This window comes from Bradyrhizobium sp. GW821-FHT12B03, from assembly GCF_058807535.1.
Genome location: NZ_JBXAQU010000005.1, coordinates 1 through 110,329 on the forward strand (window position 1 = coordinate 1; position 110,329 = coordinate 110,329).

Annotated in this window: 122 protein-coding genes (1 of these 122 cut by a window edge); 88 read left to right on the forward strand and 34 right to left on the reverse strand. The window is 62.6% G+C overall.

Annotated elements, in window-relative coordinates; translation table 11 throughout:
• Positions 1-233: 233 nt before the first annotated feature.
• Complete coding sequence (locus tag AC1RUR_RS11520; protein WP_492843923.1) at positions 234-452, reverse strand: hypothetical protein; 219 nt, start codon at positions 450-452, stop codon at positions 234-236.
• 242 nt (positions 453-694) lie between these two features.
• Here AC1RUR_RS11520 and AC1RUR_RS11525 point away from each other — a divergent pair, with 242 nt between their 5' ends.
• From AC1RUR_RS11525 to uraD, 4 genes are all read left to right on the forward strand, one after another.
• Complete coding sequence (locus AC1RUR_RS11525; RefSeq protein WP_492843925.1) at positions 695-982, forward strand: hypothetical protein; 288 nt, start codon at positions 695-697, stop codon at positions 980-982.
• Between the two features lie 91 nt (positions 983-1,073).
• Entirely contained in the window at positions 1,074-1,487 is a 414-nt protein-coding gene (locus AC1RUR_RS11530) for a DUF3830 family protein (RefSeq protein WP_008134648.1), read from the forward strand.
• The gene (gene puuE, locus AC1RUR_RS11535; protein ID WP_492843927.1) at positions 1,488-2,423 is read left to right on the forward strand and encodes an allantoinase PuuE; all 936 of its coding nucleotides are present in this window, start codon (positions 1,488-1,490) and stop codon (positions 2,421-2,423) included.
• A gap of 6 nt (positions 2,424-2,429) precedes the next feature.
• On the forward strand, positions 2,430-3,317 hold the full coding sequence (gene uraD / locus AC1RUR_RS11540; protein ID WP_492843929.1) for a 2-oxo-4-hydroxy-4-carboxy-5-ureidoimidazoline decarboxylase: 888 nt from the start codon (positions 2,430-2,432) through the stop codon (positions 3,315-3,317).
• A 106-nt stretch (positions 3,318-3,423) separates the two neighbouring features.
• On the opposite strand, the gene AC1RUR_RS11545 is transcribed toward uraD, so the two are convergent.
• The 3 genes from AC1RUR_RS11545 to AC1RUR_RS11555 are packed head-to-tail and all read right to left on the reverse strand — an operon-like array spanning position 3,424 to position 8,391.
• Positions 3,424-4,821 carry a nucleobase:cation symporter-2 family protein gene (locus AC1RUR_RS11545; protein ID WP_492843931.1) on the reverse strand — a complete coding sequence of 466 codons (1,398 nt, stop codon included), beginning with the start codon at positions 4,819-4,821 and terminating at the stop codon, positions 3,424-3,426.
• A gap of 22 nt (positions 4,822-4,843) precedes the next feature.
• Positions 4,844-7,567 carry a molybdopterin-dependent oxidoreductase gene (locus AC1RUR_RS11550; RefSeq protein ID WP_492843933.1) on the reverse strand — a complete coding sequence of 908 codons (2,724 nt, stop codon included), beginning with the start codon at positions 7,565-7,567 and terminating at the stop codon, positions 4,844-4,846.
• Positions 7,564-8,391, reverse strand: coding sequence for an FAD binding domain-containing protein (locus AC1RUR_RS11555; protein WP_492843935.1), 828 nt, complete (start codon positions 8,389-8,391; stop codon positions 7,564-7,566). Before AC1RUR_RS11555 ends, AC1RUR_RS11550 begins: the two co-directional genes overlap by 4 nt.
• Positions 8,392-8,544: 153 nt before the next feature.
• On the opposite strand from AC1RUR_RS11555, the gene AC1RUR_RS11560 reads away from it, so the two are divergent.
• Positions 8,545-9,894 (forward strand): 8-oxoguanine deaminase, encoded by a 1,350-nt coding sequence (locus AC1RUR_RS11560; RefSeq protein WP_492843937.1) that lies wholly within the window; start codon positions 8,545-8,547, stop codon positions 9,892-9,894.
• Positions 9,895-9,998: 104 nt separating this feature from the next.
• Here the strand turns inward: AC1RUR_RS11560 and AC1RUR_RS11565 are convergent, their stop codons facing one another.
• From AC1RUR_RS11565 to AC1RUR_RS11580, 4 genes are all read right to left on the reverse strand, one after another.
• Positions 9,999-11,075, reverse strand: a complete 1,077-nt coding sequence (locus AC1RUR_RS11565; RefSeq protein ID WP_492843939.1) for a BMP family ABC transporter substrate-binding protein — start codon at positions 11,073-11,075, stop codon at positions 9,999-10,001.
• A gap of 77 nt (positions 11,076-11,152) precedes the next feature.
• Positions 11,153-12,070: an ABC transporter permease gene (locus AC1RUR_RS11570; RefSeq protein ID WP_492843941.1), complete on the reverse strand. Its 918-nt coding sequence runs from the start codon at positions 12,068-12,070 to the stop codon at positions 11,153-11,155.
• Positions 12,057-13,148: an ABC transporter permease gene (locus AC1RUR_RS11575; RefSeq protein ID WP_492843943.1), complete on the reverse strand. Its 1,092-nt coding sequence runs from the start codon at positions 13,146-13,148 to the stop codon at positions 12,057-12,059. The genes AC1RUR_RS11570 and AC1RUR_RS11575 overlap by 14 nt, the downstream gene beginning before the upstream one ends.
• On the reverse strand, positions 13,132-14,703 hold the full coding sequence (locus tag AC1RUR_RS11580) for an ABC transporter ATP-binding protein (protein ID WP_492843945.1): 1,572 nt from the start codon (positions 14,701-14,703) through the stop codon (positions 13,132-13,134). The genes AC1RUR_RS11575 and AC1RUR_RS11580 overlap by 17 nt, the downstream gene beginning before the upstream one ends.
• Before the next feature lie 571 nt (positions 14,704-15,274).
• On the opposite strand from AC1RUR_RS11580, the gene AC1RUR_RS11585 reads away from it, so the two are divergent.
• Positions 15,275-16,381, forward strand: coding sequence for a hypothetical protein (locus AC1RUR_RS11585; protein WP_492843947.1), 1,107 nt, complete (start codon positions 15,275-15,277; stop codon positions 16,379-16,381).
• Between the two features lie 225 nt (positions 16,382-16,606).
• Here AC1RUR_RS11585 and AC1RUR_RS11590 read toward each other — a convergent pair whose 3' ends face one another.
• The 6 genes from AC1RUR_RS11590 to AC1RUR_RS11615 are packed head-to-tail and all read right to left on the reverse strand — an operon-like array spanning position 16,607 to position 22,478.
• Complete coding sequence (locus AC1RUR_RS11590) at positions 16,607-17,092, reverse strand: nucleoside deaminase (RefSeq protein ID WP_492843949.1); 486 nt, start codon at positions 17,090-17,092, stop codon at positions 16,607-16,609.
• A gap of 14 nt (positions 17,093-17,106) precedes the next feature.
• Complete coding sequence (locus AC1RUR_RS11595; RefSeq protein ID WP_492843951.1) at positions 17,107-18,639, reverse strand: ABC transporter ATP-binding protein; 1,533 nt, start codon at positions 18,637-18,639, stop codon at positions 17,107-17,109.
• Positions 18,636-19,319 (reverse strand): biuret amidohydrolase, encoded by a 684-nt coding sequence (gene biuH, locus AC1RUR_RS11600; protein WP_492843953.1) that lies wholly within the window; start codon positions 19,317-19,319, stop codon positions 18,636-18,638. The genes AC1RUR_RS11595 and biuH overlap by 4 nt, the downstream gene beginning before the upstream one ends.
• A gap of 11 nt (positions 19,320-19,330) precedes the next feature.
• Positions 19,331-20,257 carry an ABC transporter permease gene (locus tag AC1RUR_RS11605; protein ID WP_011088891.1) on the reverse strand — a complete coding sequence of 309 codons (927 nt, stop codon included), beginning with the start codon at positions 20,255-20,257 and terminating at the stop codon, positions 19,331-19,333.
• A complete protein-coding gene (locus tag AC1RUR_RS11610; protein WP_492843956.1) occupies positions 20,257-21,369 on the reverse strand; it encodes an ABC transporter permease in 1,113 nt (370 codons plus the stop codon). The genes AC1RUR_RS11605 and AC1RUR_RS11610 overlap by 1 nt, the downstream gene beginning before the upstream one ends.
• Positions 21,366-22,478: a BMP family ABC transporter substrate-binding protein gene (locus AC1RUR_RS11615; protein WP_492843958.1), complete on the reverse strand. Its 1,113-nt coding sequence runs from the start codon at positions 22,476-22,478 to the stop codon at positions 21,366-21,368. The genes AC1RUR_RS11610 and AC1RUR_RS11615 overlap by 4 nt, the downstream gene beginning before the upstream one ends.
• Before the next feature lie 407 nt (positions 22,479-22,885).
• Here AC1RUR_RS11615 and AC1RUR_RS11620 point away from each other — a divergent pair, with 407 nt between their 5' ends.
• A complete protein-coding gene (locus tag AC1RUR_RS11620; protein ID WP_492843960.1) occupies positions 22,886-24,145 on the forward strand; it encodes an allantoate amidohydrolase in 1,260 nt (419 codons plus the stop codon).
• A 111-nt stretch (positions 24,146-24,256) separates the two neighbouring features.
• Positions 24,257-25,636 (forward strand): hypothetical protein, encoded by a 1,380-nt coding sequence (locus tag AC1RUR_RS11625; RefSeq protein ID WP_492843962.1) that lies wholly within the window; start codon positions 24,257-24,259, stop codon positions 25,634-25,636.
• On the opposite strand, the gene AC1RUR_RS11630 is transcribed toward AC1RUR_RS11625, so the two are convergent.
• Together AC1RUR_RS11630 and AC1RUR_RS11635 are read right to left on the reverse strand one after the other, a co-directional pair.
• A complete protein-coding gene (locus AC1RUR_RS11630; protein ID WP_492843964.1) occupies positions 25,633-26,952 on the reverse strand; it encodes a dicarboxylate/amino acid:cation symporter in 1,320 nt (439 codons plus the stop codon). The genes AC1RUR_RS11625 and AC1RUR_RS11630 overlap by 4 nt on opposite strands.
• Before the next feature lie 86 nt (positions 26,953-27,038).
• Complete coding sequence (locus tag AC1RUR_RS11635; RefSeq protein WP_492843966.1) at positions 27,039-28,052, reverse strand: formamidase; 1,014 nt, start codon at positions 28,050-28,052, stop codon at positions 27,039-27,041.
• A 247-nt stretch (positions 28,053-28,299) separates the two neighbouring features.
• On the opposite strand from AC1RUR_RS11635, the gene AC1RUR_RS11640 reads away from it, so the two are divergent.
• From AC1RUR_RS11640 to AC1RUR_RS11650, 3 genes are read left to right on the forward strand one after another with little or no spacing between them, the layout of a single operon-like run.
• The gene (locus AC1RUR_RS11640) at positions 28,300-28,962 is read left to right on the forward strand and encodes a TetR family transcriptional regulator (RefSeq protein ID WP_492843968.1); all 663 of its coding nucleotides are present in this window, start codon (positions 28,300-28,302) and stop codon (positions 28,960-28,962) included.
• Between the two features lie 13 nt (positions 28,963-28,975).
• Entirely contained in the window at positions 28,976-30,841 is a 1,866-nt protein-coding gene (locus AC1RUR_RS11645; RefSeq protein ID WP_492843970.1) for an adenine deaminase, read from the forward strand.
• 13 nt (positions 30,842-30,854) lie between these two features.
• Complete coding sequence (locus AC1RUR_RS11650) at positions 30,855-32,249, forward strand: NCS2 family permease (protein WP_492843972.1); 1,395 nt, start codon at positions 30,855-30,857, stop codon at positions 32,247-32,249.
• A gap of 8 nt (positions 32,250-32,257) precedes the next feature.
• On the opposite strand, the gene AC1RUR_RS11655 is transcribed toward AC1RUR_RS11650, so the two are convergent.
• Positions 32,258-32,479 carry a hypothetical protein gene (locus tag AC1RUR_RS11655; protein WP_492843974.1) on the reverse strand — a complete coding sequence of 74 codons (222 nt, stop codon included), beginning with the start codon at positions 32,477-32,479 and terminating at the stop codon, positions 32,258-32,260.
• Between the two features lie 353 nt (positions 32,480-32,832).
• Between AC1RUR_RS11655 and AC1RUR_RS11660 the strand changes: the two genes are divergently transcribed.
• Positions 32,833-33,015 (forward strand): hypothetical protein, encoded by a 183-nt coding sequence (locus AC1RUR_RS11660; RefSeq protein WP_492843976.1) that lies wholly within the window; start codon positions 32,833-32,835, stop codon positions 33,013-33,015.
• 14 nt (positions 33,016-33,029) lie between these two features.
• Here AC1RUR_RS11660 and AC1RUR_RS11665 read toward each other — a convergent pair whose 3' ends face one another.
• The 3 genes from AC1RUR_RS11665 to AC1RUR_RS11675 all read right to left on the reverse strand — a co-directional run bounded on the left by AC1RUR_RS11665 (position 33,030) and on the right by AC1RUR_RS11675 (position 35,709).
• Positions 33,030-34,406 carry a vWA domain-containing protein gene (locus tag AC1RUR_RS11665; RefSeq protein ID WP_492843978.1) on the reverse strand — a complete coding sequence of 459 codons (1,377 nt, stop codon included), beginning with the start codon at positions 34,404-34,406 and terminating at the stop codon, positions 33,030-33,032.
• 5 nt (positions 34,407-34,411) lie between these two features.
• On the reverse strand, positions 34,412-35,359 hold the full coding sequence (locus tag AC1RUR_RS11670) for an AAA family ATPase (RefSeq protein WP_492843980.1): 948 nt from the start codon (positions 35,357-35,359) through the stop codon (positions 34,412-34,414).
• Between the two features lie 149 nt (positions 35,360-35,508).
• A complete protein-coding gene (locus tag AC1RUR_RS11675; protein ID WP_027545881.1) occupies positions 35,509-35,709 on the reverse strand; it encodes a hypothetical protein in 201 nt (66 codons plus the stop codon).
• A 223-nt stretch (positions 35,710-35,932) separates the two neighbouring features.
• Between AC1RUR_RS11675 and AC1RUR_RS11680 the strand changes: the two genes are divergently transcribed.
• On the forward strand, positions 35,933-36,907 hold the full coding sequence (locus AC1RUR_RS11680; protein WP_492843983.1) for a quinone oxidoreductase family protein: 975 nt from the start codon (positions 35,933-35,935) through the stop codon (positions 36,905-36,907).
• Positions 36,908-37,041: 134 nt separating this feature from the next.
• On the opposite strand, the gene AC1RUR_RS11685 is transcribed toward AC1RUR_RS11680, so the two are convergent.
• The gene (locus tag AC1RUR_RS11685) at positions 37,042-37,317 is read right to left on the reverse strand and encodes a hypothetical protein (protein WP_492843985.1); all 276 of its coding nucleotides are present in this window, start codon (positions 37,315-37,317) and stop codon (positions 37,042-37,044) included.
• Positions 37,318-37,421: 104 nt separating this feature from the next.
• Positions 37,422-38,030: a S24 family peptidase gene (locus AC1RUR_RS11690; protein WP_492821520.1), complete on the reverse strand. Its 609-nt coding sequence runs from the start codon at positions 38,028-38,030 to the stop codon at positions 37,422-37,424.
• Between the two features lie 164 nt (positions 38,031-38,194).
• On the opposite strand from AC1RUR_RS11690, the gene AC1RUR_RS11695 reads away from it, so the two are divergent.
• Positions 38,195-38,728: a GcrA family cell cycle regulator gene (locus AC1RUR_RS11695; protein WP_492843987.1), complete on the forward strand. Its 534-nt coding sequence runs from the start codon at positions 38,195-38,197 to the stop codon at positions 38,726-38,728.
• Positions 38,729-38,774: 46 nt separating this feature from the next.
• Complete coding sequence (locus AC1RUR_RS11700) at positions 38,775-39,350, forward strand: hypothetical protein (RefSeq protein ID WP_492843989.1); 576 nt, start codon at positions 38,775-38,777, stop codon at positions 39,348-39,350.
• Positions 39,351-39,396: 46 nt separating this feature from the next.
• Here the strand turns inward: AC1RUR_RS11700 and AC1RUR_RS11705 are convergent, their stop codons facing one another.
• Complete coding sequence (locus tag AC1RUR_RS11705) at positions 39,397-39,753, reverse strand: hypothetical protein (protein WP_492843991.1); 357 nt, start codon at positions 39,751-39,753, stop codon at positions 39,397-39,399.
• 197 nt (positions 39,754-39,950) lie between these two features.
• Here AC1RUR_RS11705 and AC1RUR_RS11710 point away from each other — a divergent pair, with 197 nt between their 5' ends.
• The 3 genes from AC1RUR_RS11710 (at position 39,951) to AC1RUR_RS11720 (ending at position 41,161) form a co-directional block, all read left to right on the forward strand.
• On the forward strand, positions 39,951-40,106 hold the full coding sequence (locus AC1RUR_RS11710) for a hypothetical protein (protein ID WP_492843993.1): 156 nt from the start codon (positions 39,951-39,953) through the stop codon (positions 40,104-40,106).
• Positions 40,107-40,494: 388 nt separating this feature from the next.
• Complete coding sequence (locus AC1RUR_RS11715) at positions 40,495-40,680, forward strand: hypothetical protein (RefSeq protein WP_492843995.1); 186 nt, start codon at positions 40,495-40,497, stop codon at positions 40,678-40,680.
• 139 nt (positions 40,681-40,819) lie between these two features.
• Positions 40,820-41,161 (forward strand): phasin, encoded by a 342-nt coding sequence (locus AC1RUR_RS11720; RefSeq protein WP_492843997.1) that lies wholly within the window; start codon positions 40,820-40,822, stop codon positions 41,159-41,161.
• A 194-nt stretch (positions 41,162-41,355) separates the two neighbouring features.
• On the opposite strand, the gene AC1RUR_RS11725 is transcribed toward AC1RUR_RS11720, so the two are convergent.
• From AC1RUR_RS11725 to AC1RUR_RS11740, 4 genes are all read right to left on the reverse strand, one after another.
• Positions 41,356-41,676 (reverse strand): c-type cytochrome, encoded by a 321-nt coding sequence (locus tag AC1RUR_RS11725; protein ID WP_492843999.1) that lies wholly within the window; start codon positions 41,674-41,676, stop codon positions 41,356-41,358.
• 37 nt (positions 41,677-41,713) lie between these two features.
• Positions 41,714-41,875: a hypothetical protein gene (locus tag AC1RUR_RS11730; RefSeq protein WP_492844001.1), complete on the reverse strand. Its 162-nt coding sequence runs from the start codon at positions 41,873-41,875 to the stop codon at positions 41,714-41,716.
• A 77-nt stretch (positions 41,876-41,952) separates the two neighbouring features.
• On the reverse strand, positions 41,953-42,783 hold the full coding sequence (locus tag AC1RUR_RS11735) for an alpha/beta fold hydrolase (RefSeq protein WP_492844003.1): 831 nt from the start codon (positions 42,781-42,783) through the stop codon (positions 41,953-41,955).
• Positions 42,784-42,934: 151 nt separating this feature from the next.
• Positions 42,935-44,731: a ShlB/FhaC/HecB family hemolysin secretion/activation protein gene (locus tag AC1RUR_RS11740; RefSeq protein ID WP_492844005.1), complete on the reverse strand. Its 1,797-nt coding sequence runs from the start codon at positions 44,729-44,731 to the stop codon at positions 42,935-42,937.
• A 132-nt stretch (positions 44,732-44,863) separates the two neighbouring features.
• On the opposite strand from AC1RUR_RS11740, the gene AC1RUR_RS11745 reads away from it, so the two are divergent.
• Positions 44,864-46,093, forward strand: a complete 1,230-nt coding sequence (locus tag AC1RUR_RS11745; protein ID WP_492844621.1) for a FecR domain-containing protein — start codon at positions 44,864-44,866, stop codon at positions 46,091-46,093.
• 61 nt (positions 46,094-46,154) lie between these two features.
• Positions 46,155-48,896 carry an EAL domain-containing protein gene (locus AC1RUR_RS11750; protein ID WP_492844007.1) on the forward strand — a complete coding sequence of 914 codons (2,742 nt, stop codon included), beginning with the start codon at positions 46,155-46,157 and terminating at the stop codon, positions 48,894-48,896.
• 19 nt (positions 48,897-48,915) lie between these two features.
• Here the strand turns inward: AC1RUR_RS11750 and AC1RUR_RS11755 are convergent, their stop codons facing one another.
• Positions 48,916-49,137: a hypothetical protein gene (locus tag AC1RUR_RS11755; RefSeq protein ID WP_492844623.1), complete on the reverse strand. Its 222-nt coding sequence runs from the start codon at positions 49,135-49,137 to the stop codon at positions 48,916-48,918.
• Between the two features lie 304 nt (positions 49,138-49,441).
• On the opposite strand from AC1RUR_RS11755, the gene rocF reads away from it, so the two are divergent.
• The 4 genes from rocF (at position 49,442) to AC1RUR_RS11775 (ending at position 52,774) form a co-directional block, all read left to right on the forward strand.
• On the forward strand, positions 49,442-50,419 hold the full coding sequence (gene rocF, locus AC1RUR_RS11760; RefSeq protein ID WP_492844009.1) for an arginase: 978 nt from the start codon (positions 49,442-49,444) through the stop codon (positions 50,417-50,419).
• Between the two features lie 164 nt (positions 50,420-50,583).
• The gene (soxC, locus tag AC1RUR_RS11765) at positions 50,584-51,852 is read left to right on the forward strand and encodes a sulfite dehydrogenase (RefSeq protein ID WP_492844011.1); all 1,269 of its coding nucleotides are present in this window, start codon (positions 50,584-50,586) and stop codon (positions 51,850-51,852) included.
• The gene (locus AC1RUR_RS11770) at positions 51,839-52,381 is read left to right on the forward strand and encodes a c-type cytochrome (RefSeq protein ID WP_492844013.1); all 543 of its coding nucleotides are present in this window, start codon (positions 51,839-51,841) and stop codon (positions 52,379-52,381) included. The genes soxC and AC1RUR_RS11770 overlap by 14 nt, the downstream gene beginning before the upstream one ends.
• 114 nt (positions 52,382-52,495) lie before the next feature.
• Positions 52,496-52,774, forward strand: coding sequence for a hypothetical protein (locus tag AC1RUR_RS11775; RefSeq protein ID WP_492844015.1), 279 nt, complete (start codon positions 52,496-52,498; stop codon positions 52,772-52,774).
• 5 nt (positions 52,775-52,779) lie between these two features.
• Here the strand turns inward: AC1RUR_RS11775 and AC1RUR_RS11780 are convergent, their stop codons facing one another.
• Both AC1RUR_RS11780 and AC1RUR_RS11785 read right to left on the reverse strand, forming a co-directional pair.
• On the reverse strand, positions 52,780-53,994 hold the full coding sequence (locus AC1RUR_RS11780) for a mandelate racemase/muconate lactonizing enzyme family protein (protein WP_492844017.1): 1,215 nt from the start codon (positions 53,992-53,994) through the stop codon (positions 52,780-52,782).
• Positions 53,995-54,136: 142 nt separating this feature from the next.
• The gene (locus AC1RUR_RS11785) at positions 54,137-55,426 is read right to left on the reverse strand and encodes an NRAMP family divalent metal transporter (protein ID WP_492844019.1); all 1,290 of its coding nucleotides are present in this window, start codon (positions 55,424-55,426) and stop codon (positions 54,137-54,139) included.
• A gap of 345 nt (positions 55,427-55,771) precedes the next feature.
• Here AC1RUR_RS11785 and AC1RUR_RS11790 point away from each other — a divergent pair, with 345 nt between their 5' ends.
• The 4 genes from AC1RUR_RS11790 (at position 55,772) to AC1RUR_RS11805 (ending at position 57,207) form a co-directional block, all read left to right on the forward strand.
• A complete protein-coding gene (locus AC1RUR_RS11790; protein ID WP_492844021.1) occupies positions 55,772-56,443 on the forward strand; it encodes a phytanoyl-CoA dioxygenase family protein in 672 nt (223 codons plus the stop codon).
• Positions 56,444-56,604: 161 nt separating this feature from the next.
• Positions 56,605-56,928 (forward strand): hypothetical protein, encoded by a 324-nt coding sequence (locus AC1RUR_RS11795; protein ID WP_492844645.1) that lies wholly within the window; start codon positions 56,605-56,607, stop codon positions 56,926-56,928.
• A complete protein-coding gene (locus AC1RUR_RS11800; RefSeq protein ID WP_492844023.1) occupies positions 56,864-57,040 on the forward strand; it encodes a DUF3606 domain-containing protein in 177 nt (58 codons plus the stop codon). Before AC1RUR_RS11795 ends, AC1RUR_RS11800 begins: the two co-directional genes overlap by 65 nt.
• 17 nt (positions 57,041-57,057) lie before the next feature.
• Entirely contained in the window at positions 57,058-57,207 is a 150-nt protein-coding gene (locus AC1RUR_RS11805; protein WP_492844025.1) for a hypothetical protein, read from the forward strand.
• A gap of 13 nt (positions 57,208-57,220) precedes the next feature.
• On the opposite strand, the gene AC1RUR_RS11810 is transcribed toward AC1RUR_RS11805, so the two are convergent.
• Positions 57,221-57,406, reverse strand: a complete 186-nt coding sequence (locus tag AC1RUR_RS11810; protein ID WP_492844027.1) for a hypothetical protein — start codon at positions 57,404-57,406, stop codon at positions 57,221-57,223.
• A 268-nt stretch (positions 57,407-57,674) separates the two neighbouring features.
• Between AC1RUR_RS11810 and AC1RUR_RS11815 the strand changes: the two genes are divergently transcribed.
• The 7 genes from AC1RUR_RS11815 (at position 57,675) to AC1RUR_RS11845 (ending at position 64,200) form a co-directional block, all read left to right on the forward strand.
• Positions 57,675-58,544 (forward strand): L,D-transpeptidase, encoded by an 870-nt coding sequence (locus AC1RUR_RS11815; RefSeq protein WP_492844029.1) that lies wholly within the window; start codon positions 57,675-57,677, stop codon positions 58,542-58,544.
• 354 nt (positions 58,545-58,898) lie between these two features.
• On the forward strand, positions 58,899-59,147 hold the full coding sequence (locus AC1RUR_RS11820) for a hypothetical protein (RefSeq protein WP_492844031.1): 249 nt from the start codon (positions 58,899-58,901) through the stop codon (positions 59,145-59,147).
• Positions 59,148-59,271: 124 nt separating this feature from the next.
• The gene (locus AC1RUR_RS11825; protein ID WP_492844033.1) at positions 59,272-59,529 is read left to right on the forward strand and encodes a hypothetical protein; all 258 of its coding nucleotides are present in this window, start codon (positions 59,272-59,274) and stop codon (positions 59,527-59,529) included.
• Between the two features lie 358 nt (positions 59,530-59,887).
• The gene (locus tag AC1RUR_RS11830; RefSeq protein ID WP_492844035.1) at positions 59,888-60,664 is read left to right on the forward strand and encodes a DUF4261 domain-containing protein; all 777 of its coding nucleotides are present in this window, start codon (positions 59,888-59,890) and stop codon (positions 60,662-60,664) included.
• Between the two features lie 201 nt (positions 60,665-60,865).
• Positions 60,866-61,576 carry an imm11 family protein gene (locus AC1RUR_RS11835; RefSeq protein ID WP_492844037.1) on the forward strand — a complete coding sequence of 237 codons (711 nt, stop codon included), beginning with the start codon at positions 60,866-60,868 and terminating at the stop codon, positions 61,574-61,576.
• A complete protein-coding gene (locus AC1RUR_RS11840; protein ID WP_492844039.1) occupies positions 61,557-62,180 on the forward strand; it encodes an imm11 family protein in 624 nt (207 codons plus the stop codon). The genes AC1RUR_RS11835 and AC1RUR_RS11840 overlap by 20 nt, the downstream gene beginning before the upstream one ends.
• A gap of 1,255 nt (positions 62,181-63,435) precedes the next feature.
• On the forward strand, positions 63,436-64,200 hold the full coding sequence (locus AC1RUR_RS11845; RefSeq protein WP_492844041.1) for a hypothetical protein: 765 nt from the start codon (positions 63,436-63,438) through the stop codon (positions 64,198-64,200).
• 153 nt (positions 64,201-64,353) lie between these two features.
• Here the strand turns inward: AC1RUR_RS11845 and AC1RUR_RS11850 are convergent, their stop codons facing one another.
• On the reverse strand, positions 64,354-65,889 hold the full coding sequence (locus tag AC1RUR_RS11850; protein WP_492844043.1) for an FAD-dependent monooxygenase: 1,536 nt from the start codon (positions 65,887-65,889) through the stop codon (positions 64,354-64,356).
• A gap of 701 nt (positions 65,890-66,590) precedes the next feature.
• Here AC1RUR_RS11850 and AC1RUR_RS11855 point away from each other — a divergent pair.
• The 41 genes from AC1RUR_RS11855 to AC1RUR_RS12055 all read left to right on the forward strand — a co-directional run bounded on the left by AC1RUR_RS11855 (position 66,591) and on the right by AC1RUR_RS12055 (position 99,561).
• Entirely contained in the window at positions 66,591-66,917 is a 327-nt protein-coding gene (locus AC1RUR_RS11855; RefSeq protein WP_492844625.1) for a hypothetical protein, read from the forward strand.
• Positions 66,918-67,241: 324 nt separating this feature from the next.
• A complete protein-coding gene (locus tag AC1RUR_RS11860) occupies positions 67,242-67,514 on the forward strand; it encodes a hypothetical protein (protein ID WP_492844045.1) in 273 nt (90 codons plus the stop codon).
• A complete protein-coding gene (locus AC1RUR_RS11865) occupies positions 67,504-67,884 on the forward strand; it encodes a hypothetical protein (protein WP_492844047.1) in 381 nt (126 codons plus the stop codon). The genes AC1RUR_RS11860 and AC1RUR_RS11865 overlap by 11 nt, the downstream gene beginning before the upstream one ends.
• A 57-nt stretch (positions 67,885-67,941) precedes the next feature.
• On the forward strand, positions 67,942-69,225 hold the full coding sequence (locus tag AC1RUR_RS11870; RefSeq protein ID WP_492844049.1) for a hypothetical protein: 1,284 nt from the start codon (positions 67,942-67,944) through the stop codon (positions 69,223-69,225).
• A gap of 18 nt (positions 69,226-69,243) precedes the next feature.
• The gene (locus tag AC1RUR_RS11875) at positions 69,244-70,530 is read left to right on the forward strand and encodes a PBSX family phage terminase large subunit (RefSeq protein WP_492844051.1); all 1,287 of its coding nucleotides are present in this window, start codon (positions 69,244-69,246) and stop codon (positions 70,528-70,530) included.
• Between the two features lie 105 nt (positions 70,531-70,635).
• Positions 70,636-70,875 (forward strand): hypothetical protein, encoded by a 240-nt coding sequence (locus tag AC1RUR_RS11880; protein WP_492844053.1) that lies wholly within the window; start codon positions 70,636-70,638, stop codon positions 70,873-70,875.
• Between the two features lie 164 nt (positions 70,876-71,039).
• Positions 71,040-71,801 carry a hypothetical protein gene (locus AC1RUR_RS11885; RefSeq protein WP_492844055.1) on the forward strand — a complete coding sequence of 254 codons (762 nt, stop codon included), beginning with the start codon at positions 71,040-71,042 and terminating at the stop codon, positions 71,799-71,801.
• A gap of 191 nt (positions 71,802-71,992) precedes the next feature.
• Positions 71,993-72,955 carry a hypothetical protein gene (locus AC1RUR_RS11890; protein ID WP_492844057.1) on the forward strand — a complete coding sequence of 321 codons (963 nt, stop codon included), beginning with the start codon at positions 71,993-71,995 and terminating at the stop codon, positions 72,953-72,955.
• A 26-nt stretch (positions 72,956-72,981) separates the two neighbouring features.
• Complete coding sequence (locus AC1RUR_RS11895; RefSeq protein ID WP_492844059.1) at positions 72,982-73,581, forward strand: portal protein; 600 nt, start codon at positions 72,982-72,984, stop codon at positions 73,579-73,581.
• 131 nt (positions 73,582-73,712) lie between these two features.
• On the forward strand, positions 73,713-74,285 hold the full coding sequence (locus AC1RUR_RS11900) for a hypothetical protein (protein ID WP_492844061.1): 573 nt from the start codon (positions 73,713-73,715) through the stop codon (positions 74,283-74,285).
• Positions 74,279-74,482, forward strand: a complete 204-nt coding sequence (locus AC1RUR_RS11905) for a hypothetical protein (RefSeq protein ID WP_492844063.1) — start codon at positions 74,279-74,281, stop codon at positions 74,480-74,482. The genes AC1RUR_RS11900 and AC1RUR_RS11905 overlap by 7 nt, the downstream gene beginning before the upstream one ends.
• A gap of 57 nt (positions 74,483-74,539) precedes the next feature.
• Positions 74,540-76,216, forward strand: coding sequence for a portal protein (locus AC1RUR_RS11910; protein ID WP_492844065.1), 1,677 nt, complete (start codon positions 74,540-74,542; stop codon positions 76,214-76,216).
• A gap of 49 nt (positions 76,217-76,265) precedes the next feature.
• On the forward strand, positions 76,266-76,508 hold the full coding sequence (locus AC1RUR_RS11915) for a hypothetical protein (protein ID WP_492844067.1): 243 nt from the start codon (positions 76,266-76,268) through the stop codon (positions 76,506-76,508).
• Positions 76,509-76,610: 102 nt separating this feature from the next.
• On the forward strand, positions 76,611-77,723 hold the full coding sequence (locus tag AC1RUR_RS11920) for a hypothetical protein (protein ID WP_492844069.1): 1,113 nt from the start codon (positions 76,611-76,613) through the stop codon (positions 77,721-77,723).
• Between the two features lie 279 nt (positions 77,724-78,002).
• Entirely contained in the window at positions 78,003-79,076 is a 1,074-nt protein-coding gene (locus tag AC1RUR_RS11925) for a hypothetical protein (RefSeq protein WP_492844071.1), read from the forward strand.
• 125 nt (positions 79,077-79,201) lie between these two features.
• Positions 79,202-80,044, forward strand: coding sequence for a hypothetical protein (locus AC1RUR_RS11930; RefSeq protein ID WP_492844073.1), 843 nt, complete (start codon positions 79,202-79,204; stop codon positions 80,042-80,044).
• Between the two features lie 75 nt (positions 80,045-80,119).
• A complete protein-coding gene (locus AC1RUR_RS11935; protein ID WP_492844075.1) occupies positions 80,120-80,653 on the forward strand; it encodes a hypothetical protein in 534 nt (177 codons plus the stop codon).
• 232 nt (positions 80,654-80,885) lie between these two features.
• On the forward strand, positions 80,886-81,848 hold the full coding sequence (locus AC1RUR_RS11940; protein ID WP_492844077.1) for a DUF5309 domain-containing protein: 963 nt from the start codon (positions 80,886-80,888) through the stop codon (positions 81,846-81,848).
• 79 nt (positions 81,849-81,927) lie between these two features.
• Positions 81,928-82,290 (forward strand): hypothetical protein, encoded by a 363-nt coding sequence (locus AC1RUR_RS11945; protein ID WP_492844079.1) that lies wholly within the window; start codon positions 81,928-81,930, stop codon positions 82,288-82,290.
• A gap of 1 nt (position 82,291) precedes the next feature.
• Complete coding sequence (locus AC1RUR_RS11950; RefSeq protein WP_492844081.1) at positions 82,292-82,603, forward strand: hypothetical protein; 312 nt, start codon at positions 82,292-82,294, stop codon at positions 82,601-82,603.
• Positions 82,603-82,935, forward strand: a complete 333-nt coding sequence (locus tag AC1RUR_RS11955) for a hypothetical protein (protein ID WP_492844083.1) — start codon at positions 82,603-82,605, stop codon at positions 82,933-82,935. Before AC1RUR_RS11950 ends, AC1RUR_RS11955 begins: the two co-directional genes overlap by 1 nt.
• Positions 82,932-83,585 carry a phage adaptor protein gene (locus AC1RUR_RS11960; protein WP_492844085.1) on the forward strand — a complete coding sequence of 218 codons (654 nt, stop codon included), beginning with the start codon at positions 82,932-82,934 and terminating at the stop codon, positions 83,583-83,585. Before AC1RUR_RS11955 ends, AC1RUR_RS11960 begins: the two co-directional genes overlap by 4 nt.
• Positions 83,586-83,594: 9 nt before the next feature.
• Positions 83,595-84,026 carry a hypothetical protein gene (locus tag AC1RUR_RS11965; protein ID WP_492844087.1) on the forward strand — a complete coding sequence of 144 codons (432 nt, stop codon included), beginning with the start codon at positions 83,595-83,597 and terminating at the stop codon, positions 84,024-84,026.
• 1 nt (position 84,027) lies between these two features.
• On the forward strand, positions 84,028-85,314 hold the full coding sequence (locus AC1RUR_RS11970) for a hypothetical protein (protein WP_492844090.1): 1,287 nt from the start codon (positions 84,028-84,030) through the stop codon (positions 85,312-85,314).
• Between the two features lies 1 nt (position 85,315).
• On the forward strand, positions 85,316-85,753 hold the full coding sequence (locus AC1RUR_RS11975) for a hypothetical protein (RefSeq protein WP_492844092.1): 438 nt from the start codon (positions 85,316-85,318) through the stop codon (positions 85,751-85,753).
• A 611-nt stretch (positions 85,754-86,364) separates the two neighbouring features.
• Positions 86,365-86,622 (forward strand): hypothetical protein, encoded by a 258-nt coding sequence (locus tag AC1RUR_RS11980; RefSeq protein WP_492844094.1) that lies wholly within the window; start codon positions 86,365-86,367, stop codon positions 86,620-86,622.
• Between the two features lie 779 nt (positions 86,623-87,401).
• Positions 87,402-87,809 carry a DUF6968 family protein gene (locus AC1RUR_RS11985; RefSeq protein WP_492844096.1) on the forward strand — a complete coding sequence of 136 codons (408 nt, stop codon included), beginning with the start codon at positions 87,402-87,404 and terminating at the stop codon, positions 87,807-87,809.
• Positions 87,810-88,098: 289 nt separating this feature from the next.
• Positions 88,099-89,571: a hypothetical protein gene (locus tag AC1RUR_RS11990; RefSeq protein WP_492844098.1), complete on the forward strand. Its 1,473-nt coding sequence runs from the start codon at positions 88,099-88,101 to the stop codon at positions 89,569-89,571.
• On the forward strand, positions 89,568-89,882 hold the full coding sequence (locus AC1RUR_RS11995) for a hypothetical protein (RefSeq protein ID WP_492844100.1): 315 nt from the start codon (positions 89,568-89,570) through the stop codon (positions 89,880-89,882). Before AC1RUR_RS11990 ends, AC1RUR_RS11995 begins: the two co-directional genes overlap by 4 nt.
• A 476-nt stretch (positions 89,883-90,358) precedes the next feature.
• Positions 90,359-91,297 (forward strand): hypothetical protein, encoded by a 939-nt coding sequence (locus AC1RUR_RS12000; RefSeq protein WP_492844102.1) that lies wholly within the window; start codon positions 90,359-90,361, stop codon positions 91,295-91,297.
• A gap of 120 nt (positions 91,298-91,417) precedes the next feature.
• Positions 91,418-91,873: a hypothetical protein gene (locus tag AC1RUR_RS12005; protein ID WP_492844104.1), complete on the forward strand. Its 456-nt coding sequence runs from the start codon at positions 91,418-91,420 to the stop codon at positions 91,871-91,873.
• An 81-nt stretch (positions 91,874-91,954) separates the two neighbouring features.
• Positions 91,955-92,302 carry a hypothetical protein gene (locus AC1RUR_RS12010; protein WP_492844106.1) on the forward strand — a complete coding sequence of 116 codons (348 nt, stop codon included), beginning with the start codon at positions 91,955-91,957 and terminating at the stop codon, positions 92,300-92,302.
• A 20-nt stretch (positions 92,303-92,322) separates the two neighbouring features.
• Positions 92,323-92,784, forward strand: coding sequence for a hypothetical protein (locus AC1RUR_RS12015; RefSeq protein ID WP_492844108.1), 462 nt, complete (start codon positions 92,323-92,325; stop codon positions 92,782-92,784).
• Positions 92,785-92,927: 143 nt separating this feature from the next.
• Positions 92,928-93,833, forward strand: a complete 906-nt coding sequence (locus AC1RUR_RS12020) for a hypothetical protein (protein ID WP_492844110.1) — start codon at positions 92,928-92,930, stop codon at positions 93,831-93,833.
• Between the two features lie 811 nt (positions 93,834-94,644).
• The gene (locus AC1RUR_RS12025; RefSeq protein ID WP_492844112.1) at positions 94,645-95,415 is read left to right on the forward strand and encodes a tail fiber domain-containing protein; all 771 of its coding nucleotides are present in this window, start codon (positions 94,645-94,647) and stop codon (positions 95,413-95,415) included.
• 11 nt (positions 95,416-95,426) lie between these two features.
• Positions 95,427-96,614, forward strand: coding sequence for a hypothetical protein (locus AC1RUR_RS12030; RefSeq protein ID WP_492844113.1), 1,188 nt, complete (start codon positions 95,427-95,429; stop codon positions 96,612-96,614).
• A 226-nt stretch (positions 96,615-96,840) separates the two neighbouring features.
• Positions 96,841-97,308, forward strand: coding sequence for a hypothetical protein (locus AC1RUR_RS12035; protein ID WP_492844115.1), 468 nt, complete (start codon positions 96,841-96,843; stop codon positions 97,306-97,308).
• Between the two features lie 202 nt (positions 97,309-97,510).
• Positions 97,511-97,777 carry a hypothetical protein gene (locus AC1RUR_RS12040; RefSeq protein ID WP_492844117.1) on the forward strand — a complete coding sequence of 89 codons (267 nt, stop codon included), beginning with the start codon at positions 97,511-97,513 and terminating at the stop codon, positions 97,775-97,777.
• The gene (locus tag AC1RUR_RS12045) at positions 97,774-98,262 is read left to right on the forward strand and encodes a hypothetical protein (RefSeq protein ID WP_492844119.1); all 489 of its coding nucleotides are present in this window, start codon (positions 97,774-97,776) and stop codon (positions 98,260-98,262) included. Before AC1RUR_RS12040 ends, AC1RUR_RS12045 begins: the two co-directional genes overlap by 4 nt.
• Positions 98,234-98,449 carry a hypothetical protein gene (locus AC1RUR_RS12050; protein WP_492844121.1) on the forward strand — a complete coding sequence of 72 codons (216 nt, stop codon included), beginning with the start codon at positions 98,234-98,236 and terminating at the stop codon, positions 98,447-98,449. The genes AC1RUR_RS12045 and AC1RUR_RS12050 overlap by 29 nt, the downstream gene beginning before the upstream one ends.
• A 74-nt stretch (positions 98,450-98,523) precedes the next feature.
• Positions 98,524-99,561 (forward strand): tail fiber protein, encoded by a 1,038-nt coding sequence (locus AC1RUR_RS12055; protein WP_492844123.1) that lies wholly within the window; start codon positions 98,524-98,526, stop codon positions 99,559-99,561.
• Here AC1RUR_RS12055 and AC1RUR_RS12060 read toward each other — a convergent pair.
• Positions 99,554-100,300, reverse strand: a complete 747-nt coding sequence (locus AC1RUR_RS12060) for a class I SAM-dependent methyltransferase (RefSeq protein WP_492844125.1) — start codon at positions 100,298-100,300, stop codon at positions 99,554-99,556. The genes AC1RUR_RS12055 and AC1RUR_RS12060 overlap by 8 nt on opposite strands.
• Before the next feature lie 68 nt (positions 100,301-100,368).
• Between AC1RUR_RS12060 and AC1RUR_RS12065 the strand changes: the two genes are divergently transcribed.
• The 9 genes from AC1RUR_RS12065 (at position 100,369) to AC1RUR_RS12105 (ending at position 106,064) form a co-directional block, all read left to right on the forward strand.
• A complete protein-coding gene (locus AC1RUR_RS12065; RefSeq protein ID WP_492844127.1) occupies positions 100,369-101,055 on the forward strand; it encodes a hypothetical protein in 687 nt (228 codons plus the stop codon).
• A gap of 2 nt (positions 101,056-101,057) precedes the next feature.
• Positions 101,058-101,207, forward strand: coding sequence for a hypothetical protein (locus AC1RUR_RS12070; protein ID WP_492844129.1), 150 nt, complete (start codon positions 101,058-101,060; stop codon positions 101,205-101,207).
• The gene (locus tag AC1RUR_RS12075) at positions 101,207-101,458 is read left to right on the forward strand and encodes a hypothetical protein (RefSeq protein ID WP_492844627.1); all 252 of its coding nucleotides are present in this window, start codon (positions 101,207-101,209) and stop codon (positions 101,456-101,458) included. Before AC1RUR_RS12070 ends, AC1RUR_RS12075 begins: the two co-directional genes overlap by 1 nt.
• On the forward strand, positions 101,449-101,832 hold the full coding sequence (locus AC1RUR_RS12080) for a hypothetical protein (RefSeq protein ID WP_492844131.1): 384 nt from the start codon (positions 101,449-101,451) through the stop codon (positions 101,830-101,832). Before AC1RUR_RS12075 ends, AC1RUR_RS12080 begins: the two co-directional genes overlap by 10 nt.
• Entirely contained in the window at positions 101,829-102,128 is a 300-nt protein-coding gene (locus AC1RUR_RS12085) for a hypothetical protein (protein WP_492844133.1), read from the forward strand. The genes AC1RUR_RS12080 and AC1RUR_RS12085 overlap by 4 nt, the downstream gene beginning before the upstream one ends.
• Positions 102,129-102,207: 79 nt before the next feature.
• Positions 102,208-102,636 carry a GNAT family N-acetyltransferase gene (locus AC1RUR_RS12090; protein WP_492844629.1) on the forward strand — a complete coding sequence of 143 codons (429 nt, stop codon included), beginning with the start codon at positions 102,208-102,210 and terminating at the stop codon, positions 102,634-102,636.
• Positions 102,637-102,884: 248 nt separating this feature from the next.
• A complete protein-coding gene (locus AC1RUR_RS12095) occupies positions 102,885-104,147 on the forward strand; it encodes a CaiB/BaiF CoA transferase family protein (RefSeq protein ID WP_492844135.1) in 1,263 nt (420 codons plus the stop codon).
• A gap of 114 nt (positions 104,148-104,261) precedes the next feature.
• Positions 104,262-105,491 (forward strand): acyl-CoA dehydrogenase family protein, encoded by a 1,230-nt coding sequence (locus AC1RUR_RS12100; protein WP_492844137.1) that lies wholly within the window; start codon positions 104,262-104,264, stop codon positions 105,489-105,491.
• A gap of 9 nt (positions 105,492-105,500) precedes the next feature.
• Positions 105,501-106,064 carry a flavin reductase family protein gene (locus AC1RUR_RS12105; protein ID WP_492844138.1) on the forward strand — a complete coding sequence of 188 codons (564 nt, stop codon included), beginning with the start codon at positions 105,501-105,503 and terminating at the stop codon, positions 106,062-106,064.
• A gap of 26 nt (positions 106,065-106,090) precedes the next feature.
• Here the strand turns inward: AC1RUR_RS12105 and AC1RUR_RS12110 are convergent, their stop codons facing one another.
• Positions 106,091-106,999 (reverse strand): NAD(P)-dependent oxidoreductase, encoded by a 909-nt coding sequence (locus AC1RUR_RS12110; protein WP_492844631.1) that lies wholly within the window; start codon positions 106,997-106,999, stop codon positions 106,091-106,093.
• Positions 107,000-107,167: 168 nt separating this feature from the next.
• Here AC1RUR_RS12110 and AC1RUR_RS12115 point away from each other — a divergent pair, with 168 nt between their 5' ends.
• From AC1RUR_RS12115 to AC1RUR_RS12125, 3 genes are all read left to right on the forward strand, one after another.
• Positions 107,168-108,151: an ABC transporter substrate-binding protein gene (locus AC1RUR_RS12115; protein ID WP_492844633.1), complete on the forward strand. Its 984-nt coding sequence runs from the start codon at positions 107,168-107,170 to the stop codon at positions 108,149-108,151.
• A gap of 78 nt (positions 108,152-108,229) precedes the next feature.
• Positions 108,230-109,924 carry a dihydroxy-acid dehydratase gene (ilvD, locus tag AC1RUR_RS12120; protein ID WP_492844635.1) on the forward strand — a complete coding sequence of 565 codons (1,695 nt, stop codon included), beginning with the start codon at positions 108,230-108,232 and terminating at the stop codon, positions 109,922-109,924.
• A 125-nt stretch (positions 109,925-110,049) separates the two neighbouring features.
• Positions 110,050-110,329, forward strand: partial view of an ABC transporter ATP-binding protein gene (locus tag AC1RUR_RS12125; RefSeq protein WP_492844140.1) — the 5' portion only. It continues 566 nt past the right edge of the window; the window shows 280 of its 846 coding nt (coding positions 1-280); it begins with the start codon at positions 110,050-110,052; the stop codon falls past the right edge of the window.

Here is a 110,329-nt window from a genome sequence, read left to right on the forward strand (position 1 = left end):
GAGGATGCGAAGGCGTGTCTGCAACCATACACTCGCTGTCATCGCCCGGCTTGACCGGGCGATCCAGTATTCCGAAGTGCCTATGATTCATCGAGAAGCCGCAGCGTACTGGATTCCCCGCCTTCGCGGGGAATGACATTGGTACTTGGAGAACGATGCTGTTGCTCCTTGCTCCGTCATTGCGAGCGCAGCGAAGTATGATGCTGAAGCCGTCGCGCTCTACACTTCCAGCATCACCGTCCCGCCGGCGCCGACATCGCGCCGTTGGCGTAGCGCGACCAGTCGGGCGCGGTCGGTTGCGACGGCCAGATCGCGGCGTTGGAGTCGCGCACCGACTGGGTCATGGGGGCGGGCTGCGCCTTGCGGGCGTGGTGGCGCTCGTTCGCCGCGGCGGTGTGGATGGTGGCGGCGGCGATCAGTGCGGCGCCGAGAATTGCGAAGGTCTTTTGCATGTTGTTTCTCCCGTGACGACGCTCCGGCTGTGGGTCATGTCGTCGTCGTCAGGCCTGACATGGCGATGTGCCTTGCCGAATATCAGCAGCGGGCGCTTCACGATCGGAAGGGTTGCCTTCACGATGGGGCGAGCCAATTTTTTGGTCCCGGCTAAATATTCGGCAATCGTGCCCGCAGCCGCGATGGACTTGGCCTGTGCAATCCGGTTCAATGAGGCGAATTGAGTTTTCAGGCGACAACGATGTCGAAATATCTGCTGGTCCTCCTCCTGATCGCCTCGCCGGCCATGGCGCAGGTCAAGCTGACTCCAAAGACCTCGGCGGCGCACCCGGACCCCTGCGCCCCGATCGGACGGACCGCGGACGGCAAGCTGGTCTACTCCATGAAATGCGAGAACCTGCCGGCGCCGCCTCCGCCACCGCCGCAGGCGGAACTGAGGGAGGCGCCCCCTTCGGCCGCGCCGGCCGCCGAGCCCGAGCCGGAGACCCGGCGGAGCGGCATTTTCGGCTGGTCCTACGACCGCAGGTGAGGTGCCGCGGCCCTTGCGCGAAGCCCGATGGAATGCTCTTTGCTTGAAAATTCCCCGTGGGGCCTTCAGGCACCCGATCCAGAGAGATGAGATGAGCAAACTCGTTATCCGCGCCGGCGACTACACCTTCGATGCCCGTTTCGAGGAGCAGGCGGCGCCCAAGACCGTTGCCGCGTTCCGCAAGGCGATGCCGTTCGAAAGCCACATCATCCATGTGCGCTGGAGCGGCGAGGCGGTGTGGATGCCGCTCGGCGACCTCGATTTCGGCGTCGGCTACGAGAACCACACCAGCTATCCCGCACCGGGCCAGATCATCCTCTATCCCGGCGGCATCAGCGAGACCGAGATCCTGATGGCCTATGGCGGCGTCAGCTTCGCGAGCAAGATGGGCCAGCTCGCCGGCAATCACTTCATCACGGTGACCTCGGGGCTGGAGAATCTCGCGACCCTCGGCAAGAGCGTGCTGTGGAAGGGCGCCCTGCCGATCCGCTTCGAGGAAGTCTGAGTGGCTGACACCCGCTACCCGCGCGACCTTCGCGGCTACGGCCGCAACCCGCCGCATCCGCAATGGCCGGGCAATGCGCGGGTGGCGGTGCAGTTCGTCGTCAATTTCGAGGAGGGCGGCGAGAACAACATCCTGCACGGCGATCGCGCCTCGGAAGCGTTCCTGTCCGATGTGCTGGGCGCGCAGCCCTGGCCGGGCCAGCGTCACGCCAACATCGAATCGATGTTCGAATATGGTTCGCGCGCCGGCTTCTGGCGGCTATGGCGGATGTTCGATGAGCGGAAGTGGCCGACCACCGTGTTCGGTGTCGCCACTGCGCTGAAGCGAAATCCGGAAATTGTTGCCGCGATGAGGGAATCCGGCTGGGACATCGCGAGCCACAGCCTGAAATGGATCGAGCACAAGGACATGACCGAGGCGCAGGAGCGCGCCGAGATCGCCGAGTCGATCCGCGTCCACACCGAGGCCACGGGATCGCGGCCGCTCGGCTGGTACACCGGGCGCTCCTCGATCAACACCAACCGCCTCCTGATGGAGGAGGGCGGCTTCGTCTATCTCTGCGACTCCTACGCCGACGATCTGCCCTATTGGGTCAAGGGCACGAAGGGCAAGCAGCTCATCATTCCCTATACGTTAGATGCCAACGACATGCGGTTCATCAACCCGCAGGGCTTTGCCGAAGGCGAGCAGTTCTACACCTATCTGAAGGACGCCTTCGACGTGCTCTATGCCGAAGGCGAGACTGCGCCGAAGATGATGTCGGTAGGACTGCACTGCCGTCTCGCCGGCCGGCCCGGTCGGGCTGCGGGACTGATCCGTTTCCTCGATTACATCGGCAAGCACGAGCGCGTTTGGGTGCCGACGCGGCTCCAGATCGCGCAGCATTGGCACGACAAGCACGCGCATCTTGCGGTCGATGCATTCGAGATCGGGTAAGCAAGCATGTCGCAACTCTCGCTCGCCGATCTCAACGCTGCTGACAAAGCCGACTTCGTCGCGGCGCTCGCCAACGTCGTCGAATATTCGCCGTGGATCGCGGAGAAGATCGCCGAGCAGCGGCCATTCGCCGGCATCAACCAGTTGCATACCGCGTTGATGGCCGCGATCCAGAGCGCCGAACCCGACGTGCAGCTGGCGCTGATCCGGGCGCATCCCGATCTCGCCAACAAGACCCAGCGCGCGGCGGGCCTGACGGCGGAATCCACCGACGAGCAGAACAGCGCCGGGCTCGACCGGCTGTCGGACGCCGAATACGCCGCGTTCGAGCGCGTCAACACCGCGTACCGAGACAAGTTCGGCTTCCCCTATATCGTCTGCGTGCGCCGTCACACCAAGGATTCCGTGCTGCACGACTTCGAGACACGGCTGCTCAATATCGGCAAGACCGAGACGCGCCGCGCGATCGAGGAGATCGGCCGCATCTCCGCGCTGCGGCTCGATCAGCTCGTCACTGCCGACGACAAGCTGAAGGTGCACGGCCGGCTCTCGACGCATGTGCTGGACAATCACGCCGGCAAGCCCGCTCCGGGCATCCCCGTGGAGCTCGTCGAGCTCGCCAGCCTCGGCGAGAGCCGCGTCATCGCACGCACCGTCACCAACGCGGACGGCCGCACCGACCAGCCGTTGATCGGCGGCCGTCCGCTGCCGATCGGCCGCTACGAGCTCCGCTTCCGCGTCGCCAAATATTACGCCGAGCGCAACGTGCCGCTGTCGGACCCGCCGTTCCTCGACGAGATCCCGCTGCGCTTTGCGATCAGCGAGCCGGAAAATCACTACCACGTTCCCCTGCTGGTGACGCCCTGGAGCTACGCGACCTATCGCGGCAGCTAAACCGGAATGTGCGTGGTTGAATTGATGCGAACCGAGAGCTCAGATCACCTCTCCCCGTCGGGGAGAGGTGATCCCGCTCGCCGATCTAACCTAACTCTATCGCGCTCTAGACATGTTGCGCGGATGAGGCGACCGTCACTGCATCCGCTTCCGCCGCTGCACCGCCGCTCAATCCGTTGAAGAACGCGTTGAGCAGCACCGAGACGATTGCGCAGAGCAGAATGCCCGATTCCAGCAGCGGCTGCAGATCATGCGGCAGACTCTTGAAGAAGCCGGGGGCGGCGAGCGGGATCAGGCCAAAGCCGATCGAGATCGCGACGATGAAGAGATTGTAGCGGTTGGTGCGGAAATCGACCGCGGTGAGGATGCGCGCGCCCGTTGCAGCGACCATGCCGAACATCACGAGGCCCGCGCCGCCGAGCACGACCAGCGGCACCGCCTCGACCAGCGCGGCGAGCTTCGGCAACAGGCCGAGCCCGAGCATGATGCAGCCGCCCGTCACCGTCACCCAGCGCGAGCGCACGCCTGTCACCGAGACGAGGCCGACATTCTGCGAGAACGAGGTGTAGGGAAAGGTGTTGAAGATGCCGCCGAGCAGCGTGCCGACGCCGTCGGCGCGCAGGCCCCGGCTCAGCGCTTCGCGGTCGACCGTCTTGCCGGTGATGTCGCCGAGCGCGAGGAACATGCCGAGCGACTCGATCATCACCACGATCATGACGACGCACATGGTGACAACAGGCACCAGATGGAATTGCGGCATCCCGAAGCGGAACGGGATCACCAGCGCGCCCCAGGAGGCGGCAGCGACCTTGTCGAAATGCATCACGCCCAGAATGGTCGCGAGCACGGCGCCGGCGATGATACCAAGCAGCACGGAGACATTGGCGAGGAAGCCGGTGCCCCATTTGATCAGGGCGAGAATGAACAGCAACACGAACAGCGAGATGCCGAGGCCCTGCAATTGCCCGTAGGCCGGATTGGGAAAGCTGCCGGCGACGCCGTCGACCACCTTCGTCAGCGTCGGCAATCCGCCGCCGGCCCAGTTGATCCCAACCCGCATCAAGGAGATGCCGATGACGAGAATGATGGTGCCGGTAACGACGGGCGGAAACAGCGGCAGCAGCCGGCTGACGAAGGGGGCGACGACGATGCCAAACAGGCCGGCTGCAATCACCGAGCCATAGATGCCCAGCAGGCCGATGTCAGGTGAAGCCGCCATGGACAGCATCGGGCCGACAGAGGCGAACGTCACGCCCATCATCACGGGCAGGCGAATGCCGACCCCGGGGAAGCCCAGGCATTGCACCAGCGTCGCAAGCCCGCAGGCGAACAGGTCGGCGCTGATCAGGAAGGCGACGTCCTCCGGCGGCAGCTTCAGCGCGCGTCCGATGATCAGCGGCACGGCGACGGCGCCGGCATACATCACCAGTACGTGCTGGAGCCCCAACGCGAGCAGGCGCGGGATCGGCAGGACCTCGTCGACGGGATGGACCTCGCTGCTCATGAATAAATCCCCCGAAATAGGCCTAACCAAATTTGTCGTGCAGCGCCGGAAACAGCCGGTCCGGCTTGAAAGGCGGCGCCGTGAAGCGGATGCCGGTGGCGTCTGCAATCGCGTTGCCGAGCGCGGCGGCGACCGGGTTGTACGGGCTCTCGCTCATCGACTTCGCCCCCAGCGGTCCGATCGTGTCGGAGGTCTCAGCGAAGAAGACCTCGGTGCGCGGCACGTCCGCGAAGGAGGGCAGGTGATAGTCGCGGAACTTCGGGTTGGTGACGCGGCCGTCCGCGTCGATCACCATCTCCTCGTAGAGCGCCGCACCAAGCGCCTGCGCGACGCCGCCCTCGACCTGGCCGCGGCACTGCATGGGATTGGCGACGATTCCGGCATCCGCCGCCTGCACGCTGCGGAGAATCCTGAGCTCGCCGGTGCCCTTGTTCACGGCGACGCGAAAGCCCTGGACGTTGAAGCCGACCGAGCGCGGGGTTCCGCCGGAATTGCCGCTGGCCGCGAGCGGTTGGCCACGCTCGCGTGCAAGCTTCGCCAGTTCGGCAAAGGACATCCGTCGGACCCCGCTGACGACGGCCTCGTCCTCGAGCATGCAGCTCTCGACGTTGCAGAGCCAGGCATCTGCGGCCGCCGCCTTCAGCTCGGCCGCAAGCTGCATGGCGGCTGCGTGCGTCGCCTTGCCGGCAACGAAGGTGCCTGCGCTGCCATAGGCGCCGGTGTCATGGCCGCCATGGGCGGTGTCGGACTGGCGCAGGCGAATCCTGTCGACGGTGGTCGCCAGCGTCGTCGCGGCGATCTGGCGGTGGACGGTGCTGGTGCCGTTGCCGAACTCGGCGGTGCCGACGGTGAGGTCGAAGCCGCCGTCGTCGTTGAGTGCGATCATGGCGTCCGCGATGTGGCCGGCCGGCGGCACCGTGTCGATCATGGTCAGGGCAACGCCATCGCCGATCAGCCAATCAGGCGACAGGTCCGGTTGCGGGCCGTCCGCCTGCATCGCGCGTTCGACGAGATCGAGGCACTGGTCGAGCCCGTAGGAGCCATAGAGCACGTCGTGAAATTCGGACGGCGGCGGCGACAGCATGGGATCGCCCGGCTTGACGACGTTCAGCCTGCGCATGTCGTAGGGGCTGATGCCGAGCTGCCTTGCCAGCTCGTCGATCGCGGCCTCGATCGCGATCAGCGTCTGCGGCAGGCCATAGCCGCGAAATGCGCCCGCTGGCACCGTGTTGGTGTAGACGGCGTAACCGTCCACCCGCTTGTTCGGGCAGTTGTAGACGCTGATGGACTCGGCCAGCGAGTGGAACATCACCGGGCCGGCGTGATTGCCGTAGGCGCCGGTGTTGGAGAGCACGTCGAGCTGAAGTGCGGTGAGCTTGCCGTCGGCATCGGCGCCGGCCTTGATGTGGACCCGCATCGGATGCCGCGTCGAGGTCGCGATGAACTGCTCCTCGCGGGTCAGCTCGAGCTTCACGGGGCGCCCCGTCTTCAGCGCGGCGAGCGTGAGGATATCCTCGACGAACATCTCCTGCTTGCCGCCAAAGCCGCCGCCGACGCGCTCGCAGAACACGCGGACCTTGTCCGGGGGAAGCTGGAAAATGTCGGACAGCGCGCGCCGGGTCAGGAACGGCACCTGCGTCGAGGTGCGGACGTTGAGCACGCCGGCTTCATCGAGCCAGGCGAGACCGCCATGGGTCTCCAGCGCAGCATGCTGCACGCGATGGCTGTGGAAGGTTGCCTCGTAGGTGACGGCGGACGTGGCGAGCGCCGACGCGACATCGCCGTACTCACCATGCGTCTCCGCGGCCAGGTTGCGCTGGGCGTCGGCGATGCGATTTGCGGTGGTGCGGTCGGGATGAATGATCGGCGCGCCCGGCGCCATCGCCTGCTCTGGATCGATCAGCGCAGGCCAGATCTCGTAAGTGACCTCGATCCGGCGGCACGCCTCCTCGGCGGCGGCTTCGCTCTCGGCCACGACCGCGGCAACCTTCTGCCCGATGAAGCGCACGACGTCGTCGAGGATGCGGGTGTCCTCGGGATCCATCCAGTCCTTCTCGTGCCGCGCCGTCGAGATCAGCACCGACGGCGCATCCTCATGCGTCAGCACCGCATGCACGCCGGGAACGCTGAGCGCCGCAGCCTTGTCGATCGCGACGATCCTGGCGTGGGCGTGCGGCGAGCGAAGCAGCTTGATGTGAAGCAGGCCGTCAATCTGCGTGTCGAACGTATAGCGTGCCGTGCCGTGCACGACATCGGGGCCTGCGGGCGCCGGCAGGCTGCGGCCGAAGGCGGCGCCGGCTTCGACGCTCTCCTCGACATTGATCTTGCCGAGCAGCGCGTCCTCGATCGCACGATAGCCGGTGCAGCGGCAGATATTGCCCTTCAGCGCCGCGCCGAGATCGGTGCGCTGCGCCTGGTTCAGCGAGGCGCAGGTCAGGATCATCCCGGCGGTGCAGAAGCCGCATTGAAAGCCCTGCGCATCGAGGAAGGCCTGCTGCATCGGATGCGCGCCGTGGTCCTCGCCGAGGCCCTCGATCGTGGTGACCGCGCGGCCCTCGGCGCGGAACGCCGGGATCAGGCAGCTGTGCACCGGCTCGCCGTCGAGCAGCACGGTGCAGGCGCCGCAATCGCCGGCATCGCAGCCCTTCTTGACGCCGAAATGACCGAGCTCGCGCAGGAACGTGCGGAGGCACTGGCCGGCGCGCGGCTCCTGCGGAAACGTCTTGCCGTTGACCTCGAAGCTCATGACGGCACAGCCCCCAGGAGTTCGCCGCGAATCTCTTCAGCGAGCCGCAGCGTCATATGCTTGCGCCAGAGCGGCTTGCCATGGATGTCGGTGTGGTACAGGTCGTCCGTGATCTGCTGCATGATCGCGTCGCGAAGCGCATTCGCATCCGGGGCCTTGGCGAAGGTGAGCCGGATCGGCCGTACCGTCGATGCGGTGACGGTCAGCGCGAGCGTGCCGTCGGCATCGAGGTTGCCGATCAGGAGCGCCGCCGAGCGGCCGACCGGGGCGAGCGAAATCTGGCGAAACGCCGTGCGGCGCTTCAGTGCGGCAATCGGGATATCGATCTGCCGCAGCAGGTCGCCGGGCGTCAGGCGGTTGCGCTGGTTGCCGGTGACGAAGTCGATGACGGGAATCTTCTGTTCGCCGCCGCCGGCCTTCCAGATCGTGCAGACGCCGTCGAGTGCTGATGTGAGCGAGATCATCGGTCCCGCCGGCAGCGACATGCAGAGATTGCCGCCGACGGTCGCGGTCTTCCAGATCTTGAACGAAGCAAGGAACGCGCGGCAGCACTGGTTGATCAGCGGCGCTGCGAGCCAGTCGGGCGGGCACGCGAAACCATCGATCTGCGCGACAGTGCAAGTGGCGGCAATGCCGAGATGGCTCTCGGTGATGGTCAGCGCCGGCCATTTCAGATCGGTGAGATCGATCAGCCGTTTCAGCTGCGCTTGCGGCTCCGAGAACAGCCAGGTGCCGCCTGCGAGCCAAGCATCACCTGGCGTCCAAACGGGCAGCTGCGCGCGCGTTTGCGGATGGGCTACGGCTGTGATGGTATTCAAGTCCATGGCTGCGCCAGCGCTTGCGTCGAGTGATTTGCACCGAGAGAAAGTCTTGCAAGACCAGAGCCAAGTCGCAACAAGAAGTCGCAGCGGAAACGCGATCGGGCTGGCCTCCACCTTGCAGGTCTGCCGTCAGCGGATGTGGGGAGAAACAGGATCATGAGCGACACAAAGCCGATCTGGATCAGGGACCCCCTGGCGATCCTCGCCGACGGCGCCGGACGCGGGATCGTGGTGAAGGATGGCCGAATCGTCGAGCTCGTGCCGGCCGGCGGCACGCCCGCGACCGCGGATGTCGCGATGTTCGACGCGGGCGAGCACGTCGTGCTGCCGGGCCTCATCAACACCCATCATCATTTCTACCAGACACTGACGCGGGCGCTGCCGGCGGCGATGGACCGCGAGCTGTTTCCCTGGCTTCAGGCGCTCTATCCTGTGTGGGCGAAGCTGACACCGGAGCGGCTGCAGCTCGGCGTTACCGTGGCGATGTCCGAGCTGCTGCTCTCGGGTTGCACCACGACGACGGATCATCACTACGTGTTTCCGGCGGGACTCGAGGAGTCCGTCGATATCGAGGTCGAAGTCGCGCGGCGGCTTGGCATGCGCGTGCTGCTGACGCGCGGTTCGATGAACCTGTCGCAGCGCGATGGCGGCCTGCCGCCCGACAGCGTCGTGCAGGACGAGGACACGATTCTCGCCGACAGCGCGCGCGTGGTGACGAAATATCACCAGCGCGGTGCGGATGCGATGGTGCAGATCGCGCTTGCTCCTTGCTCGCCCTTCTCGGTGACGACCTCGCTGATGCGCGCGACCGCCGACCTCGCCGGCAAGCTCGATGTGCGCCTGCACACCCATCTCGCCGAGACCGAGGACGAGAACAAATTCTGCCAGCAGATGTACGGCTGCCGTCCGCTCGACTATCTCGAGCAATGCGGCTGGCTCAACGCGCGGACCTGGCTCGCACATGGAATCTTCTTCAATCCGGATGAGATGAAACGGCTCGGCAAGGCCGGGACGACCATCAGCCATTGTGCCTGTAGCAACCAGCTTCTGGCGTCCGGTTGCTGTCCGGTCTGCGAGATGGAGGAGGCCGGCGTCGGGATCGGCATCGGCGTCGACGGTTCGGCCTCGAACGACGGGTCGAACCTGATGCAGGAGATCCGTGCGGCCTTCCTGCTGCAACGTGCGCGCTATGGGGTGGCGAAGGTCAGCCACAAGGATGCGCTGCGCTGGGCCACCAAGGGCTCGGCCGCCTGCGTCGGGCGGCCGGAACTCGGCGAGATCGCGGTCGGCAAGGCTGCCGATCTGGCACTGTTCAAGTTGGACGATCTGCGCTTTTCCGGCCACGGCGACCCGCTTGCCGCGGTCGTTCTGTGCGGGGCGTATCGGGCCGACCGGGTCATGGCGGCCGGGAAATGGGCTGTGATCGACGGCGCGATCCCGGGACTGGATGTCGCCAATCTCATCCGCCGCCACAGTTCCGCGGCGCGGGCGATGCAGGCGGGATAGGGGGAATAGAAAGAGGGGGCAACCACAAGTGCCGGGTGCTTGTGGCTACCCCCTCCGAACCTGTTCCGGGAGGAGCAGGTGATCTGGGCAATGCAAGAAGCGTGCTACTTGCCCGGCAGCTTGTCGTCGATGCCCTTGACGTAGAAATTCATACCGAGAATCTGGCCGTCAGCGAGATTGGCGCCGCCCTTGCACTCGACCTCCTTGCCGTCCTGCCCAACGATCGGGCATTTGAACGGATGGAGCTTGCCACTGGTGATCGCGGCCTGGGCATCCTCGGCCATTTTTTTCACGTCGTCGGGCATGTTGGTGTAGGGCGCCATCGCGAACATGTGGCTGTCGAGGCCGCCCCAGGTGTCCTCGGACTTCCAGGTGCCGGCGAGCTCGGCCTTGACGCGCTCGATGTAGTAGGGACCCCAGGTGTCGAGGATCGAGGTCAGCTGGGTCTTGGGTCCGAACTTGATCATCTCGGAATCCTGGCCGAAGGCGAGCTTGCCGCGTTCGCTGGCGATCTGCATCGCCGCCGGGGAATCCGTGTGCTGCATGATCACGTCGGCGCCCTGGTCGATCAGCGCCTTGGCGGCGTCGGCTTCCTTGCCCGGGTCGAACCAGGTGTTGGCCCAGATGATCTTGACCTTGATGTTCGGATTGATGGTCTGCGCCGCGAGGATCGTCGCGTTGATGCCGGAGACGACCTCGGGAATCGGGAACGAGCCGATATAGCCGAGCACGCCGGACTTCGACATCTTGGCCGCGATCAGGCCCTGGATGTAGCGGCCCTGGTACCATTTGGCCGAATAGGTCGACATGTTCTTGTCGCGCTTGTAGCCGGTGGCGTGCTCGAAATGCACGTTCGGATATTTCTTGGCGACCTTCAGCGTCGGGTCCATGTAGCCGAACGATGTGGTGAAGATCAGCTTGTTGCCGGCGCGGACGAGCTGCTCGATGGCGCGCTCGGCGTCGGGACCTTCGGGGACATTCTCGAGCGTGGTGGTCTCGATCTTGTCGCCCAGTTCCTTGACCAGCGCCAGGCGTCCCTGCTCGTGCTGGTAGGTCCAGCCGAGATCGCCCACCGGGCCGAGGTAAATGAAGCCGACCTTCAGCTTGTCGGCGGCGGAGGCTGCACTGACGCTGCCGGCAAGCAAAAGCCCGGCAGCCAGCGCAAGAAGTGATTTTCTCATCATCGATCTCCAGATAGTCGGGGAAAGCCACGATCCGCAACGCGCGCGCCCCATCGCGCCCGCCGCGGAAATGAAACTCAGCGGTCAGGCACGAAAACGGTGCCGAGCGCGGCCGGTGCGGTCGAGCCGCCGGTGCGCGCGCGGGAGAGCAGGACCAGCACGATGACGGTCGCGAGGTAAGGCAGTGCCGACATGAATTGCGAGGGAATGCCGACGCCCCAGCCCTGCGCGTGCAGTTGCAGGATCGTCACCGCGCCGAATAGATAAGCGCCGACCACGAGCCGGCCGGGCCGCCAGGACGAGAACACGACGAGCGCCAGTGCGATCCAGCCGCGGCCTGCGGTCATCCCGGGAATGAAGAACGGCGTGTAGGCGAGCGGCAAATAAGCGCCGGCAAGGCCTGCACAGGCGCCGCCGAACATCACGGCAAAGGTGCGGATGCGCAGCACGGGATAGCCGAGCGCATGCGCCGAGACGTGATTGTCGCCGCAGGCGCGCAGGATCAACCCCGCCCGCGTGCGGTACAGGAACCACCAGACAGCGACGATCAGCGCGATGGAGAAATAAACGAAGGCGTCTTCGCCGAACAGCACGCGGCCGATCAGCGGGATGCCCGTGAGGCCGGGAATGGCAAGATGCACCGCCGGCGTGATGCGCTCGCCGACGAAGCCGGCGCCGATCAGGCCGGAGAGCCCGATGCCGAGAATGGTCAGCGCCAGGCCCGTCGCGACCTGGTTGACCGCGAGGCCGAGCGCCATCAGCGCGAAGATCAGCGACATCAGCATGCCCGCGGCGATGCCGAACAGCGCGCCGATGAAGATCGAGCCGGTCAGCCAGGCGCCGGCAAAGCCGCAGGCGGCACCAACGATCATCATGCCCTCGACGCCGAGGTTGAGCACGCCGGAGCGCTCGGTCACGAGCTCGCCGGTCGCGGCGATCAGGAGCGGCGTCGATGCGGCGAGCACCGCGAGGATGATGGCTTCAACGAGTTCCACTGGCCACCTGTCGGTTCGGGAAGACCAGCTTGAAGCGGTAGAGAATGAGGGAGTCGCAGGCGAGCACGTAGAACAGCAGAATGCCCTGAAACACCTTGGTGACGTCCAACGGGATCTTCATCGCGATCTGCGCCTGCTCGCCGCCGATAAAGGTCAGTGCGAGAAAAAGGCCTGCAATTAATATTCCAAGGGGGTTCAGCCGTCCGAGGAAAGCGACGATGATCGCGGTAAAGCCGTAGCCCGGCGAGATACCGGGCTGAAGATGTCCGACCGGACCTGCGACCTCGATGATGCCGGCAAGACCCGCGAGCGCGCCTGACACCGCGAAGGTCAGGATGATCAGCTGGTTGGCGTTGAAACCGCCGAACCGCGCCGCGCGCGGCGCAGCGCCGACAACCCGGATTTCGAATCCCTTGATGGTTCGTCCGAGCAGGATCGCCGCGGCGGCGACGACGAGCAGGGCGATGATCGAACCGAGATGCAGCCGGCCGCCTTCGATCAGCAGCGGCACCGTCGCGACGGGATCGAATTCGGCCGTGGTCGGGAAGTTGAAGCCGTTCGGATCGCGCCAGGGACCGCGCACGAGGTAGTCGAGAAAGAGATCGGCGACATAGACCAGCATCAGGCTGGTCAGGATCTCGCTGGCGCCGAACTTCACCTTGCAGATCGCCGGGATCAGAGCATAGAGCGCGCCCGCGGCGGCGGCGAGGACGAGCATCGCCGGCAGCACCCAGGCCCCGGCATCGGTGCCTTGCGTCTTCACCGCGATCCAGCTTCCGGCAACCGCGCCGATCAGGAATTGCCCCTCGGCACCGATGTTCCAGGCGTTGGCGAGATAGCAGAGCGACAGCCCGATCGCGATCATCACCAGCGGCGTCGCCTTCACCGCGATCTCCTGGAGCGAATAGCCATCGGTCAGTGGCGCAATGAAATAGGCGTGCAGCGCGAGAAGAGGATTTTTGCCGAGGATCGCGAACAGGATGGTCATGGTGACGATCGTCAGGCCGATCGCGATCAGCGGCGAGACCAGCGCAATCGTATTGGAACGCTCGGCGCGCTTCTCAAGCACCAACTGCATGCGCGGCCTCCTTCGGCTCCAGGCTGCTTCCGCCCATCAGAAGACCGAGCTTTTCGCGAGTCGCCTCGCTCGTTGCGAGCGGCGCGGACAAATGGCCGTGGAACATCACGGCGATGCGGTCGGCGATCTCGGCGAGTTCGTCGAGATCCTGGCTGGTCACCAGCACGGCCGCGCCCGCAGTCGCGAGATCAAGCAGCGCCTGCCGGATCACAGCGGCGGCGCCGGCATCGACGCCCCAGGTCGGCTGGCTCACCACCAGGACCGCCGGATTGCGCAGGATCTCGCGACCGACGATGAACTTTTGCAGATTGCCGCCGGAGAGGGATGCTGCTTCCGGATCGCGCTTGGCCTTGCGTACGTCAAAGGTTTCGGTCGCACGGTCCACGGTCTTCAGCGTGGCCGCGGTGTCGATGAAGCCGCGATGGACCATGCCGCTGGCGGCATGCCCGGTCAGAAGCGCGTTCTCCGACAGCTTCATGCGCGGCGCGGTGCCGTGGCCGAGCCGCTCCTCGGGCACGAAGGCGGCGCCCAGCTTGCGCCGTTGCGTGATCGACAGATGCCCGGCGGCGATGCCTTCGATCACCACCGTGCCCGGGTCCTGCGAGAGCCGCTCGCCGGAGAGTGCGGCGAACAGTTCGTCCTGGCCGTTGCCGGCGACGCCGGCGATGCCGAGGATTTCGCCGCCTTTGAGCTCGAACGAGATGTGCTCGAGCCGGACGCCGTGCGCCTCGGCCGGTGCAAGCGAGAGATCGTTGACGACGAGCCGCGGCACGGTGGTCTTCCGGCCAGCGGCAGCTTTCACTTCCTTGATCTCGCCGCCGACCATCATGCGCGCGAGCGAGGCGGCGGTCTCGAGCCTGGGATTGCAGGTGTCGACCTTCCTGCCGCCACGCAGGATCGTGGCGGTGTCGCAGAGCCGTTTCACCTCCTCAAGCTTGTGGCTGATGTAGAGGATGGCGCGGCCTTCGGCCTTCAGCCGCTCCAGCACGATGAAGAGCTGGTCGGCTTCCTGCGGCGTCAGCACGGCGGTAGGCTCGTCCAGGATCAGGAATTTCGGATCCTGCATCAGCGCGCGGACGATCTCGATGCGCTGACGTTCGCCGACCGACAATTGCCAGACCTCGCGCTTGGGATCGAGCGGCAGTCCATAGGTCTTCGATACCTGCTCCAGCCGCGCAGACATGTCCTTGAAGGACTCTTTGCCGTCGAGGCCGAGCGCGACGTTCTCGGCTACGGTGAGGTTATCGAACAGCGAGAAATGCTGGAACACCATGCCGATGCCGCGGCTGCGAGCTTCCGACGGACCGGACAGCACAATCCGCTCACCCTGCCAGCGAATCTCGCCGGCGCTGGGCTGGATCAGACCGTAGATCGCCTTGACCAGCGTCGACTTTCCGGCGCCGTTCTCGCCCAGCAAGGCGTGGATTTCCTTCGGCCAGATGTCGATGTCGATGGAATCGTTGGCGAGGAAATCGCCATAGCGCTTGGTGAGCCCGACCGTCTGAAGCAGCGGGGACTCGCCGGAATGCAGGCCGTTAGGCGTCGGATCTAACATTCGCTGATGCGCTTGCATGGGGTGAAGTGCCTCAATAGTGAGCTAGTTTGAACCGTCGCGTAAGGTGTGAAAAAGCGTCATCCCTTGCTCAACGCTTCGGCAGGCGGCTGATGTCGGCGAGTCGCCGACGCGGATCGCGCAACAGCGTCCAAGACCGTCCTTGCAGGCGCGGCCCGCGCGGGACCGCTGTTGCAGATTTGTGACGGTTCAAGCCAAATCGGAATAGGCTGTGCAGGCTTGACGTGAACTTGAGCAAAGTCGCGCCACCACGCGTATGCACTTGCAGGCCGACGTGAGGGCCGCCTCCGACCTTCATCTCAGCATCTCCGCTGCGACACGAAAGGCAAATAAAATCAAACGGGAATGTCCGGCAATGGCCGGCTTTGCCCTGCCGCATGCGGGGCGGCTGCGTGCACCGGCCCCCTCAAATTTCCACCGTCAAAAGCCGCCGGGTGCCGAAACAAGCGGCATGCCTTGAAAGAAGTTGAGGCTTCTCACCCCGGGAGATCGGCGCAAGTGTCGCACCCAAGGGACGTTCATTTTTACGTGTCCAAACTTGGGGGTATTCAGGATGTCGTTTCGTTTCAAGGCAATTGCAGCGGCCGCGCTGTCACTTGCTACGCTCGCCACCTCTGGCGTGGCCCAGGCGGCGGATCTGCCGGTCAAGGCTGCCAAGAAGGCGGCCGACCTCCCGTTCTTCCTGGTGATCGACAACCGCGTGTCATTCTCCTGGATGCCCAAGGGCACCGATCCCGGTATGTGGAGCGTCCGTCCGGACGGCAGCATCAACGGCACTACGGCCAAGCAGGTCTACTCCTTCACCCATTTCGACCTCTGGGCCTACGGCACCAACTTCTTCACCATCTCGATGTTCAAGTCCGGCAAAAACGATCCTGCCAGCCCATGCGTCGCGCCCGGCGTGACCATCACTGGTGGCCTTAACGATTGCGCGGGCGCAACCGAGATCTACGGCCTGTTCCGTTCGACCTTCGGCTGGAACGAGATCTTCAACACCAAGGCCTTCACCATGGGGCCGCTGCACAACATCTCGTTCGAAGTCGGCATGGACGCCAATACCGAGAACAACTTCCTCGCGCCCGCCAAGCGCGACGTCGTCGCCGGTCTGCAGTTCGCCTTCGATCTTCCCTACAAGGGCTACTTCAACGTCGCGCCCTTGATGTATTACGAGTTCCTGAACCACAACGCCTTCACCCAGTGCGGCCTGTTCGGACCGGGCGTGGCGGGCGTGACCTGCAACTCCGACGGCAACGTCAGCTACAAGCCGACCTGGGCCGTCGAAATCAACTACTACATGGATCTCGGCTTCCTGCCGCCGAACATGCAGTTCTGGTCGATCAGCGGCCGCGCCGGCTGGTACGGACCGAAGGGCGACTCGAACGGTCTTCCTGCGCTTTCGGGCGCTGGCATCTTCAGCACCAAGTCCAAGACCGAGCTGAACAGCGAACCGATCCGCCTGACCTTCGATGCCTCGAAGGCGGTTTGGGGTGACAAGTACTCGCACTTCGTCGACCTCTGGGTCGCCTATCGCTACTGGCAGAACAAGTTCGGCCTCGACCACAACGCCATGGCCGGTGTCTGCACGGTCGCCGCGACGGGTCAGAGCACCAAGAGCTGCACCGAGTCCACGGTCTACGGTGGCATCACTGTGAAGTTCTGATCGGCTGACGGTCTTCAAGTTTGGATGGCGCCGCGCAGGAATGCGCGGCGTCATCTGCCTGTGAAGATCAACGCTGCCGTAGGGTAGGCAAAGCGACTTGTCCGCCGTAGCTCGAAGAGCGAAGGCGGAAGCGTGCCGACCACTTCTGCTTCAATTGCATTCAATTGGTGGGCACGGCGCAAGGGCGCCTTTGCCCACCCAACGATTCTGAGTTTGTGGCAGCGCCTACTTCGTCCACACGCCGTCGTGCAGCGCTTCGGCTTCGTCTTCCAGCAGCGGCCCAACGACCTCCGTCGGCCGCTGGCCGCTGGCGAAGACCATGCGACAGGGCAGGTCGAGCGTCGGGTTCTCCGGGTGGTTGCCGGTGACGCCGCGCAGGCGGTGTTCGCTGAGGCCGTAGACCACGCGGCCGATGCCGGCCCAGTAGATTGCGCCGGCGCACATCGCACACGGTTCTGCCGAGGTATAGAGCGTGGCCTGCGCAAGCACCTCGCGGCTGAGCGTGCGGCTGGCCTGCGTGGCCGCGAGGCGCTCGGCATGCGCAGTGCCGTCGTGGTCAGGCATGTAGCCGTTCTCGGTTTCGATCAGCACCTTGCCGCCCGCATCGACGACGATGCAGCCGAACGGATGGTTGCCATGGGTGAGGGAACGGCGGGCGACCGCAAAGGACAGACGCAGAAAGTGCTTGTCGCGCTCAATTGCGCCGCTCATCGCTGCTCCGCGGATCAATGACCTGCCATGTGCCGGCCGACCACGGTGAGGTCGGCTTCGCTGGTCCGTGCTTCATACACGAATTCGCCGTGGAACATCACTACCAGTCGATCGGAGAGTTCAAGCAGTTCGTCAAGGTCCTCGCTGACGAGCAGCACCGCGGCGCCGCGGTTGCGCGCGGCCATGATCTCCGCGTGGATCTGCGCCACGGCAGCGAAGTCGAGGCCGAAGCAGGGATTGGCGGCGATCAGCACCTCGACGTCGCCGCCGAGCTCGCGGGCGAGCACGGCGCGCTGGACGTTGCCGCCCGAGAGCGCCGAGATCGGCGTATCGGGCGTGCGGGTCTTGATCTTGTACTGCCCGATCTTCTTCCTGGCGTCGTTGCGGAAGGCGCTGCGATTGAGCCACCAGCCGCCGCTGGCGAACGGCGCACGGTCGAACTCGCGGAAAGCGATGTTGTCGGCGACGCTCATGCCGCCGACGCAGGCATTCTTCAGCGGCTCCTCGGGCAGCAGTGACATCTTGTGACGGCGCATCTCCTCGCGGCTGGCGCGATAGGGATCGCCCGCGACGCGGATCTCGCCGCTCTCGGCTGCGCGCTGGCCCGCCAGCACCTCGACGAGCTGGCGCTGGCCGTTTCCGGAGACGCCGGCGATGCCGACGATCTCGCCGGCGCGCACGGTGAGCGAGACGTCGTGGACGGCGATGGCCCCAGCATCATCGAGCGCGCGGACCTTTGCGATCTCAAGGCGCGCTTGTCCGGCTTCGCCGGTACGGGCCGGCTGCACGGTCAGCTCCTCGGCACCGATCATGGTGCGCGCCATCGCGTCTGGCGTCAGCTCAGCGACCTTGCCGGCTCCGGCGAGCTTGCCGCGGCGCAGGATCGTGACTTCGTCGGCGAAGGCCATGACCTCGCGGAATTTGTGCGTGATCATCAGGATGGTCAGCTCGCCCTTGACCACCATGTCCCGGAGCATGCCGAGCACCTCGTCGGCTTCCGCCGGTGTCAGCACCGAGGTCGGCTCGTCCAGGATCAGGAAGTGGCGCTTGAGATACAGCTGTTTCAGGATCTCGCATTTCTGCCGTTCGCCGGCCGAGATGTCGGAGACTTTCGCGGAGAGCGGCACCTTGAAAGGCATCCGCGCCAGGAAGGCCTCGAGCTCCTTCATCTCCTTCGACCAGTCCACCACGGCCGGCACATTGTCGCGGGCCAGCACGAGGTTTTCGGCAACCGTCATGGCCGGCACCAGCGTGAAGTGCTGGTAGACCATGCCGAGGCCGAGGGCGTGCGCGTCCTTCGGGTTGGCGATCGCCTGCTCGCGGCCGCCGACGATGATGTCGCCTTCGGTCGCGTGGTAATAACCCATGATGCATTTGACGAGCGTCGATTTTCCGGCGCCGTTCTCGCCGAGCAGGGCATGGAACGAGCCCGGCCGCACCTTCAGCTCGACATTGTCGAGCGCCAGGAAATCGCCGAAACGCATGGTCATGGCGATGGCGTCGACGCCGAAGGCGCCTGACGGCGGAGGCGTTTCGCCGATGATCACGAAATCGCTCCGATGAAGGCATCCGAGGTCGAGACCGCGCCGAACACGCCGCCCTGCATCGTGATCATCTTGAGCGCGTGGTCGTGGTTGCTCTTGTCGGTCGCGCCGCAGCAATCGTGCAGCAACACGCATTCGAAGCCGCGGTCGTTGGCCTCGCGCATGGTGGTGTGGACGCAGACGTCGGTGGTGATGCCGGTCAGCACGATGTTCTCGACGCCCCGAACGCGCAGGATCAGCTCCAGATCGGTGGCGCAGAACGAGCCCTTGCCGGGCTTGTCGATGATGGGCTCACCCGGCAGGGGGCTGAGCTCCTCGATGATCTCCCAGCCGGGCTCGCCGCGCACCAGGATGCGGCCGCACGGGCCGGGATCGCCGATGCCGGCGCCGATCTGGCGCGAGCGCCAGCGCTTGTTGGCGGGGAGGTCGGAGAGATCGGGGCGATGGCCCTCGCGGGTATGGATGATGTGGAAGCCTTGCTTGCGCATCGCGGCGAGCAGCCTCTTGATCGGCTCGATCGGCGCCCGCGTCAGCGACAGGTCATAGCCCATCTTGTCGACATAGCCGCCGACGCCACAGAAATCGGTCTGCATGTCGATGATAACAAGCGCGGTGTTCTCGGGGCGGAGGTCGCCATTATAGGGCCAGGCGTAGGGCTCGGACTTGATGTAGCGCTCGGGCATGACTTCGCTCTCTAGCGGGTGATCGACAATTCGGCCGGGGCTCCGGTCAGCGTGCGTTTCGGCGAGCAGGTGATGATCATGATCGCCAGCGTCAGGATGTAGGGCGCGGCGTTGAAGAGGTGGTAGCCGGAGGTGACACCGACCGATTGAAGCGCCGGTCCCAGTGCGGCGGCTCCGCCGAAGGCGAGCGAGGCCCACAGGCAGAGCAGGGGATCCCAGCGCGCGAAGATGACGAGCGCGACTGCTGTGATGCCCTGTCCGGAGGACAAGCCCTCGTTCCAGCTTCCGGGATAGAACAGCGACAGGAACGAGCCGCCGATGCCGGCGAGGAAGCCGCCGACCATGGTGGCGCGCAGGCGGATCAGCAGCACCGAATGGCCCATGGCGCGTGCGGCGTCAGAGCTCTCGCCGGCGGTGCGGATGAGAAGGCCCCAGCGCGTGGTGCGGAAGGCCCAGTACAGGATCGGCGCCAGCGCGACGCCGATCAGGAAGAGGACGTTGACGCGCAGCGCGGCGCGCACCTGCGGGATGTCGCTCCACCAGCCGAAATCGATCGCGGGCAGGCGCGGTGCGGTGGGCTCGATCAGCGGCTTGCCGAGATAGAAGGCGAGGCCGGTGCCGAACAGCATCAAGGCGATGCCGACCGCGACGTCGTTGACGCGCGGCAGTGAGCAGATGCCGGCATGCAGTGCGCCGAGAAGCGCGCCGGTGATGCCGGCGGCGAGGACTCCCAACCATGGCGATCCCGACAGATAGGAGATGCCGTAGGCACTCATTGCGCCCATCACCAGCGTGCCTTCGAGGCCGAGATTGATGCGGCCCGAGCGCTCTGTGATGCATTCGCCGAGGCTCACGAACAGGAACGGGGTGGAGACGCGAATGGCGCCGCCGAGCACGGCGAGCGGGACGGTCCAGAGTCCGATCGATCCGTCTGCCATCAGGACTTGCCTTTCAGAAATCCGATGCGGCCGTAGAGCGCATCGCTGGCGAGCACGAAGACGAAGATGATTCCCTGGAGCACCAGCACGGACGCGTCGGGCAATCCCAGGCGACGCTGCAACAGGCCGCCGCTGGCGCTGATGCCGCCGAGCAGGATCGCGACGGGAATGATGGCGAGCGGATTTTGTCGCGCCAGGAACGCGACGAGGATGCCGGTGAAGCCGTAGCCGGCCGCGAGATTGGCGTTGGTTCGCCCCTGCACGGCCGCGACCTCGACCATGCCGGCAAGGCCTGCCGCGCCGCCGGCGAGGAAGCAAACGGTCAGGATCAGCTTGCTGACGCCGAGGCCGACGATCTTCGCGGCGCGGATGTTGCCGCCGGCAACCCGCGCGGCGAAGCCGAACACGGTGTGATAGATCAGGATGTAGGCGGCGATCGCCGCGATCAGTCCGAACACCAGACCCCAATGCACGTCGGTGCCGGGGATGGAGCCGATCATGTTGGCGGCGCCGATCTCGCGGGTCGACGGCTTGTTGAGGCTGGCGGGATCGCGCATGAGCCCCTCGACGAGATGGTTGAGGACCGCGAGCGCGATGTAAACGAGCAGCAGGCTCGAGATAGTCTCGTTAACGCCGCGATACTGCCGCAACGCGCCGGACAGCATGATCCACAATCCGCCGCCGATCACGCCGGCGATGACCATGGCGATCTGCACGACGAGCGGCGGCATGCCCTGGAGGGCGAGCGCAGCACTCGTCGCGGACAGCGCGCCGATCAGCAGCGCGCCTTCGCCGCCGATGATGACCATGCCGAGCTGGGCGGGCAGCGCCGTGCAGAGCGCGGTGAGGATCAGCGGTGCAGCGCGCGTCAGCGTGTTCTGCCAGGAGAACCAGGTGCCGAAAGCGCCGTAGTACATGTAGAAATAGAGGTCGAGCGGGTTCTTGCCGAACATCGCGACGAAGATGCCGAAGACCACGAGCGCGCCGGCGAGCGCCGCGCCCGGGATCAGGATGTACTCAATCGTTGCGCCGTGGCGTTGGAGGAATCCCGGATCGGCGGCCGGGGCGATTGTCCCGACCGCGTCAGTGGAATCCGCCGCTTCCGTGGTCACGAAGTCGCTCCGATCACGCCTTCGACGAGATAGTCCATCTTTTCCAGTTCGGGATCCTTCTGGCCGCGATCGGTGCCCGCCGCGATGACCGTCTTGCCCTTGTTGTCGACGAGCCCTCCCTTGAAGATCGCGTAACCTTCTGCCGACAAGAATTTGGCCTTGATGTCGTCGGCATGCTTGCGCGCCTCGGCGGAGACGGCTTCGCCATAGGGCGAGGTCTTGACGATCTCTTCCTTGAGGCCGCCGCGATAGAAGTTCGGGATGCTCTCGCCGGCGGCGATCATCTTGACGAACTTCGGATAGAGCGCTTCCCAATTCCACTCGGCGCCGGTGAGATACGCCTTCGGCGCGAGCGGCGACTGGTTGGTGTGGTAGCCGCAGACGAAGGCGCCACGGCGCGCCGCGTTCTCGACCATCGTCTTCGGCCCGTCGACGTGGCAGGTGAGGACGTCCACGCCCTGGTCGATCAGGCTATTGGTGGCTTCGGCTTCCTTGACCGGCATCGACCAGTCACCGGTGAAGATCACCTGCGTGGTCGCCTTCGGGTTGGCGAGCCTGGCACCGAGCGTGAAAGCGTTGATGTTGCGCAGCACCTGTGGAATCGGTTTCGCCGCGACGAAGCCGAGCTTGCCGCTCTTGGAGGTGTAGCCGGCGACGATGCCGGAGATGTACTGGGCCTCGTCGATATAGCCGAAATAGCTGCCGGCGTTCTTCGGGTCCTTGTCGGTCCAGAGGCCGCCGCAGTGCTCGAAGCGCAGCTTCGGGAACTTGTTGGCCATCTTGATCATGTGCGGATTGTAGTAGCCGAACGAGGTCGGGAAGAGCAGGGTGGCGCCGTCGAGATTGATCATGGACTCGATCGTCTTCTCGACCGCGTCGGTCTCCGGCACCTTCTCTTCCTCGACGACCTTCAGCCCGGGAATCTTCTTCAGCGCCGCCGCGCCCTGCGCGTGTGCCTGGTTGTAGCCGTAGTCGTCGCGCGAGCCGACATAGATGAAGCCGATGGTGGTGTCGGCCGCGAAGGCCGGGCGGGCGCCCGCCGCCGCGCCAAGGGTGAGGGCCGCGCCGCCCTGCAACAAATGACGTCGTGAAATCCTGCCAAAATCCATTGCCTGCTCCCCTTGGCGGATGCACCGCCTTGATCTCGCGGTCACCGCCGGTCTGGCGGAGCCGGGATAAGTTGTCGCAAGCTTTGTGCCAGAGGCTATAGATCGCGCATCTATTCGCAAGTATTTGAAAAATAACGTTTATATCTCTTTCAAAATCTTGCCGAGGAAACCGGCAGATTAATTTATAAGCAATATTATCCGATTGTATGCAGCGGAGTTAAGCAATCTTAACCAGCTGTCGCATGTGTATGACCGGCGTCGGACGGTCTGCCGGCAAGCCGCAATCATGCTAACCACGCGCTGATTGGGTCGGTGCTGGCCGCGTGATTTTGCTGGCACCGAACTTGTATCGATTGTCGCCAGGACCGCCGCCGCTGCGGTCCGAGAAGATGGAAAGCTCGACCGAGATGGGTGCTGCTACCGCCGTTCACGATGCATCGCTCGGCAAGGAGATTGTTCGCCGCATCGACGAGCTCGGCGCGATCTCGGAAGAGACCGACAAGCTCACCCGCATCTATCTCAGCAAGGAGCTGCGCGCGGCGGCGGATCTCATCCTCGGCTGGATGCGCGAGGCCGGCATGAGCGCGCATCTCGATGCGATCGGCAATGTCTGCGGCCGCTATGAGGGCGAGCGGCCGGCGGCGCCCTGCCTGATGCTCGGCTCGCACTACGACACGGTGCGCGATGCCGGCAAATGGGATGGGCCGCTGGGAGTAATCACGGCGATCGCCTGCGTCGCCGATCTCAATCGCCGCGGCAAACGTCTGCCGTTCGCGATCGAGGTCATCGGCTTTGCCGACGAGGAGGGGGTGCGTTTCGCCTCCACGCTGCTCGGCAGCCGCGCGGTGGCCGGCACCTTCGACGAGAGCGTCCTGAACACGCGCGATCGCGACGGCCTGTCGATGCGCGATGCGCTCGTCAAATTTGGCCTCGATCCGGACCATATCGGCGCGGCCGCACGGACCCGGCGCGAACTGCTCGCCTATCTCGAATTGCACATCGAGCAGGGGCCGGTGCTGGAAGCGCAGAACCTGCCCGTCGGCGTGGTTACCGCGATTGCGGGCGCGACACGGCTGGCCGCGCGGCTGAACGGCATGGCCGGTCACGCCGGCACCGTGCCGATGGCGCTGCGCCGTGACGCGCTCGCTGGCGCTGCCGAATGCATCGGCGCGATCGAGCAGTTCTGCCGTACCGACGAGGGCGGGCTGGTTGGCACCGTCGGCTACATCCAGGCGCGGCCCGGTGCGACCAATGTCATTCCGGGCGAGGTGTCCTTCACCATCGACATGCGCGCGCCGACCGACATGCACCGCAAGCGCGCGGTCGCCGACGTCGTCAGACAGATCGAGGCGATCGCAAAGCGCCGGCAGTTGGCGCTCCAGCTCGACGTCACCCACGAGAACCGCACCGCGCCCTGCGCGCCCTGGCTCAAGGACCAGATCGCGCAGGCGATCGCCGCGGAGGGCGTTTCCGTGTTCGAGCTGCCGAGCGGGGCCGGGCACGACGGCATGGCCATGATCGACATCGCCGATGTCGGGATGATCTTCGTCCGTTGCCGCGGCGGCGTCAGCCATCACCCGGACGAGCACGTCGAACTGGCCGACGCCGACACCGGTGCGCGGGTGCTGCTCAGGGTGATCGAGAAATTCAGCCCGCGGGAGGGGTAGGCCGGCACGAACCGAGCGCCAGGATCCCGGACGTCATAGAGGCGAGACACGAATCAGCCATGCTTGGAATGGTGACCGGCCAGCACCGGGATCACGAGACACCAGGCGGACATGAACAGCGATATTTCCTTGCCATCACATCGCGGAAATCGGTTTTACCAGGGCACAGTTGCGAGCTTCGTCGCCAACGCCCTTCAGGCGGTCAATTTCCTCGGCGATCGTTTCCTGAGAAGGTCGCATCATGCGTTGCCGGCAATCGAGGACCTCTACCGGCATTCGATGGACAGCGCCTTCTCGCTGACCGAGCCCTTTCTCGTTACGGGAGCGCCGCACGCATCCGCCTATTATCCGCGCGACTTCGCCTGGTTCTACCCTGACGTCCTCGATCCCGAAACCATCATGGACGCGCAGGACGCAGTGCGCCGGGCTCGGTTGCTCGAAAAGAGCGTCCGCCTGTTGCTGGAGGCGGTTCGCGCCGACGTCGTCACCACGACCATCGTCCCGGCGGGACGCGGCCGGTATCTCGGCGTGAACTATTTCTCGCGGCCATCGGATGCGCTGCTCGGCATTCTCGCCGGTCTCCAGCAGATGATGAGCGCCGACGAGAGGACGTCATCCTATCTGGCGATGTCACAATGCGCGCATGCCGGCCGCCTGTTGTTGGCCGAATACGGCGGCGACCTCAAGCGCGCGATCCTCCAGCTCGCAAGCGAGCTGGAGCCGTTCGACGATGACGGTGTCAGGTATTTGCTCTGCGATGCCCGCGCGCCGCGTTCGGCGGCAACGGACACGCGTGCCGAACGCAGGCGTTTCGTCACCAATGCCTGCATCTACACGACGTTCGCATGGGGTGTGCAGCTCGGGGTCGTCGACGAGAACGAGCTGAAGCGGTTGCTCGGGCGCGACCTTGCGCAATACAAGAAGGACCTGCTCCGCCTGTTCGGCAAGGGCGGCTATATCAGGCACTCACTGGATGGCCGGGCGAGCTCGCCGGCGTCATCGGTCGCCCTGGACTTCGTCAGCGTGCATCGCGGCTTTTGGGATATGAGCGAGGCCAGCGAGCGCGCGCTGTTCGCGGCCACGGCGGATCTGATCATTGCCGAACCGCGGTTTCGTATCCCCAGCACGTTCCATTTCCTGGTGTCCGCGGATAATCCGCGGAACAAGATGATCCACAAGATCGCGGCGCCGGCCTATCAGGGGCGTTCGTCCTGGCCGACGTTCAACGTCGAGTTCGCGGATCGCATGCTGGACTACGACGAATTCTCGGGAGGCAATATCTATCGGGCCTCTGCCCTGGGAATCTTGAAGGACATCCGGACCGCGACCGAGGTCCATGGCGGCTATCAGGAGCTGATCTCGGAACATGGTCTGAAATATCGCACCTGGGCCTATAAGGGCGCCGTGGCGCACTCCTGGTTTCCCCGCTTCCTGTCCGTCTGGAGGAGGGCGTATGGAACGCCGCTCCTCCGTTGGGATGACGGACGCTAACCCGCGGTCACGTCGATCAGCTCGCCACCCTCCAGAACCTTGGCCGCCTTGGCGCGGTCGAGGTCGCCTTCCCAGGCGGCGACCACGACCGTCGCAACGCAGTTGCCGACGAGGTTGCCGAGCGCGCGGGCCATGCCGATGAACCAGTCGACCGAGAGCACCAGCACGAGGCCGATCGCCGGAATGCTCGGCACCGCATTGAGCGTCGCGGCCAGGATCACGATGGCCGAGCCCGGCACGCCGTGCGCGCCTTTCGAGGTGATCAGGGAAACGCCAAGCACCAAGAGGAGATCGCCGAAGGACAGCGGCGTGTTGGTCGCTTGCGCGATGAACACGACGGCAAGTGTGAGGTAGATCGAGAAGGCGTCGAGGTTGAAGGAATAACCGGTCGGAATCACGAGGCCGACCACGGAATCCTTCACGCCCATGCGCTCCAGCTTCTTCATGATCTGGGGCAGCACCGCGTCCGAGGACGCGGTTGCGAGCACGATGGTCAGTTCCTCGCGCAGGTAAGCGAGGAATTTGAGGATGTTGATTCCGGCAAGCGCCATCACCCCGCCGAGCACGCCCAGCACGAAGATGCCGACCGACACGTAGAACAGCATCACCAGCGAGACGAGCTGCTTGAGCGAGCCGACGCCGTACTTGCCGACGGTGTAGGCGACTGCGCCGAGCACGCCGAGGGGAGCGACACGGACGATAAGCCCCATGACGCGGAACAGCACGGTGGACGCCGCGTCGATCATGTTGGTGACGAGCGCGCCCTTTTCCCCGCCGACGAGTGCGAGGCCGACGCCGAACAGCACCGCGAAGAACAGCACCTGGAGCACGTCGTTGCGCGACAGGGCGTCGAACGAGGTGGTCGGGATCACGTTCATCAGAAAGGCGCCGATGCCGCCGCCGGACAGCTTGTGGGCATTGTCGGCATAGGTATTGAGCGCCTTGGCATCTAACGTCGAGGGGTCGATGTTCATGCCGTGGCCGGGGCCGAACAGGTAGGCGAGCAGCAGGCCGACCACGAGGGCGACCGTCGTCATGACCTCGAAATAGAGCAGCGCCTTGACGCCGACCCGGCCGACCTTCTTGAGGTCGCCGGCGCCGGCAATGCCGTGGACGACGACGCAGAACACGATTGGCGCCACGATCATCGAAATCAGCTTCAGGAAGGCGTCGCTGAGAATCTTGAGCCCGATGGCGAAGTCGGGAGCGGCCATCCCCAGGATGACGCCAAGCACCAGCGCGGCCAGAACCTGGACGAATAGCGAGGCGTAGAGCGGCTTGCGCTCGGCGGCCGGGGCCGCAGCAATGGTCGACATAACGGACTCCCCCAATTGGACGCGACTTGGACGTCAAAAGGAGCAACTACCGTGCCAGAATGTCGCGGCTGGAGCCGAAAACAGCCCTATTCCGCCGCCTTCGCCGTCTTGCCGAACATCCGTGTCGGGGCCGGAAAGCCGCAGGAGGTGCCGTCGGTGACCTTGACCTGATCTTCCCATGGCAGGCGGAAAGTGCCGGCGACCATGTCCTGCATGAAGGTATAGGGGCAGTCCATCGCGCCGCCCTTCACCGCGACGTAGCCGCGGTGCCAGAGCTGATAGATGTTGTTCTCGACGCCCCAATTGATCCGGGCCTCGCGCACGAGGTCGGGCCGCACCTCGGCGGTGATGATCTCGTCGGCGCGGCCGGTGGTGCCGTGTGCCAGCACCGTGCCGTCGAAATTGACGATCATGCCTTCGCCCATGGAATCGAACGAGCCGTCGCTGCCGCACATGCAGACATTGGCCGTGACCATCAGATTCTGGAACGAATTGGCCTGGTTGGTGAAGCGCCAGGCGTCGCGGATCGGCGCTGTGTAGCCGGCGGTGCGGATCATGATCTCCGCGCCCCTGTAGGCGCATTCGCGCGCCATCTCCGGGAACATGCCGTCATGGCAGATGATCAGCGCGATCTTCGCGCCGTTCGGCCCCTCGATCACGGGAATGCCGATGTCGCCGGGCTCCCACGGCTCGACCGGAATCCAGGGATGGAGTTTGCGGTAGTAGAGCTTGATCTCGCCGTGGTCGTCGATGATCAGGCCGGAATTGTAGGGATTGCCGTGCGGGTTGAACTCCATGATGGAGAAGCAGCCCCAGATCTTGTTGTCGATGCAAGCCTTCTTGAAGGCCGCGACCTCCGGCCCGTCGAGCCGGCACATGATCTCGGGATTGGTGTCCATCGAGAGGCCGTGCAGCGAGTATTCGGGGAACACCACCAGATCCATGGTGGAAAGGTTGCGGCGCGCCTTGCCGACCATCCAGACGATACGCTCGGTCTGCCTGGCCAGATCGGCCCGAGTGACGACGTTCGGCAGTTGCAGCTGCACGAGCCCGATGACGACGCCCTCAGGGGATTTGTTCAGCCCGCCAAGCCCGTTCATGATCAAGCTCCCTTGCCGTCCGCGCGGCGGCTTCCTTGCCGTCCGCGCGGCTCCGTTGCGCGCGGTTCTCGGGAGAGCAAATCCGATTTTGGCGAGGTGCAAAAGTCCATTTTTCAGGCGACTGGCGAAAGTCATGCTCGTGAGGATCGCCGGCCGTCACCAGAGCGTACCGTCGCCCATTGTTGCGGCGCGGAGTGCCTCAAGTCTCGGCTTGACCCTCCAAATCGACCGATGTCAGACTTATGACATGAGTACAGCAAAGCGACATATCGCCAGCCTTCGCGACGAATATGTCGAGATGACGCGGCAGCGCATCGTTGCGGCTTTCGTCGAGACGCTGGAGGACGAGGCAGCCGACGAGATCTCCATGGCTGCGGTGGCCAAGCGCGCCAAGGTGGCCGAGCGAACCATCTATCGTCACTTCAAGACCCGCGCGGAGCTGTCTGCTGCGGCCGGCGAATGGATCGAGGACAACGTCTTCAGCTACATTCCCTTCACCTCGCCTGACGAACTGCCTGAGATCTTCCGCAAGCTGTGCAAGCGATTTGATCGCCATCCGCATCTGGCACGGGCCATTGCGGTGACACGGGCGGGCCGAAGGATGCGCGCGGGCTTCCGGCGCCACTTGATCGAGCAGCATCGCAAGGCGATGGCGCCGCTGGTGCAGCATCTTTCCGCGAAGGAGGTTCGCCAGGCGGAGGCGCTCGCGTCTTATCTCAACAACGTGTTGGCCTGGAATGCGATGCGCGAGGACTTTGGCATGTCCAGCGCCGAGATTGCCGACACGATCGAGTGGGCGCTCACGACCCTCCTGAAGGACGTCCGGCAGCGCGACGCCGCTGCGGCGCGCAGCGGCAAGACCGGCAAATCTCCGCGGAAGCGAACCACGGCTCCGAAGGAGCCGGCGTAGAGTGAGGCAGGCCATGAATGCGATACCCGACGATCTCCTGATCAATGCGCCCGACGAGGTTCGCATCCGCCAGGACCTGGTGCTGACGGCGCTCGGCCGCCGCCCGGCGGATCGCTGCTTGCGGGTCGGCAGGCTGCTCGACGTGCACACCCGCAGCTGGAGCGAAGATCAGGAGATCGTCTTCAAGGGGCGGCGGATCGCCTGGGTTGGGCCGGCCGGCAGCTATCCCGGCGAGGTGCGCGAGCGCGTGCATCGGCCGGATCTTGCGGCTGTCCCCGGCTTCGGCGAGGTGCACAAGCATATCGAAAGCTCGCATCTGACGCCGGAATGGGAAGCGGCGCTGGTGCTGCCGCATGGCAATACCTGGACCTGCGAGGCGAGCCACGAATTCTCCAACGTCAACGGCGCACGTAATCTCGAATTCTGGTTCGAAGCGCGCCGCCGCGGCTCGCCGCTCAAGATCTTTCCGCAGCCCGGCTCGGCGGTGCCACCTACGGCCTATGAGTGGGGTGGCGGCTGGTATGGCCGCGATGAGCAGGCGCGCTTCATGGCCGAAAGCCTGATGGTCACCGGGCTCGACGAGGTCATGGACTGGCCGGCGGTGTGGAATCCCGACAATCCCTCCTACAAGCGGCTCTGGGGCATGATCGAGGCGACGTTCGCGGCGCGCGGCGTCGTCGAAGGCCATGCCTCCGGCTTGCGCGATCTGCCCTCGATCAACGCCTTTGCCGCGGCGGGGCTCGCCTCCGATCACGAAGTGCAAACCCCGGAGGAAACCTGGGACAAGCTTACCCGCGGCCTGTTCGTCGAGCTGCGCGTCTACGCCATGGACGAGATCGTCAAATGGCTGCTCGCGAAGGGCTTGCAGGACTGGTCGCAGATCGCGTTCACGACGGATGATCGCAGTGCCAGCCACACGCTCGAGCTTGGCGCCAGCGATCACAATGCGCGGGTCGCGATCGAGGCCGGCCTTGCGCCCGAGATCGCCATCCAGTGCCTGACCATCAATCCGGCGCGCCACATGCGCCTCACGCCGTTCGTCGGCAGTTTGGCTCCGGGCCGTTTTGGCGACGTGGTGCTGCTTTCGGATGTTGCCAAGCTCACGATCGCCGAAGTGTGGGCCGATGGCGCGCAGGTTTCCGAGGGTAAACGGTACATTGGCCAGGTACCCGAGATCCAGTGGCCGGACTGGGCAACGCAGACGGTCAACATCAAGCGCCCGATCATGCCTCAGGATTTCGAGCTGCGGGCCGAGGCCGGCCGTAGCACGATGAAGGCGGCCGTGATCCGTCCCTTCCACTGGCATCCCGAATTCTACACGCTCGAACTGCCGGTGCGTGACGGCGCCGTGCAGCGCGACGAGAGCGAGGCCATCACCAAATTTGCGATCGTCGATCGCTTTTCCGGCGACGGGCGCGTCGCAAAGATGTTCTGGCGTGGCTGCGGGCCGCGCACGCCTGAGACGGCCGTTGCCTGTTCGGTTGCGCACGACAAGCACAATATCTGGGTGGTCGGTTCGTCCGACGCGGCGATGGCAAAGGCGGTGAACGCGCTGATCGAACTTCAGGGCGGATGGGCTCTGGTGCGTGAGGGCGAGCTCGTTGCCACCGTGCGCTTCGAGGTCGGCGGTCTGATGAGCTGCCGCTCGGCGCACGCGCTCGATACCGAGATGCAGGCGCTCTACGCGGAGGGGCGCAAGGTCGACTGGATGTATGAGCCGACCTACCGACCGCGCTGGTATCCGGGATTCCCTGAGCGACTGATGTTCGCGACGTTGACCTGCGCGCCCTGGAGTTGGGTGCTGGTGGCACCGTGCGAGCAGGCGCCGCTCGGTTTCATCAATGTGCAGACCGGCGAAGCGCACCCGGTGGTCTGGTAGGGGGAGGACTGGGATGGACGAGATGATGACGAAGCCGCAAGCTGTGTCCACCGAGCCCGCGCCGCGCGCAGCCGCCGGACCGCTCGATCGCTTCTTTGGTCTCACCGAGCGCGGCACGAGTGTCGGCCGCGAGGTGATGGCCGGCGCGACGACGTTCGCGGCGATGGCCTATATCATCGCCGTGAACCCGGCCATCATGTCCAATGCCGGAATGGATCGTGCCGATCTGGTCAGCGCCACGGCACTCGCAGCGATCCTCGGCTCGGTGATGATGGGGCTGTGGGCCAATCTCCCGCTCGCCGTTGCGCCGGCGATGGGATCGAACGTCATCTTCACCTATGTCATCGTCAAGCAGATGGGTATGCCCTGGCAGGGTGCGCTCGCCATGGTCGCCTTCACCGGCGTGCTGTTCCTGATCCTCAGCCTGTCGAAACTGCGCGAGAAAGTCGCGAAGGACGTGCCGGAAGCGCTGAAGATCGGTATCCAGGCGGCGGTCGGTACCCTCATCGTCTTCATTGCGCTACGGGGCGCCGGATTCGTCGTCCAGAATCCGTCGACCTACATCGCCATGGGATCGCTGCGCAGTCCGCCGGTGCTGCTGACGCTGTTCGGTCTCCTGCTCACGCCGGTGCTGGTGGCGCGCCGGGTGCCGGCAGCGCTGATCCTGTCGATCGCGCTGCTCACCGTGATCGGCTTCTTCGTTCCCGGCGCCAACGGCAAGATGGTGACGTCGGTGCCATCAGCCATCATGTCATGGCCGCGCTGGCCGACCAGCACCTTCATGGCGCTCGACATCGGCTATCTCTTCAGCCATTTCGTCGTGGCGCTGCCGCTGCTGTTCTATTTCCTGTGCGCCGAATTCTTCTCGACGCTGGGCACGCTGATCGGCGTCACAGGCGCCGCCAATCTGCGCAAGCCCGATGGTTCGATCCCGAACGCCACCGCAGCGTTTGCCACCGATGCGACGGCATCCATCGTCGGCCCGCTGCTCGGCACCTCCGTCGTCACGGCGTACATCGAGTCCATCACCGGCGTGCAGGCCGGTGGCCGCACGGGACTGACTTCGGTGACCGTTGCGGGGCTGTTCTTCCTCGCGCTGTTCTTCTGGCCGATCTTCGTCATCATCCCGCCGCAAGCAACCGCGCCTGCGCTGGTGCTCGTCGGTGTGCTGATGATACAGGGGCTTGCCCGCATCGACATGACCGATCTCGGCAATGCGGTTCCGATCGTGCTGACGCTGCTCGTCACCGTGCTGACCAACAACCTGATCAACGGAATGGCTTTGGGCACGCTGAGCTACATCGCCCTGGAAGTGACGGTCGGCCGACGATCGCAGCTTCCAGCGATGGTGTGGGGGCTTGGCGCCGTGTTCATCGCTTACGCGATCGTGATCGCCCAGATCTTCTGAGGCTCGCGCTACGCCGCGAGATCCAGCAACTTGCACGATCCGCGCACCAGCGCCTTGCGGCCGGCCGGTGTCATCGCGGGCGCGCCGTCATTGACGACGACAAGGCCGAGCTCAACCAGGCCTTCGACGACATGAGCCTTCGCGAGGCGACCGTTCGACACCGGGTTGCGAAGCGCCTTCAGCACTTCCCACTGGTCGGGCGAAAGATCGAAATCGAGATCGTTGCTCATGTTGCCTCAAGCGGTAGTATCGTTCGCGCGCCTCTGTTAGCGACGCAGCATGAAGACCATGCGACGACAATGAGTCGGAATTCAGTGGGTAGTCTAGAACGTCTCTTCACGAATTGCCGCAGTTCGTTGCGCCACAAGAGTTAAGATCGTTCGCGTCCGAATATCGTCCCGCCACGCGATCACTAATTGATGATCTGCACTTGATCGTGCGATGGCAGTTACCGCAGTGCACGGGAAGCATTGCTGTCCCATTCCGCGTCGCGATATGCACAGAAATCGTGAAGGCGAGACGTGCCGGACTCTGCTACGTTGATTCTCAGGGGATTGGCTTCACACGACAGGAGTGTGAGTGCATGAAGAGGCTGGTCGAAATTCGCAGTCAGGAATTCCTCTGCCGGGAGCGTGCCGCGCTGGATTCGGAGCGCCGGGTATTCTGGCTTGCCCAGGCCCAGGAATGGGAGCAGCGCGCGCTCGACGAAATTGCGTATCACTTTCGGGAGTGCAACCTCGTCGAGGCCGAATTGGCTGCCGCCTGACGCCGGATTGCCGCCTACTGATAAGTCGCCACGATGTCGGACACTGCGCGCTCGAGCTGCTGCGCGGTGGCGCATTGGCGCACCACGCTGCAAAAGGTCGCATAGCGCGGCATCTCGGAATCGCCAAAGCCCCAGGCGAGCCGCCCCTCGGGGTTGAGCCAGACCAGTCGCTTCGAGCGTTCGGAGATCCGGCGCAGGATGTCGGCGCGCGGATCGAGATTGTTGCTGCGGGCATCGCCCAGAACGATCACCGTGGTCTGCGGTGTCAGCGCGCTCATGAAATCCTTCTCGAAATCGACCAGTGACGAGCCGTAGTCGGATGAGCCGAAGCCGACCTTGGACATGATCTCGGCCATCGCCTCTTCCGGCGATTTCGATTCCAGGATGTCACTGACCTCGATCAGGTGCGAGGAGAAGGCGAAGGAGCGGACGTCGTCGACCACCTCGTGCAGCGAGTGGATCAGGAGCAGGAAGAAGTCGGAGACTTGAGCGACCGAGCCTGAGACGTCGCAGAGTGCGACGATTTTCGGCCGGTCGCGATGCTTGCGCTTCCACGCCGTGAGGAAGGGCACGCCGCCCCAGGCTGCGTTGCGGCGGAGCGTGCGGCGGACGTCGAGATGGCCGCGCCGCTGGCGCTTGCGCGGCTTGGAGTAGCGTTCGCGCAGGCGGCGCGCGATCTTGCGGATGAGGGCACGCATCTCGGCGACCTGGCGCCGCTCGATGCGCGCGAGCGGTGCATTGCGCAGGATCTCGTTGCGGAGGTTTTCGGCCTCCTCGCGGGCATAGAGAGCAAGTCCCTGCGAGACGGTGTCGCGGACCGCTTCGCGCAAGGCATCGAGCGCGGCGCGCAGACGCTCGGCCAGTGCGGGATTGGTTGCAGTCAGCTGGTCGAGGTCGTCGCGCAGGCGCTGAAGGCCCATGGCATCGAGGATGCGGCTGGAGAAGATGCCGCGCTGCGTGGAATAGCGGATGTCGGACAGGGACGCGGCGTCGGCCGCACCGGCAATCGCGGCCGCGATCGCGTTGCGGTCTTGCGACAGCAGCATCTGGGCAAGCGGACCTAGCTCCGCTTGCGGCGAGCCGCCGCTCGCATCGCCGGCCGTGTCGGAAGAGGGGGGGGGATCCGCATCCTGCAACGGATCTTCATCGCCGCCTTCGGGCTGCTCCTGTCGCGGCTCCGGCTGGCTGAAGAACAGATCAAAGCAGTCGCCGAGCGCGAGCTTCTCGTCCTGCGATTTGGCGAGCGTCAGAAGCAGGGTGTCGCGCAGGATGGTTCGGTCGGAAAAGCCGACCTGCGCAACCGCGCGCATCGCATCGATGCTTTCGGCAGGCGAGACGTGTACGCCCGCGCCACGTGCTGCCCGAAAAAAGCGATGGATGTTCTCGCGCATCGGCGTCAACCGAAGACGTTGGATCGTGCTGCCTTGGCAATGAAGGTCGTGATCTGGGGCTGGGCCGCCTCGATATCGGCTTCGTATTTCAGGAGCACGTTGAGCGTGTCCTTGACGATCTCGGTGTCGAGCTCGGAAGCTTGCAGCAGCACCAGGACGCGCGCCCAGTCGATGGTCTCACTGACCGAGGGCAGCTTCTTCAAATCCAGCGAGCGGATCTCGTGGATGAAGCCGACCATCTGCCGGCGCAGGGTCTGCGAGATATTGGGCACGCGGCTTTCGACGATGCGCTCCTCCAGCCGCTGCTCGGGGAAGCCGATATGCAGATGCAGGCAGCGCCGCTTCAGGGCGTCGCCGAGGTCACGCTCGCTGTTGGAGGTGAGGATCACCGTCGGCGGCGTGATGGCGGAGACGGTGCCGAGCTCGGGGATCGTGACCTGGAAGTCGGAGAGGATTTCCAGCAGGAGCGATTCAAATTCGGCGTCCGACTTGTCGATCTCGTCGATCAGCAGCACGCAGCCGCCAGGCTGCTCCAGCGCCTGGAGCAGCGGCCGCGGCTCGACGAACTCCTTGGAGAAGAACACGTCGCCGAAATCGTGGAGTTGATCGAGCGCAGCGTGCAGCGTCTGCGCGCCGCCGAGCACCTCGCCGAGCTTGTCCTTGAGGATCTGCGTATAGAGCAGTTGCTTGGCGTATTTCCACTCATAGAGCGCCTTGGCCTCGTCGAGGCCTTCGTAGCATTGCAGGCGAATCATCTTCATGCCGCGCCAGGCGGCGATCGCCTTGGCAAGCTCGGTCTTGCCGACGCCCGCAGGGCCCTCGACCAGGATCGGCTTCTCGATCTGTTGCGACAAATAGACGGCGGTTGCGATCTGCCGGCTCGCGATATAGCCCTGCGCGGCGAGGCCGCTCTCCACTGCCTCGATCGCGGTCGAGGGCTTCTGTTCAGCCACGAAATGGCGCTCCCAAAGGTCTTGCGTGAGGCTTGTTCTGCCTGCGTTCACGGCAAAGAACAAGCCTCGTTTGGGATAGGCCAGACCCGCGCAAGCGATCGCTTTTTCCGCTCAGCGCAAATACTTGAGCGATTGGCGCGATCGCGCGATCAGTGCCGCAGCAACTCCGGCTTGCGGATGGTCTGCCGCACCTCGGCGCCGCAATCGGCGCATTCATAGACGAAGTCGATCTTGGCAAGGCTCCAATGCGGTTCGACCTCGCGCACATACATCGGCAGGAACCCCATGCACGTCGGGCAATTCACGGGCGCGATTTCGACATCCTGATGATGCTGTACATAAGCTGGCATCTCGGTTCTCCTTCGCAGGCGACCACCAAACCCCGCGCAAAGGCTACTGCCGGTCGTCCCGAGGCCGTCATCAACTCTTTCGAACAGAGGCGGAACGGCGGCCATTTGTCGTTCGCTGTGACATTCTTGTTACGTCTCTGTACTGTAACGGGCAGATCAAATGCCTATTTGACAGGCCGATCAGTTCTTTCGACCATCACTGCAACGATAAGGGAGCACCCCCATGACGCATGCCATTCGCTTTCACAAGACCGGCGGGCCGGAAGTCCTGGTCTGGGAGGAGGTCAGTGTCGGCAAGCCCGGGCCGGGCGAAGCGCGTATCCGCCACACCGCCGTCGGTCTCAATTTCGTCGACATCTACAACCGGTCGGGTCTCTATCCGGCGCAACTGCCGAGCGGTCTTGGCAGCGAGGCGGCTGGCGTCGTCGAAGAGATCGGGCCAGGTGTCACCGATCTGAAGCCGGGCGATCGCGTCGCTTATGGCGCCTCGCCGCTCGGCGCCTATTCCGAGGCGCGGCTGATCCCCGCCGATCGTCTGTTGAAGCTGCCCGACGGCGTCGACGACAAGACGGCGGCGGCAATGATGCTGAAGGGGCTGACGACGCAATATCTGATCCGCCAGACCTATCGGGTGAAAGCCGGCGACACGATCCTGCTCCATGCTGCGGCCGGTGGTGTTGGGCTGATCCTGAGCCAGTGGGCCAAGCATCTCGGCGCGACCGTGATCGGTACCGTCAGCAACGACGAGAAGGCAAAGCTGGCCAAGGCGCATGGCTGCGACCATGTCATCATCTACACGCGCGAGGATTTCGTGAAGCGCGTCGACGAAATCACCGGCGGCAAGAAGGTGCCGGTGGTTTACGATTCCGTCGGCAAGGACACGTTCCTGAAATCGCTGGATTGCCTGGCGCCGCTCGGCGTCGCCGCGCTGTTCGGCCAGTCCTCCGGCGCGGTCGAGCCACTCAATCTCGGCCTGCTCGCGCAGAAGGGCTCGCTCTACGTCACCCGTCCGACGCTGTTCACCTATGCCGCCAAGCGCGAGAGTCTGGTGGCGATGGCGGGTGAACTGTTCGACGTCGTCAAGTCCGGTGCAGTCAAGATCGAGGTGCACCAGACCTATCCGTTGAAGGATGCGGCCAAGGCGCATGCCGATCTCGCCGCGCGCAAGACCACGGGATCGACCGTGCTTCTGGTGTGATGTCCTGCCAAACGGTGACGCAGGCTCGCAAGAGCGTTTTCGGGCGAAGTGGATACCCGTTCGCGTAAAGAAAACGCGTCAAAAAGGAATTTAGAGCCAGTTCTGATAGAATCGGAACTGGCTCTAGGCCTGCGTCACGTCCGTTCGTGCCTGCGCAGGTCGCGGACATGATCGACGTGGAGTGCCTGGAGATCGACATCTTCGGGCCGGATCTCGGGGAGGGCCGCCTCGACGAGGATGGCTTCGGTCACGTCCTCGACCGAACTCTCCACGATCTCGTGGATGAACGAGATATTCTGATATTCGCCCGAGGCGACGCGGGAGACGACTTCGCGTCTCGTGATCTCAGGGTCGACGATCGCCTCGCGGCCGCGCCGCCCATAATCGATCATCACGACGAAATACTGCATGGAACAATCCTGCCGCGCCGTGGTCAGGGCGCGGCAGGAGTATTTCTGAAAAACGGAATTTAGTCAAGCGCGATTTCCAAAAACGGAAATCGATGCGCAGCCGTCTATCGGCCCTTCTTGCGGGGCCGCGCCGACTTGGCACGCAGTCGTTCGAGCTGGCCCTTGGGCATCGAAAGACAGATCTCCCCGACCCAGTCGAGCTTGACGCCGACGATCGGCTTGGCGTTGAAGCTGTTGAGATTGACGACGGAGGGGGTTTTGCCCCGCTCGATGGTCTTCAGATAGCGCTCGCCGGTCTTGAGCCGGACCACGGCCTCTTCGCCGTAGAAGCTCGACAGCGGATGGCGCTGATCCTTGTAGACCACGATCACGTCGCCGCTCTCGTATTTGGGCAGCATCGAATCGCCCACGATCTCGAAGGCGACCGTCTCTTCCATGATCGGGAAGGGCAGCGCGATATCGCCGAGACCCTCCGGGGGAACCTGCTCATAATCCGGCTCGATCACGGCGCCGGCGCCAACGCGACCCATGATCGGCGCGAGATTGAGCTCAAGATATTCCATGATCGGAATGATCTCCGAGGCCTTCACCAGACGTTCGCCGCCAAGGATCTCCGACACCGCGCCGGGCCGCACGCCCATGGCTGCGGCCAAGCCACCTTTGCTCTTGCCCGTCTTCTCCAGGCCCCGCTCGATCATCGCAACGTCCAACATGGTGATTCCCTCAATTACCCATCGTCTTGCCTCTTGTAATCCGAAATTCGGAATTGATGCAATTATGAATATCAGAATTATTGCTTGACTCTCGTTTCGGAATACCGGAATGTGTGCCCGTCTCCCGATCGCGCGATCGGGGAGTCGCATGACAGGACAGCAGCATGGAACCGGGCCATTGGCCGTCGGAGCACTCCGACGCGCTTCGCGACCATTTTCTCAAGGGAATCTCTTATGCGGAGATCGGAAGACGGATTAACGCAAGGTTTGGAACGGCTTACACGCGCAGCGCGGTGGTTGGCCGCGCCAAGCGGCTCGGGCTCGTTGCGCCGGAGCGGGTGACGAGCCCGTCGATCGTGCCGTCTCTGCCGGGCGAGGCCGGTCTGCTTTCGACGCGCCGGCCGGCGTTCCCAATCCTGAATCTTCCGCCCGAATCCGCACTGAAGCCGGCCGCGCGGGTCAAGTTGCGCTGTGTCGGCGTCCAGCCGCGGCTGGTCCAGCTGGTCGAGCTTGCGCCGGACGATTGCCGCTACCCCTATGGCGGCGACAAGGACGGGGAGGAGATCGCCTTCTGCGGTCACCCGCGCCAGCCGGGCTCCAGCTATTGCACGCCGCATGCACGCCTGACGCGCCGCTCCGGGGCTGCGTCCGCCCGCGTCGCGGGGCCCGTCGTGTTGAGGGTGGTTTCTGCCGCCTGAAAGCACGCTCACCGGTTCAATCGTCAATCCTGCAGGGAGTATTCGAGTGGGACGTGTCCGACGCAACAGATCCTACAAATTGGCGCAGATCTACGACCGGCGGTCGCGCGAGGTGCCATTCAATGCCGAATTGGCAGAGGTCGAGATCGACAATCCGCTGGCGCTCGATCCCGGCGAGAAGATCATGGCCATCCGGTCGGTCCGTAGCGATCCGCTCGGTCGCCTGCACTCGCACCACCAGATCGACGAGGCGCAATACCGCGGCGGGCGCGCCTTCCAGAACGATTGGGAGCGGGCGGAACGGGGTCCCCAGGCGATGGACCCGACCCGCGAATATGTCGACGGCGCGCGCACGCGCGAGCCCGTCACCGAGAGCCAGCGACAGGCGGTGCTCCGGCTGAACCGGGTCGAGCGCGAACTCGGCACCGACGGCGCCGCGCTGGTGCACGACGTGCTGGTGCTGGGTCTGACCATGGATGAGATCGGGCAGCGTCGCGCCGTCCGTACGCAGCGCTGGAACGACTATTTTGCGCGGCGGTTTCGCGAATGCCTGGACCGGCTGGCGCTGATCTACGGCTTTGCGACGGAAGCGGGGACACAGCGTGCAGACCAGCGCAGATGATTGCGGCACGCCCGCGGTCTCGGCCGCCGGCGTGCCGGTCTGCTGCTTACGGGTGAGGTACGATCTGATAAGGCGTCGTGTAGGGCTCGACACGGAGCGAGGCGTTGGCCAAAAGCCCGATCCTGGCGGTCGGGGCCTGCTGCAATTCGCCGTTCGGGCCGCGATGCACGTTGTATTGCCAGACGGTGAGGTCACCCCTCTGCGCCAGCGCGTGCGCGACTGCGCTCGCATCATTGCCGCCGAGCGCCTGAAGCTCTTCCGCCGATAGACCGACGACGATTTCGTCCTTGATGGTGACGATCTTGAACAGATTCATCTTGGTTTCCTGCGCCCATGCGCCTTGTATCGAGAGGGTGAGAAGCGCGACCGCGGCGCCCTTGATGAGATCGCAGCGAGAAAGCATGCCGTCGTCCTTTGGTGCTGACGCGCGCCCGAATCGGTTGAATCCGTCAGCCATGGCGCCCGTGATCTGCGTGGCCGTATCGCAACCGCTTGGTCGTCCGATCTTGAACATCGGTTCATCGGCGGAAACATATCGGGCGCAATGAACCTTGATGCGAAGAGGCGAGTCAAAGCCGAGAACTCAAGGGATTAGGTGCCATGGCCGATGCCAAAGCGCTTGCCGCCTCGCTCGGCTTCGCGGGGGCCCCGATCGGGACTTTGCAGACCGGCTGCGAGATCGACGTTCATTTCGTCGACGATACAACCGCCGAGATCGGACTCAACAATTACGTGTATAGGCTGAGGAAGCGTTAGGTCGCTGGCGTCAAGGCCCATTCATACCGGAAACAAGGTGAAATGCTGTGCCGGTTGACAGTGACCACGGCCACGTGTGTGACTGATGCCGCTTCTTGACGCAGGTGGGTGACGGCGGTCCATATTCCTGTTATCCGGAATTGCCGTGGCGCGATGCAGACGAAGCATCGCTAAGCCGGTTGCCGGGCTTGCCGGAGGGGTTGTTTCTTGGCATAGTTGCAACCTGCTCGGTTGAGCCCGTCCGTTCGGATTTGTAGTTGAGCGTGCTGACCCGCCGGGGCCCCCGGCCGAGAGTTCGTCCTCGCCAAGGCGTCCGGTTGTGGCGTTCGGCTCTCGAGTGGGACCTCGATGTCGGATCAGGAAGACCGATGCTTGTCATAGGTGCGAGATGAAGAACCTCAATTTCGCGGCTGAACTGCACCTCAAGCTCGGCGCGCCAGCGAGCGGTACTGTCGAAAGCCTGCGCCTGCTCCGCGCTTTTTTGAAGCTCGCGCCTCGGCAGCGTTTCGAGATTATCAAGCTCGTTGAAGACCTCGCCACCGAAGAAGTCCTTCCCGAACACCCCCTGTCCTGAGCCGGGACCGCACGTCTCACGCATTTTCCTTCGTTTTCCTGCCCAAGCCGGGCCGTTGGGGACGTTTGCCCCGGGTTCACCGCTGGAAGGCGGTCCGGCAAGTGTGGTATTCAGTTAAGAAAAAGGGAGGAGTGCGACCATGATCGAACCGAAGCTCGAAGTTCCGGCCGAACTGCGCGACTTGGCCGAGAAGACGATCGACCAGGCCGAAAAGGCATTCGGCATGTTTTTCGATGCGGCGACCAAATCGATGACATCCGTTCCGGGAGCGGGGACGGAGGTGTCGAAGCAGGCGCTGGCTTTCACAGAGCAGAACATGAAGTCGGCGTTCGAGCATGCGCGCAAGCTCGTTCATGCCACTGACCTTCAGGAAGCGATGCGAATCCAGTCCGATTTCCTGCGCAGCCAGTTCACCAGCGCCGGCGATCACATGCGCCAGATGACCGGCAGTCTCATGCAGCCGGGCAAGGGGAAATCCTGATTCCTGGTCTGTGCGCTGCGTGCCTACAAATTGATCTTGCGCGGCGTCGAGATCCGCATTTCGATGTTGGTGCAGGTCCATGATGGGCCACCGAATGGTTTCTCATTCGCCGTCCATCATCCTTTCTGCTGATCCCTGTCGGTCCTCCGGCAGGGATTTGCATTTTGTGGCAACGGTGGCGCTTGGTTGGCGCCCTACGGACGCAGCGATCCGATATAGGCCGCGATGTCGCCGGCTTCGGTCCTGCTCAAGGGAAAGCTCGGCATTTTCGGATGCGGGTCGAGCAGGAAGAAGGCGAGCTTCTCCGGACTGAAGTCCGGCCGGCGCGCAACGGCTGCAAAGGAAGGGACATCGGCGCTGGCTTCCGCTTGGCCGCTGGCCACGACATGGCAGCTTGCGCACCACCGCTTGGCCAGGTCGGCACCGTGACCGGCATCAGCGGCGAGAGCGGACGACATGCCGAAACTCGAGGCCGCGGCAAGCAACAGGCAAATTCGTCTCAAGTGCTGGTGCATCGGGCAACCTTCATGCGTTCGCTTGCGGTCACTGTGCTCATCCGCAGCACGATCCCGGAAACTGGGAGAGATCGATGCGGGCGATGATCGACCGCAGCAGCCTGCGGGTCGCACGATAGAGATGCCGCGCGAATGCCGGCGTTCTCGTCGCCGGCAGGCCGAGGCCCTTCGTATCAAGACTTTCGGTATAGTGCGACACGTGCCACTCCGATGCTGCATGGCCTTTCTATCGCAGCCGGCCCGGAGCAACCTTGATCTGCCGCAAAGCTGCCGGGCCTAGTAGTCGGCGGGATTCATGATCATCGGGCTCTTCGTATCGGCCGGCGCGAGTGCGCTGCTGGTGCTGTCACGCAGGAAGCGGTCGAGCGTCTCCTGGATCTTCTGCTTGACCGCGTCGGGTCCGCGGTCGCTCATCTCGGTGTGCTGTGCGCCGGTGTGGACGATGTCGATGCCGCGCGCCTTGGCCTCTTCCGGCGTCGGCAGCACGCCCGGGTCGGTCAGGAAATGCGGATCCTTCGAGCGGAACGACAGGATCTTCATGTTGTCGCTGAGGACAAACGGCACCCGCAGATTGTCGAGCGTGATCACTTTCGACACCAGCTCCGGGTGCTGATGGGCAACATACATGGAGACGTCCCCGCCGTTGGAATGTCCAACGAGCGTGACGTGGTCGTAGTCGGCGTTCTCCTGCCGCCTCTTCAGTTCGCCCAGGGTGAACAGGATGTTGGCCTCGCAGCGGATATAGACCTCACGCCGGCCGACATATTGCTGGCCGACATGGGTCATCAGCGGCGGATCGCTCGGCAGGTCCTGCTGGATGCTGGCAACGAGATAGCCGCGCGCCGCGAGCGCGTTGGCGAGGAAGGAGTACTCGGTGGCCTTGACTGTATTGCCGTTGCTGATGATGGCAAGCGGCAGCTTCCAGAGACCGAGATTGGCCTTGGTCTCGTAATCGCGCCGCACCGCGATATCGACCGATATCGGCCGCTGACGTGCGGCGTCGAACAGCGCCAAGGTCTCATGACGGATCGCGAACCGGCTGACGACGAAATATTCGCCGATGCCGAGAGCGCAAAGAAACGCCAGAATTGCAAGCACCCTCTTCATGGTCCCGTCCCAATCACTTTTGACTGAAAGTGGTCATTGGAAGCCCCCGGATCGAGCGATCGTGAGCAGGTTACGGGATTAAATTTAGGAAAGTCTGTGAGCAAGGCCCCAAAAAGGCCGCATGCCGGCTGCCGGTATGAGTGCTTCGCAGCTACAGGCAGCCGCTCCTGCCGCGTTCGGGGCAGAGCCGGAATGCACTCGACAGCGTGAACAGGAAGCGCGGGCTGCGCCGCTCGTTGTCCGGCGCCCGGTAGCTCAGGGGGACGGCTACGCCGAGATCGGCCTGGAGATCGTCCCACAGGAAGAACCGCGCGCCGGCTCCGGCCGACGTCAGCGACAGGCCGTCGCTCAGGCGGTAGCCGTCGTTCCAGACTGCGCCGGCGTCGCCGAAGGCGTAGAGCTGGTAGCCGGTCCAGTAGCGGAAATTGAGCTTCTGATCGAAGCGCAGTTCGAGCGAGCCGGCAAGACCGTTGTCGCCGCTGATCTCGGCTGCGCCGTAACCGCGGCCGAAGGCCGCGCCGCCGAGATAGAATTGCTGCGAGGTGAACAGCGGCCGCGATGCCGTCTGGCTCGCCGCCGAGAGCTTGAGCGACCAGGCGTCGTTGAGTGTCTGGTAGCGCGTGAACCAGAGGTTCAGCACCGAGAAGTTCGAGGCCGCACCGTCGCGCGACAACAGATCGTCGTCGAAATGCGATGCGCCGAAGACGTCGAGGCCCCGACGATAGGTCAGCGTCGCGAAATTGGTGCCGCCGAAGCGATCTTGGAGCCGATAGTCGGCAGTCAGGCTCGCGGTCCGGATGTGGTCGTTGTACCAGGGGCCGTAAAGGTCGTGTTCGGACACATTGCTGAAGGTCGTCGCCGCAGTCAGCGTGAGCGCGGAGGATTGCGATTGCAGCGGAACGATGCTGGCGCGCAGCTCGAAGGCCTCGGTCGTCGTGATGTCGCTGTCGAGGCGGCGGGCATCGCCCGGTCGGACCGCGCTGTAGAGGACGGACGCGCCGAGGCGTACGCCGTCGACGCCGACGGGCGCGTCATAAGACAGCCGCGCAAAGCCGAGCTCGCGCGGATCGTTGGCAATGGTCGACAGGTTGACCGCGAGCGTGTCGCCAGGCGCGAGATAGGAATTGAACGCGCCGGTCGCATAGGTCTGCCACGGGCCGACTGAGGACGAGCCGAGATTGTCCAGGCCGAACGATGAGAACACGTGCCAGGTCTTCAAAAAGACGGTGAGGCGGAAGCGGCCGGTCGCACCACCGATCTCCTCCAGCGCGGTATCGGTGATCCGGACGCCCGGCCTGCCGTTGATGAGGAAAAGCTGGCGTTCAAGCGTTGCCAGGCGCGATGGCTGCTCGGCCAGAACCGGCCCAAGCATCGGCCTCACACCGAACTGCTCGGCACCGTCGCCTTTCAGCTCCGCCTGCACGATGGCGCCTTCGATCACCTGAATCCGGACGCGGCCGTCGGCAACGTCCTGCGGCGGCACGATCGCCCGGCTGAGATGGAAGCCGTCGGCGCGATAGAGGTCGCTGATCGCGCCCGCGATCGCAGCGAGATCCGCCTGCGAGACCTTTTTGCTGAGATAAGCCTGGTAGACCGCGGCGATGCGGTCAAGAGAGACGGCGTGGGCTCCGCTGACATCGAGGCCTCGCAGCACGAATTGAGGCTTGGTATCGCCGCCGGTGTTGGGCTGGCCGACCGTCGGGAGCCTGACCGGGGGCCGGCTCAACCTTTCCTGCTCGGTTTGGTTTTCAAAGTATTTCTCGGGCTGGCGCGGATCAAAGCCCGGCTGGTTCGCCTGTTGTGCGAAAGCTTGGGAAACTCCCGTGGCAATCGGTACCAACAGCACCAATGCGGTAAGGAGATGCCGCTTGCCAACACGCGCAGCGAACCTGTCTCCGTAGTTTGACGGAGATTTTCCCATGAGGCGGTAAGGGTTCGTTAGCCGCATGATTTTTCATAGTTTTTTATAGTCAATGATTGGTTAATGCGGCTACTCGGCTCGCCACTTCCGGCTAATTCTCTCTTGAGTCATTTCGGGTACGCCTCAGGTCTGGCTGAAACGCGCGGACCGAGGATTGTCATGTACGGCAGAGTTGGAGTGCGGCGTGCCTTGATGGCAGCGCTGATACTGGGAACGGCCTCCGGCGCATCCGCCGCAGAGGATGGCACCTGGTCGGTCAGCAAGGCCACCGGCGAGGTCTGGGTCGCCACCAGCGGCACGCAACAGGTGTCGCTGAATCAGGAAGAGGCACTCAAGCCAGGTGACACCATTCGCACTGGGCGCACCGGGCGGGTGCTGCTCGTCCGCGGCGAGGAAACGATACTGATCTCTCCCAACTCGGTGGTCGGCCTGCCGGCCGAGAAGAAGGAGGGGCTCTCGACCACCATCATCCAGCAGGCGGGATCGATCCTGCTCGAGGTCGAGAAGCGCAACGTCAAGCATTTCGAGGTCGAGACGCCCTATCTCGCCGCCGTGGTCAAGGGAACGCAGTTCAGCGTCACCGTGGGTCCGGGCAGCACAAAGGTCGGCGTGATCCGCGGCCAGGTCGAAGTGTCCGACTTCAAGACTGGACAGATCGCTCAGGTCATGCCGGGACAAGCCGCCACCGTCTTTGAGCACGGCAAGCCCGGCCTCAGCCTGAGCGGTGCGGGGACCTTCAACCCGATCGAACATGGCAAGCCGCGCGCCTCGACGATCGAGCGAATTCCTGTCCCGAAATCGGGGCTGTCGGCGCCGCGCAATGCGGCCAACGGCCATGCGATCCATGCTCTCGGTCCGACCGACAAGGGGACCAAGACGGCTGGCGCGCCGAAGCCATCGCAACAGGCGGGCAGAGGTCAGGCGCCCAAGGCCGGAGTCGTACGCATCTCGGGTTCGCTCGGCGAGGTCAAGCTGAACTTCCATAAAGTCACGCACGGACTCGCCCGCGGCGCCGTTGCTCCCGGACAGGTGCGCAACGCGAACGCCAGCAGCGGTACTGAGACGGTCTGGAGCGACGGTAAATCAAATTCGCCGGCATCCAACAGCTCCGTCCAGACTGCTGCAACGACGAGCGGTGCGGCTGCTGCTGGCAGCAGCGCCTCGGCTGCGAGTGCTGCGATCGCGGCAGCGGCAGCCGGCGCGTCCAGTGACAGCCCCGGCGCCAATAACGGAAACGCCGGCGGCAATGGCAATTCCGGCAACAACGGCAATAATGCTAACAACGGCAACAATGGCGCCACCGGCAACGGCAAGGGCAACAACGGCAGCGGCAATGGGAATGGCGGCAGCAACGGCCATGGCAATGCCTACGGCCACAACAGGCGCTGAGGCGGTTTCCTAGGGGGATGAGGGGCGCGCGCCCGTCGAAGCGGGTGCGCGGGAGGATCGGGTGAAACGCTATCGGCCGCATATTCTTGTCGTGATCGCGCTGGCGGTCGTGCTGTCCACGGGATGGCATGGCGCGCTGCGTAATGCGCTCACCGATCTGCGGTTCGCCTGGCAATCGCGTGCCGCTACCGGCAACGTCGTCGTGGTGGCCATCGACGCGCCCTCGATCGACCAGATGGGGGTTTGGCCCTGGCCGCGCCGGCTGCACGCGGAGCTGTTGCACAGGCTAGAGGCGGCGGGAGCGCAGGACATAGCCTTCGACGTCGATTTCAGCTCGCCGTCGGATCCGACCTCCGACGAAGCCTTCGTCAAGGCGCTTCGCGAGGTCGGTGGCTCGACGATCCTGCCGTCCTTCAAGCAGCCGACGCCGAATGGTGGCGCGGCTCACGTCAATCGCCCCCTGAAGCCGTTCGGCAACCAGTCGTGGCCGGCCGTGGTCAATGTCGCGATCGAGTCCGATGGGCTCGTTCGCCGTTATCCGTTCGGCGAGAAGCTCGGTGACGCCTTGATGCCGTCGATGGCCGTCGTGCTGGCCGGGCAAAACGCCAATCGGCGGCCGCCATTCCTGATCGACTTCGCCATCCGCGCGGCCTCCATTCCGCGCGTCTCCTATGCCGACGTGCTGCGCGGCGATACCGCGACACTCGACAAGCTGAGAGACAAAAAGATCATCGTCGGCGCCACGGCGCTCGAGCTCGGCGACCGGTTCAGCGTTCCAAATGGCGGCATCGTCTCGGGGCCTGTCCTCCAGGCGCTGGCGGCGGAATCGATCCTCCAGAACCGGACGCTGCGCTGGACGTCCGATGTCGGCATGATCCTGGGTCTGGGGGCGATCTGCCTATTGATGATGTATTCGTGGCGCCGCTTCGCACCCGGATCTCGCGTTGCGGTCCTTGTCGCGGCCGGGGTGGCGGTCGAATTGGCCGCGGCCCTTGTGCAGACAAGATGGCCCTTCGTCGTCGACACGTCGCTCTTTCACATTGCGATCATCGCTTACCTGACGGCGATCGCGCTGGACGAGATCGATTTTCGCGGTCTCCTGGGGCGCATCGCCGAGAGTCGCTTTCATCGTATCGCGATGTCGCTCGGCGACGGTCTCGTCTGCACCGACGAGGATCACCGGATCACGGTCTGGAATCCTGGCGCGAGCGCCATCTTTGGCTACATGCCGGCCGAGATCATCGGTCGCCCGTTCGAAACGCTGTGCGCCGTGCCGACTGACGGAGAGGCAAGACCGTCCATGCACGATGCCGCCCGCCAGGCGCTCCTGGTCCCCGGCGGGGCAGTCGTCGTTGAGTTCGACGGCCGGCGCAAGAACGGCGATATCTTCCCAGTCGAAGCGAGCTTCTCGGGCTGGCAGGGAACGGACGGCTTCCAGTACGGAGCGATCCTGCGCGACATCTCGGTCCGCAAGCGCGAGGCCGAGCGCGTCAGATATCTCGCCGAACACGACGCGCTGACGGGTCTTGCCAACCGCAACATGCTGCATGCAGGCCTTAACAATCTGATCGCCGCGGCGGAGCGGCGGTCTTGCGACGTCGCGCTGCTCGTACTGGGGCTCGACGGCTTCCAGCAGATCAACGACATGCTTGGACATTCGGCCGGCGATCTTGTGCTGCGGGCCGTCGCCGAGCGTCTCCAGACCGAAGTCGATGGCAAAGCGGTCGTCGCCCGGCTCAGCGGCGACGAATTCGCCATCGCGCTCGATTGTGCAGAGGCGGGCGAGCCGATTGCGGAGTTCGCCGAGCGGATCGCGCACGCGTTCGAAGCGCCGCTTGCAACGGGCACGCGGCAGCACCGCGTCCGGATCAGCATCGGCGTCGCCGTCTACCCCGAGGGTGGGCACAACGCTGACGATCTCCTGAGCAACGGCCATCTCGCGCTGAGCCGCGCCAAGGCGACGCGACGCGGCAGCCACGTGATCTTCGAGAGTGCGATCAGGCAGGAGCTGGAGAACCGGTTGACGCTGGAGAGCGAACTGGCGCTTGCCGCGGATCGCGGCGAGTTCGAGCTGTTCTACCAGCCCCAGGTTCGCCTGGTCGACGGCAGCCTGGTCGGGGCCGAAGCGCTCATCCGCTGGCGTCATCCCGTGCGCGGCTACGTTTCGCCCGGGGAGTTCATGCCGGTGGTCAACACCTCGGCGCTATCAGAGCGGATCGCGAACTGGGTCATGGAGACGGCCTGCCGTCAGGCGAGAGCGTGGGAATTGTCCGGCAACAGCGTGCGCGTCGCGATCAACCTGTCGCCGTCGCAGCTGCACTCCGGCGATCTCGCACAGGCGGTCGCCGCACTGCTCGAAGCGACGGGGTTGACGCCGTCGCTGCTCGAGCTCGAGGTCACGGAGGACATCCTGCTCCATGACGAAGGCCGGGTGCTCGACATGTTCAAGCGGATCCAGGAGCTCGGCGTCCGCGTCCTGTTCGACGATTTCGGCACCGGCTACGCAAGCCTGAGCTATCTGAAGAAGTTTCCGCTCGACGGGCTCAAGATCGACCGGTCGTTCGTGCTCGATCTTCTGGCCGATTCCGACGATGCCGCGATTGTCGGCTCGACCATCGGCCTCAGCAGGCAGCTCGGGCTCACGGTCGTGGCCGAAGGTATCGAGAACCGGGCCACAGCCGACTTCCTCGTCAGCATGGGATGCGAGGAAGGGCAGGGATATTTCTTCGGCCGTCCGATGCCGGCCGAGGCATTCGAGAAGCAATTCCTGGCGTCGGTGTTCGAAGCTGTCAGCGCCGCCTAACCTGCCTTAATTCTGATCGCTAGCGCCGGCGCGCAACTGCCACGCCAAACAGGAAGGCGACGAACAGGCTCGCAAGCGGCGCTTCGCGCGTGATCGCCGCGACAGTCGACAGCGGGCGGCCGGGCTTTCGAGCCTCGTCGATCACATAAATGAGGCGATCGACGGCGGCGCGTAGGCCTCCTGCAACCTCACCGATCGTGTGGGAGACGTCGGTTGCGGCATCAATGGCACGCTCGGCCATGCCGGGTTGGGCGGCAGGCTGCGAAATCTCCGTGTTCAAGTTCGTAAACTCCGCTTCTGACGAAGTGAATGAGGCCGGCACCTTTGGCTATCCGCGCGAGCGCTCGTTTTGAACAGCGGGTCGAACGACCTTTGGCTATCCGCGACAGGCGCCGTTTTGAACGGCGGGTGCCGGCCATGCAGGGGAAATGCGGCGCGCGGGAATTAGTTCCGGCGGGAGGCCTTCTCGCGACAAAATCCCCGTGAAACGACGGGTGCGAATCTCTGTTAGGCTCGCTCAATCTTTCTGATCTCAGGAGACGGCCGTGACCGATCGGACCATGAGGGATCGAGCCCGGCGCATCGCCTTGCTCGGCGCCCCCATCGACATGGGAGCCTCACAGCGTGGCACCCTGATGGGCCCTGCGGCGCTGCGCACCGCGGGCCTTGCGACACTGCTCGAGAGCCTGGATCTTGAAGTCGTCGATTACGGCGATCTCTCCGCGGCCGAGGTCACGGACCTCGCCGACAGGCCGCCCGAAAAAGCCAATCATTACCGCGAAATCCAGCGCTGGACCCGCGTGCTGAGCCGCAGAGGCTATGAGATCGCGAAAACCGGCGCGCTTCCGATCTTCCTCGGCGGCGATCATACGTTGTCAATGGGCTCGGTCAACGCCATGGCGCGCCACTGGCAGGAGCGCGGGCGGGAGCTGTTCGTGCTCTGGCTCGATGCGCACGCCGATTACAACACGCCGGAGACGACCATCACGGCCAACATGCACGGCATGTCGGCGGCGTTCCTGTGCGGCGAGCCGGGCCTCGATGGCCTGCTTGGCGATGAGCCGCGGGCGTCGATCGATCCTGACAGGCTCGATCTGTTCGGCGCGCGTTCGATCGACAAGCTCGAAAAGGAATTGATGCGCGCGCGCCGGATCAGGGTTGTCGACATGCGCCAGATCGACGAGTTCGGCGTCGCCGTGCTGATCCGCCGCGTCATCGAGCGCGTGAAGGCGAGCAATGGCGTGCTGCATGTCAGCTTCGACGTCGATTTTCTCGACCCCTGCGTGGCGCCCGGCGTTGGCACGACGGTGCCGGGTGGGGCGACCTATCGCGAGGCGCACCTGATCATGGAGCTGCTGCACGATTCCGGCGCGGTGGGATCGGTCGACATCGTCGAACTCAATCCATTCCTGGACGAGCGCGGCCGCACCGCGCGCACCGCGGTCGAGTTGATCGGCAGCCTGTTCGGGCAGCAGATCACCGATCGCCCGACGCCAAGCAACGCGATCGCTCCGGGCGAGTGAACCGGGCGGGCGGCGCTTGTGCGCTGCAAGGGAAGGAACTGCTCTTGCGGCCTGCCGATTTAGATCGGCCCTGATGGAAATCGCCTGCTTTTGAAATGACAACGAATTGCAAATGCGGCCGTCGGACTGTTTGATGCGGGCTCAGCGCCAGCCGAGGGCCCACAATGAGCAGCACGATACGTTCCGACGATAAGCCCGTGACGGCCACACGCCGGCGCTTTCTGACAGCTGGCACGGCAGCGCTCGGAGGCGCCGTTGTCGGTGCGGGCGCTGCTGCTGCCGGGACCGACAACCTTCCGCCCAATGTTCCCGAATGGATGAAGTCGCCGGGCGAGCCGACGGGAGGCCAGCTCTATGGCACGCCATCGCCATTCGAGAAGGGCGTCGTCAGGAACATCTCGAAGACGCTCAAGCAGTACATCTCAGCGTCCAGCCGTTCGCCCTTGCAGGAGCTCGATGGCATCATCACGCCGAACGGGTTGTTCTACGAGCGGCATCATGGCGGCGTTCCGGCCATAGATCCTGCGCAGCACCGGCTGATGCTTCACGGTCTGGTCGAGCGCCCTCTGATCTTCACCGTCGACGATCTCAGGCGCTTCCCCTCGGAGTCGCGTATCCACTTTCTCGAATGCTCCGGCAATCCCGGCTATGGCAAGCCCTATGGCAAGACGGCATCGGACCTCGTGGGTCTTGTGAGTTGCGCCGAGTGGACTGGCGTGAGCCTGAAGCTGGTGCTTCAGGAGGCAGGGGTGAAGCCCGACGCCAAATGGGTGGTCGCCGAAGGTGCCGACGCGGCCGCGCTGACACGCAGCATTCCGATCGAGAAGTGCCTCGAGGACGCCATGCTGGTTTACAGCCAGAACGGCGAGCGGCTGCGTCCGCAGCAGGGCTATCCGCTGCGGCTGTTCCTGCCGGGCTTCGAAGGCAATATGAGCGTGAAATGGCTGCGCCGCCTGCATGTGACCGCAGAGCCCATCTATTCGCGCGAGGAGACCTCGAAATACACCGACCTGCTGCCCGATGGCACGGCGCGTGAATTCTCCTTTTACATGGAAGCGAAGTCGATCATCACGCGCCCCTCGGGCGGTCAGCGTCTGAACGCCTCCGGCTTCCACGAGATCAGCGGCATCGCCTGGAGCGGGCACGGCAAGATCGCGCGCGTCGAAGTGTCCGTCGATGACGGAAAGACCTGGCAGGACGCGCGACTCCAAGAGCCGGTGCTGACACGTGCCTTGACGCGCTTCCGTCTGCCCTGGCAGTGGGACGGCAAGGCCGCTGTGATCCAGAGCCGCGCCATTGACGAGACCGGCTATGTGCAGCCGACGCTGGCCGAACTGCTCGCGGTGCGTGGCGAGAATTATTTCTACCACAACAACGCGATCTGGCCCTGGCGCATCGCGGCAGACGGTGAGGTGACCAATGCGCTGGCGTGAGACTTGCGGCATCGCCTTCGCAATCATGTTGTATGCCTTCGCGCACGGAGCGCGGGCGCAAAGTCCCTACGGCATCGGCCGGCCAGCGACGCCCGCCGAGATCGCGGGTTGGAATATCGATATCGGACGCGACGGCAGCAATCTGCCGAAGGGGAGCGGGTCAGTCAGCCACGGCCGTGAAGTGTTCGCCCAACAATGCGCCTCGTGTCACGGCGAGAAGGGCGAGGGCGGACTGGGTGACCGGCTCGCCGGAGGTCAGGGCACGATCGGAACGCCCAAGCCGATCCGCACCGTCGGCAGCTATTGGCCTTATGCACCGACATTGTTCGACTACATCCGCCGTGCCATGCCGCAGAACGCGCCGCAATCGCTGAGCGACGAGGACGTCTACGCGGTGTCCGCCTATGTCCTGAACTTGAATGGGCTGGTGGGAGCGGATGCGACGCTCGATGCGAAATCGCTTGCTGCCGTGAAAATGCCAAATCGTGACAAGTTCGTCGGCGATGCACGTCCGGACGTGAAGAGATGAACGTATCGTGATGATCAAGTTCCGTGCATTGGCTCGGAATTTGCCTAAGCGAGGGATGGAACTCACGGGACGTATTTGAATTGACCCGCGAGAGGAAAAGATACGGATCCTTCGATGCCAACTGATCGCTTCGCAAACTCCATGTCCTCGGCGCTTCGCCATCCCGGCGTGATTGCGTTGATCGTAGCCGCCTTGACGATTGCTGCGATGCTGATCGTCGATCATGGGCCGTGGAGCCGGGCCAAGACCCAGCCGGCTCATGTCGCGATGTACGCAAATACGGGCGAGGCCGCACACGCTGCCGGCGCCAAGGTGCTTGCCACCGAACCGAAATCACCGGTCGAGCCGGATCGGCCGAAGACGTCCCCGACCGTCAATCCCGTGACGCCATAGCCCCGTCAGCCCTTGCGACCATAGTTGAGGAGCCCACCGCTCGTCCTGGGCGGATGTGCGCGCAGCGCCTCCTCGTTCGGCTCAGTACCCCAGCCGGGCCGGTCCGGGATGATCAAATGCCCGTTCTGGACGTCCGGCTCGTGCGTGAACAACTCGTGGTCCCAGGGGAGGCGATCGATGTCGATCTCCATGATGCGCAGGTTCGGCACGGCGGCGCAGAAATGCGCGTTCATCATCGAGCAGAGATGGCCATAGAAATTATGCGGCGCGACGTTGACCTCGAACGCTTCCGCGGCGGCCGCGATCTTCATTGACTGCCAGACGCCGTTCCAGGGCGTGTCGATGATTGCGACGTCCATCGCCTGCTCGTGGAAATAGGGCAGGAATTCGCGCAAGCCCAGCAGCGTCTCGCAGGATGAGATCGGATGGGGGCTCTGCCTGCGGATGTAGCCGAGCGCTTCCGGATTGAAGCTGTCGATCTCGATCCAGAACATGTCGAGGTCCGCGATGGTGCGCAGGATCTTCAGGTAGCCTTCGGTCTTGGCGTTGAAGTTGCAGTCGAGCAGGATGTCGACGTCAGGGCCTGCGCCGTCGCGAATTGCCTCGAGGTGCCTGCGCAGGTCGCGCAGGGTTTTGCGGTCGACGTTGATCTCGGGTGCGAAAGGCGAGCCGAATCCGGGCCGCCAGCCGGTCGGCTTGCCGTCGTCGTAGGAAAAGATGTTGGTCTTGAGCGCCGTGAACTTCTTCTCGCGCACCTCGCGACCCATCGCCTTGACGCCGTCGAGACTTTCGATCGGCGGCTTGTACCAGGACGGATGATTGATGCGCCAAGTGGCGCAGTGCGACCAGTAGACCCGGACACGGTCGCGGATCTTGCCGCCGAGCAGCTCATAGCAGGGGACGCCGAGAGACTTCGCCTTCGCGTCGAGCAGCGCGTTCTCGATCGCCCCGAGCGCCTGGGCCACGACGCCGCCGGCCGCAGGGCGGGTGGCTGCGAACAATTCGGCAAAGATGCGCTCGTGCTGGAACACATTCTGCCCGATGACGCGGGCGGACAGGCGCTGGATTGCAGCGCCAACGCCGGGCGAGCCAAAGCCTTCATCGAACTCGCTCCAGCCGACGATGCCGTCTTCAGTCGTCAGCTTGACGAAGTGGTAATTTCTCCAGCCGGCATCGCAGGCAAGGATTTCAAGGCTTGTTGCTCTTGACGATTTGGTCATGTCGCTCCCTACTCGCCCGGCCCGGCTTCTTTTTTGTGGCCCGATCTCAAGCCGGGCCCGGAGCGCATTGTTAAGCCAAGCGCGAGGCGGCGGGAAGGGCGCAGCGATGCAACGCGGGAGCGCGTCCGAAGCAGCGCTTGCCTCAGCCGATCACCGATGCGCCGAGCAGGGCGAGGACGGCCAGCGCCATCAGCGCGGTGCCGAGCCAGCCCAGCGCGACCAGCCATGACCGGGCCCTGAAGCGGCCCATGATCGCCCGGCTCGAGACGATCAGCATCATCATCGCCATGATTGGAACGGCGACGATGCCGTTGAGCACGGCGCTCCAGACCAGCATGTGGATCGAGTCGATCCCGGTGAAGCCGAGCCCGAAGCCAATCGCGGTCGCGGCCGCGATGATGGTGTAGAAGCCGGCGGCCTCGTCGGGCTTTGCCTCGAGCGTGGCACGCCAGCCGAAAATCTCCGCGACGCCGTAAGCTGCCGAGCCCGCCAGCACCGGGATCGCGAGCAGGCCCGTGCCGATGATGCCGAGCGCGAACAGCGCGAAGGTGAAGTCGCCGGCGAGCGGCCGCAGCGCTTCGGCAGCCTCCGTCGCCGAATTGATGTTGGTGATGCCGTTGGCGTGCAGCACCGAGGCCGTGGTCAGGATGATGAAGAAGGCGATGCCGTTCGACAGCAGCATACCGAGCGTGGTGTCGGCCCTGATGCGGGCGATTTCGGGGGCGCCGCCCTGCCGCGTCTTCTCGCGCAGCGGCCGGTCGCGCTTGCCCTGGTTCATCTCCTCGACCTCCTGCGAGGCCTGCCAGAAGAAGAGGTAGGGGCTGATGGTGGTGCCGAGCACGGCGACCACCATCATGAAATAGTCGGTGCCGACATTCGCCTTCGGCCACACTGCGGCGAGCAGCGCGGTGCCCCACGGAATCTTCACGGTGAAGGCGGTTGCGACATAGGCGAACAGCGCCAAAGTGAGGCATTTCAGCACCGGCGAATAGCGGCGATAGGGCACGAACACCTGGAGCAGGGTCGAGCCCGCCGCGAAGATCAGCGCGTGCTCGTGGTTGAGTCCGCCGATGACGAGCGAGAGCGCCTCGGCCATCGCGGCGATGTCGGCGGCGATGTTGAACGTGTTCGCGGCGACGAGCATGAAGACCAGCGCCAGCACCGCCCAGCGCGGCGCGATCCGCATCACGTTGGCGGCAAGCCCTTTTCCGGTGACGCGGCCGATCTGCGCGCTGACGAGCTGAATGGCGATCATGAACGGCGTGGTCAGAAACACCGTCCAGAGCAGCCCGTAGCCGAATTGCGCACCGGCCTGCGAATAAGTGGCGATGCCCGAGGGATCGTCGTCGGCCGCCCCGGTGACGAGGCCCGGCCCCAGCCTTTGCAGCAATGTCGGCGCGGATTTCGTCGGGGCGAAGGTGCTGTCGGTCATGAAAGGGGCTCGATCTTTCCCGGCGTACCGTTTTTCGGAAGGGCGAAGTCCGGAACAGCAATGCCGCGGGGAAACGGAAGTTCCTGGGCCAGGGCGGGGGCGGGCGACCTCCCGATCGATTTCCGATTATACTAAATCCGTTTGACTCGTCGGGCAAAACACCTGTAGAACTGCATCATCGCAAGACCTGTATCGCAAAACCTGTCGCGCCCGTGCCGGTACCGGTCGCGGGCCCTTTGTTTGCGCTCGTCCTGCTCCTCTTCAAAACCGGTCCGGACCGGCACGCTCACTTGCCGTGACGTGCGGGGCTCTTGCGAACGGCACGCTCTGGTTGTAGGGAGCCTCATGAGCCATTGCCTGACGCCCACGAAGGTCGCTCCCCTCGCGGCGGCGCAAGCTGCCGCGCTGGAGCGTGACGGTTATCTGCTGCTGCGCGGCGCCGTGCCTGCGGCCTGGCGCGATGCGTTGCGCGCCGCCTTCGATTCCGGCGTGGGGACCGGCGACCAGTGGGCTGCCCCCAGAGGCGCCGGCTGGCGCCACGCGCTCGTCGATCTGGATCCGACGGTGCAGCGGACCTGCCGCTTGCCGCCGTTGCTGGCGGCAGGCGCGCAGATGCTGGGCGGTCCGTTCTTTCTCTCCCAGGTCGAGGGACGCGAGCCGTTAAAGGATGGCGGTCACCAGCCCCTGCATCGCGATGGCGCAGGCATGAAGGCCGTCGCCGCCCTGGTCTTCCTCGATGCCTATGGGGCGGACAATGGCGCCACGCGTGTGGTCCCGCGTCGTCTCGACCGCGGAGCGCCCGACGAGGCCCTGTCGCTCATCACGGCCGGCGAGGCGGGGGACATCCTGGTTTTCGACGCCGATCTGCCGCATGGGGCGACCTGCAACCGCTCCGGCGCGCGGCGACGTTCGCTGTTGCTGGGCTTCATGCGGGAAGGCGATCGGGCGACCATGGAGGCCTGCCGGGCCGTCCGCAACGTGCGCATGGACACCAGCGAGGTGTTTGTCCGCGCGTGAGCGATAATTCCGGATGCGGAGGAACGTCGCCTCGTCGCGCATGTTGACTCCGCGGCGACGGAATCTTCGCAAGGAGCGGGACAGTCACCATCGCGACGACGGCGGCGTCATGTCCGCCCTGTCGCGGTCCGGCCCCATCCCCCTCACCAGCGGAGATTTACATGAAGAGGCACAAGCCGGTCTATTGTCGCAATTCGCTCGACCTGAGCGACAAGCTGCAGGTCAAGACCCTGCGCAAGCGCCTCAAGCTGTCGCCCGATCAGTTCGCCGATGCCCTTCGCAAGTCGGGCAATTCGATCTCGGCCCTCGTCAAGGAGGCGGCCGCCGCGAGGCCCGGCAAGCTGGTGGCGCAAGCCGCCGGATTTAGGAACGGCCCGCCGATCACGACGTTTCCCGTTTCAGGAAGCGAGGAATTGGCCGATGGACAATCTGACCAGGCGCGAGCAGCCGGACCGCAGCAAGATCAACATGAACGAGGCCTTTGAGGTCAAATACTGGACCCATGCGCTCGGCGTGTCGAAGGAGGCGCTGCAAAAGGCCGTCGACAAGGTCGGCAGTTCGGCCGCGGCCGTCCGCAAGGAACTCGCAGGTAGCTGATACAACCGGAGGGTATCATGGGCCTGGAAGCAGTCTTCTTCATCGGCGCCTTCGTCCTGCTGGTGGCACTGATCTATGGCGTGCTGCGCAACCGCACCCGCAGCCGCGCCGAACGGCACGTCGCCGACAGCATCGTGCGCGAGCGCTATGAGAACAACGAGACCTGAACTGCGCGTTCGGCTACTTGATGCTGACGAACATGCCCCAGGCCGCGGCCAGTGCCGCGCCGGTGAAGACGACCACCGGATTGTCGCAGAACGCGCCGCCGTAGCGGCACACGTCCGCGCCGAACTGGCCGAGCTCGTGATGGCCGGCGGAATAGAACAGTCCCGACAACACCAGCAATGCGGCGGCGACGTAGTACATCGACGATCTCTCCGAACCTTTCCGGTTGTGCCCTACCGGGGGCATGTCCCAGCCTGACGCGAACAAATTTCATTCCGCCGAATCCGATTTGCCGAATTTGAATAAAGTTGCTCCGTCGGGCGATTCAGACCTCGACTTGTTCCGCGATGACGAAGTGCGTCGGGTTGGCGTTAACCACGTCCAACGGTTCCAGTCCGAGCGGGATTGCTTCGAAGTTTCTTAAAGCTTGCTGGGTACCTCTTTGGGGCATGGTGACCTGGGGAAAGAGATGAGCAAGCGGGCCAAACGTGGAAAGGCGGAGACGCTTGCACTGCCAATGGCCGCGCGCGTTGCAATTGGCGCCGTGGCCGTCGCCGCATTGGGGTACGGCTTGCTGTCCCGCCCGGCGAGCGTGCAACCGATCCGGAAGCCGTCCGCACCCCAGGCTCAGGCGTCGTCAACTCCGGTTTACGTGGCAACTCCGGTTCACGCATCGGCGCCGGCTCCAGCTCCGGCTCCAATTCCGGCCCCAGCGCCTCTGGTCGAACCACCAAAAGTCGATGCTGACGGTCCCGGAGTGCTTGTCCGGCAGGTGGTTGACTACGCCAGCCGCCAGACGCCGGGCACCGTGATCATCGATACCAAGAACACGTTCCTCTATCTCGTCCTGAACGACGCGCAAGCGATGCGCTACGGCATCGGTGTTGGCCGCGAAGGTTTCGCATGGTCCGGCGAGCAGACCGTGGCTCGCAAGGCAGAATGGCCGGATTGGCGCCCGCCTGCGGAGATGGTCTCGCGTCAGCCTTATCTGCCGCGGTTCATGGCAGGCGGACCCGGCAACCCGCTCGGCGCCCGGGCGATGTATCTGGGCGAGACCGAATATCGAATTCACGGCACCAACAAGCCCGATACGATCGGGAAGCGGGTCTCGTCCGGCTGCATCCGGCTGACCAACGAGGACGTCGTGGACCTGTATGAGCGGGTGAAAGTCGGCGCGAAAGTGATCGTGCTTCCGGCAACCGCCAACCGCAGGCCATCCCAGGGAGTGCCGCCCGACGCGGCGTTGCGATCGCCGGACCCGGCATCGCCGTCGAGCCGGCCCTCGGCAACCAACGCGCAGATGCCGTCATCCGGACCGAAGATAGCCGAGGTCCAGTAACTCAGTTCGTCGCTTTGACGTCAGCTCGTGGCTCATTGATATCGAGCGAGCAGGCATCGACGTCGAATTCCGTGCGCCTCGCGGAGGTGACCCACGGGCGGATGTCCGCTTTGCCTCCAAACGGCCGTTTGCAACGTGGCGGCGTCGACGAAACACGCCTGAAACAATCCTGAAACCCGATTGTCCTGAACGCCTTGCCCGCCGGCCTCGACCAACCAAGCGAAAAGGAGACAATCATGATCCAGATCGGTTCGAAGGAAGAAGTCGCGTTTTTGCTGATGCTGTTCGGCACCCACACCCAGCCGGTCAAGCGGCCGAAGCCGAAATCGCGGCAAGGCTGAAGGCGCCGATCCCATGCCCGGCTTGGCCGAATGCCAGAGCCTCTTGCGCCTCTTGATCGCGAGGGGAGATCCGAAGGCCATCCCGATCGCCAAGTGCGCCATCGATCAATATCTGAACACGGCGCCGGTCAGCGCTCGCGGGCGCGGCCTTCGCGTGCTCCAGCGCGATGCGCTCGACCAATACGGTGTTGCGGTCGGCGTGCAGCGCTCGTTCGCGGAGACGGTGGACGCCTATATCGAGCGGAAGCTGGCGGAGGAGTGAGGGAGGGTTCCCCTGTCGCTCTCGTTCATTCGAAGAGCCTCGAGCGCTGGCTTGGCATCCCTCTTGCTGCACGACGTCTTAATCCCGGCCCGCCATTCGGGCTGATCCAGATTGAGGCGATCCCATGCAAGCAACGTCCCGTTTCGAAGCGACCGCGTCCCTGAAGCTCCACGCGCTGATTTCCGACCTGCACTGGCGGATCCAGATGCTCGAGGGCGACATCCTGGAAGAGGAGCGCGCCACCGGGAATGCCGACCCCGGCAGTGCCGCCTATTCCATGCTGGCCCTGACGCTGCGGGCGCGCAGGGATAATCTGCGGACTTCGATTGCCATGTTGCAGGGACGGGTCGAGCGGGCGCCGGAGTTGTCGCGGGCGGCGTAGTGGGCGGCTGTCGCGCGACACAAGGTTTGACTCGTCGGGCAAAACACTGGCAGAATGACATCATCCAAGAGAGTTTGGTTCAGCCCGCGCGGAGCAATCCGCCGCGGGCTTCTTGTTTCCGGAGATGCCGAACTCTCCTTTGGAGAGGATTTCGCGATCGACCCGAATGAAGGCATGTCCTAACGGACTTCTCCCTGTTGCTCAGCTTCGCGTGCGGATTATTGGGTCCATTTCGGTCGTGAGCTGAAGCGCAGGGCAAGCGCAGATTGACATTGTTCTTGATTTGTTCTATATCAGGCAAAACCTCTACCTATGGGCGAATTGCATTTTTGCCTTAGAGCATTTTGGGTGATGGCCGATGAGTAAGTCTCTTCTTGCCCTGATCTTGCTGGAAACGCCTGCAAATCCGGACATGATCGCAGTTGTAAAAGCTATTCGCGCGCGGCATCCCGAACTGCCGATCGAGGTGGCAGGAGGCGGAGAGGGCGGCGCTCGCCAAGATTCTCCGCTCATTCGATGCGGCAACGAATTTGTTACGGTAATGTCGATGCCGGCGCCTATTCCCGAGGATCCCGGCTTGTGGTCGCGTGCTGCCACGACATGGCCGCAGTGCAAGGCCGTTGCGGCGCGGCACCGAGGGCATCTGATCGTTTCGGTGCTCGGCCAAAATCAGCGACCGTTGCCTACAGCCCGCCTGATGACTGCTGTCATCGGGGCGTTGATTGCGACCATGCCGCAATGCTGCGCCGTGGTCTGGAATGGCATGGTCGCGCGACCCGCCGATCTGTGGCTGGACATGTCCAGCCGATCGTTTGCGCCGTTTCCCGACTATCCTTTCACACTATGGATCGACATGCTGCCGTTCCGCTCCGAAGCGGGCATCGGCACGGTGACAATGGGGCTGTCGGCATTTGTCGACCGTGAAATTCAGTTTGAGACCCACAAGCTGATGCTTGCAGCGTTGCTGGACAAGGTGGCCGGTCTTGCCGCCTATCTGATTGAGCACGGACTTGTGGTCAAAGACGGCGATACGTTTGGTGGTGACGCGCGCGAGCGCTTCACGGTTTGTTATAAGAACTCCGATGAGTTCGGTGGCTTGCCCGTGTTTTTCTGTGCCGACAATTCGGTGGAATGACGTGTGATGATATGCGGAGCGCGTTGCGTGCGTCGCGCTCAGAATCGATCGTTGACGCGTCGGGCAAAACACTGGCAGAATGGCATCATCGAGACGAATTTGGATGAAGCCCGCGCGATGCCGCGGGCTTTATTGTTGGGACGTTGATATTGGTTCGCTACATGCAGTGACGACAGGCGCGATGTTCGATGGGACGCAGTCATGGGTGACGAGAGGAAAGTGTCCATTGCGAAACGACCACGAGCGCGAGAGCGCCGCTATTACGAAATGGGTCCCGACTACACTGTGGGAGGTGGGCCGGGCTATCGGCTGGAGGACGAAAGTATCCTCCCTCCCTACGAGGTAAGCCGTCTGCCGGCTGCTACGGCGCCTGCACCTTTCGTGTTTGACGAATCGGTAGGCAGTTTGCCGTATGACCTGGAGCCTTACTACGGCTGGTGGCTCATTTCGGAGCGGACCAAGGCAGTATTGGAGCGGCTTGATCCGGAGGCCTTCGTGTTTGTGCCATGCGGTGTGCGAGTTCCGCATGGTAGCTACCACGGGCCGGACTATTGGCTCTGCGACGTTGTTCGCGTCTTCGACGCGCTTGATGAAGCGCAATCGCGTTTGACCATCAAAATTGAAGACAATACTCGCTCCTTCAATTTTGGGAAGAAGATCTACTTGATCATGACGAGATCAAAACTGGTCTTTACGGAGTCTGCAATCGGCGAAGCGCATATCTTTCGCATGGCTCATAGCGAGGCGACCGTCATATGCGATCAAGAGCTGAAGGACGCCTGCAAGTCAGCGGGTCTCAAGGGAATATGGTTTCGAGACGTCTTGAAGGGGCGCTGGCAGCGCGATGTCGCAGAGGGAAGCGAGATCGGATGCGTGGAGAGAGCGATAGGCCATGACCGCACCCCTCACTGAGAAGCGCTCGCGAAAGCCGAAGGCGCCGAAATTCTACTCCGTATATTACAGAGTCCATACGCGCCCTGGTCTAGAGGTGGAGAATTTGACCACCGCCCTGAACGGAGGCCGCGTGCTGCTTTCGCCGCGGAGTGAGCGGCGCTTTCCTCCGCTCTCCGAACCGCTACGAATACTCATCGATAGGTCTCTCGGCCGGGATCCCGTCGATTGGGAGCTCTTTCACGACTTTTGGCTCGTATCCGATCGGATGAAAAATGTCCTCGAAACCGTGGATCGAGAAGGCGTCGCCTTCCTGAAGTGCGAAACGCGGACCCTGGGCCGAAATGCGGCTCAAGTCTATTGGCTTTGCGATGTCGTGCGCGTGCTCGACGCCATCAACGAGGAAGAGTCGTGCGTTAAGATTTTGGAGGATGGAACAGAGTACAGGAGGTATGATCCGATGGCGAGATCCAGCTTTGTCTTTAGAGAGGAGGCTATCGGCCCAGCTCATATTTTCAGGCCGCGCTTCATGGATTGGAACATCATCTGCGATCAAGTCATGAAGGACGCCTGTAAAGCCGCCGGTCTGAGAGGCGTAGGCTTCAGTGATCCCTCCAAATATTGACAAGGCTGCTCGACCGTAATCTTTTCATGTTGAGGTTCGCCTAAGGTTTTGCCGGCTGCGGCCATTCGTGGGTCCGTCAGCAAATATCTCGCCTCGAAGCCTTCTGTACGGAAGTCGGCACAGAGGGACGAGAACCGCAATTTCATTTCGTTCGGAAGGCTGGCGTCCTGATGCCGGCTTAAGACGCTGACGTTGAAATGCTGCCAACTGAGCGGCGACGCTGCCAGCGCGGCTGAATTGATGTGTAGCGCGCAGATAATGAGGCCGGCTCTCATCGCTGCTGGCCGACCCCACCAAACATTTCGCATCAGAATCGCCGGCTGAGATCACGATCAGCTCGGATGCCGGCGTGCGCCAGAAGGTAGCGGTCGCATGTTTCCAATCCATCACGTCTTGCCGCAGCATCTCTCAGGCCACCGGGTCCTCCGGTTTCTAGCCGATCGGTTCAATGTCGATGCGATCAAAAATCGGATGGCCCTGCCATCCAGGCAGGGCATTGCGGACACGCTGGAGTCGAGCCCGCACACGGGAGGGCATCTCGGAACGTATTACAACGGGTTCCGCGATTATCTCGAGAATGTTGCGACATCAACAAGGTTCGATGCAGCTCTGACTGGCCGTCAATGGGCGTCAGACGAGATCGCTTCCGATCTGAACAGGCTTGTGGCCGCCGCCAAGTACGCGCAGGCGAATGGCCATCTGTTTCCTAACACCCCAACGGGAATGACGTCCGAAGAGGCAAACGAGGCGAACAGGAAATGGTTTGAAAATTGGAGGAAGTATGCCGAGGACAATGAAGCGCAGATTCAGGAGATGCAGGATAACGTCGACCAGCTGAGTGCTTCTGGACAATGGGACGGTGCCCTACACTGGCCGCTTCTTTCTCCGACCAGCTCCCTCAGTCTCAAAGATCGGATCGATATCTTGAATCGATTCCCAAAAGGATCTCCCATCTCCCGACACTTTACTGCGATTGGTCCCGTTCCTGCGCTTCCAGGATTGGTCCCATCCTTTGTCGATACCCGACTGCCCGGCTTCATTCCACCTTCGCTTGGTGATTTGAACCAAGCGGAAGGGTTCAGGCCGAGCAATCCGCTCCTGACTTATGGATTGCGCGGATTTCCTGCGCTCGATCCAGATTGGCAACGGATCGGACAGCCGCCTCCCAGCACTGCGGCGGCCACCGGTGCCTCAAATTATTCAATTCGACCCGGAAACTGGCCGACAGAGTTTCATGTCGGATGGATCGCCCAGGATGGGACCGAACCCATACGACATGCCTCGCGATCCGGCCGATCCGTCCCCTCTCTACGGAATGGCAATATTCGCGGCGGCGATGGCCGCCCCCGAGCTATTGGCGCTACCGTCGGTCTGGTCAGGGCTGTTGGGCGCTTTAGGCGCAGCAGGCGCCACGGCAGGCTCACCTGCTCATGCGGGATCAACGAAGAATTTTGGCGAGGGGGTCTTTGGCACAGGCGTGCCTCCCTACAATCCGTTCAATCCGGACGACACGTCGAGCGCGAGCAAGGATGGCCAGTTGCTCGGGCCTCGATCCGGCGCGCCGCAGGCAGTGAACAAACCGATCGATCAGGGATCGATGCGTGCCGCCAATATTTCTGATCGTTTTGGCGACTGGCCAGGAACTTCGGCCGCTACCACGTTTGCGCAGCCATCGAGCGCTTATGGCGCGCCGGCTGCTTCCGTTGCGGGAGCCGCTGCGCCCGAAGAGGTTCGGCGTCTCACTCGCGTGAACACGTCGAATGCGGGCAGCGTGTTCACGTCTGGCATTGCGCCGATCCCATATCTCCCTCCCTCCGAATTCAGCAACCGATTTGGCAATTGGAGCATGCCGACCGAAGGGGGGCCACAGCAGCCGAGCATGCCGATAGGTGCATTCGCTGACGAGCCAAGTCATATCGTTCCACCGCCGATCTTTGGATTGGACAATCCGGGCGATGCACGAAACGATGCTAATGAATGGTTCTCTCGCTGGATCCAGCCGCTGCTTCGACAGGAGTGACGGCGTGCTGCCGGTTCAGCGAACTCGGCTCGAACTCGTTTGACACGTCGGGCAAAACACTGGCAGAATGCCACCATCGAAATGAATTTGGATTGAGCCCGCGGGAATGCCGCGGGCTTTGTTCGTTTCGATGGGGCGGATGAGTTCGGATTGCTAAGCCGCGACTGGCGGCCCAAACCATAGTGTTAGCGCGTCCGCAAGTCCGTGCTGGCGCGCGTCGCCGACCCACGCGACGTGTCCGTCGGGCCGCACCAGGACGGCTTTTGGCGCTGCGACCGGCCCGATCGCTGGAAGCTCCCAGGGGCCTTCGCAGCTGGCGTCGACGACTGCGACGCGATCCGCCCAGGGCGCGATGTCGATGCCGCGCGCGTTGCCGAAATCGAGCAGCACGCCGCGTGCATCGTGCAGCAGCGTGAACAATCTCCGCTTCTGTCCTTCGATCGTGAGATCGAGATCGGGCATGCGGCGTCCGAGCAGTGGATGGCCCTCGCCGAGATCGTAGCTGATATCGAGGCCGCTCATCATCGCGCCAAAGCGTTGTCGCGGCTCGTCCATGGCGAGCAGCTCGGCGACCACCTCGCGCGCGGCCGTGAGGCCGTCGGTGGCGCGGCGGAGCAGGGCGATCTGCGCCATGGTGTTGCGCAAGGTCCGCGCGGCGACGGGATGACGTTCGGCATGATAGCTGTCCAGCAAACTGTCCGGTGAGACGCCTTTGGCGACCTGCGCCAGCTTCCAGCCGAGATTGACGGCATCCTGCACGCCGGTGTTGAGACCTTGTCCGCCAACGGAGTGATGGATATGCGCGGCATCGCCGGCGAGCAGCACGCGTCCCTTCCGATAGGAGGCGGCCTGCCGCGCTGCGTCGGTGAAGCGGGAGATCCAGGTTGGACTATGCAGGCCGAAATCGGTGCCGTACACGGCGATGAGCGCCTCGCTGAGATCGGTCAGCGTGGGCTCGCCGGTGCGCTCGAGCGTGGCTTCCGTCACAACGACCAGCACGCGTCCGCTCTCGGTCTTGCTGAGGCCATCAAAACCGAGCGCGTCGTGACGCAGGCCCCAGGCCGGCGCCTCGCGCATCTCGACCTCCGCCATGAGGTTGCTGAGCGTCGGCTCGAAGCCGGCGAAGTCGATGCCGGCGGACTTGCGCACCAGGCTGCGGCCGCCGTCGCAGCCGACCAGATAGTTCGCCCGCAAGGTCTCGCCGCCGGACAGCACGACATCGACGCCGGTCTCGTCCTGGGTGAAGCCGGTCACCTCGGAGTTTCGATAGATCGGCACCGCGAGCTCTTCGGCCCATTCGGCGAGGATGCGCTCGATGTGGCTCTGCCGCAGTGCGAGGCCGTAAGGATGGCGGGTTGGGAGATCGCTGATGTCGAGCCTGGTCCAGGCGAAGCCGGCGAGCTGAACGATCTGTCCTTCGCGCAGGAAGCGATCGGCGACGCCGCGCTGATCGAGGATCTCGATGCTGCGGGCGTGCAGCCCGCCGGCGCGCGTGCCGGTGAGCTCTTGATCGGCGCGCCGCTCGACGACAGCGACGTCGACATTCGCGAGCGCGAGCTCGGCGGCGAGCATCAGCCCAGTCGGGCCGCCGCCGGCGATGATGACGGCGTGGTCTGTTATCGCCGGGTTCCTCGCGCTAATGCGTTCAGTCTGGCTTCGCGCCCGGGACGTCGGAAGCAGTACAGGCATTCGTGACCCCTCGACTTGTTGTTCGGTCCGGGGTTCTACGCGATGGTCGGGGACTTGAAGCAAGCCCCTTGCGCCCCACATATTGAGTTGGGAGGAAGGACTGCTCTCTTCGCGCTCGATTGACACGTCGGGCAAAACACTGGCAGAATGGCATCATCAAAAAGTTTGGTTCGGCCCGCACGGAACAATCCGTGGCGGGCTTTTTCATGTCGACGATTGATTGTGCCCGGCGTCCTGAAGGTCTGTTGCCGATTTAATTTCGTGTAAAGCGAAATGTCGGTTGACCCGTCGGGCAAAACACTGGCATAGTGGCATCATCGAAAAGTTCGTGACACCCGCGCGGGACAAATCCGCCGCGGGTTTTTTCGTATCCAATTCCGGAATCGGACGGTGGCCCACGCATCACGGCCACGCACTTAGCTGATACGCGTTCAGGAGCGCCGATCGGCGTGCCCGCCGTCCGAACCATTGCTGGCCGTGCACGCGCGAACGTGCCGGCTCGCGGCGCAAGCGATGTGCTCGCGCCGCTGCGGTCTCCGGGTTTTACGGAGATAGGGTTCGCGCCCGAAACGATCGCGTCTCATTCGCGATCTGCCGCGCATTTGTTTTCGTGGAGGGACGATGACCGCCTATCTGATATCGCTCGCGCTCGCGGGCCTGGTTGCAATCGTGCTGTGGGAGATGTTGTCTTGAGCGAGGAGATGGAAATTGCGCTTGTGCGTGAGCCGGCCCGCTCACTCGCGCGAAGGAAGACATCCAGTGCGCGCACCCTGACCGAGATTCGCTCGCTGGCGCGCAGCCACACCAGGACTGCGCTCAGGGTGCTCGTCGGCATCATGCGCAGCGACGACGCGACGCCGGCCGCCCGCGTCTCGGCCGCCAATGCGATCCTGGATCGCGGCTGGGGCAAGGCGGCGCAACCGATCGAGAACGGCGAGGATGGCGTGCTGGAATTGATCCACCGGATCGAGCGCATCATCGTGTATCCGGGGAGCTCGGGCGATGGCGATGCCGGGCGCGACGCCTGAGCCGGCGGGCTAATTCTTTGTCTGCTAACCGGTCCGGCGTTGCCCGGCATGGGCGCGCTGCACCTCATTGCTGCAATTGGACAGCTTTCGACCGTCGCCGGTCAAGTGTCCGTTTTCGATGATCCAGAGGATGACGGCCTGCCCTAAGGCGAGTGCATCAATTGTCCGTCCTGAAAATTCCAACCGCCAAAATCTTCGAGCCGCTGCTCGATCCCGCGCGGCACAAGGAGGCCTCCCTCATGAAATTCTGCACAATCGCGACCTTGAATCGTCGAAATCATTCGTGATCAATTGGGGGCGTCCGATTTTGAAAAGGGGCTCCCAATGTGGACGAAGGCGAGCCGCGGTCACTGCGACTGCAGCCAGCTGCGCCATCCCGGCGATTTGATAGGTGAGGAATGGGCGTTGGTGGAGCCGCTGATTGTGCCGGCCTGGCGCCGCGGCAGCAAGCGCACGGTCGATGCGCGCGAGGTGGTCCATGGCTTGATGGATGTGCCGAGAACCGGTTGGAGCGATGGCAAGGTCACGATCGACCCCTGTTCGGATGGCGTCTGGGCTTCTCACGATCAGTCCGCGGAGACCGGTCATGGACACTGAGCAATTCGTGAACGCGATCCCTGCGATCAATAATTTCTCGACGGTCGCTTCTATCGTATGTGTGCTTCCAACATACTTTCTTCGTCTTCAGCCTGCGACCTACAGACTCGTCCTGTCTCTGGGCATTGTTTTCGGTCTTTCGATATCGGCGATTGCAATGACAGCGGTCTTTTGGCCGTTTTCGCATCAGTTTGATCGATTGTTCATGATCCTTCTGGTCGCATATTTTTCGCCGCTCGTCGTCGTCCTCATCGCGATACTTGCACGCATTAAGCGCGTAACCCGTGTTGGCTTATGGAGCACGGTGGTTCTGGCTTGCGTCATCCTCGACTGGGCCGGAATCTCTTTGCTTATCCTTGCTCTTTCGTAGTGCCGCCCACTCGGCTGACGTGAATCGACTGCCTAACGAAGGGATCAAGAGACCGCCATGGCCAGCAAGCTTCCGTCCTATACCCAAGACGATCTGACTCGAGTCGGAGAGATGACGTCTCAGATCGCTGCTGCGGCGGCGAGGTACGGGGTGTCAGCCGAAGCGATCGCTGGCGCCTTGGCTCAAGAGCTATCCGACCAGAAAACATCTCTGATGAATTACGGGAAGATGGTCGGCTCTGGGGCTTACGCACATGCATTTCTTGACGGGATGTTCGTTGAGGGGGTGGCCAGGAACCCATTCAATCCCAATCAGGGAGCCTCGGACAGCATCCGGGATTGGTACAACGCCGATCCAAATGCGATAACGGTCGGACAGGATTTGAGAAAGAAACTCAAGAATCCTCTGCTTGTCGACTATGGCCCTGCTGGAATGAAGTTCCAGAACGCCATTCAGGCAATTCTCAATAATTCGGATGACCCTGCCTTTGCGCCATATGTGAAGGATCTATATTCGGCCGGCGTCGCTTTGCAGAAGGGCAGCGACCGGGCCCTCATGGCGTCGACCATCGGCGCATATTTGCGCGAGGGCGCTCGAAATTATCAATCCAACATGAGCGTCAATGGCGATCTGACGACCGGGGTCGACGCCTGGAAACGTTTGGATCCATCGACCCGAAACGCATTGCTTGTTCAATTCTACAAGCAAGGTCCGACGCCGAGGCTTGCGCAGGAAAAGATGACGCTGGCCGCGGAGATGGGCGCTCCCTATGTTCCCCAGATTGGGGCAGATGGTGCCGGTGCGACATATCTCGCAAATGAAGCTGCAATCATTCGAGCGTTGGCCGATGGGCCAGCCAGTTTTTCTGATCGGTGGAATGCGACCAATGACGGTACGAGACTTGCTGCCTACCAGCGGTCTGTCATGGACCCCGTAGGTAGGATCACCGATCCCGCGGTTCATGCTGAAGCGCAAGGATCAGTCGATCCTAACCCCGGTCCGCCCGCTTACATTTCAGAGTATCTGCGTTATATGCAGAACGCGGATCGTTTGCCTCGAACCCGTCCAGAAGATGTGCGGATTCTGAGAAGGATGCCAGCCGAGGAATCGGATCGATCCGCCTTCAATTCGAGCGATCGTGTGCCGGTGCCTTTTGTTCCTTCTGACGAGTCGTTTCCGCTCTCGCCGCAAAGCGACTTCGATAGGCGATTCGGATCGTGGCCTTCGCCTTCCGGAGGTGGCGTCCTTGCTGGCTTCAATCAAACTCCGCAGGGACGGCCCGACATTCCTGACAACGAAGACTGGTCCGCGATGTGGCGCAGGCGCACCGGTCTGCCCTAGGGCGAGCGAGCGCATCCATTGTCCATCCTGAAAATTCCGACGGCCAAGATCTTCGAGCCACTGCTGCAACCGGCGCGCTACAAGGGCGTTTATGGTGGACGCGGCTCGGGAAAATCGCACTTCTTCGGCGAGCTGCTGGTCGAGACCTGCCAGGCCGAACGCGGCACGCTCGCGGTTTGCATCCGCGAGGCGCAGCGGACGCTGGCGCAGTCCTCGAAGCGGCTGATCGAGGGCAAGATCGGCAGCCTCGGTCTCGGTCATGGCTTCAAGCTCTTCAGCGACAAGATCAAGACGCCCGGGGACGGGCTCATCATCTTCCGCGGGCTTCAGGATCACACGGCCGACTCAATCAAATCATTGGAGGGATTTCGCATCGCCTGGATCGACGAGGCGCAGTCGCTGAGCGCGCGCAGCCTTGCGCTGCTGCGGCCAACGATCCGCGCCAGAGCCTCCGAGCTGTGGGCGAGCTGGAATCCGCGCCGCAAGAGCGATGCCATCGACGATTTTTTGCGCGGACGTCAACCGGACGGGGCCGTCGTCGTCAAGGCGAACTGGCGGGACAATCCCTGGTTTCCGGACGTACTGGAGGAGGAGCGATTGCTCGACCAGAGGCTCTATCCGGAGCGCTACGATCATATCTGGGAGGGCGAATATGCGCGTGCCTTCGAAGGCGCGTATTTCGCCTCGCTGCTGTCCGAGGCGCGGGCGCAGGGGCGGATCGGAAAGGTCGCGGCGGATCCGCTGCTGCCGCTGCGCGCCTTCATCGACATCGGCGGCGCGGGAGCCGCGGCGGATGCTTTCACGATGTGGATCGTGCAGTGGGTCGGAAACGAAATTCGCATTCTCGATTATTACGAGAGCGTCGGCCAGGTGCTGGCATTTCACGCCAACTGGCTGCGTTCGCACGGCTACGCCAACGCAATCCTCTATCTGCCGCATGACGGCATTGCCGCCAACAACATCACCGGCAAGCGCTATGAGGATCATCTGCGCGAGGCCGGCTTCACGGTCGAGCCTCCGGTGAAGAACCAGGGGCCGGGAGCGGCGATGATGCGGATCGAGGCGCTGCGACGGCTCGGACCGCAGCTCTGGTTCAACGAAGCGGCGACCGAGCCAGGCCGCGAAGCGCTCGGCTTCTATCATGAGCGCAAGGACGAGACGCGCAACATCGGTCTCGGCCCCGAGCATGACTGGTCGAGCCACGCTGCGGATGCGCTGGGATTGATGGCGATCTGTTACGAGCAGCCGGGCAGGGCGGCCGCGTTCAACCGTCCGATCCGGTACGCCGAGCAAGGGTGGGTGTGAGCGCGACAATCCGCCAAGGTAAAACCTGCGGTTGACATTTGTTCTTGTTATGTTCTAAGAATTGTCATCTACCGCTGCGTGAGTTTTGCGATGTCGGCGTTGCGAATGCTGGTTGAGCTGATCGGGTACACGGTGGCGCGAGCTGCTTTGCCATTCCTTACATTCGGACAGATCAATGTCGAGCCGTTCAGCTCATCGACGCCGTCACCGCGTCGCCCGTGGTGCGGCCGCGACGCGGATGGACGGATCGAATTGCGACAGGACGCTGCGGGTTGGGTCGGGTTTGCGATGTGCTTCCTGACGCTGCTCGCGATCGTGGCCATTTTTCACGGCGCGTCGTTCTGAGGACCGAAAGCTCGGCAAATGGAATACTTGCTGTACTGGCTCTTCCTCGAATTCATCGGCTGTTCGATCGCGCGAATTGTCATTCCCACGCTATCGTAGCAAGATGGCGCGGTAGAGAGAAGACTCGAAGGGGTAACATGCGACGGCAGTTTCGTTGGATACTCATGGCGATTGCACTCGCGACGATGTGTGTCGCCGGCTCGCCGGCGATAGCGGTCGGTTATCTCTCCGGCGTTCTGCAAAAACCGGCCTATGTGCAGGCTTTGGCCGGCCTGCTCGAGAACGCTCCGAGTTGGACTCGGGAAATCCTCAGAAAGAACGGCGCTTACGTGAGCAGCGTACGAACCAACGAGGATATTGCCGGGACTATCTACGAGCGATTCAACATGTGCGTTCCCAAGCCCAAGTGCGACGACACAACGATTGTCCTCATATTTGCGCCGAATGGCACGCAGGCATGGGCCGGCCTCCGCGAGAAAGGGATCGTGTCGTTCCTGGGATCCCCGAGCGATGCGCTGCAGGCGGTGTTGAAGCGGCAGCTCTATGTTCCCGAGCCTGCGGCGGTGACCGGCCCCTATCTGCACGAGGTGATCAAGAGAAATCCCGCCTACGCACGAGCGTTAAATCGACTGCTCGATCATGCTGACAAGCTGCCGACCTGGGCCCAGGGAATGGGCAAAGGGAATGGCTGGAGCGTCGATTCGTCCGCCAGCAGTGTCACGATCGATGGGATAGCCTATGAGTTGTTTGGCACCTGCGAGTCTCAGAATTGTAACCTCAGCCAGCTGACCGTCATGTTTGCTCCGAACGTCACCGAAGCCTGGGCAGCTCTGTATCAGGAAGGGACCATTTCCTATCTCGGCGCGCCAAGTGTTGCCCAGCAGCGAGCTCTGAGAGAAGCGTTGCCCGGCCGCAGTGGCAAATGATGTGGCGACATCGTAGCGCGCAGCAATTCCGAGGATGGTGCTCTTGCACCGATTAATGACTGAAGGTTTCTGACAACATCAAGTCGTTCGGCTCGCTTGCACCTCGTGCCGTCGTTGTGAGGAAGGAACCATATCTGGAAAATCGAGCGGCGGTCCTCGCGGGCCGCTGTTCTCGTTTGGAGATGATCGCGATGCCCAACAACATCACCTGGATCGAGAGTGAAGGTAAAGCGGACGCAAAGAATCCTAGGTCGAGCGCTCTTGGGCTAGGGCAGTTCGTGAGCGGGACGTGGCTCGACATGATCAAGCGCCTCAAGCCCGAGTTGGCGAAAGGCAAATCGGAGGCCGAAATCCTCGCGATGCGCACCAATCCGGCGCTTTCGCAAGAGATGACCGACGCGTATGCGGCGGAGAACCAAGCGAGGCTTCGCAGGGCGGGCGTCCCGGTCACGCCGACCTCGACCTACCTCACGCACTTTGCCGGTCCGGGCGGCGGCATCAAACTGATGAAAGCGGACCCGAATACGCCGGTGGAATCGATCCTCAACAATGATGCCATCGAGGCCAATCCCTTCCTTCGCGGCAAGACGGCAAGCTGGGTCATTGCGTGGGCTAACAAGAAGATTGCGAACGCGAAGCCTCAAGCCACGCAATGGGGCGCGGGCACCCAACCCATTGCCTCTCTGGCGCAGATCAAGGCCGTAGAGCCGGCATTCGCTGCGACGAGCCGGCCGTCGCGGCCCGCTTCGCCCAACGTGTTGTCGCCGGATGCGGCGCGTCGCTTTGCCGGGATGGCAAGCGCCGCGCCGATTCCGTTTGTGGGCGGAACGACACGGGCACAGCAGGTGCTCGATAATTCGCTTCCCGCGCCCGGTGTCGCGCCTTGGGATCTTTCCGATCGCTTCGGCAAATGGAGCGGTCTTGGTGGAGTATTGGGGCCGACGAGCGCATATGCGTCCGCAGGGGGTGGATACGACGCGCAGTCGCCTCCGGCCGCCAGCGCGCCGGCTCCGAACGCGCCCGAACAGAACGCCGTCGATGCGCCCACAGTGCGTCGCAGCGACATCCGCCGGTTGACCCGGCGCGATGGCCCGAACGAGGCGGATGTGTTTACGTCAGGCGCCCCGCCGGTGCCGTACCTGTCGCGCTGGTGAAGCTACGCCTCCATGGGATGCGGTAAATGAGTTTTGATCAAAGGTCTTTCATGCCAAAAATGTCGATCTCCGAAGTGAAGTCCATGCTCGCCGCCGAGAAGGCGAATGCGCTCGCCGCCATATCGGCCGCGCGGCTGGCCGAGGAACGGGCCGACGCGATGGACTATTATCTCGGCGACATGCGCAAGGACATGCCGGCGCAGGACGGTCGATCGCGTGCGGTATCGACCGACGTCGCCGACACCATCGAAGGCCTGATGCCACAGCTGATGGACATCTTTGCCGGCTCCGACGAGGTGGTGCGCTTCGAGCCGGTCGGCCCCGAGGACGTCGCGGCCGCGCAGCAGGAGACGGACTATGTCAACCACGTCTTCATGCAGCAAAACGGCGGCTTCATGGTCCTTTATTCCTTCATCAAGGATGCGCTGCTGTCGAAGGCCGGCATCGTCAAGGTCTGGTGGGAGGAGCGGGAGGAGGAGAGCCGGGAGACCTACTACGATCTCACCGACGATCAGTTCGCACTGCTGGCCCAGGACGTCGCGGAATCGAACGGGATGATGAGGATCGTCGCGCATACGGTGCACGATGAGACCGATCAGCGCGCTACGCGGCAGGCGACGTCCTGAGCATCGGCAGGAACGTCCGCGGCTGCCGGCACTCGGGTTGCGAGCCCGTGGCCGCACTGGCAAACGGTCTGGTGCGTTGCGCGCCACCTACGGTAGTGAGGCGCCGGTGTGGGGCGTTTGAAGGACTAAGCATGCGACGGCAATTTCGTTGGATCGTGATGGCGGCGGCCCTGGTGACGATGTGGATCGCGTGCTCGCCTGCGATGGCGATCGGTTATCTGTCCGGGGTCCTGAACAAGCCGGCTTATGTGCAGGCTTTGACGAGTCTGCTCAACGACGCGCCGGCCTGGTCTCGGGAAGTCCTCGAGAGGAACAGCGCTTATGTGAGTAGCGTTCGATCCTCCACGAACATTGCCGGAACCACCTACGAGATGTTCAACATGTGCGTGCTCGTCGCAAAGTGCATCGACACTTCAATTGTCGTCATGTTTGCGCCGAACGGCACGCAGGCGTGGGGTGTGCTCGTCCATGAGGGGGTGATGTCCTACCTCGGTGCGCCGAGCGATGCGCAGGCCGCGGTGATGAGAGCGGAGCTCGATCCTGACGACCGCAAGTGGGGAGCCCGACCTTTCGAAAGAAAAGAGATGACGGCCAAGTACGCGCTGGAGAACGAAACGAAGCTCGTCAGGCCGGCGTTCCCGTCACGCCAGGCTCAACCTATCTCATGCACTTTGCCGGCCCGGGCGGCGGCGTCAAATTGCTGAAAGCAGATCCGAATACGCCGATGGAATCAATCCTCGACGACAACGCCATCCAGAATGGCGAGCTTTGCATTGTGCAGACGACGACTGTCGCGCCTGATGTGGCCAAGTTCGGGCGGTGGTCGCAAGGTGTTTTCTCTCGAGATCAGACCAACGCGCGCGACTGGCGGCCGCATGATGTACGCAGCAACGCCGACTAGCGCGATTTTCCGCCCAGTGTCGGGCGCCCGCATACCGAACTGAAAGCTCAATCACACATGCCCGTTCCCTTGCTAGCCCCGGCGCTGCCTGCGCCGATGGGACCTCTCGTCACGCACGACGTGACCATCGTCACCACGCGCAAGCTTGCGCAGGCGCGGGTGATGGGTGTGCCGCCGGAAGAATTCGGCATCGAGCGCGGTGCACGCAGCATCCGCGATTGCAATTACTGCTTCCACGAGGTCGTGACCAAGACCGAGGCGCAGCTGATCGCGGAAGGCTTTGATGCCGGCCAGATCAGGGCGTTACGGCCGCACACCGGCATGACCGAGATCGAGACGCTGGCGCGCGACACGGTGGAGGAGCATCTGTCCGCGACGGCCGGCGGCGGCAGCGCCAATTCGGCGGCGCGGCTGGTGCGCATCACCGAGCACTATGTCCGGATGGATTTTGAGGGCACGGGCCGTCCCTGTCTCTATCAGGTCATCACCGGCGGCGATCAGGCCGAGATCCTGCGCAAGGACGGCAAGGACTGCATCACGCCGTTCGACGAGATGCCGTTTGCCGCGACCACGCCGGTGCCGGTGACCCATCGCTTCTTTGGCCGCTCGATCGCCGATCTCGTGATGCCGCTGCAGCGCGAGAAGACTGCGCTCAAGCGCGGCGCGCTCGACAATCTCTATCTGCACAACAATCCGCGTGTCGAGGTCGCCGAGCAGAATGCCGGGCCGAACACGCTGGACGATCTCCTGGTGTCGCGTCCGGGCGGCGTGGTCCGCACCAAGACGGCGGGCGGGCTGAACTGGCAGGTGGTGCCCGACATCACCACGTCGATCTACCCGATGCTGCAATATCTCGACGCAGAGCTCGAGATTCGCACCGGCCTCGGCAAGCAGACGCAGGGGATCGACGCCAACGCACTGCAGAACCAATCGGCAACGGCAGTTGCGCAGGTGTTCTCGGCCTCGCAGATGCGGATCAAGCTGATCGCGCGCATCATGGCCGAAGGCGTGCGTGACGTCTTCGCGCTGCTGCACGGCACGATCCGCAAGCATGGCCAGCGCGAGGAGACGGTGCGGCTGCGCAACGCCTGGGTCGAGGTCAACCCGCGCAACTGGAAGACGCGTGACGACATGACCATCAATGTCGGCCTCGGCGCCGGCGGCAAGGCGCAGCAATTCGCCCAGACCATGGCGATTGCAAACGTGCAGAAGGAGCTGCTCGCCGGCGGCAAGATCAACCTGGTCGGCGACCGCCAGCTCTACAACACGGCGGCGGAGCTGACGCGGATCATGGGGCACAGGAATCCGGACCAGTTCTTCAACGATCCCATGGCCGTCAATCCGCAGACCGGGCAGCTGCTGCATCCGCCCCCGGCGCCACCGCAGCCGCCGCCCGATCCGAAATTGCTGGCGTTCCAGGCGCGGCTCCAGGCCGATCAGCTCGCCGCCGCGCACAAGGCGCAGATCGAGCGCGAGAAGGCACAGGCCGATGCGATCCACCAGCAGGTGAAGATGCAGGCCGAGATCGAGATCGCCAGGATCAGGGCGGGCCTCGACGCGAAGATCGCGGTGCTCGACGCGCACTTGAATGCGCTCGGCCACGAGCAGAAGCTCCAGCATGCGCAGGAACAGCATCGGATGGATGTGACCGAAGCCGCGCTCGATCTCGCTGCATCCGCGGCGCACCACGAGATGAAGACGCGGGCGGCCAACGTGGAGGGGAGCAATGTCTGACGAGAGCGTTCTGGAGAGGGCGGCGACGCGGGCAGCTCGAGCCGAAGCATTGCTCGATGACGAGCTTTTGGATGAGGCGTTCAATACGCTCGAGAAAAGCTACATCACTGCCTGGCGCGCGACCACTGTCGACGATGCAGCGGGCCGCGAAAAACTGTTTCTCGCCATCAACATCGTCGGCAAGGTTCGCGATCATCTCGCGGGCGTCGTCGCGAACGGCAAATTGGCGCGAGCCGAGCTGAAGGAGCTGGCGGAGACCGCGGAGCGGCGGAAGCGGTTCGGGATCATTTAGCCCTTGCAACCAAGGCGAGAGTGGTTAAGAATGTTCCTTGTTTGTTCTTTGGCGGTGACGAGGCGGCGTTCAGATGGCCTCGCCTAACGACTGAGTGATTGCATGCGGTTCTGTCCGACTGATCTTGATCTGCGTTCTTCGTTCTTTCTGGCTGCGCTGGGGTTGCTTGTCACGACCGCTGCGTGCCGCGCCGAAGGAGCTTCGCCTGCCGCGCCAGTCAAACCTCCGGCCGTTCCGACCTTCGAGAAATTGCCGCATACGCCGCTGCCGAAAGGCGCGTTCATCGCGTGGTGCGGAGATCGGGAGCGCTATCTGCTCGCGACGGATGGTCAGTATGTCGACGCATACGATGGAAGCACCAAGATCTCCGCCCCGTCTCCTACAGGGTCCAGATGGGTCCAATGCGGAGCGGTCGGGCAGTACATCGTTTTTCCTGAGGATGATGTCGGACGTGTGCGGAAGTTCGAGCTCGAGACCGGCAAGAGTGCGATCCTGGCGACGTTCGACGGCCGATCACGTCCGGACATTGGCATAGCATTCTCCCCAGACATGAAGACCGTGGCTTCGGACAAGCCGCTGCAATCGACGGCCGAAGCCAGAGAGTTGCGCACCATCAGCGTCCCCGCGACGACGAGGCGGCCGGTCTCCAAAATCGTTTGGTCTCCCGACAGCTCGAAGTTCTTCGTGGCCTACTCCGATACAGTCGATGTAATGGACGCGCAGGGCAAGAGAATCGGAGGAGGCAAGGTTCGAAAAGATTCGGCTGTCACCGCAGGGTGGTTCGACGCTGAACAGAAGTCGCTGTTTCTGTTTCTCTTCTCGGACGAAATTCAGGGCATCGGCTCTTTTGTAAGATGCCGCATCGCGGATTGGCGATGTGTGCAACTGAAGGAGCGGGTTGAGCAGGCCACGGGCGGTGGCAAGGGCTTGATCGGCATCGTCGGTCCGATCGATCGACCGAAGCTGCCCGACGACGATTCAAGCGTGCCCTATGCGCGCTACGCGGCGGAGCTTCGCGACTATTCATTTCGTCTGCTGTTCCGGCAGGAGTTTACCCTGGCAGCCGGTCAAACCAACCCTCGGCTTTATGTGTCCCCATCGGCTGCCACGGCAGTGCTGTCGTGGCGGCTGACGGAACGCGCGAAATGCCCCGATCCGGCCAACGACAAGTGCCAGCCCGGATGGATACTGGATATTGGAAAGGCCATTAAATGAGTGATCCTTACAATCCCGCGCCGCCGGTTCGCCGCACCTCGGCTTATGGCAGGCGAAAAGATCCGATCACCGGCGAACTCGGAAAATTCCACTCGGGCCAGGATTTCGCGGCCCGCCCCGGCACTCCGATTCCGGCAGCGGAAGGGCGGCCGGCCAATTTCAAGGATCGCTTCGGCGACTGGTCCGAGACTCGCCGATTGTCGTCGCGCCGGGAGTCAAGATGACCGTCTGCGACGATGCATCGGCGCTCGCGCGCACATAAGGCTGGTCGGAAACCAGGTGGCGAACGGCATGCTCATACGGAACTTCAGGCGTATTGGTGTCATCTGCATGTCGCTCGCCCTTTCGAGCTTGCCAGTTTCGTCGCAAGAGGCCGAAACGAGAATCCTCGGCATCCATCTCGCAATGTCTCTCGAGCTGTCGCTGTACGATCAGCACATCAACCAAGAAATACTGGGTGCGCTGTTGCTCAATGCCCGCCGGCTTCCCGACGTCGCGCCGTGGGAATTGTCCCGGCCCTATCAAATCGACTACGTCTTCGGCGATTTCGCCGTGACTGCTCGACACTTCAGTCCGGCTATGCTTGTGAAATGTCTTCGTGGCGTGGTCCGCCATGTCCTGCACGAAGACATAGCCGAGGTCGACTTTCTCGCCGCTCGCGCGTCCGAGGCTCGTATGGTACGAGAATATCTCACGCTTGACGCGAAGAACCCGGAACGAGCAGACCAAGTTGCGGAGCGAATGGCGCTTCTGTCGATTTATCGAAAACATTCGCCGCTCCACCAGTTGCTTTCGGTTGATGCGAACGCAATAGCGATGCTCTCTTTCGAGGAGTTCTCTCTCTGGCTCGAGCGCAACCGCAAGGCGGGAAGATTTACCTTCCGCGGTCCAAAGGGGTCGTTGGAGGCACTTGATCTGCCCGTGCCCGACCCAATGGTCTTGCAGCCGATTAGCTCGTTGGCGTCGCCTCGGATGCCTGCTGGTGTCCTGACCTTTGATGGCGAGCCTGCCGGGATTGCTGCGCTGATCGCGTTGTTTCTGGGGCATGACGAGATGCTTGCCATCGACGAGAAGGCGAAGCGGCGATTTGCCTGTAACCAAGATGACCCATCGAATCTGGGGGACGGCTACGATGCCATCGCGTGCGCGTCATGTCGTACCTACGACGATTTTGGCGATGTCTGGTTCACGATGCCGCTCAGGAAGGCCGAGAGTGCGCCTTACGCTGATTTTTGCCGGCAAGTGCTTTTGCTGAGCCGCGACGACGACATTGCGGCCGTTGCACGCTTCAGTCCGGACGGCTCAAAAGGCCTGTACGTCTTGCTGCCGCCGGCTTGCAAAGCGTCCGACTGATCTTCCAAGGAGAGTGGATTGTTAACCTCTGGCGAGGCCCGCCCGCTTCGAAGATAGCTTCGACGATCGGTCCGCAATTCGTCAGGGTTTGTAAGAAGCAATGGTTCGATCGGGAGATCTTGAGAATGTTCCAGGTCAAAAACGCGGTCTTTCGTTCGCTCACAGGACTGCTCTCGTTCTGCACTTTCATTCTCCTCCTTTTCGGTCCGTCAGGCGCCCGAGAGAACTTGTTCGACAAGGAGGCATTCCATCGCGCGGCGAACTATTGCCGTAGTGTTGTCGTGCGCCCAATCGCGCTCAGCGAAGACCAGGCAATCTTGTGTCTCGATGGCCGGATCGAGAAGAATGCCTACGTATCGCCGGCGAAGAAGCTAAAGGAAGGCGGTCTCTTCGTCGTTCGAAGCGCCGGAGGCGACATAGCGTCCGCAATTGCTCTAGCCGAGGTGCTGCGTGAACGACGCGCAGTGGTCGTTGTGTACGACCAGTGCCTGTCGAGCTGCGCCAACTATCTTTTGATCGCGTCCGATCAAGCTCATGTGCTCAAAGGCGCCCTGGTTGCATGGGACTATGAGAGCAGCGATCCCGCGCTCCCATCATGCGCCAAATTTGCGACGGAAAAGACGCGAGATGGAGATTATCGCCTGCAGCGCGGCTCTTGTCAGCCCTCGGCGGCTGACGAGGCTCAATGGCGGGATATCCTGCTGGCCCAGACCGCCTTTTACAGGGAGCGCATGGTCGACCCGTACTTTGAGCCGCCGCCGGACAATCGCTATCTGCGAAAGGTCGTTAAGTCGCTCAATCCTGATACCCGTGCTTACCACCATATCGGGTGGACCCTTCACCCCAGATACTTCGCGCGATTGTTCAAGACCATGATTGTCTACGAGTCCTATCCGGACGGGCAGGCCGAGGTGGACGAGATGGTGGCCCGGCTGCATCTCGACATGAGGGTGATTTTCGATCCGTAGATCGAGCTCTGCTCGACGGCGAAGTGAACCAATTCGTTATCCATCCCATGAATTGGAAAGCGTGGCGGACAAAAGATGAATGAGATACCGAACGACAGCGATCGGCAGAATCCGATCCTCGACTATCCCGGTTACTATATGCCTGGCTTTTTCTCGTGGCTGCTTGGCGAGATTCCAAAATTTGGTTTTCCAGATTGGGGGCCCATTCCGCAGCTGCCGCGTGAGCGGCCGGTTACGCCGCCGTTTCGGAATCCGAATCTGCCGCCGGCGCACGAAGTTGATCCTCCGGATCGGCCTCCTGAATGGCTGTTCGGTCCGCCGCGCATCGTCCAAGCCTCACCTGTCTCGCGCCAGACGATTACCCAAGCTGTTCCGTCGACTGCGATACAGCAGTCTCCAACGCCGCTAGCCGATTTCATCATCGATCGCATTCGGGGCCTGCAACAGCAAAGCTCAAGTCAGACTCAGTCTTCTCTCGATACGAAATCTGCACTGCTCCCGTTCAGTCCCACGGCGCCGCTCGTGCCGCACGGAATCGAGCGGGTTGAAGGCGATCCCCCTGAAGGCAAGTCGCCCATCCGACGTTTGACGCGTGTCCGGCCAGGTTGACGCCGCGCAACAACGCCGATCAGGTCAACCATCGTAGTTAGGCCGACCCTGCGCGGTTCGCGCGGGCGCCCGGCAGAGATGTCTCGCGGATTCGCGAACCGGAAGCCTAGATTTCCGCGCCATCGCGTGAGCGAGAACGGAAGACGCCAGCAACTCAGGCCGCAGTTTCCAGGAGAGGCGCAGCGACATCGTTGCGTTGTCGGAACAGTTCGGCTGTCACAAGGAAAAATCGATGACTCTACCGACTTCCACCTTCGTTACCTACTCCGCGGTGGGTAACCGCGAAGACCTCAGCGATATGATCTATCGCATCGATCCCGTCGACACCCCCTTCATGAGCGGCGTCGACAAGGAGAAGGCGACTGCCGTCAACCACGAATGGCAGACGCAAGCTCTTGCCGCGGCCGACGGCACCAACGCCCAGCTCGAGGGCGACGATCCCAACACCAACACGACGACGCCGACCGTGCGGCTCGGCAACCTCTGCCAGATCTCCTACAAGGTCGCGCGGGTCTCGGGCACACAGCAGGCGGTCGACCATGCCGGCCGCGATAACGAGCTCGCCTATCAGGAGATGCTGAAGGGTCTCGAGCTCAAACGCGACCTCGAAACCATCTTGTGCGGCACCAACCAGGCCAAGGTCGTCGGTAACACCACGACCCCGCGCAAGAGCGCATCCGTCCTTTCCTGGATCGTTTCGAATACCTCGAAGGGAACGGCGGGCGGCGCGGCGGATCCGGCGGCCGCCGACGGCACCGGCACGCGAACGGACGGCACCCAGCTTGCCTTCACCGAGGTGCGACTGAAGACCGTGCTGTCCTCGATCTGGACCAATGGCGGCAAGCCCGGCACGATCCTGACCGGCGCCTTCAACAAGCAGGTGTTCTCGACCTTCACCGGCCGCTCCACCGCAATCGAGGAATCGAAGTCGAAGAAGATCGTCGCGTCGGTCGATGCCTACGAATCCGACTTCGGCAAGCTCAAGGTGGTGGCCAACCGCTTCCAGCGCCCGCGTGACGTTCTGGTGCTCGAGCTCGACAAATGGGCGGTGGCCTATCTCAATGGCCGCAACATGATCTCGATCCCGCTCGCCAAGACCGGCGACTCCGACCGCCGCCAGATCCTGGCCGAATACGCGCTGGTGTCCCGCAACGAAAAAGCTTCCGGCGGCGTGTTCGACAACACCACCTCCTGAGCGATCAGGATCATTCGTTCCACCCTTGTCCACCTCTTGGGGCAGCCTTCGGGCTGCCCCTTCCTTTTGGAGAGCCAAGATGCCGCTTCCCGGCAATCGTACCCTCAATACCGCCGACCTCACGGCCTACACGCCGTCCTGCGGCGCGAGCCCCGTCGCCGCCTATGTCCGCGTTCCCTTTCGTTGCCGCGTGCTGAAAGTCGCCGGCATCCTGGGCGGCGCGATCACCACGGCCGACGGCACCATTACCGTCTCGGCCAATGCGACCACGCTGGCGACATTCACCGTGACGCAGGCGGGATCGGCTGCCGGCCAATTGTTCTCGGCCGTACCGCCGTCGCCGACTTATCTCAATGAGGACGACGTGATCCTGCTGACGCCCTCCGGCGCTTCAGGCTCGGCGATCCCCATGCATTTCTCGATCTCCGTGAGGACCGCCTGACATGTCGTTCTTTCCCAAGCAAACTTCCTCACGCACCGGTCCCACTCAGACGGTCGCGTATGACAGCAGTGTCGGCGCCACCAATGCTTTTGGGCCGGGAACCTATCAGATCCGCCTCGTGGCCAATTCGGGCTGTTGTTACCGCATCGGTGATGGCGCACAGACGGCAACCATCTCCGATCCATATCTGCCCGCCAACGTCATCGAGTACGTGACGGTCAGCCCCGGCCAGCGCATCGCCGCGCTGAAAGCCGCGACCAACGGCCTGGTCACCGCGACAGCCGGCACTCTGTGGGTCACGGAGATGTCGTGATGGACGGTGTCCTGATCAAGCCTCACCTCGACAGCAACGGCCGAGAGCTTGCGATCGAGCATGTCCAGGACGTGGCGCCGATCCTGGAATGGAACAGGCAGGCGCGCAGCGACGAGCAGCGTGGAGACTGGGGCCGGCACGTCGCGCGCATTCCCAATGTCATCTACGTCCAATGGCTCAATGAGGAGCATGCGAGGGGCAATACCTCGCTGCGGCCGTTCACGCCCGAATTCGACGCGCTCGTGCAGCGGAAGCTCGACGATCCCGAATGGGCCTATTTGCGAACCGACCGGCCGAAATTGCAGGCCGGCTGGTCAGCGGAGCTCAAATGACTGAGATAACCGACTACACGTCGCTGCAGACAGCGGTGACGGAATATCTCGCGCGCGACCAGGATACGACGCTGATCGCGCGAATCCCAACCTTCATCCAGCTCGCGGAAGCCAAGTTCAACCGCCAGCTCTTTGTGCGGCAGATGGAGCAGCGGGCGACCGCACTCGTCGACCTCGGCTCAGATGAGCCGGAGTTCATCTCGCTGCCGTCGGATTTCCAATCCATGCGCAGGGTTCGACTGTCGAGCGTGACAGGGAAGCCGTGCCTCGAATTCAAATCAGGGACGCAGATGGACGAATATCGCTTTGCGACGTCCGATGTTACCGCGCGGCCGCGTTATTTCACCGTATTCGGCAGCGAGCTCGAACTCGCACCGACTCCAGATGCGGCCTACACGATCGAAATGGTCTATCGGCAGAACATTCCGCCGCTTGCGTCGAACGGCAGCAATTGGCTGCTGACCATGGCGCCCGATCTCTATCTCTACGGTGCCCTGCTGGAGTCCGCGCCGTATATCAAGGAAGACGCGCGCATCCAGACCTGGGGTCTGGGATTCACGTCGGCGCTCGCCGACCTGAACAATCTCGGGCTGACATCCACCTTCAATGCCGGGCCGATGACGGTGCGCGTTTCCGGACAGGTCATCTAGGAGGCGACAATGGCAAGCTTCAACAAGTTCTATTGCTTCGTGCAGGACGTCGCGAATGCGCTGCACGACATGAAGACCGGAACGGCGCAGGTCTACAAGGTTTATCTGACCAACACGGCGCCGGTCGTCACCAACACAGTCTACAACACGCCGGCGGATCTCGCGGCCGGCAACGGCTATACCGCGGGCGGCAACAGCGTCGGCACCATCACCGGCGCGCAAACGAGCGGCACGTTCAAGTTCGTCGGCGGGACCGATCCGGCATGGACGGCCGCGGGCGGCTCGATCGGGCCGTTTCAATATGCGGTGCTCTACAACTCGACTTCGTCGACCAAGCCGCTGATCGGCTGGTGGGACTATGGCACCGCGATCACGCTGACGAACGGCAATACCTTCACCATCGATCTCGACCAGACCAACGGCATCCTGACGATCACCTGACATGGCTGCATTTCTCAACAACTGTCGGTTCATTCCTGCTGCCGGTGGCACGACCGACTGGGCTTATTCGTCCACGGTCGGCGGCTGCCAGGCGCCGGCACTTGCCGGAGCGGTCGACGGTCGCAAGTACAAGTTCCTCGCGATCAGCAGCGACCTGACCCAGTGGGAGATCGCGGAGGGCGCCTATGCGGCCGCGAGCGGCACCCTTGCCCGTGCGACGGTGCTCTACAATTCGTCGGGCTCCGGGGCAGCCCCCGGGCAGAGCGGCGCCGGCACAAAGATCAACTTCACGGCGGCACCGAACGTCGCAATCGTCGGCGTGAAGGAAGACTTGATTTCGATCGAGGAGCCGAACGGATTCTCGGGGGCGCAGATGGCGCAAGCTCGCGCCAATCTCGGCGTCACGAAGAAGAACTACCTCATCAATGGCGGGATGCAGATCAGTCAGGAGAACGGTGCAAGCTCCGGCAGCACCAACCTCTACTACCCGGTTGACCAGTGGTACATCCAGCACACGATGACCACCGGCACCTTTGGCTGCGTCCAGGCAAGCTCGAATACTCCCGGTGGTTCGCCCTGGCGCATTCGCGTCACCGTTGGCACGGCGCAAGCGGCTCCCGGCGGTCAGGTTTGCTTCCTTCAACAGAGGCTCGAAGGTGGTCGGGTTGCCGATCTCATGTGGGGTACGGCGGCGGCCAGAACGGTAACGGTCCAGGTCGGCGTCCGGGCGCCGGTTGCGGGTTCGTATGTCGTGCAGTTGCAGAATGCTGCCGCCGATACAACGGCGGTCGGTACCTTCAGCATTGCGGCTGGTGAAATCAACAACGATGTCGTGAAGTCCGTCACCCTGGCCGGGGCTACGACGGGCTCTTGGGCGAAGGATACCAACCTTGGCATGTATCTTTATCTCTACCTGATGAATGGTAGCCAGACTGCCAATGCCTTCGCGACCGCTGGAAATGTGTTCGAGTTGTTCGATGCAGGAATGTACGAAGGAAGCTCGGCTCCTCCGTTTCAGCTGCCGGACTATTCGACCGAGCTTGCTGCCTGTCAGAGATATTACGCCAAGCTTGCCGCGGGCGCTCAGGTCTACAACGGAAGCGGCACATCGCAGCAAATGTCGGTCACCACGCCGCTGCCAGTGTGGATGCGCGCGACGCCGACTTGTGCGGTCTCGACCGGCGCCATTCAGGTGGCCGGCATCGATTTTGTCACCAGCTACGCGTCCAGTATCGCGGCTGGAACTTGGTACAACCCGGTCAACGTGATCGCAAATGCGAGGCTCTAGCATGGCAGTTTATCGAGCCACTGAAACGGCCGCCGTCGTTCGCGTGTCGGACGGAGCCTGGATTCCGGACGATCCCGCAAACGTGGATCGGCAGGCGTTCCAAGCCTGGCATGCTGAAGGCCACATGCTTGACCCCGTTGTGCCGCCCAACCCGGTCCCCGGCGCGATTTCGGATCGGCAGTTCTTCCAGCAACTCTCCGTGCAGGGCCTTATCTCGCAAGAGGAAGCGCTGGCCGCGGTCAAGACGGGCGATATTCCGGCTGCGCTCCAGCGCGTCATCGAGAGCTTGCCTCCCGGGCAACAATTCGAGGCAACCATGATCGTTTCGGGTGCAACGACGTTTCAGCGGAGCCACCCGTTGACGGGCGTGATCGGCGCCGCCTACGGCTGGACGGCCGAGCAAATCGATGCGCTGTTTCGAGCTGCGGCGGTGCTTTGATCCATGTCTCTTCTTGGCTTCGACGCGCTTGGCCGATGGGCGTTGGCCCAGCTCCCGAGCAATGGCAATTTTGCGCTTTTGACTGCAAGTGGTTCGGTCGCCCTCACAGGGCAAGCGACAGCATTTGGGGCATTCGAGCTGGCAGCCGCCGCGAGCTTCCTGGCGGCAGGGATATCAGCCGGCTTCAGGGTCGCAGAACCGGCGAACGCTGGGCCTTTTGCCTTTGCCGGCAATGCAGCGGCATTCAGGTCCTTACAGAAATGTTTCGGTGGTTCGTTCCTGTTGACCGGCGCCGCGACGAGCTCGACGGTTCGCGCAGTCGCTTCGCCAGGTGCGGTTCTTCTGTCAGGGACGTCCCGGCCATTTTTCGTGTCGCTTACCTCAGGATGCGGCGCATTTGCATGGGCCGGCGGAGGTTCGACCTACACCCGCGACCACGAGGCCTGGGTCCGACGACCCTTCGACACGATGTCTTGGCAGACAGCGGCGACATTGCCGCCGCCAAGCTGGAGCGGTGCCGTACTGCCGACAAGCATCTGGACGGCTGATGTGCAGCCGGAGAATGCGTGGATACCTGCTTCGATTGAACCCGAACCATGGACGACCGAATAATGCCGCTCCTTGCCTATGGCGAATACCGCCCCGACGTCAGCGACTACGAAGGGCAGGCCACGCGCAACATCCTCAACGTGATTCCGGGTGGCGATGGCTACGGGCCGTTTCTGGATAGGCATCGACGACGGTTACAGGCGATTCATTTCGTCGCAGGTCAGCGAGCATATTCCAGCGTGCTGCGCATTTGCGTGTTGCTCGCACACTGCAACGAGACGGCTCAGCCTGACCAATTGAAAGAAGAGGTGAGTGTGTGAGTGATCTTGATCCCCAAATCCTGCCGACTTCCGGTTTGAGAGGCCAATCGGCCTAACAACTCTTTTTGAGATGCTTCAGTCCGATGGGCAAAAGAGAGGCGGTCGCACGGTCGATAGTCTGTTGCCTGATCCAAACTATAGACAACTCTCTCGGAAGGTTTCTTCCGAAGCTGACAGTGGCATTCCTTTCCCGCAAAGACGCCTTCCTCGGTTTTCTGCACCTAATTATGGTGGCGTGCTGCAACAGCCGCCTGCCAGTTCTCAAGCAGAAGATCGAACTGCTGCAGTCATCGCGGGATTTGGACAATTCGCGCGGCCGCGACCTCTTCCTCCATTTAGTCCGGCTCCGACTCCGGAGAGTTCGGGAGCGCATCCGAGCGAGTTTTGGCGAAGGCTGCAGGAATTCTGGAAGTTCGTTTCCCCTCGTGTAGGAATACTGGGTGGCGACGATGATCTTAATCGGTGCCCGCGAGCGGCCGCCGGAACCACCAGCGATTGGGAGGAATTCTGCCGAAGCCTTTCATCTGGCTCGACGAGCAAGACAGTGGGTGGCGAATCCGCGAAACGAGCTTGCTGGTCGAAGACTTTCGAATCTCCAAATAACAAAACCAATTGGTGCGATAATCAATTTGGCAATTTCGACCCCCCGTAGAGGATTGACGACGTTCCTCTTTTGTTCTAGTGATGGATCGCGTACAAAGTTGCGTTGTGTCATCGTGTTTGCTCCGCACGTTCTTCGATTTGCGACCTATTGAAGTATTTTCCCGGGGGCCGATGCGATGCTCTGGAACCAACGTTCCCTCGTAGAATACCATTTTCTCTATGGGGCGAAGCGACGCAAGGCCGTGGCTCGATTAGGTTTTCCGGAACGCGACGAGTCGCACGATGGCGAGTGGGTTTGTTCGTTTCAGATCGAAGGGGTCAAGGGCAGTACGGTCCGTAGAGCTCGAGGAATGGACGGACTTCAGGCGTTGACAATCGCAAGCATGGCGCTTCGTGGTTCACTCGATCGTTTGAGAGCAATCGAGTCTGCCGGAGAGCCGTATGAAGTCGTTTTTCCGCGGTATTTGCCGTTTTGTTACGGCGTCGAATTCCATCGGCAACTCTGTGAGATGGTGGACAAAAGCGTGAAGCGGAAGACCAGGCAGATTGCCAGGCGGCGCACCCGCAGGAGTTCATCTTCGTAACTTCACCGGGAGCTTAGCGATTTTACACATCGATCGCGATGGCGAAGCTTTCGATGTGCGGCCGGGCACTTGCCCGACTCGGTGGACGCACTACGGAAGCCGTATCCTGAACGAATCTGCCTAGTGAAGAGTCTGCTGTTAAGTGACAAGTGGATGTTGAAACTCCCCTCCGACCGATGGGGGGCGGTGTTGCTTGTTCTCTGCGCCGCCGAGCATTGAGCGTACGGTGCCGCGAAGCTCGACGCCGTCGCGTCGGACATTAGACCTCAAGAATTGGATCGACCCAATAATGCCGCTTCTTGCCTATGGCGAATACCGCCCCGACGTCAGCGACTACGAAGGGCAGGCCACGCGCAACATCCTCAACGTGATTCCGCGTGGCGACGGCTACGGGCCGTTTCCATCGTTCTCGGCCTACACGTCGGCATTGCCCGCACCGTGCCGCGGCGCGTTCTATGCGCTGAAATCGGACGGTACGGTTGTCACCTTTGCCGGCACGAGCACCAGGCTCTACCGGCTCAACAACATCGATTTCACCTGGGTCGATGTATCCAAGGGCGGCACGTCCTACTCGGCGCTCTCCCAGACCGCGCAATGGCAATTCGCGCAGACCGGAAATTTCGTCTTCGCGACGCAGGCCAATGCCGTGTTGCAGGTCTTCGACCTTTCATCGTCGACGGCTTTCGGCGATGCGCTGGGGGCACCGCCGCAGGCTGCCTATATCAGCGTGGTCGGGCGCTTCCTGGTGCTGTCGGGACTGCTGTCGACGCCGTACCGGATCCAATGGTCCGGTCTCAACAATTTCAACGCGGTGGACAGCTGGTCCAGCGGGATCAAGTCGTCTGACTTCCAGGACTTTCCGGATGGCGGCATCGTTCGCGGCGTCGCCGGCGGCGAGTCCGGGATCGTCTTCCAGGACCAGGCGATCCGGCGCATGTCCTATGTGCCGGGCTCGCCGATCATCTTCCAGATCGATCGCATCACCCAGGACAAGGGCCTCTACGCGCCGTACTCGATCATCCGCGCCGGCGAACGCATCTTCTTCTATGCCGGCCAGGGCTTTCACAAGATCGAGCCGGGTGGCGTGCCGCAGCAGATCGGACGTGAGAAGGTCGATCGCAGCTTCCTCGCCGATCTCGACAAGGGCAACCTCCAGCTCTTCATGGGCGCCGCCGATCCGCGCTCGACGCGGGTCTATTGGGCCTACAAGTCGGTGTCCGGCATCGTCGGCGCTTATGACAAGCTGCTCGGCTACGACTTCCTGCTCGATCGCTTCTTTCCGGTTGCGGTAACTGGCGAGTATCTGCTCGGCATCTCCCAGACTGGACTGACGCTGGAGAACCTCGACAGTATTTCATCGTCGCTGGACGCGCTGACGCTGAGTCTGGATGCGTATGCGACCGCGGTTCAACCCGAGATCGCGCAATTTTCGAACGCCCACTTGCTCGGCTTCTTTCGCGGCCCCAATCTCGAGGCGACGCTGGAAAGCCCGGAGCAGGGCACGGACGAGAACCGCGTCACGATCCGTGGTTTCCGCCCGGTGACGGATGCTGCAACGCTGTTCGGCTCGGTGTCCTGGCGCGACACGCCGGCTGCATCGGCAACGCCGGGTGCGGAAGTTCTGGTCAACGCCCGGACCGGCCGCTGCGACGTCCGGCGCGACACCCGCTATTCCCGTTTCAAGGTTCGAATTCCCGCAGCGACGTCGTGGTCCTTCTGCGCCGGCGTCGTCCCCGACCTCTCGCCCAACGGCACGCTATGACGGCATACGTTCCAGGCATCACCGAGACCGACCTGAAGAAGATCGTGCTCGCGATCCAGCAACTCGCTGCGGGACGATCGAACGCGGTCGGCAGCGTGACGCTGGCGACGGGCGCGTCGAGCACGATGGTGACGACGGCGAACTGTGCGGCGGGTTCCGTGCCGATCCTGGTGCCGGCGTCAGCGAATGCGGCGGCGGAGGTTGGTAACGGGACGCTGTACGTGAGCGCGGTGACGAATGGCGCATTCACGATCACGCATGCGAACGCCGCGACGACGGGGCGGGTGTTTTTGTATGCGGTGGTGGGGTGAGTTTGCTGCGGCCAACTCTCCGCTGATTCTGATCCAAAGTCCCGCAGATACTTAACGCCGAAGATCGAGCCGTACCGAGCGCGCGACATTTCTGCGCATTCGGATCGACCAATGTTGCGCTCGTTTCTTCGCTCCATTTCCACAATAATTTCAAAAAGAAAGTTTCGATGAATACCACTGATATTCGGAATCTGTACGAGCAATTTATCAAGATTTATGGAGGGCAGAGCAGTCCATCCGCACCGATGCGCTCAGTACCTGGCGCGCAACCTCCGCAACCCGCTTACGCTCAACCAACGGAGGCTTGCGCGGCAGACGGTGGTTACACGCCCTCTGGCGGAGTGCTCGGCGGACTGGCAGCACCGCCGCCAAGCGCTCCATGGTGGGTGCAGGCGCTTTCGCCTCCGGGAGGTGCGGCAGTTGATCCTCGTGGGCTCTCGCTAGTTAGTCGCCGCGGTAGCTGGGGTGGCGTTCCAATGCCGACCGATCACGACAGGGTGGTTGAGGTTCCAAACCCGCATATCGAGCGATTCATTCCGCAGTCTACGCGGGATTTCTGGAATGCGGCGACGCTCATACCGTGGATGTTGCGAGACCGACTTCGCGGCGATGAACCGTCAAACGGAGGTGTTGAAGATCATGAATCTCCGTCATCTAAGGTCGCGCCGGAAGGGCAGCCTAAGCGTCCCGGAAGCCAACCGCCTTGGATTTTCGGTCCAGCGATTCTGGAGAAGGAGCGGGAAGGGCAAACCGGGACAAGCAATCAGGAATCGCAGCCAAAAGCGAACGTCGATCCAAACTTCCGGCGTCTGACTCGCGTCCAGGGCTCTGAAGGTGATCAAATTGTAAGCGATTACGCCGTTCGGCCAACTGGGGAAGAAAAGCCGCGCACGCCGAGAACACCGCTTTCCGAGGATTACCCGGACATTCCCGAATTTCTACGGCGTCAACGTGAGCCGGAGCCCAGCCTGCCAGATAAGAGACGATCCGATGAACCCTTGGCTAGCTTCGGAGGAGGAGGGAATTACGCAGGTAACCATGGAGGAGGGGGAGGGGGTCGCAAATCCGAAGAAGAATGCAGGAAGGAATGGACACGGGCGCATGAGATCTGTCTTGATGCATTCGAGAAGGGCACCATCGGTGATATGATCAAACGGTGGAAGAGCAACTATCCGACAGGCCCGTTTCCAAAGCTGAACAACGAGCCTTGGGACCCCAACGATTGCAAACCAGGATTTGTCACCGAAGAGTGCGGCGGGAATGACTACGAAAGACCGCCGCCGCCGGAGGAAACGAAGGAAATTGGGCGTCGACTTGTCCAACAGAGAAAACGGAAGCGTGAGAAAGATAAGGCGAAGAGAAACGAGATTTATGAGGAATTTAAGCGTACGGGCAAGTGGAGATTCAGGGGCTGATTGAGCAGTCGCTTTGAAGGATACCCCGATGAGAGCGGTCGCATAAGAAAGATATGCAGTTTACGTATATGCTGGGCGGAGTTTAGAATAGCGCGAGTTCACTGACTGGAGATGAAATGAATGGTTTCGTTGCACTCCGCTTCAGAGGAGTTCATATCTCTGATTTTCGACAAACGGCTCGATGAGGCCGGTGCACTTCTTCGGGCGCATCGGGGGGCTTTGACCGGAGACGAGATGCCTCTGCTGGTCGGAGTGCAGGAGGCGCTGCAGGCCAAAATCGGGCAGCTTGGATATAGTCCGAGTGCACAGCGGCGAATTCTCGCCGGCGCTCATACCGCGGCGCACTGGCTGAGAGAGCAGAGCTACTGGAATGAAGCCCAAGCGATCTATCTCGACGTGGTGAAGCGATCCCTGGAGATGAACGAGGCATTCTTTCTCAATGATGCCCGCTTAAGCCGAGCGGTGTGCCTCAAGAACCTGGGACGGATGAACGAATACCAACTTGCGAAGGCCGAAGTACCGCCGGGCACGACCATTCTGATTGATTGGGTTATTTGGCGGGTTGAAGATCTGTGAAAGTGGTCTTGGGCCGCTTGAGGGGAAAAAAATGGTGGCGGATTGGCACCGCCAATCTTTGCCTCCGGTCTGAGATTTCCCATGAGTGACCAACTGCCGAACATCGATGCGCCTCCACTGGAGCCTATTGACGAAGTCTTGGAGGACGAGCATTCGGATTTCAGTGCGCAATGCTTGGCGCTAGTCGGTCCCTTCATCTCAAAGAGCAGTTTGGAATTCCGGCGGGGACTTGTCACACGCAGCGCCAAATGGGGCCTCATCTGGCGGGCCGACTACGCCATCGCGGATTTGGTTGCACCGAACTTGATCAACCGGATCATGTGTTGGGAAGGTCTGGACGGAGAGCTTGTGGTGGAAGTTGCGATCGGTCAGCGCATCGCGCCGTTGTCGGTCGCTCGTTGCGGCGACACGGGCGAAAATGCGACCTAGTACAAGTTGCGATGCCATAGATGGATCTTCCGACATTGCGACAGTGCTCGCCGGACACGGGGGATCGGAGCGCTGGCGATTCCCAGCTTGTCTGCATCGATCCCGCTCATATACGCGAGATCTGGCCGACGGTTGCTCGTTTGCTCAAGCGGGCGATCGTCGAGACCGGATTGTCTGCATTTGCGACGGTTGAACGCGACATTCTCGACGGCATCGCCCTACTTTGGGTGGCCTGGAATGGCAGGGCGATCGAGGCGGCGGCATCGACCAGCCTCCAGCACACGGAGGCGGGGAAGGTTTGCGTCATCACGGCGTGCGCCGGCGCTGGCATGACGCGCTGGCTATCACTGATACGCGGGATCGAAGAGTACGCCGCCGCGGAGGGCTGCCAGTGCGTGCGCATCTTCGGACGGAAAGGCTGGGCTCGCGTTCTCGAGGGATACGAAGAGACCCATGCGATCATCGACAAGCGCTTGCGCTAGCGGCGAGAACGCGTGGCCGGGAATGTTGCTGACGTTGCGGCCTGTACGAAAAAATTGCCAGCGCTCGATGCGACCTGGGGTTGCGATTGTTCGTGTTTTGTTCTATATCGAGATGGCGATGTTTGAAAGCGTAGAGGCCGAAGATGTCGTGGGTCGAGCGTCATCCGGACGAGAGGAGTATTGCACGGCTTTCAGCGGCTGATGGGCCGCGACGTGGCTTGACGCGTGGTTGCGGAGCCTGGCTTTCCCATTGGTTTGCGAGAAATGGGTTTGCGCTTCTCTGCTTGTCGATTTGCATAGGCGGCCATCCAGCAGCGGCACAAGAGGCGGATTTCGCGACTTACGCTCGCGCGGCCGAATATTGTCGCGGCGACATAGCGCGGCCGATCGCTTTGTCGCAAGACAAGCGCATTCTCTGCCTTGATGGCGTGATCGCATCGGACCTGAACGTTTCGGTCGCAGCAGATATGGAGCAACGGGGCATTGCTGTCGTTCGGAGCCACGGAGGCGACCCCGCGCGCGCAGTTCAATTGGCGAATGCGCTCAGAGATCGCAATGCGACCGTTGTCGTGCGCGAGTTCTGCTTGTTCGCCTGCGCCAGCTTCATCCTGTTTGCTTCGTCCGAGGCTTACGTCCCGGACGAGGCCCTCGTCGCCTGGGGAGTCATCCGGCGACTTCCCGACCATGATTGCATCCGCTTCATCGAGGGCGAAGACCAGGCCGGGCCTTTCCTGACGTCGATGAGGTGCTCGGCGAGCCCCTCTGACAAGGAGGCGGCATCGCGCCGATGGACCGAATTCTATCGGGACAGGATTGCCGGTCCCGCCTTTACCGATCCGCCGGAGAGCAGATTCGTCAGACGGAGACTCATGAACCTCTATCGATCGACCGGTCAGTATCCCGCCGTACTGTGGACCTGGAATCCTCGCTACCACGCCAATGCGATCAAGACCAAGCTCGTCTATCAGCATTATCCCGACAGTCAGGAAGAGGTCGATGGGATCGCGAAGCGATTGGGTCTGACCTATCGCGTGATTTACGATCCATGAAGAACCTGCCTTGGAGACCTTTCCGGACTAGCGAAAGTCTTCGAGGCGCCCTCTGCACCGCACGACCATCGGCAGGTCGTGCAAGATACATTTCATCGTGAGAGCAAAGATGACACGATCATTCAAAGATCCCGACGGACGCAGTCCCAATTTCGGTGTTGCAGGCGCGATGCCGAATCCGCGGCCGTGGTGGGCAGATCCCGACCATTGGAGAGTTGCCCCGCCGGTATCTCCTCCCTGGTCGCCTCGGTCGCCCCCTCAAGACACTCCCGATCCGTTCGGTCTCCCACCGCAAATGCCAGCTCCGTTGCGGCCGCGGTCGGACAAGGCGCAGGCTTCTGCCGCATCCGAGTTGCTTGACCGGCTGTTCGGATACCGCCGCGCAGACCGGGACGAGAGCGCGAGGCGGCTTCCGCCGGCGGCCGGCATCGATGGGCCTGCCCGGGATCTGGTAGATCGGCGTCAGTGGGAGCTCATCGAACCGAAACTCGACTTGGAAACCCTGCCATTCAGTTCGCGGCAACTGGATATGTTGCTGCAGCTCCCGCCGGACGAGCTGGTTCGTTTGACCGGAGATAGGTCCTCGCGAGGTAGGGCCATCCAGCCGCCGATCTTCTTTCCGTTCGAATGACAGTTTCACATCGTAGCATCCCGGGCCTCGCCATCGCTTATGCTCGCAGGCCGGTCTCGGCACAGCACAGACTCAAGTCCAGAAGGAATCTCGTCCATGGGCGGACAATCTACTTCCACACAGACCGTGCAATCGCAGTCGGCGCCATGGGCTGCCGCTCAGCCCGCGTTGCAAACGATATTGGGCCAGATCGGCACGGGGCTCAATAACACCGGCCTGACGTCGGCGGAGAGCTCGGCGCTCGACACGCTGAAGAACAACGCTGCGGCGGGCAATCCCTATGCAGGCCAGATCGGGGGCTATGCACAGTCGCTGCTGAACGGCGGCAGCGCCACTGCGCAGGCCGGCAATGTGCAGGACAATCTCGCAACCTATCGCAACTGGCTGACGCCATACGCGAACGGCAGCATGGTCGGCAACAATCCGGCCCTCGCAGCGCAACTCGCACAGATCCAGTCGGACGTCGGCAACTCCGTCAACTCACAGTTCGCCGCCGCGGGCCGCGACTTCAGCGGCGCCAATCAGATGGCCTACGGAAGGGGCGTCGCAGCGGCCGAGGCGCCGGTGATTGCCGCTCAGTACAACCAGGATGTGGCGAACCAGCTAGCGGCCGCCAATGCCCTGTACGGCGCCGGCAATACCACGGCCAGCACGCTGGCCCAAATGCAACAGACCGATCTGGCCAATCGCGGCCAGGGCATCACCGCCGCGCAATCGGCACTCGATGCCCAGAACTATGGCGCCAACGCCACTCTGGCGGAGGAGGCGCAGCGTCGCGGGATTCCCGTGCAGGCATTGAGCCTGCTGGCGCAGATCGGCGTGCCCATCGCGCAGCTTGGGACGCAAGGCAACAGCACGACGACGGGAACGCAGCAGAAGTCCGGGGTGGATCAGTTTGCGACGATTGCAGGCGGCATCAGCAATCTGATCAATGCCTTTAAGCCCAAGTAAGGAGGTCGGATATGACGGTTCAAACCGACGCGGAGCTGACCGGGGCCGCTTTCGACCTGGCTCATGCAGGCTATTCGGAAATGCCGGACCCGGATAGGGAGGCGGAGCGCCAGTTCATCGATAGCGACAGCGCATCACTGCGCGATGCAGCCGACCGACGATCCGATGCGCAACCCAGCGTCGTCGTCAGGCAATACACAGACGCAGAGGGCAAGCCCGCTGCCGCGAACGAGGCCGTAACTCTCGCGCGCGCCACGCGGGATTATGCAAGCGCAACGGCCGGCGACAGACGGATCGCCGAGAACGATTCTTCGGAGGCGCTTGCCGCAAGGATCGACGAGCTACGCGCCGAAGTGGCTGCCAACGATCCCGATGCTCCCGAGTTCTACGGCTTTGAGCAGCCTGAGGCCAGCGATGCGGGTGACGAGGAAATCGAAGCGCCGTCCAACGCGAGTGATCGCGGGAAACGCTCGGCCGAACTCGATCCCGATATCGAGCAGCTGATGCAGCATCCGCAGGTACGCCTCGCGCTCGAGGAAAAGGTGGGCGAGGTCGAGCGCGCGCGGCGGAGCTATGCCGACGGACTTGATGCGGCGATGCAGATCGCGCAAGCGAGCTTTATCAGTCAGTTTCCGGAATTGGCTGGGCTACCTCCCGAGCGGCTTCCGGAAGCCCTCGCGCAAATAGCGCACCAGGATCCCGCGAAGCTGTCCCGCATTCAGGCGATCGTCGCCGGCAGCGAGCAGTTGCGGGCCCGGCAGAATGAGGAGATGCGGCGGACGGCGGAAGCCTCGCGCCGCAACTTTCAGAACTATGCAAAGGCAGAGGACGCCCGGTTGGAGACGCTGCTCAAGGAAGAGACGAGAGACGTCAGGCAGGCCGTTGCACAGGAGATCATGGCGTCGGCCAAGGCCAGCGGTATCGAACCGGACGAGCTGCGACGTCTGTTTGACAACGAACCGCTGATGCGCAACGCGACGTTCCAGCGCATGATGTATGATGCCGGCAAATACCGACTGATGATGAAGGCGAGGGATGCTGTAACGGCAAAGCCGATGCCGCCGGTGCAGCGGCCGGGAATGGCGGTCGGCCGAGGTGAACGGGACCAGCATGATCTGCGAACATTGAGCGCGCGGCTTTCGAGCACCGGCGATCTCAAGGATGCGGTCGCGCTCTATCAGGCGAGGAGGACGCGCTGAGAATGAGCGCGTAACTCATCGCCGCTCCGCCGAAATTGATATTGTTCATCCATTTGTTCATAGAAAGCATATCTTGATCTTGGCGACCGCCATGGATCAACGAGATCGGCTTCTCGGCCGAGCCGTTTTGGTTCGTCAGGATGTGCATCGCAATCGATCTCCCTTCGATTCTCATTGCGACAACAGCAGATCAAGCACTCCGCTGTCGTGAGGTGGTGGCCGCAAAATGTCCCGAAATGGCTGGTTACCGTTTTTGGATCGCGTTCTATCTTTGGCAATCCTCGCAGCGATCCTGGGGTGGCCCTGTGATGCCGCAGCCGGGGATTACACTGTTTCATACGCTTTCGCCGGTACGATAGACCGGGAATTGAAGAACGCGTTGAACGAAGAGGGCGTAAAGAAGGACTGCATATATGGAAAGTCCTGCAAGATTGCGCTGAGCAAATCAGATTTGGAGATTTGGCTCGACATCTCGCGGACCGAACGCGATCAGGCCAGGATCTCCGTCAGTGCGTATGGCGGACGCAGCCATGGCCTTGAGTGCTGTCTTTTCAGCGACGGCGAACGCACCTATTCCCATGAGCTTCGGGACCGCTGGTGCGTCTGTACGTCTATGACGGGCATCGCCGCAGAGGTAACGAAGTCATACAGAACGTTCAATTGGGGATTCTGTATCTCCAATTTTCAGATTTGAAATAGTTTGGCGTTGGATAGCGCCGCCTAGCCCACCTTCATGTCCCTTATTCGCCAGCCGAATCCTCCCGCGATCCTTCGTCGATTGCGAGGCCGGATCGGCGTGCTTCCACCAGTATTCTTTCCGTTCTGGGGAAGCCTCTTTCGATTTTCTCGCCGGCCGGCGGGCCGATCAAACTCGATTTATGACAGGAAAACGCACCGTGAGCGAAGATGACAGGAATTTCATTGAACGCGCTGAGTCCATCAGCGGAAATCTCTATGGTGAGCCGATGTCGCCGGAGCGGATCGCGGAGAACTTCGCACTCTACGGACTGAAGAAGCGCGTAGCGGCGCTCGAGAGGTTTGATGCCGAGCTGGGCGGCGAGATCGATTCGAGCCCCCACAGCCTGCGAAGGCGCGTTCAGCTCGTCGATCTGCGCCGGCGCATGGGCAGTCTCCACGAGGCGTTGCGCAAAGCCAAGCGATGATCCATCCGCTGCTGACGGCGCTCGCGCGGGCACGGCTGCGCGACGCGCCGATGTTCGCCAGATGGTGCGAGCTTAACAATCTGATCGCCTGTCCGGCGCGACCGGATTCGGTGGCGCGTTTCGTGACCGACTGTGCAACGCTCGGCATGGAGCGACTCTGGCCCGCCGTGCAGGACATATCGCGGATGCATGTGTCGCTCGGTCTGGCGGATCCAACGCTGGGCGGTGTGGCGGCAAGCGCGATAAGCGCGGTTGCGACCATTCCGCCGCCACGGTCCTGGCCGGGGTCGTTCAAGCAGTGGTTCAGCGCGCTCCCCTACGATATCCAGGTTCATCTCGCCTCGCACGAAGCTCAACGGGAACGCGCGCTCCGGCGTGCGCAAAACGATGCGGCATCCGCCCGCCAGAAGCTGGCGGAATTCGAGGCCCAAACAAGGGACGAAAAGACCAATGGCAATGAAACAGCCCCGCACCACAAGGCTTGAGGATCGGATCGAGGAGCTGCGCACCGAAATCGACGGCATCATCGACGCGCGCGTGTCCAGGATCGCCAGCGAAAGCCCGGGAGTCCCGGCAAGCGTGATCCGCAACCTCCTGACGGCCCGGGCGCCGTCGTGTCGCTGCGCGCAATATATCGAGCTGTGCAGCAGAGAGGCGAAAACACCGGACTGACGGCGGCGCAGCAACGACTCCTTCGAACCACACGGCGGCGCGTGGCGTCGCCTTCTCAGACCAAGGAAGCATGGATGACTCTCTACAAATGGTCCCAAACAGCGTCCGCCGACGCCACCGCGGATCCGACGATCAACTGGGCAGAGGGCCAGTCCCCCGCCAGCGTCAACGACTCGGCGCGTGCGATGATGGCGGCAATTGCGAAATATCGCGACGATGTCGCCGGTGCGATCGTGACGACTGGGACCAGCACGGCCTATGCGGTCAATACCTACCAGGTGTTTCAGTCGCTTGCGCAGTTGAGTGGCCAGTTGATCGCGTTCACGCCGCACGCGACGAATGGCGCGGGCTCACCAAATGTCACTCTCAATGTTGACGGTCTCGGAGCGAAGTCGATCCGAACCGATCCTACGACGGAACTGCCGCCCGGCGTTTTGGTTGCCGGCACGCCTTACGTTGCGATCTACAATATCGGCTCCGGGCTGTTTCTTCTACAAAATGTCGTCGGCAATCCGTACAATATCCCGATCGGTGGCAGCCTCGATTTCTGGGGTTCTGCTGCGCCAAACAACTCTTTCGCGCTGATGTATGGACAGGCGATCTCCCGTACCACGTACGCCACGCTGTTTTCGTTTCTTGGCACCACTTATGGCACGGGTGACGGGTCGACGACCTTCAACATCCCCGACCTGCGCGGGCGGGTGGTTGCCGGCAAGGACGATATGGGGGGCAGCGCGGCCTCGCGGCTGACATCAACCTATTTCGGAACGAGTGCCGCAGCACTTGGCGCCGCAGGCGGAGCGCAGAGCCACACTCTCTCCCTCGGAGAGTTGCCGACGGGCATTACCGCAACGGGTTCAGGTACCGCAAGCGTTAGTACGACCGGCGGCCTTGTGATACCAGCAATCACGGGCGGGTGGAGCGGCCTTGGTGCGTCCGGCAGCGGCGGTCTTGAAGGCATTCAGTACAACGGAGTCCAATCGCCACAAAATATTTCGACGCTTAACGGTACGGCGACAAGCATCACTACTACAACGAATAATACGAGCGGTACTGCCCACGCGATCGTGCCACCGACTATTATTGCCAACAAATTGCTTAGGATCATCTAAGCTGTCGATTATTTCGCAGACTCTCAACCTCCCACAACGCGAGCTGGCGGCGATCGAAGGGGGGCACCCAGTCTTCAAGCACCCTGATCGGTGGCGGGAAATTATAAGGTGGCGCACACAGATCGATGGTGAAAAAGTCTCCTGTTCGAATCGCACGGTTTCGACCGTCCGGGAAAGTGGTAGTCAGAAGATATCTGATGTCGGATCGGAGGATATTGTCGATCGCACGAAAGATCATGTCCTCGGACAGATGAATGAAGCAGTCGCGGCAAAGCAGCATGTCCGCTTGCGGTAGCAGATCATTACAGATGTCGATTTGGATGAATGTGCGATCCGGGCGCGTGTATTGGTCTCGCGTATGCTCAATCAGCTCCGGAACGATGTCGCCCCCAATGTAGCGCGACACTGGAAGGTCTATCTTCGACAACCAATGAAGATCGCCGCAAGGTAGGTCGAGTAGGGTATGAATCCCGAGGTTGCCGATCAGACCGGGAAGGCTTTCTCGCACCCTTTGAGTATTGTGCAGGGTGGATCCGCCGCCGGAAGCGGTTTCCTTGTAGCCCCAGATGTTGCGCCGATAGATTTCGCCGAAAATTTCGCCGGGCGTGCCCTGTAGATTGCGCACCATTTGTGTGCGCAGCCAGATCAGCACCGACGTCGGCAGTGTCTGGCGTGCGACATCGATAAAGATCGAAAAAAGGGCCGCTCGCCGCAGCCGATCTAGCAAGTTGTCGAACATTAAGGCTCTGGAAGTTTCCGGTCCCATTCGCGAAACCGTATCACCCCAACCCCCAACCGAGTCAACCCATGGTAGACCTGAACGCCCTCACGCGGGCGAATGCGAAGCGCTGGGCGGATGCTAAGCCGACCCGGAAAACCGAGGCTGCCAATGCTGCCTCGCGCCTCTACAAGGCCAGGCAGCGATATCAGGCCGTCGAGCGCGAGACGGGCGTCCCCTGGCCAGCCATTGCTGTCATTCACGAACGCGAATCCTCGCAGGACTGGCGAGCTTCCCTCGCGCAGGGCGATCCCTGGAATCGCGTGTCGGTTCACGTGCCGGCTGGACGAGGCCCGTTCGCCTCGTGGGAGGCCGCGGCCATCGATGCCTTGGTGAAGTGTCCGCCCTTCCTGGCGCGCCACAAGGACTGGTCGATTGCCGCAGCGCTGACGGCGCTCGAGACCTACAACGGCATCGGTTACGCGGCCCGGGGCGTGCCGTCGCCCTATCTCTGGTCCGGTACCAACCAGTACCGTGCTGGAAAGTACGTTCGGGATGGCGTTTACGATCCCGGCAAGGTCGATCCGCAACTGGGATGCGCAGCGCTCATGATCGCGCTGATGGAGCTCGACCCCGCGATCAATTTTGCAGGAGTGAAAGTCGCAAAGAGCCCGGCCGTCGGCGGTTCAACAAGACCTTCACCGACGAACCCGTCGAAGGGCTCGATCGGCGCGTTCGTGATCAACCTGGTCGGAGCTATTTTCGGAAGGAAGTGAACATGCGGACAATGCTTGACATCATCCTCTTCGCCGCCGGCCTTGCTGCCGGCTGGTTTTGCAAGGACCCGGTCCTCCGGCTCGCGACCGGGACCGATGCCTTGATCAGGTCACTCGAGGCAAGACTTGCAGTTCTGCGGGCCAAATCGTGATGCTCGCGAAAATCAAGGCTGTCTGCCTGCACTCCATGACCATTGCCTGGAGCTACTGCATTGCGTTCGCCGGTGCGCTGGCTTCGATCATCGACGACCTCGCCGACGCGCTAGGCGATCCGGGCGTCAAGGACCAGATCAGCACGGCCATCGGCGACGCCAAGACGACGGGACGCATCCTGCTGGCGATCTCCGTCGTGACGATCATCGCGCGCCTGCGAACCCTTCGGAGGAAGAACGAATGTGGATGACGATCATCTCGTTTCTCGGCGGCCCCGTCGTCAAGGCGCTGATCGATGCCTACAGCGCGAAACTGAAGGCTGAAAACGTCGACACCAGGATCGCGGCGGATCTGGCGGCGAGCGAAATCGCATCTCAGACGGCCGAGACCAAGGCCGTCATGCAGTATCGCATCGCAGAGATCGGTCACTGGTACGAGCCGGACAAACTGATGGGCTATTGCGTAGCGCTCTATTTCGCAAAGCTTCTGGTCTGGGACAAGGTCCTCGGCTTTGGCTCCACCGACGCTCTGGCAGGATTCGCGGCGATCACCGCCAATCTCGTGGTCTCGTTCTACTTTGCCAAGCGCGGCTTCGAGAATGTCGCAAGGATCATCAAGCGGTGAAGATGCCGGACGACGAAATCAAGGCGATTGTCGCCGAAACGCTGGCCGAGCAGCATAGATTACAGCAGGAGAGCATCGATGCGATCGTATTGAAGGCGGTGGCATCGGTGCTGGCCTCGTTTGGCATCGAAGACGATGACCGAAAGGAGCTGAGAGCGGATTTTCAGCACCTGCGACGTTGGCGGAAGAGTGTGGAGCAGGCGCAAAGCTACACATTCAAGGCGGTGATCACGGTGATAGCCACCGGGCTGATGGGGGCCGTCTGGCTCGGCGTCAAGGTCGTGTTGGGCAAATAGACGTGCGCTGCGCGAGGCCGCCGTCGTTCGCGCACAGGAGCTGCCAATTCCACTCAGCATCCGATGTATGGGGCATTCGATGTACAGAATTCGTATCGTCGAGGCGGACGATGACGAGATCGCCGAGACCCTCGGCGATCTGCACCGGCTCACCTTCTTCGATGGTGCCGCCATGCCGCAATTCGAGATGGGCGCGTGGTGGCTCGCCTATCACGATGATGATGCGGTCGCCTTTGCCGGCGTTCTGCCGTCGACGCATGCGCGAAACAGCGGGTATTTTTGTCGGGTCGGGGTGGTGCGGCGGCATTGGGGGCGGGGGCTTCAACTCAGGCTGATGCGGGCGATCGAGGCGAGGGGGCGGCGCATCGGATGGGACTGCATCGTTTCGGATACGACGGATAATCCGGTGTCTGCCAATAATTTCATCCAGGCTGGCTATCGTCTTTATGAACCCGAGGTACCCTGGGCTTGGTCGCATACACTTTATTGGCGAAAACGGCTGCGCTGAAGAAGGGAGCGGTGGTTTCCCGTGATGCGGAACGTGGCGTTCGCGACGCAGGATGGTGCGTAACGAGACGCGATGTAGCCTTGCGCGCCCAAAACATCGAGAGGCCCGGCAGCTTGACGGCTGCCGGGCCTTTTTTTGCGTTTTGAGGCGATGTGTTTGAAACACTTGCGAAGTCGGCGGCCCCGGGCTTTAAGTTTGCTCTTGCAGGAAATTCGGCGACCATAAGCCGATGTAAGGGAGCGTGATCGATGTCCACCAAGCCTCAATTGCCGGAACGTTCGTCGCGAGGAGCGGGAGGGCCTACGGCGCTCGATGGTCTGCTAGTCGTCGATTTCACGCGGGTGGTTGCTGGGCCGGCCTGCACCCAGACGCTTGCCGATTTCGGCGCGCGTGTCATCAAGATCGAGAACCCGGACGGCGGCGACGACACGCGCGCATATGAACACGCCGAGACCGGCGGAGAGAGCGCCGCTTATCTCAGCCTGAACCGCAATAAGCGCGGTATCGCGCTCGACCTCGCCGTGCCTGAAGCCCGCGAGATCGCGCGGGATCTGATCCGCAAGGCCGACGTGGTCGTCGAGAATTTCTCGAGCGGGGTCATGAAGAAGTTTGGTCTCGATTATGAAGCGGTCGCGCCCCTCAATCCTCGGCTGGTCTATTGCTCGATCTCCGCCTATGGGCGCACCGGGCCGTTCGCTTCGCGACCCGGTTTTGATCCGATCACGCAGGCCGAAAGCGGCTTCATGTCGCTCAACGGATTTGCAGACGGTCCTCCGGTCCGCACCGGTCCGCCCATCGTGGATGTTGCGACGGGAATGACGGCCTGTAACGCTATCCTTCTAGCCCTGCTGGCGCGGGATCGGCTCGGCCGCGGCCAGCATGTCGAAGTGGCCCTGTTCGACATCGCCATGGCGATGACGAGTTTTTACGGCATGGCCTATCTGATCAACGGTGAGAACCCTGGACGGTTCGGCAATTCGCCGAGTGGGTCTCCCACCGTCGGCGTCTACGAGGCGTCCGATGGACTGCTTTACATGGCCTGCGCCAACGACCGGCTTTATCGCCGGCTCGTCGTCGAAGTGATGAACCGGCCCGATCTCATCACCGATCCGCAATTTGCGACTCGCAAGGCGCGTTCCGAGAACAAGGAGCTCTTGCGGGCAGCCATCGCGGAGGTCTTTGCAAGCGACACCCTCGAGAACTGGATGGCGAAGATGAAGCTGGCCAACATTCCGGTCGGCTATCTCCGCACCGTCGAAGAGGGTTTTAACGCACCCGAGGCCCGCGACCGCCATCGCTTGAGCCGGATTCCGCATCCGACGGCGGACTGGGTCCCCAACATTGAGACGCCGATTACCATGAGTCTGACCGGCGCGATTGATCCTGTTGCCGCGCCCCTGTTGGGCGAGCATACCGAGAACGTCTTGCGTGATACGCTGGGTTACGACCAGCGTCGGATCGCGGAGTTCGCCAAGAAGGGGGTCTTTGGATCAGGCAATCCCTCGGTTTGAGCCCGAGTGATCGCCTCCCATGGACGCTGTCGGGGCGAAGAACGGCGCAAGCGCTGCATCGGCTTGATTTGTCGAGGTTCCCGCCGCATAAGTGCGGGAAAGCGAGGGATGCGAATGGCGCCTGGTCAAGAGCCGAGCGTGAGCCAGCCTGTGGGGCCGGAATCCGGCGAACTCGCCTATGCGGCAATGATCGCGAGGGCTCGGGCGCTCCTGCCACGACTGCGAGAGCGGGCAGCCCGAACCGAGGAGCTGCGCTACCTTCCGCCCGAAACCGAACGGGATCTGCACGATGCAGGTCTGTTCCGGATGCTCCAGCCCAAGCGCATCGGCGGTGCTGAGCTCGACTATGTCGCCCTGATTGATTGCGCCGATCTGCTCGGACAAGCAGACGCGTCGGCGGCCTGGAATCTCGCCAATCTGGCGAGCCATCACTGGATGCTCGGCATGTTCGAGCAAGAGGCGCAGGATCTGGTCTGGGGCCGTGATCCGGATACGCTGATTGCATCCTCATTCATCTTTCCTGCGGGCCGGGCCACGAGGGTTGAGGGCGGATACCAATTGCGCGGAAGCTGGCCATTCTCCTCGGGCGTTGCGTCCTGCGAATGGAACATGCTTGCAAGCGTGGTTTCCTCCGATGATGAAGCAGACGGCATCGAGTATCGGATCTTCTTGCTTCCGAAACACGACTACAAGGTGCTCGACACCTGGAATGTTGCGGGGTTGCGCGGTACGGGGTCTTCCGACGTGGAAGTCAGGCAGGCCTTCGTGGCCGATCATATGACCGTCGCCGTCGGTGAGCTTGCCGGCGGCCGGACGCCGGGAAGCAAGGTCAATCCCAATCCGTTGTATGCGCTACCCGTGTTCTCGCTGTTTCCATACGTCTTGTCCGGCGTGGCGCTGGGAAATGCGCAGGCGTGCCTGAACGACTACATCGAGGTCGCCCGTCATCGCATTTCCACCTACAACCGCGCCAAGCTGAGCGATTTCCAAAGCACGCAGATCAAGATCGCGGAAGCCTCGGCCAAAATCGATGCCGCACGCCGGATTATGCGTTCGGCCTGTATCGATGCCATGGAGGATGCACGACGCAGCAACAATCCGGACATGGCGACCAAGACCAGATACCGACGTGACGGTGCTTTCTCGGTCAATCTATGTACTGACGCGGTCTCGATGCTATTTGCCGCGAGCGGGGCGCGCGGCCTGTTCACGACGGGCGTGTTGCAGCGGCAGTTCCGCGATGCGCACGCGATCAACTCGCATCTCGCATTCAATTTCGATGCGGCCGGAACCAATTATGGACGCGTGGCGCTGGGCCTGCCGTCCGAGAATCTCACGCTGTGAGGCCGGCCGATGAATGATCTGCCGAAGCAGCCGGCCGCTCCCGATCCATCCAACGAACTCGCGAGCGACAGCTCGTCGATCGATCCCCGCGACTTTCGCACCGCGCTCGGCACTTACGGAACAGGCGTAACGATCATCACCGCCTCGGCTCCTGACGGCAAGCCCTATGGCATCACCTGCAATTCGTTCGCATCTGTCTCCCTGAATCCTCCGTTGGTCCTGTGGAGCCTGGTCGTCTATTCTTCCAGCCTGACCGTGTTTCAGAACGCGAGTCATTTCACTGTCAACGTGCTGGGCGCTTCCCAGCAGGCGCTTGCGAATAAATTCGCAAAATCGTCGGACGATAAATTTACTGGTGTCGACTGGGCGCCGGGCCTCGGCAACGCGCCGGTACTTGCCGAGAGCGTCGCCAATTTTCAGTGCCGCTCCGTCAATCGCTATTATGGCGGCGACCACGTGATCTTTCTCGGCGCGGTCGAGGCCTATACTTACAATACAAAAGAGCCGCTGCTCTTCGCGCGTGGGACATTTGGCCGGTTCCTGGCCGACGATGAACGCAAGACCTCACCGTAACGCGTTTCAGGCCGCCCCCGATGGGCTCAATGTTCTGCCGCTGAAAGCTTGTAGATCTCCAGCGCGTCCGCATCCGCGCCCCGCGCGGCCTTGGCCAGTCTGAAGAGCTGTCCCGCCAGCGCAGCCATCGGCACCGGCGTCGACGTCGTCTGCGCGACATCGGCAACCGTATCGAGGTCCTTGAGCATCGTGGCGATATGGCCGAGCGGCGGGGTGTGAATGCCCTGAACCATCCGTGGCACGAAGAGCTGAAGCGGGATCGAATCCGCAAATCCGCCCGCGAGCGCTTCGGGTAGCCGATTGGCGTCGATTCCGGCGTTCACGGCAAGGCGCGTTGCTTCTGCGAGAACGGCCATCGCGCATCCCACGATCACCTGATTGCAGAGCTTCGTGGTCTGGCCGGCGCCGGTGGGCCCCATGTGAGTGAACCTGCGGGCCATGGCCAGCACATAAGGCCTCACCCTCGCGATGTCGGTGGCGTCTCCGCCTGCCATGATGGCAAGCGTGCCTTCCTCCGCGCCCTTGGTGCCGCCGGACACCGGAGCGTCAATCCAGCCTGCGCCGTTCGCAGCTTTCAGTCGCGTTGCAAGGTCGCGCGCGGCGTCGGGATGGATTGACGAGAAGTCGACGACGAGCTTCCCGTCGCCGGGGGCGGCCGAAAGACCTTCGGCCCCGAAAATCACCTCTTCCACGGCTGCGGCGTCCGTCACGCACATGAAGACGATGTCCGAATCCGCCAGAATGTCGCGGGGTGTGGCTGCCCGCCTTGCGCCGGCTTCGACGAGCGGAGCGACCTTGCTCTCCGATCGGTTCCAGACACTGACCTGGTGGCCGGCCTTGAGCAGACGCCGGGTCATGGGTGTCCCCATGAGTCCAAGGCCGAGATAACCGAGCCGCTCGACGCCTTGCGGGTTTGCCTTGCTCGTATCAGCCATAGGTTGCCTCCTTCTGTCGCAGCGCGGCCGCCGCTGTACCATACATGGCGTGTCCCGCGGCGACACCGGGCCTGCTCGCATGGCTTGCCTGATTGTTTGAACCATGAAACATTTGGGCCGGTCGGGTTGGGTGGCGCCAGTCGGCGTCGGAGCAACGGAGTGGGCGCGATGCGAACGGTTTCGAGGTGGATGCTGGCCACAGGGGCGCTGGCGGCCATGATTGCGGGCGCAAGCCCGTTGCGGGCACAGCAGACAATCCGCGTCGGCTGGACCATCCCGGCCGAGGAATCCAAATATTGGATGATGCGCCGGCCAGCCGAATTCCCCAATATTGGCAAGACCTACAACATCGAATGGACCCAATTTCAGGGCACGGCGCCGATGACGCAGGCATTGGCGGCAGGCGCACTTGATTGCGCGACGCAGGCGCCGCTGTCGCTCTCCAACGGAGTGGTCGGTGGCAATCTCAAGGCCTATATCGTGGCGCAGCACGTCTTCGAGAAGCCCGGCGGTTTCTCGGTCTACTGGGCTGTCATGGATGACTCGCCGATCAAGACCATTGCCGATCTCAAGGGCAAGACCGTCGGCATTTCCGTGATCGGCGGCGGTACGCAAGGGCCTTTCAACCTGCTCCTGAAGCAGAATGGTGTCGATCCGGCTAAGGATATCAAGTTGGTCGAGGTCGGCTTTGCCGTCTCCGAAGATGCGTTGCGCCAGGGGCGCGTCGACGCGGTCAACATGAACCAGCCGTTTGCCGCGCGCGCGGAAGCCAAGGGCGGCACGAGGAAGCTGTTCTCACTGTCGCAGGCCATGCCGAACATCGTGCACATCCTGGAAGCGTGCCGTGCCGATTTCGTCGACAAGAATCCGGAGCTGGTCAAGGCCTATGTCCGCGACATCACGTCAGGCATGAAGAAGGTGTTGGCGAACCGCGAAGAGACCTTGAAGGTGGTCAATGAAGTCTTGAAAGCGCCTATTCCGGTGCTCGAGACCTATCTGCTCAAGGACAATGATTTTGGTCGCGATCCGGGTGCGGCGCCGAATTTCCCTGCAATCCAGAAGATGCTGGACATCTATGCAGAGACGGGAATGCTGCCGAAGTTGGACGTCGCACAGTTCAAGCACCCGACGATCGTCGCGCCGCTGGAATAGGCGCCGGGCAAATTTATCAGAATAAGAAGATCGCAGCGTCCCGGGTAATCCGGGACGTTGCATGAAGAAGATGCTTGCATGAAGAAATTGCGATCACGGATCACGACAGACGGCCTCGACAGGGCTCCGCATCGCGCTTTCATGCGCGCAATGGGTCTTGGCGACGCCGCGATTGCCAGGCCGATGGTGGGTGTCGTCAGCATGAAGGGCGAGCAGACGCCCTGCAACATGACCCACGACTTCCAGGTGGCCGCGGCCAAGACGGGAATCGAGGAGGCCGGCGGCACGCCGCGCGAATTCTCGACCGTATCAGTCTCCGACGGGATCAGCATGAATCACGAGGGAATGAAGTTCTCTCTCTTTTCACGCGAGCTGATCGCCGACTCGATCGAGGCTGTCGTTCATGGTCTCGCCTATGACGCGCTGATCGGATACGGCGGATGCGACAAGACGCTTCCCGGCGTGATGATGGGCATGATTCGTTGCAACGTGCCGTCCATTTTCATCTACGGGGGCAGCTCGCTGCCGGGGCGCGTGGACGGGCGAACGCTGACAGTGCTCGATTCCTACGAAGCGGTCGGCAGCTTCATGACCGGAGAGATCGACGGTGCCACATTGGAGCGGATCGAGCACGCCTGCCTGCCGACCATCGGTGCGTGTGCCGGCCAGTTTACTGCGAACACCATGGGAATGGTGTCGGAGGCGATGGGGCTCACCATTCCCAACGTCTCGATGGTGCCCGGTATCTACGCCGAGCGCGCGCAGATCTCGCGACGCGCCGGGCGGCTGATCATGGAAATGCTGGAGCGCGGTGGGCCGCTGCCTCGCGACATCGTGACGCGGAAATCACTGGAGAACGGCGCGGCGATCGTCGCCGCTACGGGCGGTTCGACCAACGCCGCGCTGCATCTGCCGGCCATCGCGAACGAGGCCGGCATCGCATTCACGATCGATGATGTCGGTGAGGTCTTTGCCAGGACGCCGCTGATCGGAAACCTGCGGCCCGGGGGCAAATACACGGCGAAGGATGTCTACGATATAGGTGGCGCCGCCGTGGTAATCCGGGAGCTGATTCAAAGCGGTCACATCGATGGTAACTGCATCACCATCACTGGCCGAACGCTTGCCGAAGAATATGGCGCGGCAAACGCGCCGGACGGCGAGGTCGTTTACGCGGCAAGTGCGCCGATCATGCCGGATGGCGGTGTGGCGGTGCTGAAGGGGAACCTCTGTCCGGACGGTGCGGTCATCAAGGTCGCAGGCTTGAAGAGCCAGTACTTCGAGGGTGTCGCGCGCGTTTTCGAAGATGAGGAGGCTTGTGTCGCAGCGGTTCGTGCCCGCAGCTACAAGGCAGGCGAGGTTCTGGTGATCCGCAATGAAGGGCCGGTCGGCGGCCCTGGCATGCGCGAGATGCTCGGTGTCACCGCGCTGATCTACGGGCAGGGCATGGGCGAAAAGGTGGCCCTGATCACCGACGGGCGGTTCTCCGGCGCGACCCGCGGCATGTGCATCGGTTACGTGTCCCCCGAAGCATTCGTTGGCGGTCCGTTGGCCCTCGTTCGCGACGGCGACAGGATCCGGATTGATGCTGCAAACCGGCGGATGGATATGCTGGTCGACGAACAGGAGCTCGCGGCGCGACGACGTGATTGGAAGCCACGCCCGCCGCGTCACCGCGCCGGCGCGCTCGCAAAATATGCGCGACTGGTTGGCCAGGCGCCGGGCGGAGCGGTAACGCATGAGGGGCCGGCAGAATGGCCCTGGTTCGAATGACGCGGCGTACCTGCGCGAGAATGGCCACCTGTCTGGCAAGCTTCTTGCTAAGCTCCTTCCGCTGATGGAGGACATTCGGCAGACAATAATTGCGCGACATTCGTGCGGGTGAAGTGAGAGACGGAATGAAGGTGTTGCCTTCGAGATCGAGCGAATGGGTGAGACCGGTGACGTCACAAAAGCCGGCTTCTGCGATCATCGAGATCGACCGTGTCTCGCAGGTTTTTCAGACCTCGGCGCGCAAGGATCATTTGGCGCTATCGGATATCTCGCTGACGATCGAAGAGGGTGCCTTTGTCTCCATCCTTGGTCCGTCGGGGTGTGGCAAGTCGACACTGCTCTACATCGTCGGGGGCTTCGTCAGCCCGACCAGCGGTGCGGCGAAGATCAAGGGACAGGCGATCA

Bases quoted from the DNA above. Each gene is read 5' to 3' on its own strand.
- AC1RUR_RS11520 (WP_492843923.1), bottom strand. From the start codon at position 452: ATGCAAAAGACCTTCGCAATTCTCGGCGCCGCACTGATCGCCGCCGCC.
- AC1RUR_RS11525 (WP_492843925.1), top strand. From the start codon at position 695: ATGTCGAAATATCTGCTGGTCCTCCTCCTGATCGCCTCGCCGGCCATG.
- AC1RUR_RS11530 (WP_008134648.1), top strand. From the start codon at position 1,074: ATGAGCAAACTCGTTATCCGCGCCGGCGACTACACCTTCGATGCCCGT.
- uraD (WP_492843929.1), top strand. From the start codon at position 2,430: ATGTCGCAACTCTCGCTCGCCGATCTCAACGCTGCTGACAAAGCCGAC.
- AC1RUR_RS11545 (WP_492843931.1), bottom strand. From the start codon at position 4,821: ATGAGCAGCGAGGTCCATCCCGTCGACGAGGTCCTGCCGATCCCGCGC.
- AC1RUR_RS11550 (WP_492843933.1), bottom strand. From the start codon at position 7,567: ATGAGCTTCGAGGTCAACGGCAAGACGTTTCCGCAGGAGCCGCGCGCC.
- AC1RUR_RS11555 (WP_492843935.1), bottom strand. From the start codon at position 8,391: ATGGACTTGAATACCATCACAGCCGTAGCCCATCCGCAAACGCGCGCG.
- AC1RUR_RS11560 (WP_492843937.1), top strand. From the start codon at position 8,545: ATGAGCGACACAAAGCCGATCTGGATCAGGGACCCCCTGGCGATCCTC.
- AC1RUR_RS11565 (WP_492843939.1), bottom strand. From the start codon at position 11,075: ATGAGAAAATCACTTCTTGCGCTGGCTGCCGGGCTTTTGCTTGCCGGC.
- AC1RUR_RS11575 (WP_492843943.1), bottom strand. From the start codon at position 13,148: ATGCAGTTGGTGCTTGAGAAGCGCGCCGAGCGTTCCAATACGATTGCG.
- AC1RUR_RS11580 (WP_492843945.1), bottom strand. From the start codon at position 14,703: ATGTTAGATCCGACGCCTAACGGCCTGCATTCCGGCGAGTCCCCGCTG.
- AC1RUR_RS11585 (WP_492843947.1), top strand. From the start codon at position 15,275: ATGTCGTTTCGTTTCAAGGCAATTGCAGCGGCCGCGCTGTCACTTGCT.
- AC1RUR_RS11590 (WP_492843949.1), bottom strand. From the start codon at position 17,092: ATGAGCGGCGCAATTGAGCGCGACAAGCACTTTCTGCGTCTGTCCTTT.
- biuH (WP_492843953.1), bottom strand. From the start codon at position 19,319: ATGCCCGAGCGCTACATCAAGTCCGAGCCCTACGCCTGGCCCTATAAT.
- AC1RUR_RS11605 (WP_011088891.1), bottom strand. From the start codon at position 20,257: ATGGCAGACGGATCGATCGGACTCTGGACCGTCCCGCTCGCCGTGCTC.
- AC1RUR_RS11615 (WP_492843958.1), bottom strand. From the start codon at position 22,478: ATGGATTTTGGCAGGATTTCACGACGTCATTTGTTGCAGGGCGGCGCG.
- AC1RUR_RS11620 (WP_492843960.1), top strand. From the start codon at position 22,886: ATGGGTGCTGCTACCGCCGTTCACGATGCATCGCTCGGCAAGGAGATT.
- AC1RUR_RS11625 (WP_492843962.1), top strand. From the start codon at position 24,257: ATGAACAGCGATATTTCCTTGCCATCACATCGCGGAAATCGGTTTTAC.
- AC1RUR_RS11630 (WP_492843964.1), bottom strand. From the start codon at position 26,952: ATGTCGACCATTGCTGCGGCCCCGGCCGCCGAGCGCAAGCCGCTCTAC.
- AC1RUR_RS11635 (WP_492843966.1), bottom strand. From the start codon at position 28,052: ATGAACGGGCTTGGCGGGCTGAACAAATCCCCTGAGGGCGTCGTCATC.
- AC1RUR_RS11640 (WP_492843968.1), top strand. From the start codon at position 28,300: ATGAGTACAGCAAAGCGACATATCGCCAGCCTTCGCGACGAATATGTC.
- AC1RUR_RS11645 (WP_492843970.1), top strand. From the start codon at position 28,976: ATGAATGCGATACCCGACGATCTCCTGATCAATGCGCCCGACGAGGTT.
- AC1RUR_RS11650 (WP_492843972.1), top strand. From the start codon at position 30,855: ATGGACGAGATGATGACGAAGCCGCAAGCTGTGTCCACCGAGCCCGCG.
- AC1RUR_RS11655 (WP_492843974.1), bottom strand. From the start codon at position 32,479: ATGAGCAACGATCTCGATTTCGATCTTTCGCCCGACCAGTGGGAAGTG.
- AC1RUR_RS11660 (WP_492843976.1), top strand. From the start codon at position 32,833: ATGAAGAGGCTGGTCGAAATTCGCAGTCAGGAATTCCTCTGCCGGGAG.
- AC1RUR_RS11665 (WP_492843978.1), bottom strand. From the start codon at position 34,406: ATGCGCGAGAACATCCATCGCTTTTTTCGGGCAGCACGTGGCGCGGGC.
- AC1RUR_RS11675 (WP_027545881.1), bottom strand. From the start codon at position 35,709: ATGCCAGCTTATGTACAGCATCATCAGGATGTCGAAATCGCGCCCGTG.
- AC1RUR_RS11680 (WP_492843983.1), top strand. From the start codon at position 35,933: ATGACGCATGCCATTCGCTTTCACAAGACCGGCGGGCCGGAAGTCCTG.
- AC1RUR_RS11685 (WP_492843985.1), bottom strand. From the start codon at position 37,317: ATGCAGTATTTCGTCGTGATGATCGATTATGGGCGGCGCGGCCGCGAG.
- AC1RUR_RS11690 (WP_492821520.1), bottom strand. From the start codon at position 38,030: ATGTTGGACGTTGCGATGATCGAGCGGGGCCTGGAGAAGACGGGCAAG.
- AC1RUR_RS11695 (WP_492843987.1), top strand. From the start codon at position 38,195: ATGGAACCGGGCCATTGGCCGTCGGAGCACTCCGACGCGCTTCGCGAC.
- AC1RUR_RS11705 (WP_492843991.1), bottom strand. From the start codon at position 39,753: ATGCTTTCTCGCTGCGATCTCATCAAGGGCGCCGCGGTCGCGCTTCTC.
- AC1RUR_RS11710 (WP_492843993.1), top strand. From the start codon at position 39,951: ATGGCCGATGCCAAAGCGCTTGCCGCCTCGCTCGGCTTCGCGGGGGCC.
- AC1RUR_RS11715 (WP_492843995.1), top strand. From the start codon at position 40,495: ATGAAGAACCTCAATTTCGCGGCTGAACTGCACCTCAAGCTCGGCGCG.
- AC1RUR_RS11720 (WP_492843997.1), top strand. From the start codon at position 40,820: ATGATCGAACCGAAGCTCGAAGTTCCGGCCGAACTGCGCGACTTGGCC.
- AC1RUR_RS11725 (WP_492843999.1), bottom strand. From the start codon at position 41,676: ATGCACCAGCACTTGAGACGAATTTGCCTGTTGCTTGCCGCGGCCTCG.
- AC1RUR_RS11735 (WP_492844003.1), bottom strand. From the start codon at position 42,783: ATGAAGAGGGTGCTTGCAATTCTGGCGTTTCTTTGCGCTCTCGGCATC.
- AC1RUR_RS11740 (WP_492844005.1), bottom strand. From the start codon at position 44,731: ATGCGGCTAACGAACCCTTACCGCCTCATGGGAAAATCTCCGTCAAAC.
- AC1RUR_RS11745 (WP_492844621.1), top strand. From the start codon at position 44,864: ATGTACGGCAGAGTTGGAGTGCGGCGTGCCTTGATGGCAGCGCTGATA.
- AC1RUR_RS11755 (WP_492844623.1), bottom strand. From the start codon at position 49,137: ATGGCCGAGCGTGCCATTGATGCCGCAACCGACGTCTCCCACACGATC.
- soxC (WP_492844011.1), top strand. From the start codon at position 50,584: ATGAGCAGCACGATACGTTCCGACGATAAGCCCGTGACGGCCACACGC.
- AC1RUR_RS11770 (WP_492844013.1), top strand. From the start codon at position 51,839: ATGCGCTGGCGTGAGACTTGCGGCATCGCCTTCGCAATCATGTTGTAT.
- AC1RUR_RS11775 (WP_492844015.1), top strand. From the start codon at position 52,496: ATGCCAACTGATCGCTTCGCAAACTCCATGTCCTCGGCGCTTCGCCAT.
- AC1RUR_RS11780 (WP_492844017.1), bottom strand. From the start codon at position 53,994: ATGACCAAATCGTCAAGAGCAACAAGCCTTGAAATCCTTGCCTGCGAT.
- AC1RUR_RS11785 (WP_492844019.1), bottom strand. From the start codon at position 55,426: ATGACCGACAGCACCTTCGCCCCGACGAAATCCGCGCCGACATTGCTG.
- AC1RUR_RS11790 (WP_492844021.1), top strand. From the start codon at position 55,772: ATGAGCCATTGCCTGACGCCCACGAAGGTCGCTCCCCTCGCGGCGGCG.
- AC1RUR_RS11795 (WP_492844645.1), top strand. From the start codon at position 56,605: ATGAAGAGGCACAAGCCGGTCTATTGTCGCAATTCGCTCGACCTGAGC.
- AC1RUR_RS11800 (WP_492844023.1), top strand. From the start codon at position 56,864: ATGGACAATCTGACCAGGCGCGAGCAGCCGGACCGCAGCAAGATCAAC.
- AC1RUR_RS11805 (WP_492844025.1), top strand. From the start codon at position 57,058: ATGGGCCTGGAAGCAGTCTTCTTCATCGGCGCCTTCGTCCTGCTGGTG.
- AC1RUR_RS11810 (WP_492844027.1), bottom strand. From the start codon at position 57,406: ATGTACTACGTCGCCGCCGCATTGCTGGTGTTGTCGGGACTGTTCTAT.
- AC1RUR_RS11815 (WP_492844029.1), top strand. From the start codon at position 57,675: ATGAGCAAGCGGGCCAAACGTGGAAAGGCGGAGACGCTTGCACTGCCA.
- AC1RUR_RS11820 (WP_492844031.1), top strand. From the start codon at position 58,899: ATGCCCGGCTTGGCCGAATGCCAGAGCCTCTTGCGCCTCTTGATCGCG.
- AC1RUR_RS11825 (WP_492844033.1), top strand. From the start codon at position 59,272: ATGCAAGCAACGTCCCGTTTCGAAGCGACCGCGTCCCTGAAGCTCCAC.
- AC1RUR_RS11830 (WP_492844035.1), top strand. From the start codon at position 59,888: ATGAGTAAGTCTCTTCTTGCCCTGATCTTGCTGGAAACGCCTGCAAAT.
- AC1RUR_RS11835 (WP_492844037.1), top strand. From the start codon at position 60,866: ATGGGTGACGAGAGGAAAGTGTCCATTGCGAAACGACCACGAGCGCGA.
- AC1RUR_RS11840 (WP_492844039.1), top strand. From the start codon at position 61,557: ATGACCGCACCCCTCACTGAGAAGCGCTCGCGAAAGCCGAAGGCGCCG.
- AC1RUR_RS11845 (WP_492844041.1), top strand. From the start codon at position 63,436: ATGGGACCGAACCCATACGACATGCCTCGCGATCCGGCCGATCCGTCC.
- AC1RUR_RS11850 (WP_492844043.1), bottom strand. From the start codon at position 65,889: ATGCCTGTACTGCTTCCGACGTCCCGGGCGCGAAGCCAGACTGAACGC.
- AC1RUR_RS11855 (WP_492844625.1), top strand. From the start codon at position 66,591: ATGGAAATTGCGCTTGTGCGTGAGCCGGCCCGCTCACTCGCGCGAAGG.
- AC1RUR_RS11860 (WP_492844045.1), top strand. From the start codon at position 67,242: ATGTGGACGAAGGCGAGCCGCGGTCACTGCGACTGCAGCCAGCTGCGC.
- AC1RUR_RS11865 (WP_492844047.1), top strand. From the start codon at position 67,504: ATGGACACTGAGCAATTCGTGAACGCGATCCCTGCGATCAATAATTTC.
- AC1RUR_RS11870 (WP_492844049.1), top strand. From the start codon at position 67,942: ATGGCCAGCAAGCTTCCGTCCTATACCCAAGACGATCTGACTCGAGTC.
- AC1RUR_RS11880 (WP_492844053.1), top strand. From the start codon at position 70,636: ATGCTGGTTGAGCTGATCGGGTACACGGTGGCGCGAGCTGCTTTGCCA.
- AC1RUR_RS11885 (WP_492844055.1), top strand. From the start codon at position 71,040: ATGGCGATTGCACTCGCGACGATGTGTGTCGCCGGCTCGCCGGCGATA.
- AC1RUR_RS11890 (WP_492844057.1), top strand. From the start codon at position 71,993: ATGCCCAACAACATCACCTGGATCGAGAGTGAAGGTAAAGCGGACGCA.
- AC1RUR_RS11895 (WP_492844059.1), top strand. From the start codon at position 72,982: ATGAGTTTTGATCAAAGGTCTTTCATGCCAAAAATGTCGATCTCCGAA.
- AC1RUR_RS11900 (WP_492844061.1), top strand. From the start codon at position 73,713: ATGCGACGGCAATTTCGTTGGATCGTGATGGCGGCGGCCCTGGTGACG.
- AC1RUR_RS11910 (WP_492844065.1), top strand. From the start codon at position 74,540: ATGCCCGTTCCCTTGCTAGCCCCGGCGCTGCCTGCGCCGATGGGACCT.
- AC1RUR_RS11920 (WP_492844069.1), top strand. From the start codon at position 76,611: ATGCGGTTCTGTCCGACTGATCTTGATCTGCGTTCTTCGTTCTTTCTG.
- AC1RUR_RS11930 (WP_492844073.1), top strand. From the start codon at position 79,202: ATGTTCCAGGTCAAAAACGCGGTCTTTCGTTCGCTCACAGGACTGCTC.
- AC1RUR_RS11935 (WP_492844075.1), top strand. From the start codon at position 80,120: ATGAATGAGATACCGAACGACAGCGATCGGCAGAATCCGATCCTCGAC.
- AC1RUR_RS11940 (WP_492844077.1), top strand. From the start codon at position 80,886: ATGACTCTACCGACTTCCACCTTCGTTACCTACTCCGCGGTGGGTAAC.
- AC1RUR_RS11945 (WP_492844079.1), top strand. From the start codon at position 81,928: ATGCCGCTTCCCGGCAATCGTACCCTCAATACCGCCGACCTCACGGCC.
- AC1RUR_RS11950 (WP_492844081.1), top strand. From the start codon at position 82,292: ATGTCGTTCTTTCCCAAGCAAACTTCCTCACGCACCGGTCCCACTCAG.
- AC1RUR_RS11955 (WP_492844083.1), top strand. From the start codon at position 82,603: ATGGACGGTGTCCTGATCAAGCCTCACCTCGACAGCAACGGCCGAGAG.
- AC1RUR_RS11960 (WP_492844085.1), top strand. From the start codon at position 82,932: ATGACTGAGATAACCGACTACACGTCGCTGCAGACAGCGGTGACGGAA.
- AC1RUR_RS11965 (WP_492844087.1), top strand. From the start codon at position 83,595: ATGGCAAGCTTCAACAAGTTCTATTGCTTCGTGCAGGACGTCGCGAAT.
- AC1RUR_RS11970 (WP_492844090.1), top strand. From the start codon at position 84,028: ATGGCTGCATTTCTCAACAACTGTCGGTTCATTCCTGCTGCCGGTGGC.
- AC1RUR_RS11975 (WP_492844092.1), top strand. From the start codon at position 85,316: ATGGCAGTTTATCGAGCCACTGAAACGGCCGCCGTCGTTCGCGTGTCG.
- AC1RUR_RS11980 (WP_492844094.1), top strand. From the start codon at position 86,365: ATGCCGCTCCTTGCCTATGGCGAATACCGCCCCGACGTCAGCGACTAC.
- AC1RUR_RS11985 (WP_492844096.1), top strand. From the start codon at position 87,402: ATGCTCTGGAACCAACGTTCCCTCGTAGAATACCATTTTCTCTATGGG.
- AC1RUR_RS11990 (WP_492844098.1), top strand. From the start codon at position 88,099: ATGCCGCTTCTTGCCTATGGCGAATACCGCCCCGACGTCAGCGACTAC.
- AC1RUR_RS11995 (WP_492844100.1), top strand. From the start codon at position 89,568: ATGACGGCATACGTTCCAGGCATCACCGAGACCGACCTGAAGAAGATC.
- AC1RUR_RS12000 (WP_492844102.1), top strand. From the start codon at position 90,359: ATGCCGACCGATCACGACAGGGTGGTTGAGGTTCCAAACCCGCATATC.
- AC1RUR_RS12005 (WP_492844104.1), top strand. From the start codon at position 91,418: ATGGTTTCGTTGCACTCCGCTTCAGAGGAGTTCATATCTCTGATTTTC.
- AC1RUR_RS12010 (WP_492844106.1), top strand. From the start codon at position 91,955: ATGAGTGACCAACTGCCGAACATCGATGCGCCTCCACTGGAGCCTATT.
- AC1RUR_RS12015 (WP_492844108.1), top strand. From the start codon at position 92,323: ATGGATCTTCCGACATTGCGACAGTGCTCGCCGGACACGGGGGATCGG.
- AC1RUR_RS12020 (WP_492844110.1), top strand. From the start codon at position 92,928: ATGTCGTGGGTCGAGCGTCATCCGGACGAGAGGAGTATTGCACGGCTT.
- AC1RUR_RS12030 (WP_492844113.1), top strand. From the start codon at position 95,427: ATGACGGTTCAAACCGACGCGGAGCTGACCGGGGCCGCTTTCGACCTG.
- AC1RUR_RS12035 (WP_492844115.1), top strand. From the start codon at position 96,841: ATGTCCCGAAATGGCTGGTTACCGTTTTTGGATCGCGTTCTATCTTTG.
- AC1RUR_RS12045 (WP_492844119.1), top strand. From the start codon at position 97,774: ATGATCCATCCGCTGCTGACGGCGCTCGCGCGGGCACGGCTGCGCGAC.
- AC1RUR_RS12050 (WP_492844121.1), top strand. From the start codon at position 98,234: ATGAAACAGCCCCGCACCACAAGGCTTGAGGATCGGATCGAGGAGCTG.
- AC1RUR_RS12055 (WP_492844123.1), top strand. From the start codon at position 98,524: ATGACTCTCTACAAATGGTCCCAAACAGCGTCCGCCGACGCCACCGCG.
- AC1RUR_RS12060 (WP_492844125.1), bottom strand. From the start codon at position 100,300: ATGTTCGACAACTTGCTAGATCGGCTGCGGCGAGCGGCCCTTTTTTCG.
- AC1RUR_RS12065 (WP_492844127.1), top strand. From the start codon at position 100,369: ATGGTAGACCTGAACGCCCTCACGCGGGCGAATGCGAAGCGCTGGGCG.
- AC1RUR_RS12070 (WP_492844129.1), top strand. From the start codon at position 101,058: ATGCGGACAATGCTTGACATCATCCTCTTCGCCGCCGGCCTTGCTGCC.
- AC1RUR_RS12075 (WP_492844627.1), top strand. From the start codon at position 101,207: ATGCTCGCGAAAATCAAGGCTGTCTGCCTGCACTCCATGACCATTGCC.
- AC1RUR_RS12080 (WP_492844131.1), top strand. From the start codon at position 101,449: ATGTGGATGACGATCATCTCGTTTCTCGGCGGCCCCGTCGTCAAGGCG.
- AC1RUR_RS12090 (WP_492844629.1), top strand. From the start codon at position 102,208: ATGTACAGAATTCGTATCGTCGAGGCGGACGATGACGAGATCGCCGAG.
- AC1RUR_RS12095 (WP_492844135.1), top strand. From the start codon at position 102,885: ATGTCCACCAAGCCTCAATTGCCGGAACGTTCGTCGCGAGGAGCGGGA.
- AC1RUR_RS12100 (WP_492844137.1), top strand. From the start codon at position 104,262: ATGGCGCCTGGTCAAGAGCCGAGCGTGAGCCAGCCTGTGGGGCCGGAA.
- AC1RUR_RS12105 (WP_492844138.1), top strand. From the start codon at position 105,501: ATGAATGATCTGCCGAAGCAGCCGGCCGCTCCCGATCCATCCAACGAA.
- AC1RUR_RS12110 (WP_492844631.1), bottom strand. From the start codon at position 106,999: ATGGCTGATACGAGCAAGGCAAACCCGCAAGGCGTCGAGCGGCTCGGT.
- AC1RUR_RS12115 (WP_492844633.1), top strand. From the start codon at position 107,168: ATGCGAACGGTTTCGAGGTGGATGCTGGCCACAGGGGCGCTGGCGGCC.
- ilvD (WP_492844635.1), top strand. From the start codon at position 108,230: ATGAAGAAATTGCGATCACGGATCACGACAGACGGCCTCGACAGGGCT.